This window comes from Arthrobacter sp. NPDC056493 (assembly GCF_042795115.1).
Lineage (GTDB): Bacteria > Actinomycetota > Actinomycetes > Actinomycetales > Micrococcaceae > Arthrobacter.
Window position 1 is genome coordinate 53,078 of the sequence record NZ_JBHTSL010000001.1, and the last position, 113,048, is coordinate 166,125.

99 protein-coding genes (2 of these 99 running past the window's edge) are annotated in these 113,048 nt (G+C 64.5%); 58 read left to right on the plus strand and 41 right to left on the minus strand.

Translation table 11 applies throughout. From position 1 onward, the window contains the following. Together ACFQ50_RS00305 and rfbB are read right to left on the minus strand one after the other, a co-directional pair. Window positions 1-1,361, minus strand: partial view of a sugar nucleotide-binding protein gene (locus ACFQ50_RS00305; protein WP_377993510.1) — the 5' portion only. The gene continues 70 nt to the left of window position 1, outside the view; 1,361 of the gene's 1,431 nt are visible here — the first part of the coding sequence; its start codon is at window positions 1,359-1,361; its stop codon lies beyond the left edge, outside the window. Between the two features lie 3 nt (window positions 1,362-1,364). Then, window positions 1,365-2,363 (minus strand): dTDP-glucose 4,6-dehydratase, encoded by a 999-nt coding sequence (rfbB, locus tag ACFQ50_RS00310; RefSeq protein ID WP_377993511.1) that lies wholly within the window; start codon window positions 2,361-2,363, stop codon window positions 1,365-1,367. 64 nt (window positions 2,364-2,427) lie between these two features. On the opposite strand from rfbB, the gene rfbA reads away from it, so the two are divergent. The 10 genes from rfbA (at window position 2,428) to ACFQ50_RS00360 (ending at window position 12,586) form a co-directional block, all read left to right on the plus strand. After that, window positions 2,428-3,312: a glucose-1-phosphate thymidylyltransferase RfbA gene (gene rfbA, locus ACFQ50_RS00315; protein ID WP_377993649.1), complete on the plus strand. Its 885-nt coding sequence runs from the start codon at window positions 2,428-2,430 to the stop codon at window positions 3,310-3,312. Between the two features lie 135 nt (window positions 3,313-3,447). After that, window positions 3,448-4,566: a DUF1972 domain-containing protein gene (locus tag ACFQ50_RS00320; RefSeq protein ID WP_377993512.1), complete on the plus strand. Its 1,119-nt coding sequence runs from the start codon at window positions 3,448-3,450 to the stop codon at window positions 4,564-4,566. A 191-nt stretch (window positions 4,567-4,757) separates the two neighbouring features. Beyond that, on the plus strand, window positions 4,758-5,228 hold the full coding sequence (locus ACFQ50_RS00325; RefSeq protein ID WP_377993513.1) for an acyltransferase: 471 nt from the start codon (window positions 4,758-4,760) through the stop codon (window positions 5,226-5,228). 398 nt (window positions 5,229-5,626) lie between these two features. Continuing rightward, window positions 5,627-6,379 (plus strand): glycosyltransferase family 4 protein, encoded by a 753-nt coding sequence (locus tag ACFQ50_RS00330; protein WP_377993514.1) that lies wholly within the window; start codon window positions 5,627-5,629, stop codon window positions 6,377-6,379. Beyond that, window positions 6,366-7,412, plus strand: coding sequence for a glycosyltransferase family 4 protein (locus ACFQ50_RS00335; RefSeq protein WP_377993515.1), 1,047 nt, complete (start codon window positions 6,366-6,368; stop codon window positions 7,410-7,412). Before ACFQ50_RS00330 ends, ACFQ50_RS00335 begins: the two co-directional genes overlap by 14 nt. 23 nt (window positions 7,413-7,435) lie before the next feature. Further along, entirely contained in the window at window positions 7,436-7,966 is a 531-nt protein-coding gene (locus ACFQ50_RS00340; RefSeq protein WP_377993516.1) for an acyltransferase, read from the plus strand. A 30-nt stretch (window positions 7,967-7,996) separates the two neighbouring features. Then, complete coding sequence (locus tag ACFQ50_RS00345) at window positions 7,997-9,097, plus strand: polysaccharide pyruvyl transferase family protein (RefSeq protein WP_377993517.1); 1,101 nt, start codon at window positions 7,997-7,999, stop codon at window positions 9,095-9,097. Window positions 9,098-9,306: 209 nt separating this feature from the next. Beyond that, a complete protein-coding gene (locus tag ACFQ50_RS00350; protein WP_377993650.1) occupies window positions 9,307-10,338 on the plus strand; it encodes a Coenzyme F420 hydrogenase/dehydrogenase, beta subunit C-terminal domain in 1,032 nt (343 codons plus the stop codon). A 288-nt stretch (window positions 10,339-10,626) separates the two neighbouring features. Further along, window positions 10,627-11,568: a hypothetical protein gene (locus ACFQ50_RS00355; RefSeq protein ID WP_377993518.1), complete on the plus strand. Its 942-nt coding sequence runs from the start codon at window positions 10,627-10,629 to the stop codon at window positions 11,566-11,568. A gap of 322 nt (window positions 11,569-11,890) precedes the next feature. Continuing rightward, window positions 11,891-12,586, plus strand: a complete 696-nt coding sequence (locus tag ACFQ50_RS00360) for a hypothetical protein (RefSeq protein ID WP_377993519.1) — start codon at window positions 11,891-11,893, stop codon at window positions 12,584-12,586. A gap of 298 nt (window positions 12,587-12,884) precedes the next feature. On the opposite strand, the gene ACFQ50_RS00365 is transcribed toward ACFQ50_RS00360, so the two are convergent. The 5 genes from ACFQ50_RS00365 to ACFQ50_RS00385 form a co-directional block, all read right to left on the minus strand. Next, a complete protein-coding gene (locus tag ACFQ50_RS00365) occupies window positions 12,885-14,192 on the minus strand; it encodes an O-antigen ligase family protein (protein ID WP_377993520.1) in 1,308 nt (435 codons plus the stop codon). A 140-nt stretch (window positions 14,193-14,332) separates the two neighbouring features. After that, window positions 14,333-15,205: a glycosyltransferase family 2 protein gene (locus ACFQ50_RS00370; protein WP_377993521.1), complete on the minus strand. Its 873-nt coding sequence runs from the start codon at window positions 15,203-15,205 to the stop codon at window positions 14,333-14,335. Beyond that, window positions 15,202-15,831 carry a CatB-related O-acetyltransferase gene (locus ACFQ50_RS00375; RefSeq protein ID WP_377993522.1) on the minus strand — a complete coding sequence of 210 codons (630 nt, stop codon included), beginning with the start codon at window positions 15,829-15,831 and terminating at the stop codon, window positions 15,202-15,204. Before ACFQ50_RS00375 ends, ACFQ50_RS00370 begins: the two co-directional genes overlap by 4 nt. 93 nt (window positions 15,832-15,924) lie before the next feature. Beyond that, window positions 15,925-17,406, minus strand: coding sequence for a polysaccharide biosynthesis tyrosine autokinase (locus ACFQ50_RS00380; protein WP_377993523.1), 1,482 nt, complete (start codon window positions 17,404-17,406; stop codon window positions 15,925-15,927). Between the two features lie 208 nt (window positions 17,407-17,614). Then, window positions 17,615-18,082 (minus strand): Lrp/AsnC family transcriptional regulator, encoded by a 468-nt coding sequence (locus tag ACFQ50_RS00385; protein WP_377993524.1) that lies wholly within the window; start codon window positions 18,080-18,082, stop codon window positions 17,615-17,617. Between the two features lie 158 nt (window positions 18,083-18,240). On the opposite strand from ACFQ50_RS00385, the gene pdhA reads away from it, so the two are divergent. From pdhA to ACFQ50_RS00400, 3 genes are read left to right on the plus strand one after another with little or no spacing between them, the layout of a single operon-like run. Continuing rightward, window positions 18,241-19,500: a pyruvate dehydrogenase (acetyl-transferring) E1 component subunit alpha gene (gene pdhA / locus ACFQ50_RS00390; RefSeq protein WP_377993525.1), complete on the plus strand. Its 1,260-nt coding sequence runs from the start codon at window positions 18,241-18,243 to the stop codon at window positions 19,498-19,500. Next, entirely contained in the window at window positions 19,497-20,609 is a 1,113-nt protein-coding gene (locus tag ACFQ50_RS00395; RefSeq protein WP_377993526.1) for an alpha-ketoacid dehydrogenase subunit beta, read from the plus strand. Before pdhA ends, ACFQ50_RS00395 begins: the two co-directional genes overlap by 4 nt. Before the next feature lie 4 nt (window positions 20,610-20,613). After that, entirely contained in the window at window positions 20,614-22,143 is a 1,530-nt protein-coding gene (locus tag ACFQ50_RS00400) for a dihydrolipoamide acetyltransferase family protein (RefSeq protein ID WP_377993527.1), read from the plus strand. 72 nt (window positions 22,144-22,215) lie between these two features. Here ACFQ50_RS00400 and ACFQ50_RS00405 read toward each other — a convergent pair whose 3' ends face one another. After that, window positions 22,216-22,350: a hypothetical protein gene (locus ACFQ50_RS00405; RefSeq protein ID WP_377993528.1), complete on the minus strand. Its 135-nt coding sequence runs from the start codon at window positions 22,348-22,350 to the stop codon at window positions 22,216-22,218. Window positions 22,351-22,511: 161 nt separating this feature from the next. On the opposite strand from ACFQ50_RS00405, the gene ACFQ50_RS00410 reads away from it, so the two are divergent. The 3 genes from ACFQ50_RS00410 (at window position 22,512) to ACFQ50_RS00420 (ending at window position 25,836) form a co-directional block, all read left to right on the plus strand. After that, window positions 22,512-23,327 carry an MBL fold metallo-hydrolase gene (locus tag ACFQ50_RS00410; RefSeq protein ID WP_377993529.1) on the plus strand — a complete coding sequence of 272 codons (816 nt, stop codon included), beginning with the start codon at window positions 22,512-22,514 and terminating at the stop codon, window positions 23,325-23,327. A gap of 94 nt (window positions 23,328-23,421) precedes the next feature. Then, entirely contained in the window at window positions 23,422-23,685 is a 264-nt protein-coding gene (locus ACFQ50_RS00415) for a hypothetical protein (protein WP_377993530.1), read from the plus strand. A gap of 888 nt (window positions 23,686-24,573) precedes the next feature. Beyond that, entirely contained in the window at window positions 24,574-25,836 is a 1,263-nt protein-coding gene (locus ACFQ50_RS00420) for a MinD/ParA family protein (protein WP_377993531.1), read from the plus strand. A 118-nt stretch (window positions 25,837-25,954) separates the two neighbouring features. Here the strand turns inward: ACFQ50_RS00420 and ACFQ50_RS00425 are convergent, their stop codons facing one another. After that, on the minus strand, window positions 25,955-27,721 hold the full coding sequence (locus ACFQ50_RS00425) for a hypothetical protein (protein ID WP_377993532.1): 1,767 nt from the start codon (window positions 27,719-27,721) through the stop codon (window positions 25,955-25,957). 949 nt (window positions 27,722-28,670) lie between these two features. On the opposite strand from ACFQ50_RS00425, the gene ACFQ50_RS00430 reads away from it, so the two are divergent. The 4 genes from ACFQ50_RS00430 (at window position 28,671) to ACFQ50_RS00445 (ending at window position 35,276) form a co-directional block, all read left to right on the plus strand. Next, the gene (locus tag ACFQ50_RS00430) at window positions 28,671-29,408 is read left to right on the plus strand and encodes an SGNH/GDSL hydrolase family protein (RefSeq protein ID WP_377993533.1); all 738 of its coding nucleotides are present in this window, start codon (window positions 28,671-28,673) and stop codon (window positions 29,406-29,408) included. A gap of 186 nt (window positions 29,409-29,594) precedes the next feature. Continuing rightward, complete coding sequence (locus ACFQ50_RS00435) at window positions 29,595-30,713, plus strand: acyltransferase family protein (protein ID WP_377993651.1); 1,119 nt, start codon at window positions 29,595-29,597, stop codon at window positions 30,711-30,713. Window positions 30,714-31,594: 881 nt separating this feature from the next. Further along, window positions 31,595-32,752 (plus strand): alkaline phosphatase family protein, encoded by a 1,158-nt coding sequence (locus tag ACFQ50_RS00440; RefSeq protein ID WP_377993534.1) that lies wholly within the window; start codon window positions 31,595-31,597, stop codon window positions 32,750-32,752. 319 nt (window positions 32,753-33,071) lie between these two features. After that, window positions 33,072-35,276: a S8 family serine peptidase gene (locus tag ACFQ50_RS00445; protein ID WP_377993535.1), complete on the plus strand. Its 2,205-nt coding sequence runs from the start codon at window positions 33,072-33,074 to the stop codon at window positions 35,274-35,276. A gap of 85 nt (window positions 35,277-35,361) precedes the next feature. Here the strand turns inward: ACFQ50_RS00445 and ACFQ50_RS00450 are convergent, their stop codons facing one another. Continuing rightward, a complete protein-coding gene (locus tag ACFQ50_RS00450; protein ID WP_377993536.1) occupies window positions 35,362-35,916 on the minus strand; it encodes a TetR/AcrR family transcriptional regulator in 555 nt (184 codons plus the stop codon). 210 nt (window positions 35,917-36,126) lie between these two features. Here ACFQ50_RS00450 and ACFQ50_RS00455 point away from each other — a divergent pair, with 210 nt between their 5' ends. Then, window positions 36,127-36,468, plus strand: a complete 342-nt coding sequence (locus ACFQ50_RS00455) for a DUF5655 domain-containing protein (protein ID WP_377993537.1) — start codon at window positions 36,127-36,129, stop codon at window positions 36,466-36,468. A 165-nt stretch (window positions 36,469-36,633) separates the two neighbouring features. Here ACFQ50_RS00455 and ACFQ50_RS00460 read toward each other — a convergent pair whose 3' ends face one another. Both ACFQ50_RS00460 and ACFQ50_RS00465 read right to left on the minus strand, forming a co-directional pair. Then, on the minus strand, window positions 36,634-38,028 hold the full coding sequence (locus tag ACFQ50_RS00460; protein ID WP_377993538.1) for an NAD(P)-binding domain-containing protein: 1,395 nt from the start codon (window positions 38,026-38,028) through the stop codon (window positions 36,634-36,636). A 143-nt stretch (window positions 38,029-38,171) separates the two neighbouring features. After that, entirely contained in the window at window positions 38,172-38,552 is a 381-nt protein-coding gene (locus ACFQ50_RS00465) for a cupin domain-containing protein (protein WP_377993539.1), read from the minus strand. Between the two features lie 488 nt (window positions 38,553-39,040). On the opposite strand from ACFQ50_RS00465, the gene ACFQ50_RS00470 reads away from it, so the two are divergent. The 3 genes from ACFQ50_RS00470 (at window position 39,041) to ACFQ50_RS00480 (ending at window position 41,126) form a co-directional block, all read left to right on the plus strand. Continuing rightward, window positions 39,041-39,451 carry a cupin domain-containing protein gene (locus ACFQ50_RS00470; protein ID WP_377993540.1) on the plus strand — a complete coding sequence of 137 codons (411 nt, stop codon included), beginning with the start codon at window positions 39,041-39,043 and terminating at the stop codon, window positions 39,449-39,451. A 74-nt stretch (window positions 39,452-39,525) separates the two neighbouring features. Beyond that, entirely contained in the window at window positions 39,526-39,690 is a 165-nt protein-coding gene (locus tag ACFQ50_RS00475) for a hypothetical protein (protein ID WP_377993541.1), read from the plus strand. Then, entirely contained in the window at window positions 39,687-41,126 is a 1,440-nt protein-coding gene (locus tag ACFQ50_RS00480; protein ID WP_377993542.1) for a purine-cytosine permease family protein, read from the plus strand. The genes ACFQ50_RS00475 and ACFQ50_RS00480 overlap by 4 nt, the downstream gene beginning before the upstream one ends. Before the next feature lie 79 nt (window positions 41,127-41,205). Here the strand turns inward: ACFQ50_RS00480 and ACFQ50_RS00485 are convergent, their stop codons facing one another. After that, window positions 41,206-44,277: a hypothetical protein gene (locus ACFQ50_RS00485; protein WP_377993543.1), complete on the minus strand. Its 3,072-nt coding sequence runs from the start codon at window positions 44,275-44,277 to the stop codon at window positions 41,206-41,208. Next, complete coding sequence (locus tag ACFQ50_RS00490) at window positions 44,274-49,523, minus strand: hypothetical protein (RefSeq protein WP_377993544.1); 5,250 nt, start codon at window positions 49,521-49,523, stop codon at window positions 44,274-44,276. Before ACFQ50_RS00490 ends, ACFQ50_RS00485 begins: the two co-directional genes overlap by 4 nt. Before the next feature lie 265 nt (window positions 49,524-49,788). Between ACFQ50_RS00490 and ACFQ50_RS00495 the strand changes: the two genes are divergently transcribed. The 9 genes from ACFQ50_RS00495 to ACFQ50_RS00535 all read left to right on the plus strand — a co-directional run bounded on the left by ACFQ50_RS00495 (window position 49,789) and on the right by ACFQ50_RS00535 (window position 59,201). Next, a complete protein-coding gene (locus tag ACFQ50_RS00495; protein ID WP_377993545.1) occupies window positions 49,789-51,147 on the plus strand; it encodes a S1C family serine protease in 1,359 nt (452 codons plus the stop codon). Window positions 51,148-51,540: 393 nt separating this feature from the next. Continuing rightward, window positions 51,541-51,849 (plus strand): heavy-metal-associated domain-containing protein, encoded by a 309-nt coding sequence (locus tag ACFQ50_RS00500; RefSeq protein WP_377993546.1) that lies wholly within the window; start codon window positions 51,541-51,543, stop codon window positions 51,847-51,849. Window positions 51,850-51,920: 71 nt separating this feature from the next. Next, a complete protein-coding gene (locus ACFQ50_RS00505) occupies window positions 51,921-54,056 on the plus strand; it encodes a heavy metal translocating P-type ATPase (protein ID WP_377993547.1) in 2,136 nt (711 codons plus the stop codon). Window positions 54,057-54,146: 90 nt separating this feature from the next. After that, on the plus strand, window positions 54,147-54,617 hold the full coding sequence (locus ACFQ50_RS00510; protein WP_377993548.1) for a hypothetical protein: 471 nt from the start codon (window positions 54,147-54,149) through the stop codon (window positions 54,615-54,617). Between the two features lie 143 nt (window positions 54,618-54,760). Next, the gene (locus ACFQ50_RS00515) at window positions 54,761-55,399 is read left to right on the plus strand and encodes a DUF305 domain-containing protein (protein WP_377993549.1); all 639 of its coding nucleotides are present in this window, start codon (window positions 54,761-54,763) and stop codon (window positions 55,397-55,399) included. Between the two features lie 99 nt (window positions 55,400-55,498). Then, window positions 55,499-55,984 carry a hypothetical protein gene (locus ACFQ50_RS00520; RefSeq protein ID WP_377993550.1) on the plus strand — a complete coding sequence of 162 codons (486 nt, stop codon included), beginning with the start codon at window positions 55,499-55,501 and terminating at the stop codon, window positions 55,982-55,984. Beyond that, on the plus strand, window positions 55,953-56,318 hold the full coding sequence (locus ACFQ50_RS00525; protein WP_377993551.1) for a WD40/YVTN/BNR-like repeat-containing protein: 366 nt from the start codon (window positions 55,953-55,955) through the stop codon (window positions 56,316-56,318). Before ACFQ50_RS00520 ends, ACFQ50_RS00525 begins: the two co-directional genes overlap by 32 nt. 173 nt (window positions 56,319-56,491) lie before the next feature. Next, window positions 56,492-56,719 carry a hypothetical protein gene (locus ACFQ50_RS00530; RefSeq protein WP_377993552.1) on the plus strand — a complete coding sequence of 76 codons (228 nt, stop codon included), beginning with the start codon at window positions 56,492-56,494 and terminating at the stop codon, window positions 56,717-56,719. A gap of 994 nt (window positions 56,720-57,713) precedes the next feature. Next, the gene (locus ACFQ50_RS00535; RefSeq protein WP_377993553.1) at window positions 57,714-59,201 is read left to right on the plus strand and encodes an NCS1 family nucleobase:cation symporter-1; all 1,488 of its coding nucleotides are present in this window, start codon (window positions 57,714-57,716) and stop codon (window positions 59,199-59,201) included. A 29-nt stretch (window positions 59,202-59,230) separates the two neighbouring features. On the opposite strand, the gene ACFQ50_RS00540 is transcribed toward ACFQ50_RS00535, so the two are convergent. Continuing rightward, window positions 59,231-60,706 carry a hypothetical protein gene (locus tag ACFQ50_RS00540; protein WP_377993554.1) on the minus strand — a complete coding sequence of 492 codons (1,476 nt, stop codon included), beginning with the start codon at window positions 60,704-60,706 and terminating at the stop codon, window positions 59,231-59,233. A 303-nt stretch (window positions 60,707-61,009) separates the two neighbouring features. On the opposite strand from ACFQ50_RS00540, the gene ACFQ50_RS00545 reads away from it, so the two are divergent. Together ACFQ50_RS00545 and ACFQ50_RS00550 are read left to right on the plus strand one after the other, a co-directional pair. Next, window positions 61,010-61,834, plus strand: a complete 825-nt coding sequence (locus ACFQ50_RS00545; RefSeq protein WP_377993555.1) for a sulfurtransferase — start codon at window positions 61,010-61,012, stop codon at window positions 61,832-61,834. A gap of 159 nt (window positions 61,835-61,993) precedes the next feature. Beyond that, window positions 61,994-62,662 carry a VTT domain-containing protein gene (locus ACFQ50_RS00550; RefSeq protein ID WP_377993556.1) on the plus strand — a complete coding sequence of 223 codons (669 nt, stop codon included), beginning with the start codon at window positions 61,994-61,996 and terminating at the stop codon, window positions 62,660-62,662. A gap of 8 nt (window positions 62,663-62,670) precedes the next feature. On the opposite strand, the gene ACFQ50_RS00555 is transcribed toward ACFQ50_RS00550, so the two are convergent. Beyond that, a complete protein-coding gene (locus tag ACFQ50_RS00555) occupies window positions 62,671-64,179 on the minus strand; it encodes a hypothetical protein (protein ID WP_377993557.1) in 1,509 nt (502 codons plus the stop codon). Window positions 64,180-64,342: 163 nt separating this feature from the next. Beyond that, window positions 64,343-64,738 (minus strand): DUF1622 domain-containing protein, encoded by a 396-nt coding sequence (locus tag ACFQ50_RS00560; protein ID WP_377993558.1) that lies wholly within the window; start codon window positions 64,736-64,738, stop codon window positions 64,343-64,345. Window positions 64,739-64,928: 190 nt separating this feature from the next. Here ACFQ50_RS00560 and ACFQ50_RS00565 point away from each other — a divergent pair, with 190 nt between their 5' ends. Next, window positions 64,929-65,570, plus strand: coding sequence for a LysE family translocator (locus ACFQ50_RS00565; protein ID WP_377993559.1), 642 nt, complete (start codon window positions 64,929-64,931; stop codon window positions 65,568-65,570). A 313-nt stretch (window positions 65,571-65,883) separates the two neighbouring features. On the opposite strand, the gene ACFQ50_RS00570 is transcribed toward ACFQ50_RS00565, so the two are convergent. The 8 genes from ACFQ50_RS00570 to rox form a co-directional block, all read right to left on the minus strand. Continuing rightward, a complete protein-coding gene (locus tag ACFQ50_RS00570) occupies window positions 65,884-67,359 on the minus strand; it encodes an NCS1 family nucleobase:cation symporter-1 (protein WP_377993560.1) in 1,476 nt (491 codons plus the stop codon). Between the two features lie 56 nt (window positions 67,360-67,415). Then, window positions 67,416-68,846 (minus strand): amidohydrolase family protein, encoded by a 1,431-nt coding sequence (locus tag ACFQ50_RS00575; RefSeq protein ID WP_377993561.1) that lies wholly within the window; start codon window positions 68,844-68,846, stop codon window positions 67,416-67,418. A 109-nt stretch (window positions 68,847-68,955) separates the two neighbouring features. Beyond that, on the minus strand, window positions 68,956-69,600 hold the full coding sequence (locus ACFQ50_RS00580; RefSeq protein ID WP_377993562.1) for a GntR family transcriptional regulator: 645 nt from the start codon (window positions 69,598-69,600) through the stop codon (window positions 68,956-68,958). A 641-nt stretch (window positions 69,601-70,241) separates the two neighbouring features. Continuing rightward, window positions 70,242-70,952, minus strand: a complete 711-nt coding sequence (locus ACFQ50_RS00585; protein ID WP_377993563.1) for a DsbA family protein — start codon at window positions 70,950-70,952, stop codon at window positions 70,242-70,244. Continuing rightward, a complete protein-coding gene (locus ACFQ50_RS00590; RefSeq protein WP_377993564.1) occupies window positions 70,952-71,875 on the minus strand; it encodes a cation diffusion facilitator family transporter in 924 nt (307 codons plus the stop codon). Before ACFQ50_RS00590 ends, ACFQ50_RS00585 begins: the two co-directional genes overlap by 1 nt. A gap of 3 nt (window positions 71,876-71,878) precedes the next feature. Next, the gene (locus tag ACFQ50_RS00595) at window positions 71,879-72,643 is read right to left on the minus strand and encodes a cation transporter (RefSeq protein WP_377993565.1); all 765 of its coding nucleotides are present in this window, start codon (window positions 72,641-72,643) and stop codon (window positions 71,879-71,881) included. Continuing rightward, a complete protein-coding gene (locus ACFQ50_RS00600; RefSeq protein ID WP_377993566.1) occupies window positions 72,640-72,966 on the minus strand; it encodes an ArsR/SmtB family transcription factor in 327 nt (108 codons plus the stop codon). The genes ACFQ50_RS00595 and ACFQ50_RS00600 overlap by 4 nt, the downstream gene beginning before the upstream one ends. A gap of 27 nt (window positions 72,967-72,993) precedes the next feature. Further along, window positions 72,994-74,433 carry a rifampin monooxygenase gene (gene rox / locus ACFQ50_RS00605; protein WP_377993567.1) on the minus strand — a complete coding sequence of 480 codons (1,440 nt, stop codon included), beginning with the start codon at window positions 74,431-74,433 and terminating at the stop codon, window positions 72,994-72,996. Between the two features lie 164 nt (window positions 74,434-74,597). Here rox and ACFQ50_RS00610 point away from each other — a divergent pair, with 164 nt between their 5' ends. Further along, complete coding sequence (locus ACFQ50_RS00610; protein WP_377993568.1) at window positions 74,598-75,197, plus strand: TetR/AcrR family transcriptional regulator; 600 nt, start codon at window positions 74,598-74,600, stop codon at window positions 75,195-75,197. On the opposite strand, the gene ACFQ50_RS00615 is transcribed toward ACFQ50_RS00610, so the two are convergent. Continuing rightward, window positions 75,194-75,604 (minus strand): hypothetical protein, encoded by a 411-nt coding sequence (locus ACFQ50_RS00615; protein WP_377993569.1) that lies wholly within the window; start codon window positions 75,602-75,604, stop codon window positions 75,194-75,196. The genes ACFQ50_RS00610 and ACFQ50_RS00615 overlap by 4 nt on opposite strands. Window positions 75,605-75,831: 227 nt before the next feature. Between ACFQ50_RS00615 and ACFQ50_RS00620 the strand changes: the two genes are divergently transcribed. From ACFQ50_RS00620 to ACFQ50_RS00650, 7 genes are all read left to right on the plus strand, one after another. Beyond that, a complete protein-coding gene (locus tag ACFQ50_RS00620; protein WP_377993570.1) occupies window positions 75,832-76,761 on the plus strand; it encodes an ABC transporter ATP-binding protein in 930 nt (309 codons plus the stop codon). Window positions 76,762-76,765: 4 nt separating this feature from the next. After that, window positions 76,766-78,013, plus strand: a complete 1,248-nt coding sequence (locus tag ACFQ50_RS00625; RefSeq protein WP_377993571.1) for an ABC transporter permease — start codon at window positions 76,766-76,768, stop codon at window positions 78,011-78,013. A 33-nt stretch (window positions 78,014-78,046) separates the two neighbouring features. Next, a complete protein-coding gene (locus ACFQ50_RS00630) occupies window positions 78,047-78,661 on the plus strand; it encodes a GNAT family N-acetyltransferase (protein WP_377993572.1) in 615 nt (204 codons plus the stop codon). 22 nt (window positions 78,662-78,683) lie between these two features. After that, window positions 78,684-79,034, plus strand: a complete 351-nt coding sequence (locus tag ACFQ50_RS00635; protein ID WP_377993573.1) for a metalloregulator ArsR/SmtB family transcription factor — start codon at window positions 78,684-78,686, stop codon at window positions 79,032-79,034. Beyond that, entirely contained in the window at window positions 79,031-79,750 is a 720-nt protein-coding gene (locus ACFQ50_RS00640) for an aquaporin (RefSeq protein ID WP_377993574.1), read from the plus strand. The genes ACFQ50_RS00635 and ACFQ50_RS00640 overlap by 4 nt, the downstream gene beginning before the upstream one ends. Next, window positions 79,747-80,151, plus strand: coding sequence for an arsenate reductase ArsC (locus ACFQ50_RS00645; protein ID WP_377993575.1), 405 nt, complete (start codon window positions 79,747-79,749; stop codon window positions 80,149-80,151). Before ACFQ50_RS00640 ends, ACFQ50_RS00645 begins: the two co-directional genes overlap by 4 nt. A gap of 250 nt (window positions 80,152-80,401) precedes the next feature. Further along, entirely contained in the window at window positions 80,402-80,836 is a 435-nt protein-coding gene (locus tag ACFQ50_RS00650) for a low molecular weight phosphatase family protein (protein ID WP_377993576.1), read from the plus strand. Between the two features lie 67 nt (window positions 80,837-80,903). On the opposite strand, the gene ACFQ50_RS00655 is transcribed toward ACFQ50_RS00650, so the two are convergent. Further along, window positions 80,904-84,113, minus strand: coding sequence for a bifunctional cytochrome P450/NADPH--P450 reductase (locus ACFQ50_RS00655; RefSeq protein WP_377993577.1), 3,210 nt, complete (start codon window positions 84,111-84,113; stop codon window positions 80,904-80,906). Window positions 84,114-84,635: 522 nt separating this feature from the next. Between ACFQ50_RS00655 and ACFQ50_RS00660 the strand changes: the two genes are divergently transcribed. Continuing rightward, window positions 84,636-86,201 carry a M23 family metallopeptidase gene (locus tag ACFQ50_RS00660; protein WP_377993578.1) on the plus strand — a complete coding sequence of 522 codons (1,566 nt, stop codon included), beginning with the start codon at window positions 84,636-84,638 and terminating at the stop codon, window positions 86,199-86,201. 15 nt (window positions 86,202-86,216) lie between these two features. On the opposite strand, the gene ACFQ50_RS00665 is transcribed toward ACFQ50_RS00660, so the two are convergent. Continuing rightward, window positions 86,217-86,903, minus strand: coding sequence for a response regulator (locus ACFQ50_RS00665; protein WP_377993579.1), 687 nt, complete (start codon window positions 86,901-86,903; stop codon window positions 86,217-86,219). Beyond that, a complete protein-coding gene (locus ACFQ50_RS00670; protein ID WP_377993580.1) occupies window positions 86,900-88,513 on the minus strand; it encodes an ATP-binding protein in 1,614 nt (537 codons plus the stop codon). Before ACFQ50_RS00670 ends, ACFQ50_RS00665 begins: the two co-directional genes overlap by 4 nt. Before the next feature lie 267 nt (window positions 88,514-88,780). On the opposite strand from ACFQ50_RS00670, the gene ACFQ50_RS00675 reads away from it, so the two are divergent. The 3 genes from ACFQ50_RS00675 to ACFQ50_RS00685 all read left to right on the plus strand — a co-directional run bounded on the left by ACFQ50_RS00675 (window position 88,781) and on the right by ACFQ50_RS00685 (window position 91,696). Further along, window positions 88,781-89,629 (plus strand): ABC transporter ATP-binding protein, encoded by an 849-nt coding sequence (locus ACFQ50_RS00675; RefSeq protein WP_377993581.1) that lies wholly within the window; start codon window positions 88,781-88,783, stop codon window positions 89,627-89,629. Further along, window positions 89,626-90,507: an ABC transporter permease gene (locus ACFQ50_RS00680; RefSeq protein ID WP_377993582.1), complete on the plus strand. Its 882-nt coding sequence runs from the start codon at window positions 89,626-89,628 to the stop codon at window positions 90,505-90,507. Before ACFQ50_RS00675 ends, ACFQ50_RS00680 begins: the two co-directional genes overlap by 4 nt. Before the next feature lie 73 nt (window positions 90,508-90,580). Further along, window positions 90,581-91,696 (plus strand): ABC transporter substrate-binding protein, encoded by a 1,116-nt coding sequence (locus ACFQ50_RS00685; RefSeq protein ID WP_377993583.1) that lies wholly within the window; start codon window positions 90,581-90,583, stop codon window positions 91,694-91,696. A gap of 127 nt (window positions 91,697-91,823) precedes the next feature. On the opposite strand, the gene ACFQ50_RS00690 is transcribed toward ACFQ50_RS00685, so the two are convergent. From ACFQ50_RS00690 to ACFQ50_RS00700, 3 genes are all read right to left on the minus strand, one after another. Then, the gene (locus tag ACFQ50_RS00690; protein ID WP_377993584.1) at window positions 91,824-92,678 is read right to left on the minus strand and encodes an IclR family transcriptional regulator; all 855 of its coding nucleotides are present in this window, start codon (window positions 92,676-92,678) and stop codon (window positions 91,824-91,826) included. Window positions 92,679-92,861: 183 nt separating this feature from the next. After that, the gene (locus ACFQ50_RS00695) at window positions 92,862-94,133 is read right to left on the minus strand and encodes an aminopeptidase P family protein (protein WP_377993585.1); all 1,272 of its coding nucleotides are present in this window, start codon (window positions 94,131-94,133) and stop codon (window positions 92,862-92,864) included. A gap of 34 nt (window positions 94,134-94,167) precedes the next feature. Beyond that, window positions 94,168-95,541, minus strand: a complete 1,374-nt coding sequence (locus ACFQ50_RS00700; RefSeq protein WP_377993586.1) for an MFS transporter — start codon at window positions 95,539-95,541, stop codon at window positions 94,168-94,170. A 432-nt stretch (window positions 95,542-95,973) separates the two neighbouring features. On the opposite strand from ACFQ50_RS00700, the gene ACFQ50_RS00705 reads away from it, so the two are divergent. Continuing rightward, on the plus strand, window positions 95,974-96,531 hold the full coding sequence (locus tag ACFQ50_RS00705; RefSeq protein ID WP_377993587.1) for an NADPH-dependent FMN reductase: 558 nt from the start codon (window positions 95,974-95,976) through the stop codon (window positions 96,529-96,531). A gap of 30 nt (window positions 96,532-96,561) precedes the next feature. Here the strand turns inward: ACFQ50_RS00705 and ACFQ50_RS00710 are convergent, their stop codons facing one another. Continuing rightward, complete coding sequence (locus ACFQ50_RS00710) at window positions 96,562-97,113, minus strand: dihydrofolate reductase family protein (RefSeq protein WP_377993589.1); 552 nt, start codon at window positions 97,111-97,113, stop codon at window positions 96,562-96,564. 277 nt (window positions 97,114-97,390) lie between these two features. Here ACFQ50_RS00710 and ACFQ50_RS00715 point away from each other — a divergent pair, with 277 nt between their 5' ends. The 5 genes from ACFQ50_RS00715 (at window position 97,391) to ACFQ50_RS00735 (ending at window position 100,241) form a co-directional block, all read left to right on the plus strand. After that, complete coding sequence (locus ACFQ50_RS00715; RefSeq protein ID WP_377993590.1) at window positions 97,391-97,732, plus strand: hypothetical protein; 342 nt, start codon at window positions 97,391-97,393, stop codon at window positions 97,730-97,732. 223 nt (window positions 97,733-97,955) lie between these two features. Further along, window positions 97,956-98,285, plus strand: a complete 330-nt coding sequence (locus ACFQ50_RS00720; RefSeq protein WP_377993591.1) for a PadR family transcriptional regulator — start codon at window positions 97,956-97,958, stop codon at window positions 98,283-98,285. Window positions 98,286-98,287: 2 nt separating this feature from the next. After that, window positions 98,288-98,659: a DUF1048 domain-containing protein gene (locus ACFQ50_RS00725; protein WP_377993592.1), complete on the plus strand. Its 372-nt coding sequence runs from the start codon at window positions 98,288-98,290 to the stop codon at window positions 98,657-98,659. Beyond that, window positions 98,656-99,483, plus strand: coding sequence for an ABC transporter ATP-binding protein (locus tag ACFQ50_RS00730; RefSeq protein ID WP_377993593.1), 828 nt, complete (start codon window positions 98,656-98,658; stop codon window positions 99,481-99,483). The genes ACFQ50_RS00725 and ACFQ50_RS00730 overlap by 4 nt, the downstream gene beginning before the upstream one ends. Continuing rightward, window positions 99,480-100,241, plus strand: coding sequence for an ABC transporter permease (locus tag ACFQ50_RS00735; RefSeq protein WP_377993594.1), 762 nt, complete (start codon window positions 99,480-99,482; stop codon window positions 100,239-100,241). Before ACFQ50_RS00730 ends, ACFQ50_RS00735 begins: the two co-directional genes overlap by 4 nt. A 51-nt stretch (window positions 100,242-100,292) precedes the next feature. Here the strand turns inward: ACFQ50_RS00735 and ACFQ50_RS00740 are convergent, their stop codons facing one another. Further along, window positions 100,293-100,988, minus strand: coding sequence for a maleylpyruvate isomerase family mycothiol-dependent enzyme (locus ACFQ50_RS00740; RefSeq protein ID WP_377993595.1), 696 nt, complete (start codon window positions 100,986-100,988; stop codon window positions 100,293-100,295). A 230-nt stretch (window positions 100,989-101,218) separates the two neighbouring features. Next, complete coding sequence (locus ACFQ50_RS00745; protein WP_377993596.1) at window positions 101,219-102,847, minus strand: PucR family transcriptional regulator; 1,629 nt, start codon at window positions 102,845-102,847, stop codon at window positions 101,219-101,221. Window positions 102,848-102,980: 133 nt separating this feature from the next. Here ACFQ50_RS00745 and ACFQ50_RS00750 point away from each other — a divergent pair, with 133 nt between their 5' ends. The 4 genes from ACFQ50_RS00750 (at window position 102,981) to ACFQ50_RS00765 (ending at window position 106,743) form a co-directional block, all read left to right on the plus strand. Then, window positions 102,981-104,549 (plus strand): purine-cytosine permease family protein, encoded by a 1,569-nt coding sequence (locus ACFQ50_RS00750; protein ID WP_377993597.1) that lies wholly within the window; start codon window positions 102,981-102,983, stop codon window positions 104,547-104,549. Further along, window positions 104,546-105,502 carry a polysaccharide deacetylase gene (locus ACFQ50_RS00755; RefSeq protein ID WP_377993598.1) on the plus strand — a complete coding sequence of 319 codons (957 nt, stop codon included), beginning with the start codon at window positions 104,546-104,548 and terminating at the stop codon, window positions 105,500-105,502. Before ACFQ50_RS00750 ends, ACFQ50_RS00755 begins: the two co-directional genes overlap by 4 nt. 213 nt (window positions 105,503-105,715) lie before the next feature. Beyond that, window positions 105,716-105,922 (plus strand): hypothetical protein, encoded by a 207-nt coding sequence (locus ACFQ50_RS00760; RefSeq protein ID WP_377993599.1) that lies wholly within the window; start codon window positions 105,716-105,718, stop codon window positions 105,920-105,922. Window positions 105,923-106,068: 146 nt separating this feature from the next. After that, window positions 106,069-106,743: a DUF1345 domain-containing protein gene (locus tag ACFQ50_RS00765; protein ID WP_377993600.1), complete on the plus strand. Its 675-nt coding sequence runs from the start codon at window positions 106,069-106,071 to the stop codon at window positions 106,741-106,743. A gap of 91 nt (window positions 106,744-106,834) precedes the next feature. On the opposite strand, the gene ACFQ50_RS00770 is transcribed toward ACFQ50_RS00765, so the two are convergent. From ACFQ50_RS00770 to ACFQ50_RS00795, 6 genes are all read right to left on the minus strand, one after another. Next, window positions 106,835-108,013, minus strand: a complete 1,179-nt coding sequence (locus ACFQ50_RS00770) for a glycoside hydrolase family 3 N-terminal domain-containing protein (protein WP_377993601.1) — start codon at window positions 108,011-108,013, stop codon at window positions 106,835-106,837. A 496-nt stretch (window positions 108,014-108,509) separates the two neighbouring features. After that, on the minus strand, window positions 108,510-109,220 hold the full coding sequence (locus ACFQ50_RS00775; RefSeq protein WP_377993602.1) for a class F sortase: 711 nt from the start codon (window positions 109,218-109,220) through the stop codon (window positions 108,510-108,512). A gap of 2 nt (window positions 109,221-109,222) precedes the next feature. After that, window positions 109,223-109,888: a hypothetical protein gene (locus ACFQ50_RS00780; protein WP_377993603.1), complete on the minus strand. Its 666-nt coding sequence runs from the start codon at window positions 109,886-109,888 to the stop codon at window positions 109,223-109,225. Window positions 109,889-110,103: 215 nt separating this feature from the next. Then, window positions 110,104-110,883: a hypothetical protein gene (locus tag ACFQ50_RS00785; protein ID WP_377993605.1), complete on the minus strand. Its 780-nt coding sequence runs from the start codon at window positions 110,881-110,883 to the stop codon at window positions 110,104-110,106. A gap of 524 nt (window positions 110,884-111,407) precedes the next feature. Beyond that, window positions 111,408-111,584: a CsbD family protein gene (locus ACFQ50_RS00790; protein WP_306925217.1), complete on the minus strand. Its 177-nt coding sequence runs from the start codon at window positions 111,582-111,584 to the stop codon at window positions 111,408-111,410. 108 nt (window positions 111,585-111,692) lie between these two features. Next, window positions 111,693-113,048 carry the 3' portion of a PepSY-associated TM helix domain-containing protein gene (locus tag ACFQ50_RS00795; RefSeq protein WP_377993606.1) on the minus strand. The gene runs 117 nt beyond the window's last position, so only the last 1,356 of its 1,473 coding nucleotides appear in the window; the start codon falls outside the window, past its right edge — the gene reads right to left on this strand; the stop codon is at window positions 111,693-111,695.

Below are 113,048 nucleotides of genomic sequence, written 5' to 3' on the forward strand. Positions count from 1 at the left end.
AAGCCGGCATTCCTGATCTTCTTCAGATTCAGAACGCTGTTCAGTGGCCGAGGCGCTGCACTCTTGTCTCTGAAGTAGTCCTCAGTCGTTACCCCGGTTACGGATTGCCGCGATGATCCGGTTAGTTCGAAAACATCCGCCGCGACATTTGCCCAAGACTGAGGCTCTCCATCATTGCTGAGATTATAAGTTCCGTACTCGGCCCGGGAACCGAGCAGGTGCGCGATGCCGGCGGCGATGTCCTCGGTGAAGCTCAGCCGCCCGATCTGGTCGTCCACCACCGAGGGTTCAATGCCGCGCTCCGCCAGCGAGGCCATGGTGCGGACAAAGTTGTTGCCCTCGCCGATCACCCAGCTGGTGCGCACGATGTAGTGCCGGGGCACCACGCTGACCACGGCGTCGCCCGCGGCTTTGGTCTGGCCGTAGACGCCCAGCGGCGCAACCGGCTCCGATTCGTCGTGCGTGGCGCGGGTGCCGTCGAAGACATAGTCCGAGGACACGTGCACCAGCGTGAGGTCGTGCTCGACGGCGGTGCGGGCCAGCCGGGACACGGCTGTGACGTTGACCGCCCAGGCGGCGGCGCGTCCTTCGGCGGACTCGGCGGCATCCACAGCGGTGTAGGCTGCGGCGTTGATGATGGCGGAGTAATTCTTCCAGTTCCGTCCGGCGAAGGCGTCCTCGCTGCCTAGGTCAAACTCGTCCCTGCCGGCAAACTCAACGGATGCGTCCCCGTCGTACTGCTTGCGCAGGGCTTTGCCGAGCTGGCCGTTGGCGCCGACCACCAGGACCTTCTTCGGCGGCATCGGCGTGACATCCGCCAGGCGCGGGTGTGCCTTGTCCTTGTCGGAGAGCTCGGCTTCCTCCAGCGGCACCGGCCAGCTGATGGCGGCGGTCTCGTCGGCGAGGTTCAGGAACGTGTACTGGCCCTGGGCGTCGGCGGACCAGTGGTCGTTGACGAGGTAGGTGTATGCGGTGTTGTCCTCCAGCGTCTGGAAGGCGTTCCCCACCCCGCGGGGAACGAAGATGGCCTGGCTGGGATCCATCTCGGCGGTGAACACGGCGCCGAACGTCGGGCCCTCGCGCAGGTCCACCCAGGCGCCGAAAATCCGGCCGGTGGCCACGGAAATGAACTTGTCCCACGGCTCGGCATGGATGCCGCGGGTGGTGCCGGCCGACTCGTTGAACGAGATGTTGTTCTGCACGGGACGGAAGTCCGGCAGGCCCAGGGTCACCATCTTTTCGCGCTGCCAGTTCTCCTTGAACCAGCCCCGGTTGTCTCCGTGGACCGGAAGATCGTAGAGGACGACGCCGGGAATCGGGGTTTCGTGCGCTGTGAGCTTCTTCGAGAACTCGATCGACATGTCCTACTGGCCCTGTTCCTTGTACTTGGCTTCCGTCGCGGCCTTCTGCGGACGCCACCAGTCCTCGTTGTTCCGGTACCAGGCGATGGTGTCCTCGATGCCCGCCTCGAAGTTGGAGAACTGCGGCTCCCAGCCGAGTTCATCGCGGAGCTTGGCGGAGTCGATCGCGTACCGCATGTCGTGGCCGGGACGGTCCACCACGTGGTCGTACGCGTCCGCGGCCTGGCCCATGTGCTTGAGGATCAGTTCGACGACGTCCTTGTTGTTCTTCTCGCCGTCGGCGCCGATCAGGTAGGTCTCCCCGATCAGGCCCTTGGCGATGATCGCCAGGACCGCGGACGAGTGGTCATTTGCGTGGATCCAGTCGCGGACGTTCTCGCCCTTGCCGTACAGCTTGGGACGGATGCCGTCGATCACGTTGGTGATCTGGCGCGGGATGAACTTCTCCACGTGCTGGTACGGGCCGTAGTTGTTCGAGCAGTTGCTGATGGTCGCCTGCAGGCCGAAGGACCGCACCCAGGCGCGGACCAGCAGATCCGAGCCCGCTTTGGTGGAGGAGTACGGGCTGGAGGGGTTGTACGGCGTGCTCTCGGTGAACCGCTCCGGGTCGTCGAGCTCGAGGTCGCCGTAGACCTCGTCGGTGGAGATGTGGTGGAAGCGCTTGTTGTGCTTCCGCGCGGCCTCGATCAGCGTGTATGTTCCGATGATGTTCGTGTCCAGGAAGGGCCGCGGATCATGCAGGGAATTGTCGTTGTGTGACTCGGCGGCGTAGTGAACCACCACATCGCAGTCCGCCATCAGGCTGTCGACCAATGCCGGATCAGCGATGTCCCCGACGACCAGCTTGAAGCGGTCTGCCGGCAAGCCCGAGAGTGAGGCGCGGTTCCCTGCATATGTCAGCTTGTCCAGAACTGTAACCGCGTAGTCCGTGTGCTTGAGCACGTAGTGGACAAAATTGGAACCGATGAAACCGGCACCACCGGTCACGAAGATTTTCTGCATGATTCACATAGTTCCACATGACGCTGATTTGGTTGAACTAGCAATAACACGGAAACTAGACCACATGCGCGGGATAATCCTCGCCGGGGGGACCGGTTCAAGACTTCATCCGATTACTCAGGGCATCAGCAAGCAACTGGTTCCTGTCTACGACAAGCCGATGATCTACTACCCTTTGTCAACACTGATGCTGGCTGGCATCCGTGACATCCTGATCATCACAACTCCTCATGATGCGGACCAGTTCCAGCGCCTTCTCGGCGATGGCAGCCAGTTCGGTGTCAACATCACCTACACCCAGCAGCCCTCGCCTGACGGACTCGCACAGGCGTTTGTCCTAGGAGCTGAGCACATAGGAGACGGCCCTGTAGCGCTGGTCCTGGGTGACAACATCTTCTACGGCCAAGGGATGGGTACGCAGCTCCGCCGGTTCTCCAACATCGATGGCGGCGCCGTTTTCGGATACCGGGTAGCTGACCCCACCGCTTATGGCGTCGTTGAATTTGATTCCACCGGGCGGGCCATTTCCTTTGAGGAAAAACCCAAAAACCCCAAGAGCCACTACGCGGTGCCCGGACTGTACTTCTATGACAACGACGTTGTGGAAATTGCCCGTAATCTTAGGCCTTCGCTCCGTGGGGAACTCGAAGTTACGGACATCAATCAAGAGTATCTGGACCGCGGCAAGCTTCAGGTGGAGATCCTTCCCCGCGGCACTGCATGGTTGGATACGGGGACCTTCGATTCCCTCAACGAGGCATCGGAGTTCGTGCGTACAGTGCAGAAACGGCAGGGTCTGTCCATCGGTTGCCCAGAAGAAATCGCTTGGAGGCTTGGGTTCTTGGACGATGACGAACTAGCCGAGCGAGCAGCGCCCCTGGTCAAGAGCGGGTACGGGCAGTATCTGCTGAACTTGTTGGAATCAGAGCTGGCCAGCGTGTCCATATAGACGGGCCCAAACGATCCACCAAGGCGGGCCGTTAGCAAACGGAATGACTCAGGGAGAGCCATTCCCAAATGATAATCTCGACTCGGGCACTTTTCACTGACCTTAGGTACTTGTCAACATGGGGGACTTCACGTAATGGGACGATCTGTCGCGATCATCGGGACACGAGGGTATCCGAGCTACTACGGAGGCTTCGAAACCGCTGTCCGGAAGCTCGCACCCTATCTGGCCAGTCGGGGTTGGGAAGTGACGGTATATGGCCGCCCGGGAGCCAAATCGGACGATCCGGGCCGAGATCCGCGGGTGAACGTGGTCACTACTCCAGGCATAGAAAACAAATCCCTAAGCACCTTGAGTTTCGGATTTACGTCATGCTTGCACGCCGCATGGAAAAAGCCGAGCGTCGCTCTAGTAATGAACGTCGCAAACGGGTTTTGGCTACCGATACTCGCACTTAGGGGAATCCCGACGGTCGTCAATGTCGACGGAATCGAGTGGGAACGCGCCAAATGGGGTCGATTGGCGAAATTTGTCTTCAAACTTGGTGCCCGCTTGACCGCTCGTTATGGAACCGTTTTGGTTGCAGACTCCAAGGAAATCGCTCGCAGGTGGCAGGTAGATTTCTCTCGCGAGAGCGTATTCATTCCTTATGGGGGTGATGCTAGTTCCGCGCCCGGAGCGGACTCCTTCCCGGAAGGGCGCTATATCCTTGCGGTCGCAAGGTTCGTGCCAGAAAATACGGTTCCGGAGTTCCTGCAGGCGGCAGAAAATCTAGCCCGCGACTATCAAATTGTAATAGTAGGATCCTCGGGATACGGCGGCGCCTTGGAAGAACAAGTTGAAGAACTTGTGAGCAAGACTGCAAATGTCCATTGGCTGGGGCATGTGGCCGATGATCAGAGACTGTTGTCACTGTGGAAGAACTGTGGTGCGTATTTCCATGGTCACAGCGTGGGCGGAACGAACCCGGCACTGGTCCAGGCGATGGCTAATGGGGCGCCCATCGTCGCCCGTTCTACTGTGTACAACCGTGAGGTTCTGGGTCCGGACGGTGCGTTCTGTGATCCTGAGCCGTTGGCAATTGAAGTGGCAATTCGCCACGTCATGGAGTCAGCCGAGGAACAGGAACGGTTGTCCAACGTTTCATTGGACCGTGTCCAGAAGGGCTACACCTGGGAGGCTGTATGCCACTCCTATGAGGTCGAATTGGCCAAGCAGACCACTGCGAGGTCTAGCGTTGGTAACGCGCTGTGAAGGCCTTGAGATATGAAGGACTCGAGCCGGGGGCGAACAGCCTGGCATCAGCTCAGATGCTGGCCAGAGCGCTGCCGATGCTGCTTCGTGGTTCGATTTTGAAGCCGTGGCTGAGGCACTCGAAGGGCCCGCTTTTCGTTGGCAGAGGCGCCAGACTGTCGAACCCGCAATACATCTCTCACAATGGTCGTATGGTTGTGGAAGATTTCGCTGAGGTTCAAGGACTTGCTAAATACGGACTCAATTTCGGCACTGATGTATCTGTCGGCCGTAGTACGCTAATTCGTCCATCTAGTTACTATGGCGGCGAAATCGGCGTGGGTCTTTGGGTAGGTGACCGGTCAAGTTTTGGTGCCGGTTGCTTTATTGGCTGTTCGGGAGAAATCCGGATCGGAAACGACGTGATGCTGGGGCCGGGCGTGAAGTTGTTTTCGGAGAACCATGCATTTGCTGACACAGGCCGTACGATCAAGTCGCAGGGCGTTGAACGCAGCTACCTGACTGTGGGCGACGACACTTGGATAGGGAGCGGCGCCACTGTAACTGCGGGCGTCACCATTGGTTCTGGTGTAGTGGTGGCTGCCGGAAGCGTAGTCACGCGGGACGTTCCTGACGGTGCCGTTGTTGCAGGCGTGCCGGCTAAGATTTTGCGGCTACGGTGAGCGAATCAATGCACGCAAGGTCGGCAAAAACTATGTTTCTGCACTCCTCGAACGAGATGTACGGCGCGGACAAGATACTCCTGGAGATATTGCAAGCGCTCCCAGACGCCTCTCGCGAGCGAGCAGTCGTTTGTATTCCCGATGATCTTCCCCCCGGGGACGGCCGGTTTGCAGCCGCGCTCTCGGAGCTTGGAGTCGATGCGGCTACCGTGGGGTTGCCTGTCCTCAGGCGTCGCTACCTGACCGTAAGCGGCTTATTGCCGCTTTTGGGCCGGCTGTGGACGACTTTTCGATTTCTGCGTTCGTCAAAACCCGATGTCGTGTATTGCACGACTTCAGCAATGGTCTTATGCCTGCCACTGGCTTGGATTTCCGGTGTCAAGACAAGGGTTCTCCACGTGCAAGAAATCTGGACGGGGAAAGAAGGTAAGGTCCTCGGCCTCTTTAGCCGACCGGCAAATCACATCCTTTGTATTTCTTCAGCCGCGTACAGCTCTCTGCCGAGGTCATTGAATAAGCGGGCTGAGCTTTTGGTCAATGCACACCAGGATTCAGGCAAGATGATCGTTTCAAGGCCGACCCGTGGGCCGTTGCGGTTCGTTGTCGCCAGCCGTTGGAACGCGTGGAAAGGGCATCGAACGCTGCTGGAGGCGTGGGACGCTGAGACCGCTCCCGGTGAACTAGTCATACTCGGTGGGCCACCGCCGATAGGAGAGGGCACCGACATCCCGGCGCTTGTAGCAAATCTGCGCCATCCCGAGTCGGTCTCTGTTGTAGGCGAGGTGGCGGATATAGAGGCCCATCTCGATGTCGCTGATTTCCTGATTCTTCCGTCAGATAGTCCGGAGCCCTTCGGCTTGGTCGTACTTGAGGCTTTTGCCAGGGGGCGGTCAGTCATTGCAAGCAGAGCAGGCGGGGTCGTCGATGTCGTGACAGACGGATCTGACGGCCGGCTGTATGAAATCAAAAATGTAGAAGCACTGCGTTCCATTTTGCAATCCGTGGACCGGCAGCAGGCGATTCAAATGGGTTCAAACGCAAGGCAAACCTATGAACAAAAGTTCTCAATCTTTGCGTACAGAAAACGTTTCGCAAACTTCTGGGAAAGAATTTTGGAATCGCGTGAGTCGAGGGAACGTGCCCACAGCTAATATTGTCTATTGGTATGGTCTGAAGGACATGCCACGCGACGGGGGAGGGCTTCGGGCGATTGCTTGGAATGATGCCCTGACAGAACTTGGTTTCAAGACTTCAGTGCACGCGCTCAGGTCAGTTGCTCTCGGGCCTTCGTCGAAAAATCTATTGAGAGCTATCAAGAAGCAGCTGATTCCGATGCCCTTGGCGTCGTCTCTGCCATTGATGGCACCCGCGGACCTCAACGTGGTGACTGTTCCTGCGGTTTTCTCCTCCGCAGTCTCGATGCTTGATCAATCCAGCTTGGTTTTCGACTGGATGGACCTGTGGAGTGTCAACGCGTTGACGATGGGACGCTCCTCTTGGATGTCCCGCCCGGGGGGCATAATTCAGAGCAAAGTGTGGGCGCGAAGGCAGCGGGCGCTCGTGACTCGACCGGCAGCGAATATCTTCGCTGGTTACGAAGACCACGAATCCACGGAAGTCACCGGGTCTGCTCCTGGTTTTTGGATTCCAACGCCGATTTCGGCAGCTCAACGGGCATGGCCGCAGCCAACTCGCGCAGTTCGGCGGGTCGGATTCATCGGCAATTTCGTGTACCCTCCGAATGTTATGTCCTTGAAAGACTTTTTCGACAAATACGGAAGGATATTCCTCGATAAGGGCATTGAAATCTATGTGGCTGGATTCGGCTCTGAAGTGGTCACGACCTGGGGGGTAAATGCCACAGTTCTCGGCAAAGTAGAATCGCTCGCTGCATTTTATGGGTCAATTGATGCAGTGATTGTTCCAATTGACCATGGCGGAGGAATAAAGGCCAAAGCTGTGGAAGCGATGGCATACGGTATTCCGGTCTATGGGACGTCACATGTGGCCAGCGGGTTCAGTCCTGAGTGGAGGCGGTTCATTGGGGACATAGACGACCTGCTGCGAACCGGGGCGATAACGATTCCCACACCTTCTAAGCAGGAATTCAGCACGATATTCAGTCAAGCAGCCTTTACCGCCGCTGTCGCACGGGTGGTAGACCTTGTCAAACCAAATGTCTAGCAAGGCACTAGAGGAGTGGACGCATGCGCCTGTACCTGCAGGGACTTAAGTTATGGATCGGGTTCGTCGTGGGCCGGATTCCTTGGCATGCGTTCCGCTTATTCGTTTATCGCCGGTTCTTGGGGATGAAGATTGGGCCTAAGACGACTGTTCACTGGCGGCTTGCATTCTTTGCGCCACAAGGAATCACAATTGCCAATAACTCTATAGTAGGAAACGATTGCTTTCTCGACGGCCGCCTTGGCCTGGATATCGGCGGGAATGTCAACATTGGCGGACACGTGCAGATCTTTACTGTGGGTCACGATCCACAGAGCAAGTCTTTTGCTGCAAAGGGTGGTCGTGTGACTATCGGTCCGAGAGCATATGTAGCCTCCCGCGCAACCGTTCTCCCTTCCGTGACAATCGGTGAGGGCGCTGTAGTAGCAGCCGGTGCCGTTGTTTCGAAGGACGTCGCACCGTACACAATCGTGGGTGGCGTGCCGGCGCAGGTCATCGGGCAAAGGACCCAAGATCTTGACTACGATCTCGACTTCCACATGCCATTTCAGTAGTCACACGGATTTATCAGATAGGACCACTCAATGACTAAACGCGTATTGGTACTCTGGGCAGATGAGGAATCGAGTAATTTGGGGGTGCGTGTCCTCGGCCAAGGAGCGGCGGCGCTCGCCAGAAGGGCTTGGGGCCCCGAGACTGTGATTGACTTTCAAAGTTTCAGCTACGGCCCCTTGCAAACCCAACTTTCCGGGAAAATCGTTCTAAAGGGTCTGCTTACTGCCAATCGAGATCTTCGAAGGCGTATGGAAAAGTACGATGCGGTCATCGACACAGGGGCTGGAGACAGTTTTACCGACATCTACGGTCTGAAGCGTCTGGCAATTATGTTTTATACAAGGTTCGTTGCTCAAAAGTCTTCCGTTCCAGTCATCCTGGCGCCGCAGACCATCGGCCCATTCGAGACGCGGGTGGGCAGGTTTCTTGCAAAGCGGACGCTTCGGTTTGCGCATTCGGTGATGGCCAGGGACAGCGTAAGCATGGAGTTTGCTAAGGGATTAGGCCCGGGAGCGGACTGCCTCGCAACCGATGTCATATTCGCCCTCGAACAGCCTCCGGCCCCGGCGTCGTCCACAGCAGACGTAGTTTTGAATGTGTCCGGTCTCCTGTGGAGCGGTGACGCCCACGTCTCCAAGGATAAATACCAGTCCTTGACAAGGGAACTGATCGAGCAATTGTTGGCGGCAGGCCGATCTGTGACCTTAATGGCACACGTGCTAGATAACCCCTCGCCCGACAACGATGTTGCGGTAATTAGGAAGCTGGCCGCAGAATTTCCTGATCGGGTTACGGTTTTCATCCCGAAGGACCTGGAAGACGTAAGACGATTCATCGGCGGCTGCAGTGTTGTCATCGGGGCGCGAATGCATGCGTGCCTCAACGCCTTGTCTGTCGGAAAGCCCGCAATCCCCTTGGCCTATTCACGGAAGTTCGCCCCCCTTCTTGCTGACATAGGATGGCCGCACACTTTGGATCTCAGAAGCGACGAAGAGATAGTAAGAAATGTTATGGCGCTTCTAGACGGCGGACAACTGAGTGCAGACGCTGACAGCGTACGTGCTAAGGCAGAGGAACGGCTAAATGCGGCTGTTGGTCATCTCACTGATCAGGTCGGAGTCCGTCGTTGACCACCCCGACGTCCACAGCGTTCGATGATCTTGTCAATTCCGTAGTAGCAAATGGAAATTGTTCCGGTTGCGGTGCCTGCGCGCTGATTGACTCCGGGCTTTCCATGGAACTCGACGAGAGCGGCTTCAACCGTCCAAAGAGGCTAATTCCCTTAGCAGTCAAACGTGATGCGCAAGCCTCTCGGGAGTTTTCCGCCAGTTGCCCCGGGATGGTGGTTCGCCGACCCGTTGCGGAAACTGGGGTGACCTACGCATCGGACCCAGCCCTGGGACGTGCTGTTTCAAGTTGGCAGGCTTGGGCCGTCGACGCCGACACTCGCTTCCGAGGCAGTAGCGGGGGAGTACTTACTGCCATATCTGGATGGTTGGTGGAATCCGGTCGAGCCACAACTGTGGTAGGAGCAGCTGGTGATGCAGCGCAACCGAGACGAACGGTCTCGATAGAGCTCGGGAAGGGTGCCGATTTCAAGCAACAGTCGGGGTCGCGCTATGCTCCAGTTTCAATGGCGTCCCACGAGTCCGCTTTGGGCAGTGACTCCGTTGTAGTCGGAAAACCATGTGAGGCGTCGGCGCTATCGCAGCTAATGTCGAGCAGGGGGCAAATGGATTCCCCGATACTCTTGTCTTTCTTCTGTGCCGGCGTGCCAAGCCAGCAGGCGACCGAACGATTGCTAACGGAACTGGGCATACCGCATGCGGCTCCTCTCCGAACTCTACGTTATCGTGGCCATGGCTGGCCTGGAAACTTTTATGCGGAGAGTGTCGAGGGAGCCAAGGCCTCAGCGAGCTACGACGAATCTTGGGGCAAGCAGCTCGGGCCATCAATGCAATGGCGCTGCAAAGTATGTCCTGATGGAGTTGGGGAAAGCGCTGACATCGTCGCCGGTGACTACTGGAAGACAGATGCAAAAGGCTACCCTGTTTTCACTGACAGCAGTGGCGTTAGTGCACTCATTGCCAGAACCAAAAGGGGTCATGAAATCATCGTGGCCGCGATCCAAAGTGGCGTCATTGAAGCGGAGCCGCTGGAGCTCAGTCACATCAGCAACATTCAGCCCTACCAGGTCGAGAGGCGAGCAACGCTTTGGGCGAGATTGCTCGGCAGACGCCTGGCTGGATGGAAGGTCCCGAGCTATACGGGGTTCGGCCTCTTCGCCCAATCTTTGCAGAATCCGGTGCGTGCGTTGCGGTATGTGTATGGATCTTTTCGAAGGTCGAGGCTGCAGAGTCCGCGTGACTGAGTCGATAAGAATAGATCTACCCGGCGGTCTTGAGTGAGGGCCCTTGTGCACCTCGCGGGTAACGTGGCGCCTGTCTTAGCGGGATTGATTACTGCACCCCTGACAGCCCGCAGTCTAGGCCCCGCCGCGCGTGGCGAGCTCGCCATTCTTCTTCTCGTATCAGTTTTCATCGGCCTAGTTGGTGCCTTGGGGCTCGGCCTAGTGGCGCGGCAGGCCGTGTCGGCCGATCTTGGTCAGGCTCATGGTTGGAGTGAGCGAGGACGGCGGATCACCCTTGTCTCAGTAGTCGTGGCGATCATCATTGGATTCGCCCTGAGTAGTTTTATGGGCCTTGAGCCAACTGAGGCTGCGGCGGCAACGGCTCTCTTCGCATTGGCGGGCATGAGCGCCAGCAAGAGTATCGACGCGAATGTACTTATCGTTGCGGGCCTCACGCGTCAGTTTGGACTAGCCAATATGTCGGCATCCGCAACGGTCTGTTTGGGCATTGTTGGTGCGTATCTTACGGGTACGTTGACTTTGTCTTCGGCAGTGCTCTGCAATGCCGCATCTTTAGTTGCCCAAATGATCCTCATAACGCTTCCCCGACGACGCCTACTCCGGTCGCTCCCTCAGCCGCTATTCAAACCGGAGCCTTTTCGCTCATTGGTGAAGAGGGCCTGGAAGGCTTGGCGCTCGCAGGTACTTGAGGCAGGACTGACCCGCTCCGACAGTTTGCTCTTTATGACGCAGTCGTCTTTGCAAATAGTAGGCTACTACGCCGTGGTTTCGCTCATTCCTGTCATGTCATACCAAGTCTTTCAGACACTCATTCAGCGGTCGTATGGCCGGAACCCTACACTCCGGTTGAAGGAGCGGACGTGGCGGTTATGGCAGCAGTGCGTCATCTTGAGTATTCCGCTGGCTTCCGTGGCTGCTGCCGCAGCGGTGATGCTCATCCCAGCACTATTTGGCGAAGAGTTTGCCCCCGCATTAGAACTGCTCGTTCCCGCGTGCGTAATGACCCTCGGCCTTGGCGGACTCGCACCGGTTCTACAGCATTTCGCAGTTTCGCCCATGCGCGATGTCTGGTTTCCCATCTCGTTGATTTCAATTTACGGCGCAGGTTGGCTATTCGGACTGGCGATGGGTCCATCAAATGGAGTCGCCCTCATAGGGACTCTGTTTGCAATCCTTAGCGGCGTTTACATTTATCTGCTTGCAGGCCCGAAGTCCTTCCGTAGGATTTGATAGCGCCGGCGGTTTGCGGAGATAAATTGATCACAGACAGCCGCTACGTTCTACCGAAGACTCGGTCATGTTCGTCGGGGGGTCATCGCAACCGCTCGTTGAGGCTGGTTCAGGGGCGCCACCCCAAAATTCGCGAATCAAGAAGCCCTGTTGGATTCCGAAGTAGACAGATCACCGACCGTGGCAGATAGCGTGAGTTGGTACTGGCGTTCCGGGTTGTTGGTACTGCTGTTCCGGTGAGTTGGTACTGTCGTGGCCTGTGGGTGCTGCGCTGTGGGTGAGGCGGTGCATTGGGCGCCGCCTTTTCCTGTGTGGAGGCAGCATGGCCGATTTCAAGGCCATTATGACCCTGGCCGTTGCCGGTCGCAGCTATGACGAGATCGTCGCGAGGGCGGGGTGTTCACGCCGTGACGTGGCCGCGGCGAAGAAGATGATCGCGGCTTACGGATTCACGGCCGGGCAGGTCGGGGCGATGTCCCCGCAGGAGATCGCCCGGTTGTTTCCCGATGGCCGGAAGAGGGTCACGGAGTCATACGAACGCCCGGATTTTGATCGGGTTCTGGCCTCGATGAGGGAGAACCGGCATTTCACCCTTCAGCAGGCCTGGAGCAGGTATTTGGCTTCGGGCACCGCGAACGGCGGGAAGAAGTACGGGTATTCACAGTATTGCGCCCTGTTCGCCGAGCATGCCCGGGTGAGCGATGTGGTGGCGACGCTGCGCCACGAGCCGGGCCGGGCGATGCTGGTGGACTGGGCCGGGGACACCCTGGAAGTGGTGGACGCGGTCACCGGGGAGGTGACCGGGGTCTATCTGTTCGTGGCGGTGCTGCCGTATTCCGGGGCGGTGTTCTGCCATGGGTACACGGACATGACATCGGCGTCCTGGATTGCCGCCCATGTGGCGGCTTTCTCGTTCTATGGTGGGGTGCCGCAGCTGGTGGTCCCGGACAATCCGGCGACCTCGACCCACCGGCCGAAGCGGGGCGAGTCGGCCCGGGTGCCGGACCACTGGGAATAGACACCACCCAGGACATGGTGCCGGCCCCGAGCAGGCCAGCGACGGGCCGGTACCGAGTTCCCAGAATCTCAGTACCAACTACCCAGACCAGCAGTACCAACAGAAGCTATCTGCCAGACCGGATGTCCGCCGTATAAAAAAGAGCGCGGCAGGAGGCGTGTCAGTGGTCGTTGAGCCGATTACCTAGGACGAAGCGTGCTGAGCGCGTAACTGGATGAAGCTCCGTGTCAGCGCGTGGCTTCCAAAAATCTCCCCTGACCTGGAAACGAGGTCGGCACAACGGGCAACAAACGACGCCTCATGGCTCTGTTCTCGTCGCCACTGGTACAAATGAACGATTCGCCCACCTGGACGCTGACGGGCGGGCGGAGTTTTCGCCAGTTATGTGAGACCGAATCGCAAGCCCGAGGGCTAGGAACCAAATACTGCCTAAACCCACCCATGAATGCAGGGCTAAATAGGATCCGGAGGCCGACACAAGTAGCGCCACCTGACCGGCGGGAGTTCTTAAACGATCGGCGCGAAGAACAAAAATGACCAATGCAATGATTGCCAGCACGCCCGGCCAGCCGAAGTCGAACATTATTAGTGCAAACTCTGAGTCGACAGTTTTTGCCATATCGAGTTGCCCAAAGTGGCTGCTGGCTACGTATACACCTTCTGGTAGGCCCGGTAAACCCCAACCCCATGGCTGATCGAGAAGCGACTGCGCAGCAAATTTATAGAGAGTTGAACGATATTCCGCGCTTGCATCTGTTGCCGAGGTGCTACTTAGGGCATCCGTCCCAGCCCCAAAAAGAAGCGATACTAAGGCGAAAGAGGCCCCGGCCAATGAAAGGACCCTAAGGGCTCGTGTTCTGTTTTGGGTGACAAGCCTAAACCGGAATCCCAGTGACAATGCAAACCACGCGGCGAGGAGAATGAGAGCGCCGCGGCTGTTGGTGGAATAGATGCCGCCAAATAGAACTGTATAGGCCAAGAGCCTCATCCATTTGACAGGTATCGCGGCTTTTACGAGAGGGAAAGCCGCGATAAGGAGAACTGACAAGACAAGGGGGTGTTCAGCGAACACGATGCTCCGAATGCTGCCGTCACGAATCAGGCGGCCACTGTTCTCGTAGCCACCGGCTACGAGAAACGAGTTCCTGAGGCGTTCTAAAACGGCCAGGATGCTCATTAGGACACTCACGTATACATAGATATTGGCCAGGCGTACCGTGGTGGTTGATTTAGCGATCAACCAACCCAGCAGAAACATGGAAGGGTACAGCGCCGAATACCTAAAAAGCCGATCTAGATATTGCACTTCAACAAAAATCTGACCAACACCGAATATTAGAAGAAAAGCAAAGGGCGCAGCGCATCCCATGGCGGCTGTTCGGGATGAGTATCCTAGTCGCCGATCCAGAAGCAGTGAACCGATAGCCAATATTGCTGCCGCAAATAGGGCAAATCGGATTGGAATAAGAGTCTGAATGTAGCCCGCGCTGAACGCTAGCCCGACAATCGCAAAGACAAGCGACTTGACAAGCCAGCCTCTAACCCAGATAAGACCCACCCAAGCGAGCGCCAGCAATGCCACGCCTATATATATGATGTCATTCATGATTTCTCTGTCATCCGAGGAGGAAAAGCCAATTGTCGGAGCGGGCATCTGTTGTGAAGAGATGCAGGTCGGGCTGAGATTTCAGCTCCAATGAAGGGTTGCCTGCGAGAGAATTGTGGGAAGACTCTTTCGGGACGCGGTCACGTTACCAGCGGGGCTAGCTGACTCACGATGGCTTTACCTTCCGACACTGCCCTGTTGCTCTCCATCGCCTTTTCTCTCATGCTAGGTGATGGATGGACTCGTGCTAAAAGACTCCGCGCTCGTACTTCTGCGCGGACGATCATTCTTTCGAAGGGGCGCATATAGCGAAGAGCAAGGATTATTCGGTTTCTTATTGCTAGGCTCCGAGACGGTCCGTTTGCAGATTGCTCAACGATTGCATCGAGGTTCGTCAAAACAGGTACTCCAGCGCGACGTGCGAGGAGACCAAGTGCAACGTCCTCCATGTACATGAAAAACTCCTCGGGGATTCCACCGAGCCGGCGCCACGTGCCAAGGTCAATTACAAAGGCTGCGCCGTCGACCCACTTCACCCGCCGGAGTCCGCGCGCACTGGCAGCGACGTCGTGCTTTGGGTAGTAAAAGGGCAGAGAAAGGTGACCTCCATTGGACCAAACCGACTCCACACCCCTATAGTCTCGCGTTACGAGCTTCGGTCCGATGATGTGGCCGCCAGGAAACTCTTTGGCCGTAGCGTGTAATTGGCTAAGCGCATCGTCGCGGAAAAGTGCCTCGTGCGTACAGACGAGGATCTCCGACACGTCCGGCAATGTCTTCGCCACTGCCCTAATACCGTGATTCACGCCGCCTGCATAGCCCCTGTTCTCACCGTCAGCGAGAACAGTTGCCCTTTGACGATACACATCCTCTGTTAGTGTCGCGGAGTTGTCCACTACGACGAGATGTTCTCGGTCGAAATGTCGACTCAAGTCATCCAGGGTGAGCCGCATTGTGTCGTGACTATTGTAGTGAACAATAACTACGGCCATGCCGGAAATCGTCGACGTCATATTTTTTCCATCTCTCGGCCTATACGCTTGAGTATTTCAGCCGCTTCGTGCGGAGTACGTAACCAGAAGTGACTCTCTAGAACAAGTTCTCCGAGTTGAGGAGTGAAGCGCCTGCCAATTACTCGGGCGGGATTGCCAGCGACAACGGCGAAGTCTTCTACATCGCGGGTCACGATGCTGCCCGCGCCAATAACAGCGCCAACCCCAATCCTCGTGCAGCCAGGAAGGATGGATACGTTTGCGCCGATCCAGGAATCGTGCCCAATCCAGCATCCCGACCGCTCAACGTCCATGCCTTTGTCCACTAACCCCAGCGCGGGGTTATAGAAAAGTGGGTGGAGTGTCGGCCGGTCCAATGGGTGTGCAGCACCAAACCGCCGAACGTTTGGTCCTATCGAAACGTAGGCACCAATCGTGGTCTTTACATCGCAGTTACCAGTGGCCAGTAGAGAGCCGTAGGAATAGTTGCCCACATCTACTCTGTAGTACTGGCTGAGAATGTCGCGCAGCGTGAGAGAGTACATGTCCCCGCCTTCGCGCTTGGTCATCCACCGCAGAATTCGTGCGCGAAGAGGAATCCGAGCATAGAGTTTTACAAAAAGCTTACTGAGAATGAATCGCTTCATTTACTTCACCTCTAATGGCGTCATGTCAACGAGCCGGGCCACGACCTGACAGAGACCAGCCCCGACTGAGAAAGTGGTCCAGAGTAAGGAGAATCAGCGCTTGACCGGGAAGACGCTTGCTCGCCGTCTGCCCGCGTCACTGCCGCTATCCGAATCGTCAAAGATATCGGCACCACTGCGCCGTTTCGGCGGGGTAGTGACAGATCGCGATCCACTGGTCGTGGCGGAACCGTAGCTGTAGTAGCTGTAGGCGTAAGCATCCGGCCCTTTAGTGGGGAGCCTGTTGAGTACAAAACCGAGTAGGTTGGAGTCGACCATCCTGAGGGAGCCGAGAGACTTTTCCAAGTCATGGTGCCGCAACTTCTGCGAGCCAACTACGAGTACAACGCCGCCGACATGCTGAGAAAGAACTGCAGCGTCCGTGACCGGAAGCAAAGGCGGAGCGTCAATTATGACGGTGTCGAACGTATCCTCCAGCCGCCGAATGAGGATGTTCATTTCATCCGACCCGAGCAACTCGCTCGGGTTGGGTGGGATTTGGCCGGACGTTAGCACGTGAAGCTGATCGTCGCCCCATGGCTGGAGGAGGTCGCTTACATCGGCAGTCCCGACCAATGCCGTTGTCAGACCGGCGTTGCGTTCCAGCCCAAGGTATTCGCTGACCATGGGTCGACGCAGATCTGCATCGACCAAGCACACAGCTTGCCCGGCCTGAGCGAGTGCAATTGCCAGGTTGGTTGCCGTCGTGCTTTTGCCCTCGCCGGGAAGCGACGACGTAATGAGGACGGTCTTGGCATGGCCGGATACGTTCGCGAACTGCAGGTTCGTACGAAGCTGCCTGAAGGATTCGGCTCGTGGACTCTGGGGAGCGGCTTGCGTCAGGAGCGGCTTCCGTGTCGCGTTTTGGTCAAAGGAGATCCCGCCCAGTATCGGTGCATCTGTAACGCGCCGCAGGTCTGCTTCGCCGCGAATTCGGTTGTCGAGGGTGGTCCTGAGCACGGCCATGCCTACACCCAGGAAGGTTCCGAGAATCAAACCAAGGATTAGATTCATCCGCGTATTCGGTGCCGACGGCGCGGTCGGAGCACTTGCAGGGCGAACGACAGAAAGGCTTACGGGCGATGTTCCGCCCGTCTTGGGTGTCTCTAATGAATCCACAGCCTTGATCATGCTGCTGGCAATTGCTTGGGCAATCGCTGCGGACTGGACCGCCGAAGAGTCGGAGACGGCTATGTTGATAAGCACCGTATTGACGTCTGACGTGGCCTTGACTCGTGTTGCCAGATCCTCCGCTGTGGTTTCCAATCCTAAGGAGTCGATGGCTGGCTGAAGAACTATGGGGGTGGTGACCGTTTGAACGTAAGACTGAACTCGAGCTTGACTGAATGAGTTGCCTTGCTGAAGCTCAAGAACAGAGCCGGAACCCTGAATAGCAACGAATAGCTGGGTTTGTGACGTGTAAGTTGGCGGGGTGAGGACAGCGGCGGCGCCACCTATCAATAGCCCGGTCATGCTTGCTGCGACGATAATGATCCAGTTGCGGCGAAGGATGCGCAGATAATCGCGTAAGTCCAAACCGAGGTCCCCCCGTGATGATTTTCCTAGAGCCGCGAAGAGCAAGACACTAGAACCGCAGTCTTCGTACGGTCACGCCAATTGTAACCGCCATGGGTCCGGCGTGAATTGCGAGCAGCTCCGGAACGTAACGGTTCCAGTCGAGAAAGGGCCTCTGCCCACCGAACTCGAGGCTGTTATGCCGGACCAAAGCGGGCGTATCCAGGAGCTACCGCGTATCCAGGTCTTCGAACACCAAGAACGTCTGCGTATCTAGGACGCCGGGCATGGACTGTAACTGATCGAAGATCACGCGCCGTAGGTCCACATTGTCCACTGCTCGTACGAGCAGTATGACGTCAAAGTCCCCACCCACCAGCGCTATGTGGTGCACTTCGGGAATGGCCCTCAGCTGTTCGCGGAGTTCACGCCAAGAGTGCTGACTTACCTTTAGCGTCACGTAGGCCGACGACTTCAGCCCCGCTTTGATCGGGTCCACAAGAGCCGTGAACTTAGTTAGTACGCCCTGGCCCGTTAGCCGGGCAATCCGGGTGTAGGCGTGAGCCCTCGAGATATGGACGTTCTCTGCAACCTGGGTGACGGACATCCGGCCGTCCCTTGTCAGCTCAGCAATGATGTTGCGATCCACATCGTCAAGCGGCACCGCCGTCTGTTGCTCCTCAACTGCCTCGGCCATTTGTCTTCAGCTCCCGCCCGTTCCACAGCCACATTTGCAATTTGTCTTTCAGAATAGTCGAGTAGGGCGTACTTCTCCACGATTCCTGGCGGCGGTGGATACGAAACATCATCCGGGACCATACTGAAAGTGAATAGTGGCTATAAAAGGACGGACCAATGACGATCTCCGCAGACCACACTGCGCCCGGCGCGCCGGGGCAAGCGCAGCTTGCCTCACAGCAAGCCGAGGACAGATATCTGCCCGGCGCTGCCGCAGAAGCCGTGCTCAAGTTCGGCATCACCGCCGAGGACTACATGCTGCCCGCCCGCCATCAGATCCAGATGGTGGACCAGGACGGCAACCTGAAGCACTACTCAGAGCAGGGCGCCGAGCCGGGCCACGAGTATCCGCTGCCCGGCGATGAGGAACTCCTCACCGCTTACGAACAGCTGGTTGTCGGCCGGCGGGTCAATGACCAGAACTCCGCACTTGTCCGCCAGGGTCGCATGGCCGTTTATCCCTCTAGCCATGGCCAGGAGGCATGCCAGGTAGCCGCCGCACTCTGTCTTGCCGAGGGCGACTGGATGTTCCCCACGTACCGCGACGCCGTCGCCGTCATGGCCCGCGGCGTGGACCCGATCGACGCGATGACCATTTTCCGCGGCGACTGGCACGGGGGCTACGACCCGCTCGAACACAAAGTCGGGATCCAGTGCACGCCGCTCACCACGCAGTTGCTCCACGCCGTTGGCGTCGCGCACGCCGCCAAGCTGCGCGGCGAGGACACTGTGGTGCTGGCCATGTGCGGTGACGGCGCCACTAGCGAGGGTGACTTCCACGAGGCCCTGAACTTCGCCGCAGTCTTCCATCTGCCCGTCATCTTCTTCGTTCAGAACAACCAATACGCCATCTCCGTGCCGCTGGCCCACCAGTCCGTCGCCCCATCGCTCGCCCACAAGGCCGTGGGCTACGGCATGGCGGGCGAACGTGTGGACGGCAACGACGTTGTCGCGCTCCTCGCTGTGCTGGACCGTGCCGTCAAGCTCGCCCGCGAGGGCTCCGGCCCACTCCTTGTTGAGGGGCACACCTACCGCATGCAGGCGCACACCAACGCCGACGACGCCACCCGCTACCGCCAGGACAGTGAAGTGGCAAAGTGGCTGGCCCGCGATCCGCTGAGCCGGATGCGGAACTACCTCACGGGTAGGGGCCTGCTGGACGACGACGGCGAGTCCCGGATCGCGGAGAAGGCCGAAACGGTTGCCACCCAGCTCCGCAACGGCCTCGGTGAGGAAGCGTCCGTCGATCCTCAAGATTTGTTCAGATATGTCTTTGCAAACCAGACCACGCAGCTCAAAGAACAGTCTGCTCTCGTCGCCGACGAGGTCACCCGCGACGCTTCCGGCGCTGCATCCGAAACGGAGGCCACCAAATGAGCCCCACCATTATCACGTCCTCCGAGGCCAATGGGAACGTCAGCTCCGCCACGGCACGTGCTGCCACCTCGGCCGCAGCCAGCGCCGAAGCATCCGGCCCGCAGCCTGTCACTATGGCTAAAGCGCTGAACACCGCCATGGTGCACGCGATGCACGCAGATGAATCCGTCCTCGTGTTCGGCGAGGATGTCGGAAAACTCGGCGGCGTCTTCCGCATCACCGACGGCCTCATGGCCGCCTTCGGCGAACAGCGTTGCTTCGACACCCCTCTGGCTGAGTCCGGCATCGTTGGCATGGCGGTCGGCATGGCGATGAACGGCATGCGCCCGGTCATCGAGATGCAGTTCGATGCCTTCGCTTACCCGGCTTTCGAACAGATCGTCAGCCACGTGGCCAAGATGCACAACCGCACCAAGGGCCGGGTGAAGCTGCCCATGGTCATCCGGGTTCCCTACGCTGGCGGCATCGGGGGAGTGGAGCACCATTGCGACTCGTCTGAGTCGTACTACGCACACACCGCCGGCCTGAAGGTCTACACTCCGGCGACTGTGGCGGATGCCTACCGCATGCTTCGCGAGGCCATCGACTCGGACGACCCCATCATGTTCATGGAACCAAAGAAGCTCTACTGGTCCAAGGATCTCGTGGATCTTGAGCTGCTTCGTGAGGAGTACGAGGGGAAGAATATGAACGGGCGGGCTACCGAGGGTCGCGCTGCTGTGGCCCGTTCCGGCACTGATGCCACGCTCATCGCGTATGGGCCGTCCGTCCCCACCGCCTTGGCCGCCGCCGCCGCGGCCGCCGAGGAAGGCCGCTCTCTCGAAGTGATCGACATCCGCACGATCGTGCCATTCGACGACGAGACCGTTTCGGCTAGCGTCCGGAAGACAGGCCGTGCGGTGGTGATCGCCGAGGCACATGGTTTCGCCTCAGTGTCCTCGGAGATCGTCGCTAGGGTTCAGGAACGCTGCTTCTACTACCTGGCGGCTCCGGTTCGCCGCGTCACGGGCTTCGACGTTCCGTACCCAGCACCCAAACTCGAGCACTATTACCTACCCGGCGTGGACCGCATCCTCGACGCCGTTGACGATCTCCAGTGGGAAGACTGATCAGATGACCGAAACCAAGGTGTTCCTCCTGCCCGACCTTGGCGAAGGGCTCACGGAAGCCGAACTTCTCAACTGGCTCGTGGCCGTCGGAGACGAAATCCGCGTGGACCAGCCCATCGCTGAAGTAGAAACAGCCAAGTCGGTAGTAGAGGTCCCGTCCCCGTACGCCGGCACCGTAGCCGAGCTGCACGGAGAGCCAGGCCAGACCCTGGACGTCGGCGGGCCGCTCATCTCGGTGACCCCGTTGGGATCGGAGGTTGAGCTCATCGAAACCGAGCCTACTGAAGCCAAGCCCGCAGAAACCACGGCTGAAGTAACCGCGGCAGCCGAAACCTACCGCACGGAAGAAAAAGCAGGCTCCGGCAACGTCCTCATTGGATACGGAACGCCCGGCGGCACTGCAACCGTCCGCCGAACTCGCCCCCGGCGTGCCTCCTCGATGTCTTCCGACTCAACCGCCGGCGCAACGTCGGTCGAACTTGTCGAGACCACGCGAACAGAAACGAAAGACGAAAGCGCCAAGCTGACCACGCACTCAGATGATCTTCTCCTCCAGCGCACCAGGGTCCCCGGAAAACTAGGCGCTGTCATCTCACCGCTGGTGCGTCGGATGGCCAAGGAACACGGTGTCGATCTCGGGCACGTGCATGGCTCGGGCGAAAGCGGACTAATTATGCGTCGCGATGTTGAAGCGGCAATCACGAAGCCGACCAAGATTGAACCCGTTGAAACCGAGCGCCGGCAGTTTGTTGCGCCTGTCGAAACCCGGGTCTCGACAGGGCTGATCAGCGGCGCGGTCGATGCCCGAACCGGTCTGGGCATCACCAGCCGCACTCCGGTCCGTGGTGTCCGCAAAGCAGTGGCGGCCAACATGGCCCGCAGCCGGTCCGAGATCCCCGAGGCGACGGTCTGGGTCGACGTGGACGCGACCGCGCTCGTGGAGCTGAGGGCTGAGCTCAAGAGGGCGAATCCACACTCCACTCCGGGCCTGCTCGCATTCATCGCCCGCATCGTCACCGCAGGCTTGAAGAGATATCCGGAGCTGAATACGAGGTTCGTTACGGCGGAGGACACGTCGGGCGGTGAGTCGCAGGAGATTCTTGCATTCCACGGGGTCAACCTCGGAGTTGCTGCCCAGACCGAGCGCGGCCTGGTCGTTCCCTCCATCCGCAACGCCGACAAGCTCACCGCCCGGGAACTGGACGCAGAGATTAAGCGGTTGACCGCCGTCGCGCGGGACGGGAAGGCGACGCCGGCTGAACTCGGCAGCGGAACGTTCACGCTGAACAACTATGGCGTGTTCGGCGTTGATGGGTCAGCCGCGATCATCAATTACCCCGAGGTGGCGATCCTGGGCGTCGGACGCATCGTCGACAAACCGTGGGTGGTCGACGGTGAACTCGCTGTCCGCAAAGTGACGGAGCTGACTCTGACGTTCGATCACCGTGTCTGTGATGGCGGAACAGCTGCCGGGTTCCTTCGCTTCGTGGCCGACGCCTTCGAATCCCCAACTTCCTTGCTGGCCGACTTGTAGGCGGAAGTCGGCCGTATTCCTTCAGGGCCTCCGCCGTCGCATGTCTAATGCAGCGGCGGTGGTCGATAGGCCCTACGGCGTTGTGTCCGAATGATCACTGCAGCGCACAGAGGCCACCAGGCCGCCGCCGTCGTCGCAGTACGACGTGACGTGGTTGGTGATCACGTTGCAGGTGTCGCAGTAGTGCTTCTGTTGTTTTGTCCCCATGCGCAGATCATACCCAGTGGGTCATTTCTGATGAGTAAATTCTGGGCTTGGCGGCTGGCTGGCAGTACTGGGACGGCAGGCAGGTCCCTGATATTCCCAGGCCGGATGGATAGAATCGAGGCCTGAAGACCGCAGATGCTCCCCAGATGTTCGGAGAAGAAATGTCACGATGGCTCGACGTCGGCACGGACAACTACGTGTTGGTGACTGAAGGTTCCAAGCTCAACACCGGCCTCATTGTGGGCACTGAACGGGCCATGGTCATCGACACCGGCTGCGGGCCGCGGCAAGGCCAAGAGATTCTGAACGCCGTCAGGGAGAAAACCCCGCTGCCGCTTGTTGTGGTCAACACGCACGCGCACTATGACCACTTCTTCGGCAATGCCGTGTTCGCGGAAGCCGGCGTTGAGGAGTTCTGGGCCCATGAAAACTGCGCCGAGGAGATCAGCGAGGACGGTGACGCCCAGCGCAGCGAGGTCACGGAACTGGAACCCGAGATGGCCACCGCCGAAGGCGAGAACGTGGAACTAGTCGTCCCCAACGCGATTGTCCGAGACCAGCCGGTCTTGGTTGATCTCGGCGGGCAGGCCGTCACGCTGTTCTACCTGGGGCGCGGCCACACCGACGGTGACCTCCTGGTAGGAACCACCACCACGCTTTTCGCTGGGGACCTGGTGGAGCAGGGCTCGCACCCTTCCTTTGAGGACTCCTACCCAGAGGAGTGGGCAGACGCCCTCCGCCACCTCTCCGCTCTCCGCCACCGCTACGAATTCCTGGTCCCCGGACACGGTGAACCATGCAGCGATCGGTTCGTCAAGACCATGGCGGACACCATGACCACCGCGGTCCGGCAGGCCCGGCAGTCAATCCGCGACACTCCCGCGGATGCTACCAAAGCCATTCCGGTTCTTCCCTACGGGCCGGAACAGTCCCGCTGGTTTATCAAGCGTCTCCAGGAGACCCGCCCGCAGCAGTGAGCCGAGTACTCCCTGCATTCCGGGTACCAAGGACCCGGGAAAACAGGTAGTGATTACGCTGGGGGCGCGTCGCAAATCTCTCTAGGTTTGCTTCATGAAGACCGGAATCAGCGTAGCCATTCGCCGCTTCATCGAGCAGAACATTGTGGCCGATGACCCATACACCGATCGGTCGTGGCTGGATCAACAGGACATGCCCCGAGTGCAGCACCCCCCGAAAACGGCAGTATCAGGCCTTCCCGTGGAGCCGCTGCCGCCGCTTCTCGGTAGCCAGTCCGGGCACGCCCGGCACCCGCAGCGCCTGCCGCGCCGGATTCGCAGCCACGATGCAACGGCCCGCCGCCGGGACGGCAGCTAACTTTTCCGTGAACTTGCCTGTGCGCGTTCCTTGAGCAAATCTTGAGGATTCCCTCAGCTTTCCTTGAGCTTGCCTACCTAGCATCTCTGGCGTGAGGACATATGGGGGTACTCGTTACAGCCGTGGATCGCGACGGGAACTGCACGGCCGTCGGCTCCGCGTGCTGTCCTACATGGGGCTCGCGGCTTTGGCAGTGACGACTGCCGTAGTGGTTGTGCTAGCCCTGAAGGCATAGGAGTGCGGACGAGGCAGAGGACTCCAGGCGTAATTCAATATTTGACTGATTTTGTAAAGCGGGCGTGTCCGATTGGACAGCGCCCTTAACTGCTAAGTAGGCTGGCGAGCGATCCAAAATGGGGGATCCCACTTACCAGTCACATCGCCGTGCCCAGAGCAGTGCTGCTCCGGAAGCGTCAAATGTGCTGCCGCTTCCGGAGGTCAAAGCGTGGCTTTCACCGATTATGTTCTTGCACTGTCTGGCCTTCTTGGTAGCCTGCTCCTTCCCTTCGCGGGGTTGTATTGGATGCTGCGCGTCAAGCGTCGCGCCGCTCCAACAGCCGCTCCCACCGTACGCGTCGCGGGCTCTGGGCCGGTGAAGTAGGCGTGCCGTACATCGACATCAATCCGCACCGCCGCCGCCCCAAGTGGTGGAGCTACGTCGCCTTGGGGATCCTTTTGGTGGTCACCGTGGCCGTGGTGGCCACTGCGTTGATGCACGGCTGAATCCATCGCTTTCAGCTGCCTGAAAAGGCCTTTGGGGCGGCTGATCAGTGTGGTTTACAAGACTGCTGACCAATCCGCGTCCCGTCAGCATCTAGAATGGCTATTTGAACCAGACCGATTGACCACCGCAGCGGGACGCCGCTGCGAGTCCCGGGGGGACCGAATATGCCCAGACCAGCGGATAACCGATTAGCCGAGGCCGGCACCGATGAGGAGCAGCCAGAGCTCCGCCGCCGCCGCTCCCGCCGTCGCAACGACGACGGCTCCGACGCCTGGACAGGAACCTTCCCCGCCGTGACACCTGAATCCACCGCACCGCCGCTTCCCGTCCGCAGTTCCTCATGGGCAGAAGCGGCGGCCGTCGCCGACGCACTCAGTGACGCCCCGTCCGCACCTGCGGCTCCGCCGACTCCGCTCCGCCGCCCGGCGGGAGCCCCACCGTCGCGGGTCCCCGAAACCCGGGAGGAATCCGGAACCCGGGTGGAACCCGAAGTTGCGGGAGCGGACGCCACAGCTCTGCCGACGTCGTTCGTCCGGGAACAGAAGCCGCGCCCCAAGAATGGCTTCCGTGGCTTCCTGTACCGAGCCACCGGCGGCGCCTGGAATCTGGGCCCCAGTGCGCACGAGCGCGAGGAGGACGAGTTGGCTCGTCGGATCTCGCGCCAGCTGCAGGGCAGCTTCAACACCGCCGTTCTGAGCCTCAAGGGCGGCATCGGCAAGACTTCCACCACCGTGGGCGTTGGCCTCACCTTGGCAGAGTTCCGTGGCGACCCGCCATGCGCCATCGACGCCAACCCCGACTCCGGCGACCTGGTGGAGCGTGCCCTGGGCGAGGGCATTTACCAACAGGCCACGCCGCGGACCATCACGGACCTCCTCGGGAACATCGACTCGATCGATTCACTCACCGAGCTGTCCCGCTACATGCACCACTCCGGTCGGCTGCACCTCATAGCAGGCGAGCAGGACCCCGAGGTGTCCGACTCGCTCACCGCGGGGGAGTACCTGCGGATTCGCAAGCTTATCTCCAGCTACTACTCCGTGGCGCTGACCGACTGCGGCACGGGTGTGACGCACAATGCGATGAGTGGCATCCTGCAGTCGGCGGACAACCTGATCATCGCTGCCGGCTACGCGGTGAGCGGCGCCAAGCGCGCCCGCAGCACCTTGCAATGGCTCGCGGGGCATGGTTACGAAGAGTTGGCCCGCAATGCGATCGTGGTGATCACGGACAAGGACGAAGTTTCCTCCCGCGTGGACAAAGACGCAATCGAGGAGCACCTGGCCGGCATGTGTCGCGAGCTCATCGCCGTGCCCCACGACAGGGGAGTAGCTGACGGTGACCTGGTGACGCTCGATCACCTGAAACCCGAGACGCGCCGTGCCTATAAGGAGATTGCCGCGGCGATTGTGGACGGGTACCGGTAGGTCGTTACCATCGCTAACGACTCAGTTATGGGCGTCGGCGCAGCAGTTACCCCAGATGTGCCAGCAAGAAAGATCGGAATCCGAACCCGGCGCAGGTTGAGGGGTCACCACGCTGGCACTAGACCGTCGTGTTGTTGGTGATTAGTCCCATGTTTGCCAGCTGAGTTAGCAACGCAGTTACCGCAGCATTACCTCCCCGCGACCCCGTGACGGTTGGTCGTGTAATTGGTCTTGCCCCCCAGAAGGCTAATTTTTGGGTGGCCGCCCCGCCCAACCGTGTTCCGGTGGAACTTCCTGTCTGCAGGATCGTGCCGTCCGCAAAAGAGAAGCCCTTATGCAGAAGTCCGACTGTCGTTTCGACGTATGACCCGCGTCGCCAGGTGATTGTGCCGGGATCATGGCTGAAACCGACGACGTACACCAAATTGGAGCCGGTGTTGCCGGTGGCGCGGATGCCGGAGTGCGGCAGGTTGGCTAACGCGGGTACGGCGGCATAAAACGTCGGATTGATCAGCGTAACTCCGGACGGGCCAGCTACTATATCCACGTCAGGGTATACACCATCCGCCTCTTGGCTGTTGGAAGTCCACCGGCACTGTACAAGCGAGGTGTTCTTCGCTTCGGTGTAGACGCCGCATTTCTTGTTGGTATCAAAGAAGCAGCTGACAAAGTGGTTCATTCGGCCCAGCGGCACGATTCGAACGCCGTGACCGGTGTTGTTGAAGATATCCGCACCGTAGAAGTGGTTGGCGCCCTGAAGCATTTCCAATCCATTGCCACCGTTCATGGCCCACATGCTCTGTATCGCCGAATTATCGGTGCCGGCATAGACCGAACCGTGCCCGGCGTTTCCAACGAAATGGCATTCGTTGACCCGGTTGGCCCGTCGCCAGGCACCGAAGTATGTGCCGTCGCCTGAAAAGTCCTTGACCATCACGCGCTCAAGATTCCACAGGGAGTCCGCGCTAGTAGTGGAGTCCATCAGGTAGATGCCCGTGCACGGTTTGGCATGGTATTGCTTTGCACCGTCAAGCATCATGTCAGCGATGTAGACGTTTCCGCCCACGGTGCCTTTGTAGTCGTTGATCAGGCCGGCCGTAGTTACGCCCGGGCGGGCAATGAGGCGTGTTGACCTCTCGTAGAATTCGTAGGCCCAGCCACCGCGCCCGGCCCCGATGAGCCGCGTATTGCTTTTGAGGTGTAGACCTGCGGTGATGTAGCTGCCACGGGGAAAGAGGAACGCGTTGTGGGTCTTGTTGCTTACGCTGTTCAACAGAGCTTGGATAGCTGCCGTATCGTCTGTGCCATACATGTATGCGGCATCTGCGACAGTGGTAACTGCTGGCGCGGCCAGGGTGATTTCAGTAGGGCTGACGTAGGCGGCGATGGCGGTAGAGAGTGTGGCTGCAGCAGTGCCCGCTCCCACAGCATAGAATGCCTTGCCGACGTCTGCGGCGGTGAACCCAGCCCCGGTGAAGGCGGCCGATCCGGCGGAAATGCCACCACCGCTGGATTTCTTGACGGCGTCTCCCTTTACGCCATGATCTCGAACGTTCACGATTAGCTCGTCCTTACCCACCGGCTTGCCGCCGTTGTCAGGGCCGTACAGGGAAGAAAGGTCAGGAAGCTGGGAAAAGGGAACTTTTGCCTCGGGGTCCAGGGCTGCTACGCCGGAAGCGGCGCCTTTTTCCGCAAGGGGAACGTACGCGTCAAAAATCGTTGCGTCGACGGGAACGGCCTGGGCGCCGGTCGCCCCGACTGCTGAAATTGCGGAAGCGCCAGTAAACGCCGTTATCAGGGTTCCGACTCTGAGAAGCCCGCGGCGCTCAAGACTACTATCACTTCGGGGCGCTGAACGATGCTTCTTGCCAATTTCGTTAGCCATGTGTAGAAGGTATTTCCTTGGGGTTGGCTAGACCACCGTGGAAGATACGCAATTTATTGGAGGCGAGTCCCCGCGTGAACTAGGTAGTTACTCAGTTAGATCGGATACCCACGAGGGCTACAAACGCTCGATCGACGATAATCGCTGTACCGATTTAGCGCCGCGTGGTGTCCCATCATGGGAGAAGGGCGCCATACTACAGCCGTTCCACGTAACCGCCAGATGCGCGCTGTGGATCGGCGCGGGGTGGCCTCAGATGCCTGCGTCGACTGCCGGTCGATCGCATTGGGAGGCAGTGTAGGCTCGACGATTCTCGCACCAGGCTGGTTCACTGACGGTACGATGGTTCGTAGCCACCATGCGGTCGTGAGGCTGGTTCCCGAGATGTACCCGCCCATGTCCACGGGACGGGGGCGGCATGACATATTTCTTCCTGCTGTCCGGCCTCGTTCGTTGCCCGTGGGCAATCGAGTCTTTAGTTGGTCGGCGCTGCACAATTCGCGTGAATAAGATCGTGCGTATCGTACTGACGTTCAGGTCGGCAACAGCGTGTGGATCGCTGATTCCGGGGACGGCGACCGAAATATCTGGAAGCGGGCCATGTTCCCCATTTTCATTGTCGACGGCGTCCGCATCGGCGACGGGCCATAATCCTGCCCGGTGCGCGGGTTAGACCGTGACGTTGCTCCTCATGAGCTTTTGCCGGAGCTTCTGGCTCTATGATTGGGCAATGGTCATCGGGGAGCTTCTGAATCTCAGCGCCGGAGACGGCCGGGCGGAGCGAAATGAGTTCAGCTTGCCGACCGGCGAGGCCTGGTCCCGAGCCTTCCCCTGCCGCTGCGTATTACGAGGCCGCCCTGCGCGCGCTGTTGTCTCGTGTCGAGCCGTAGAATAAGGCATTCCGTATCTGTTTCTTGGGGGACTCTTGCGCCGTCTTATATACGTAGCCATGCTGGCTGTTGCCGTTTCTTTCTCTGCGAGTTGCAGCGTCCCGCAGCCTGCTGATCCTGACATTCAGAAGAAGGCTGATGCGTTCTCCGAGGGGGTGTCGTCGGATTTGCAGGCGAAGGAGGCAGCCGCCGCTGAAGCGAGGCTGATCCGGCTCAAGTACCCGAAGGACCGTCCGCTGAATGTGTTCTACGCGGGCGATTCCCTTGGTTATGGTTTTCACGCCAGCGTCCAGGCGAAGGCCTACCGTCCACTGGTCACCGCCAAGCTCGAAGAGACCGTACCAGTCGAGGAATACCGGGCAACCAAGCCAGCCAATGCACCGCTGTTCCAGATCGGTAACATTGAGGGCATTCCTAAGTCCGGGATCGACCTGGCAATCATCGAACTCGGAACAAACGACGCAGGCCGCACCGAGATACCGGACTTCCGCAAACAGTACGAAGCTGTGCTCACGAAGATAAAGAGAGGCTCACCGAGTGCCTACATTCTGTGCGCCGGTGCGTGGGGGTTCCCCGGAACACAGGGCACGGATCCTTACGACCGGATTATCGAGGAAGTATGCAAGGAACACGGCGGCCGCTATGTCGACTTGACCGAAGCGTTCATGACCAAAGGGTCGTACGGACCCGAGGGCAGGGACACATGGGTGGGTAAGTCTGACAACTTCCACCCGAACGACAAAGGCCACCGCATGATCGCTGATCTGATTCTGGAACGGATCATACTAGTCAAGTAATGCCGCCCCGGCGCCGCCAGCTCCACCGGCTACTGGAGTTAAGCGCAAGCTGGGCGCTGCAGACCGTCAGCGGAAGCGGCCGTTACCTTTTTGTGATAATCCCCTTCTTCGTGGGTAGACTGGACCGTTCCCCGTCGTCCCACACAAGGAGAACTGAACATTTCACGCACCACCCGGCTTGATTCACTGACAGGATTGCGGTTTGTCGCCGCCATGCTCGTGGTTCTGTACCACGCGGCGGTGACGCTGGTGCCCGAGATGTATCCGCTCGTGTCCATGGGACAGACGGGCGTGACGTTCTTCTTCATGCTGTCCGGGTTTGTGCTCGCCTGGTCCATGAACCCAAGCACAACCAAGCGGCAGTTTTACTGGCGGCGGTTCGCCCGGATCTGGCCGCTGCACGCACTCACCGCACTTGCCGCCGTCGTTCTTGCCCTCATAACGCAGGGTGACCAGTCCCTGCCCCGGTTCCTGGCCTCCCTGTTCCTGGTGCAGGCCTGGCTCGGCGACCAGCACTGGGTCTACGCCTACAACGGGGTGTCCTGGTCGCTCTCCTGTGAAGCGTTCTTCTATGCGGTGTTCCCGTTCCTGGCGGTACGGCTGTCACGCCTCGAGCCGGGGAAGCTCTTCCGCACGGGCGCCGCGGTCTTCGCCGCCGCCGTCTCCCTCGTGGCCGTTCTGCTGGCGTTTGTCCCCGGCTTCGACTGGGGAGCACTGTTCTACACGTTCCCCGCCTTCCGGATCGCCGAGTTCATTGTGGGTGTCTGCCTGGCCATCGCCATGAAGAAAGGCTGGAAGCCCAGGTTCGGCGTGGGCACCGGCGCAGCCGCGGCCATCGGCTCCTTCGTCATTCTCGAAGTGGTGGACGGCATCGCGCCCTGGCATACCGCCGGGCCGCTGGCCGGCGCGCTCTGCATACCCGGCTACGCCCTCCTGATTGCCGCGTATGCGGACCGTGACCGCTGCGGCGGCCGCCCCACCTTCGCCAGCGCCCCTGCCACGGTGAAACTGGGCGAGTGGTCCTTCGCCCTGTACCTGGTCCACGAGCTCGTGCTCCGCACTGCCCTGGAACTCGGCCCGGAGAGCCTTGCCGAACGCGCCGCGTTTGCCGCTGTCGGCGTCGCCATTGCCATCCCGCTGGCCGGCGCCGCCTATACCTTCGTTGAACGTCCCGTTGAGGCGCGGCTGAGGAACAGGGGCTCCAGCGGTGGGCCTGTGGCGGACACGGCCGAGCCCAAGGTTACGGGCACCGTCACGGAGCCGCAGACGGAGCCGGCTACCGCTGGGGCAACTGCACGAGGGTGACCGTTCCTTCAATGGCCCCGCTGTGGATGCACGCCCTTTGACCGGAGGGTTCAAAGACGATCGGGCTTCCTATGAATCCGACAGGAGCGGTCCCCACGACACTGTTCGCTGCCAGGTCAATGACGTGGAGGATGCCGCCGGCGCTGCGTATTCCAGCCGGCCGGAACGTTCGCTATGGTCCGTCCGTCCGCACATCCAGGAGCACAGCCCAACAGGCATGCCGTTCATGGCCACGTCCAGGACGGTTTCTGCCGCGTTGAGAACAAACTGCGACGGCCCCGGCGGGACGTCCAGGTCCGGACCACGGAAGATTTAGGCCGCTGTCCGGCGCCGACATCATAGTGCCGTTTCCGACGTTGCTGGGGGCGGACCTCGTGTCCAAATCTTGATCCAACACGCTGCATTCCTTCTGGGAGGTGCCCAGTTGGTGCCGGTAGTGTCGCCGGAAAACAACTGGAAGGTGTGGCGCGATGACTATCCCTGAATATGCATCAGCACTGGCAGTAATGCTTGGATCATTGGTTGCAGCAAGCGGTCTCTCCGCCGTGATTATCCGGTCCAGGTCAAGGCACTAACCGCCGCACGCGGGCAGACGGCATGGTCGCTCCCGGGACGCCGCTAAGCTGCCCGGGGTCGACCGAACCGTCGGAGTTGGATGCTCCATCCCGATCAACGTGGCGAACGCGTGGCCCAGAAGATCATCGCCAATGGTTCGGCGCGGCTTCTGCCAACAGTTTCTCACCGGATATTGAAAACGATGCTGGGAATCACTGTTCAGGGAGGCCTATGCTGGTGCCAGCCGTCGGGGCCTCTGAACTCCGAAGATTCCCGATGCGGTGTTTGCCGACGACTGCCGGACGGGTCCGTGAGAGAAGGACACGATGGGCTGGAAGGTCAGGCGAAGGCTGCGCGGAGGTACCCGCCGCGGTGCCCAGTGGCTCGCACTTGCCGTCGCCGTAGCAGTGTCAAGCGGGACCAGCCAGCCGCCACCGCCGCCGCAGAACGCGCCACCTCCCGCCAGCATTGCCGCTCCGGCCGCCGCGGCGGCTGTGCCGGATGCAACTGCGGTGACCCGGGCAGCGAGGCCCGGCCACGTCTTTGTGATCAACCTCGAGAACAGGGGATATGGCACGGTCTGGGGTCCGGCGTCGAAAGCCCCTTATCTATCCAGGTTTCTGCGCGCCCGGGGTGTCCTGCTGTCCCAGTACTACGCGACTGCCCACCATTCGTTGCCGAACTATCTGGCGCAGATTTCCGGGCAGCCACCGAACGCCGTGACCCGTGCCGGCTGCGGGACCTATGCGCGGTTCAGGCCCGCCGGTCCTCCGTACCGCGGCGTCTTCAGAGGCGCCGGCTGCCTCTACCCCCGGTCCGTTCCCACGGTTGCCGGGCAGCTGACTGCGGCCAGGAAGGGCTGGAAGGGGTACATGGAGGACATGCGCATCCCGTGCCGGCATCCGCGGCCCGGCGGCAAGGACGGGAGCCAGGGTGCCAGGCGCGGTGACCAGTACGCGACGCGGCACAACCCCTTCGTGTATTTCGAAGCGATCACTGCCTCGCCGGACTGCCGGAGGCGGGTGGTTGATTTCCGGGCACTGGCCGTCGATCTGCGGTCAGCGGCGACGACGCCGAGCCTCTCCTACATCACGCCCAACCTGTGCAACGACGGCCACGACAGCCCGTGCGTGGACCGGCGACCCGGCGGCCTGGCCACCGCGGACGCCTGGCTCCGGCGGCTGGTGCCGGCCATTCTGCGTTCGCCTGCGTTCCGGCACGACGGCGTCCTGGTCATCACGTTCGACGAAGCCGAAGGGCGATCGGCCGGCCCTCCCGGCAGGCCCGGCGGGACTGCAGGCGGACGGGTGGGTGCACTGGTGCTCTCGCCTTTTGTCAGGGGCGGCACAACCTCCAACCGCTTCTACAACCACTACAGCCTGTTGGCCAGCATCGAGGACATCTTCCGGGTGCCCCGCCTTGGTGTTGCCCGCGGCGCGGGAGTGAACAGCTTCGGACCCGACGTCTTCAACGCTCCGCGCTGACGTTCTCTTCCGCGTTGGCGCCGAACGGACCTCCCACGTGGGGGATAGGCGGTCAAGATATCCCCAAGGTCCCGCGGCTAGCGTTTCTTCATGGAAGACCCATTTCCGTCGGTGACGCCGCCCTAAACCGGCCACACATCCATGCCCCTGGGAGATCCGGGTGGCCACGCTGCGCCTGCACAACTATTTCGGGATGGCCGGCCCCTGATACCGTGCCCGAGGTCACTGCCGCTAGACTCGTCCTGAACGCGGCGGGGGCCGCGCCTCATAACTGCGTCCCGGCACCAGCGGCTGAGCGGCGCCGCACAGGATGGTCTCGATGTCTCTAACGCGCCGAACACGCTTCTCTGCCGCCATCATGACCGCCGGCATCGCCGGCTTGGTGGCATCGGCCCTCATAGTGCCCTCCGCTTCAGCGGCCGACGGCGACCCCCACCTGCCGTCCATCCCGCGCCGGCCGTCCGTGTCCACCCCGCCCACGGACCAGTTCATCGTCAAGTTCAAGGACCCGGCCCGGTCCGGCACCGCGTTCCGCGCGCAGTCCTTCGGCCGCGCCGCCGCCAAGCTCGGCGCCACCGCCAAGGACGTCCGCGCCACCGCCAGCGGCGCCCGTGTGGTGCGCACCAGCAAGGAACTGGGCGATGGCGACGCCGAGAAGATGCTCGCCTCGCTGCGCGCCGATCCCGCCGTGGCCTACGCCGAGCCGGACGTGAAGCTGCAGGCCAAGTTCGCGGAACCGAACGACCAGTTCTTCCCCTGGCAGTGGAACCTGTCCGACGAAACCGGCGGCATCCGCGCTACCCGTGCCTGGGACGTCACCCAGGGCGCCGGCCAGGTGGTGGCCGTCATCGATACCGGCAAGACCAGCCACATGGACCTGAACGCGAACATGCTCCCCGGCTACGACATGATCGCCGACGCCGGGGACGCCCGCGACGGCGACGGCCGCGACCCCGACGCCACGGACGAGGGCGACTGGTCAACCCCGGGCCAGTGCGCCGAAGGCTCGGCGGAAATGTCGTCCTCCTGGCACGGCACGCACGTGGCCGGCATCATCGCCGCCGTCGCCAACAACAACCGCGAAGGCATCGCCGGCATCGCGCCGAAGGCCAAGATCCTGCCCGTCCGCGTGCTCGGTCCCTGCGGCGGCCAGCTGTCCGACATCGCCGACGCCATCGTCTGGGCCTCCGGCGGCGCGGTGGAGGGCGTTCCGGCCAACCCGAACCCGGCCCGCGTGATCAACCTCAGCCTCGGCGGCACCGAAGCCTGCTCGCAGACGTTCCAGACCGCCATCGACACCGCCACCGCCCGCGGCTCGGTGGTGGTGGCGGCGGCCGGCAACGAGATGGCACAGGCCTCCACCTCCAGCCCGGCCAACTGCAAGAACGTCATCGCCGTCGCTGCCAGCGGCCGCACCGGCGCGCTGGCGCCGTACTCCAACTTCGGATCCGCCGTCGACATCACCGCCCCCGGCGGCGACATGACGCCCACCAACGCCGCCGAGCCGGACAGCGGCGTCCAGAACGGCATCCTCTCCACCCTGAACGACGGCCCCCAGACCTTCGGCACGGAAGCCTACTTCTTCGCCGAAGGCACGTCCGCCGCCGCACCGCACGTGTCCGCCACGGCCGCGCTGCTCATGGCCCAGATGGGCCCGACGGCCACACCCGCCGCCGTCGAAGTCCGCCTTAAGCGCACCGCACGTCCCATGACCGGCGGCTGCCCGCAGGGCTGCGGCGCCGGCCGGCTGGACGCCGCCGGCGCGGTGCTGCACTTCAGCACGGTCCTCGCCGCGGGCGACTTCACCGGTGACGGCAAGGCCGACGTCCTGGCCCGGGAGAACTCCGGGTTCCTCTGGCTGTACCCGGGCAACGGCCGCGGCGGCTGGCTCGCCCGCAGGCAGGTGGGCTCCGGCTGGAACGGCTTCACCTCCCTCGTGACCCCCGGCGACTTCAACGGCGACCGGCGCGCGGACGTCCTGGCCCGCGACACCACCGGCGCCCTCTGGCTCTACCCGGGCAACGGCAGCGGCGGCTGGCTGCCCCGCGTCAAGGTGGGCTCGGGCTGGAACGGTTTCAACGCCATCACCGGTGCGGGCGACATCAACGGCGACGGCAAAGCGGACGTTCTGGCCCGCGACACCACCGGCGCCCTCTGGCTGTACCCCGGCAACGGCCGCGGCGGCTGGCTCGCCCGCACAAAGGTGGGCGCGGGCTGGAACTCCATGACCGCCGTCGTCGGCCCCGGTGACATCACCGGCGACCGCAAGGCGGACCTGCTGGCGCGCGACGCCGCCGGCGTCCTGTACCGCTACCCCAACAATGGCCGCGGCGGGTTCGGCGGCAAGGTCCCGGTGGGCTCGGGCTGGAACTCCATGACCACCATCACCGGCCGCGGCGACTACAACGGCGACGCCAAGACGGACGTGCTGGCCGTGGACACGAACGGTGCGCTGTGGCTGTACTGGGGCAATGGGGTGGGCGGATTCTCCGGCCGTTCGGCTGCCGGCAGCGGCTGGGGCTAACCCACCCGAAGCGCGAACGCACACTTAAGCCCCACCCCCAGCGCGAACGCACACTTAAGCCCCGCCGCGGTCCAGGCCTCCTGAACTAAATGCCGGCCTTGACCAGGAGCGCGTCCAGCACTAGGAAGAAGTTGCCGCGGTGGTCGGCAGCCTTCGGATCGGTCATGTACTGAATGGCCGCCCCGTCGTAGACCATCAGGAAGGTCCGCACCAGCGTCGCGGCATCAAGGAGGCACTTGTCACCGTTGCCCTGGGCCGCGGCAGTGAAAAGGTTGCCCAGCTCCACTTCATAGGCGGGATAGATCTTCGCGGCCAGCGGGCTGGAGGCGGCATTGCGCGTTGCCCACAGAATGAGTTCGATTTCGGCGAGCAGGCTGCCGGGCTCTTCCTCCAGCGCGCGCCAGTAGTTTTCCGCTACCTGTTCCACGGCCTTGCGCAGTCCCAGATGGACCGGCACGTCGCTGGAATAGCGGTTCAGGTTCTTCAGCCACGCCTCGGCGGCGGCGTCCATCAGCTCGCTCTTGTCGCTGAAGCAGTAGTGTGCGGCGGCCAGGGGCGCGTTGGCCTCCTTGGCAATGGCCCGCATGGTCACATACTGGACACCTTCACGCCGCATCAGCTCCACGGTGGCTGCAATCAACTGTTCTTTTCGATCGGCTGAGGATATCCGCATAGCTCACTCTCCAGTCTCCCGGTCCCGGCCCGGTTCCGCCCCGGCAGGGGGCATTTCCTTAAGACTATTGCTTGGACAAATGTTACACACCATTGTCCTGAACAATTGACTGGAACGGGTGTCACGTAAACCATTGGGGCGGGGGAGTGTCTCCTCTGACTGCCGTATGCTGGCTGGATGGCGCGCACGGCAAGAGAACGCATTGATGGTGACCCGATTTCGTCCGGCCTTTACAGCGCGCTCATGGACAGGATTTCGGACCTGGACGGGTGTGAGCTGCAGGAGAACGCGTCGTCGTTCCACGTGGCCCACGGACGGGCGTTTCTCGGTATCCATCCGCGCCGTGGCGGGATTCTGGTCAACATTGTTCTGAGCAGGGAGCTCGAATCGGCCCGGATTCACCGGGCCGAGCGTGTGTCCGCCAACCGGTGGCACAACGAAGTCATCCTCAAGGAGCCCGCAGAGATCGACGCCGAGCTCCTCGCCTGGATCAGCGAAGGATATGCCCACACGGCGTGAATGGCTGACCCGCGTTGCCAGGGGCGGGTGTCACGCTGAGCAGCGCGCTCATGCTTAAACGGGTCACTGCCTGGCCCTGGCCGCGTCACACCTTGGAAGGTGTTTGCGGTCCAGGGTTCCAGGCAGTGCAACCTGTATGCGTGCTCAGCCGTGCATGGCCCCGGATTACCTGGCGGCCACGATGTCCGGGACGGTCGCGCCGGTGTCCACGTCCTGCGACGGCCCGTTGAGGTAGCGCTCCATGGAGTCGTCCATGGCGTTGAGCCAGCGGGTGTGGTGCTTGGTGGCCATGGTGCCGGTGACCACGGAGCGGTGGAGCATGTCGCGGTATCCCAGGATGTCCGTGTGCTTGTGGTGCATCCAGTCCTTGAACAGCTGGGACACGGCGTCCAGGTCAAACGGCGGGTAGTCCGTGGCGTCGATGAGTTCCCGCAGGTAGTCCGTCTGGAAATCGGCCTCCGCGTCGTGATCCGGCAGGGCGGCCTGGCGCTCGAGCCAAAGCTGGATGTCCGCCTCGCGCTCGGCAAGGGACGGCAGGTCAATCGCCCCGGTCATGACGTCGCGGGCAAACCAGGCCTGCGCGTCAAACATGTTGAACGTGTAGTACTGGTCCTGCGCACCCAGGTAGAACAGGTTGGTGTTCTGCTGCCACACCACGCCCTTGTAGAGGTTGCCCGGGTACAGCACGTTCGGCGACTTCAGCGAGAGCTCACTGGGCAGGAACGGGTACTTGTGCTGGTAGCCGGTGCAAAGCACGACGGCGTCAAAGTCACCTTGGGTGCCGTCGCTGAAGTGGGCGGTGGGTCCCCGGAAATGGGTGACAAGCGGGCGCTCCACCGTGGTCTCCGGCCAGTGATAGCCCATGGGGGCCGAGCGGTAGCTCATGGTGATGGACGCGGCGCCCATCTTGTGGGCCTGCATGCCGATGTCCTCAGCGGAGTAGCTGCTGCCGATCATGAGCAGGTTCTTGCCGTAGAAGCGTTCGGCTCCGCGGAAGTCGTGGGCGTGCAGGACCTCGCCCGGGAAGGTGTTGATGCCCTTGAACTCCGGGACTGCCGGGACGGAGAAGTGGCCGGTGGAAACCACCAGCTTGTCGAACACGTGGGTCTCGGTGCGGTTGGTCTTGAGGTCCTCAACCGTCAGCGTGAATTCCTGCGTGGCCTCGTTGTAGGTGGTGTGGCGCGCAACGGTGTTGAACTGGACGTACTTGCGGACGTCGGACTTTTCGACGCGGCCCTTGATGTAGTCGAAAAGAACCTCGCGGGGCGGGAAGGACGAAATGGGGCGGCCAAAGTGCTCGTCAAAGGAGTAGTCCGAGAACTCGAGGCATTCCTTGGGGCCGTTCGACCACAGGTGCCGGTACATGCTGGAGTGGACCGGCTCGCCCTGGGCGTCCAGGCCGATCCGCCAGCTGTTGTTCCACTGCCCGCCCCAGTCCTCGCGCTTCTCAAAGCACTTGATCTCGGGGATGTCGGCGCCTTTTTGGCGTGCTGATTCAAAGGCCCGCAGTTGTGCCATGCCGCTGGGGCCGGCGCCGATGATTCCTACTCGTAGTGTCATGCTTCTCTCCTCTTCCAATGTCTCTTGTGGGCCGCTGCTCTGCGGCCCTGTGGGTTGCGCTGCGTGCGCTGGCGGCACGTGGGTTGGGCCACGTGCGCCAGCCGCGTGCGCGGGGGAGTGCTTACGGAGTGCTTACTGGGTACTTACGGGGCGAAGGTGCGGTCGCCGGTGAAGAACCCCAGGCCGTACTCGGGGGTCTCGAACTTGACGGTGGTGCCCTTGGGGAAGAACAGGACGTCGCGCTCCTTTGCGTGCGTGACTTCCCCTGTCGTCTGGTCGGTGAGGATGAACTCGCCCTTGATGACCACCTTCATTTCGTCGTACGTGTACGTGTACACCAGGGGTTCGGAAGCCTTCAGTTCGAAGAAGCCGGCGCACATGACCGACCCCGTGGGGTTGTGGAGGGAGTCGCCGATTGCGGCGACCGTTCCGGGCTCGTCCATCGGCGGAAGGCCGAGGTAGCCGCCTTCCACCTTGTGGATGGATCCGGCCTTGCTGAGGGTTCCTACGAGGGTGGTTTCCATGGTCTCTCCTTGTGAATGGTGTTGGGAAGGGTTTTGCCAGAGTTGGTCATTTGGTGCAGGTGACGTTGCGGGGTGCAGGTGACGTTGCGCTTTGGGGCAAAGGGGACTGCGTTGGGATCAGGCCAGAGCCGTGGTTGGGGCTCCGGGGGATCGACTTCGAACGGGACATTCTCTGTGTCCAGAGGGCCCCGGCAGGCTCCGCGTCGAGGCTGCCGGTGTGATGCCAGTCACGTATCTCGTGTTCAAAAACTTTCACATGAACAGCTGTATAAGTCAACCGTTCAAGATGAAATACATTTGCCGCCGGCGGTTGCCGGGTGCTTGAAAAAAGCTTCCAGATCTTTCGTTCCGAACCATTGACTGGAACATGCGTCCCTGTCACTGTATTGAAAGTGCCGTGACGCAGATCACGATGACGCAATCTGATTCAGATTCCCGAAGCAGAACCCGCAAAGCAGATTTCCCTACTTAAGAAACGGGTAAAGACAATGACCACAACCACCTCTCAGTCCCCGACGTCGACGACGGGGCAAGCGATCGATTTCTGGCCGGCGAAGTCCATGAAGGTCATGAAGGACGAATGGCCGCGGTTGCGCTGCAGGTTCATCAACTCCGATCCCATAGGCCCCTGGGACGAAGTCATCCTCTCGGAGTGGGAGCTGGAGGCCTGCGGCTGGGAAGACTTCCACCCCCACACCGAGACCAACTACGTGCTGGAAGGCGAGCTCCACATCGAGTGCGAGGGCCAGACTGTCATCCTGCGGCCGGGCGACTCGGCACGGGTAAATCCCGGACGCACCGGCCGGTACTGGGCGCCCGTCTACGCGCGGATGGTCACTATTTACGGCCCCAACCCCGCAGGCGCGGAGTCACACTCCTTCCGTTACGTCGAAATCTGAACTCTGAACTCTTCCGCAGTTCCCGGCACCGCCGAGGTCCACCCCTACTCCAACTCCTTGAAATTGGGTACACCGTGAGCACACTTGAAAAGCAGTACGCAGAAGAACTCAACGCCAGGCTGGCCGAATGGCAGACCGGCAGCCTGGAACCCCCCGCCAGGTTCTCCGACATGCGGACCCTGATCGCCGTCACCATCGCCTTTCCCCTTATCGCTTTGATCCTGGGGTGGTTCCTATGAGCCAAACCACCACCGAAATCTCCACCTCCGGAACCGAAGGATCGCTTCCCCTGCTGAGCCACGAGCGGAACTGGAGCCCCAGGGCACTGTTCTTCAGTTCTGCCCAGGCCGCGGTAGCCACCTGGTGCTTCATCATCGGCGGGTATGTGGCCTTCTACCTGCCGGCAGTGCAGGGCTCGGTGGTGATGATCGCGGCCATGCTGGCAGGAATGTTCCTGGTGTTCCTGGCCACGGTGCCCATGGCAACGCGGTACGGACTGGAGGCAGTGCGCTCAACGCGGCCCGTCTTCGGAACCCGCGGCTCGCTCTTCACCGTGGCCCTGACCTTTCTCTTTACCATCGGGTGGGGAACCACGCTGATGATTTTCAGCGGAAAGTCCGCCGCCACGCTGCTGATCACCCTCGGCGTGGTCAGTGAATCCAACGGCCCCATCGCCCAGACGGTGAGCAGCCTCATCTGCCTTCTGGTGGTGTGGGCACTCATCAGCCGCGGCCCCGGCATCCTCCGCAGGGTGGGTGTCATCGTTGCCTGCTCGGTCCTCGCGCTCGGGGTCATGGTCATCGTGGTGATTGTGGCCAAGGTGGGCTGGGGTGCCCTCCTCGACGCCAAGCCGAGCGCCGCCAGCGGCAACAAGCTCCTGGACTACACCACTGCCATCGAACTCATGCTCGCCACGGCCCTGTCCTGGTGGCCGTATGTGGGCGGCATGACGCGGTTCTCCAAGAGCACCAAGAAGTCGGTCCTGCCGGTGACGCTGGGCCTGGGCCTCGCCCTGGCGGTGATCTGCCTGATCGGGCTCTACACCGGACTGGTCTTCCCGGATTCCGGCGGAAACCCGCTGCCCGGGCTGCTGGAAATCGGCGGCGTGTGGCTGGCCTTGCCGGCGTTCGCGTTCATCATGATTGCCAACGTGGGCACTGCGATGGTGGGCACCTACACGGCAGCACTTTCCCTCAAGCAGCAGCCCGCCATCGACGCCCGCCTCAGCTGGAGGGGGTCAACCACCCTGGCAAGCCTGACTGTGGCCGTGGTGATCCTGTTCCTGGCGGAGCCCTTTTACGCCAATTTCGGAACGTTCCTCACCTTCTCCGCCGTCGTCTTCGGCCCGCTGTGCGGGCTCCAGATCGCCGACTACTTCATCATCAGGAAGCAGCGCCTGGACCTGGACGGCCTCTATAACGACGGCGCGGGGCAGGCGTACTGGTACTGGAAGGGCGTGAACGTGGCCGGCTTCGTCAGCATGGCAATCGGCGTGGTGGTTTACCTCCTGCTGCTCGACCCGGTCACGTTTGCCTCGGCACCCCTGTTTGCCTTCACGACGGCAACGCTGCCGTCAACTCTGGCCACGGTGGCCGTCTATGTGCTCCTGGCGCGGCTTCAGCCGAAGGCCTTTGGTGCAGGCGCGTTGCCGATCGATGCCAGCAAGGTGCACTGACAACCCGGTGCGCTGACATGCCCGGGCTCCTCCAACGGCACAGCGCGAACGCACAGTTGTGTCCCACCGGCGTCCGCGTTCACAGGACGGGCACCGGCACCGGTCCGTGCCGCCCGCCGAACGGATCAATGAGCAGCACCGCGTACCTGTACTGGGGCCTGGGCATGACGCTCAGGCCCTGGGACGCCGGAACCGGGTCTCCGGCGGGACCGGGGTCCGGGGCCAGGCTCTGCTTTCCGCGCCAGAGCTGCATTGTCCACGCTGGAGTGTTTGGGGGCAGGGTGGGCAGGCCCGTGGCCTGGATCGACACGGCTACGGGGGTGTGCAAGAAGTCGAGGGTGGGTACGTTTCCCCGGAAGCCGATCCATGCGGGCGTGGAATACGCGCCCCACGGCGACGGGATCCGCTCGTACTGGAGCCCGGTGGAACGGATCTCGCCGCCGATGGCGGTGTCTCCTGACGCGAGGGTGGGTTCCGGCGGATACCGGACGCAGGCCGCAACCGCCGTCCGTTGCCAGGGCCGTCCGTGGATCTTTGCGGTGCCTTCATACACGGTGCCTTCATCCATGCCCGGGTTACCCGTGACTGGTTCCAGCCTCAGCGTGGTGATCTGGGGCCAAAACACGGGCTCCGCATCCGCCACGTATTCCACCAGGCGGGCCTCGATACGTGCCTCCGGTTCCCCGCTGATGCGCAGGCTGGCCAGCACCGCTGCGGGCGGACGGGTGACACGGACAGTGACGGCAGCGGTGCCGTCCTCTGCGACGGACGTCTGTATGTCCGGCACGGGCGGGAAATCGCTGCGGGGCACCACGACGGCGGCCGGTTCCGTCCGCTCGAACGGCGTGGACACCGCCTCCGTGGGCGGATTCGCCGGGATGGCGGTGACGGCCACGGCCCGGGCGAACACCACACCGTCGGTTCCGGATGGCAGCTCGATGGTTGCCAGGGCAGCGCCGTCCACCACCGGGTAGGCCTTCGTTGAGGCCCACGAGTAGAGGCTTCGGCGGTCCCGGCCGGCCATGGCGCGCCGGACGGTGGCCGCACGTTCCGCGCGCGGTTCCGCAGGGTCCGGGGCAGGCAGGCCGAAGGCGCGTCTGAGCGTTGTTTCGCCGGCTATCAGGATGCGGTAGGCACGGGCATTGGGCGCCGCGGTGATGGCCAGTGTCACCGTTACGGAGGGGCTGTTGCCGCGGCGGGTGCTGGCAATGAGCCGGGGGCTGGCCACCGGTGCCCGGACCGGGCGCGGGTCAACGATCCGGGCGGTGAGGGTGACCGGGGAGGAGGTTCCGCCGTCGTCGTTGATGCACTGCAGCGTCAGGGCATCGGTTGCAACTTCGCCCGGCACCGTTTGCCGTGCCGCGAATTCGACGGTGTGGGTGATGATCCCGTCCTGGACGTCGCCGAAGTCGAGGTTGAAGAACCGCGGGGAAGGTTCCCGGGGAACGGCGACGCTTAGCAGGGTCAGCGGGACGGCTCCGGGACCGGCCGGCCACGGCACCCTGATGTCGGCACGGACCGTGGCGGAAGAAGCGGGGCCGTCTCCGCCGGGGACGGCGCCGGGTATGACGAGGGTGGTGCCCTGCGGCGGGGGAACGGGTGGCCGCGCGGGCCGGTGGAGGTCCGCTTTGCCCGCGTCTCCCCACCGCCCGAGCCAGTCCTGCAGGCTCACACCCACCGTGATGGCCGGGTACTCGCCGGAGATCCCTGCCGCCGTGAGAACGTGCCGGCCGTGCGGTTTGGAGTACCCCGCGATCATCGGGGCGGGTGCGCCCGGGTCACCTGGGTGCAGGGTTTTGGCTGTTGGCGCCGTCTGAAGGAAGGCCACCTCCCCGCGGGGAACCACTCTGTCGATCCCTACCGTGGCCGACCACTGGTCCGTGGTGACGGCGTTCCATGAGGCACCAAGCTCCAGAAGTTCGGGCGTGCCGGGCCCGTCCTGGGACCATTCGCGCAGGTAGGGGATGGGAACGGCCAGCAGGGTGAGTTCCCAGCGGCTGCCGTCTTCGAGCGGCGGGAAATCGCTGGTGGCCTGCTTCAGGTCAAAAAATCCAGGGATCTCGGCCTCGTAGAACTCTTCGGCCTGAGCGTCCTGTGGTGTAGGTGCCTGCCCGGGGCCGAACAGCCGGAACACCGGGATGAGGGCGGCGGCGAGCCCTAACTGGTTGGGGGCGTCGGTCGGTTCCGGTTCCAGTTCAGGGTCCAGGGTGCCCGACAGTCCCTGCCAGCGTGCGACGCCGGGATCAACGGACGCCTGCAGGTACGCGTTGTCGGCGGGCTGGGACACAGTGGTGCCGGCGGCCTCGCCGTCGATGGTTCCCCGCACGCCGCTGCCGAGGGCTCTGTATGCCTTCCGGCACCATGCTTCCACGCCCTGGACCGCGGTGCCGGTGCCCGGGTCGGGTGGCGGCTCAACGATCGAGCGGATCCGGGCGAGTTCACGGTTGGGGTCGGGTTCGTAATCTCCCGGACGCTCCTGGTCGGAGGGCAGCCGATAGCTTGGTGCGGAGCGGCCGACGCGGTCTTTCCAGTCGTCACTGCCGGGGTGGGGAAGATAGTAGGGAGCTATCTGCTGTGCTGTGTCGCTCGCCAGCGATGCCCGGCTGAGCACACGGGCCCGGCCGATGTCGACGCTGCTGCTGCCAATATATGCCCATGCCTCTGAGACCCACCCGTGGCCGGTGATTCGCACCACCTGGCAGTCCGCGGAGGCGAGTCGCCAGTGGGTGGATTCGGGGGGACCAGGCTTTGACCTGGCCGCGTTGACCGGCCACAGGCCCTGCCGGGTGAGGAGGGAGTCGGCAGCCGATACTGTGAATTCGCCTTCGCCCTGGATGAAGACCCAGCCCAGCACCTCCGGTCCCGGCGCGGGTTTGTCGAAGAACAGCGTGAGCTCCTGGCCCTGGTCGGCGTCGATTTGCCAGCTGCCCAGTCCGCCGGTTCCGAAGTACTGCAGCAAGTTCGCGTCGCGGCAGCTGTCAGAGTTGGGCTTCAAATCCACGAGCACCGTCGGCCCGGCGGGCAGGCCCCCGTCCCGTCCCATGGTGACGTGCCAGTGGACGCCGTCCGGAATGTTGGGATCAGATCCCGGTCCGCGCAGCCAGGCGATGTCGCCGCAGGCGGTGGCGCGCTCGCAGAAGAGGATGCTCATGGCTGGTCTCCTGCCGTCAGGATCGCACCGGTGAAGCGCGGCGGAGCCGTCGCCGTCACCCCGCAGCTGAATTCGGTGAGGCGGTCGGTGGCCCGGATTTCCAGGACCGCAGGCGCACTGACATTTATGCGGGTGGCGGCAAGCCAAAGTGCCGTGGTGCCTGCCCTGTTCACGACGCGCACCGGCAGCTCCGTTCCTGCGAGCTTCACGTCCCGCAGTCCCATCCGGCGGGATTCATCGCGGATGAGCGGTTCTGTCGATTCGAGCAGCAGGCCGGCCAGGGCCCATCCGCCATCGGCGGGCGCCCAAAGCAGGCTGGAACGGTTGGAGCGGACGGGCCGGAGCGGAGGGAGGCCGAGGGCGTCAACCAACAGCTCGAGCCGGGCGTCGTCCTGGACCTGGCCGGCCGCCGTCGTTATCTGAACAACCTGCAGGTCGCCGTGGGCTGTCCCGGATCCAGCGGAAGCGAACCCGAAGGAGTGCAGAAGGCCGGCCGGGCCGGTGTAGTTCGAAGTCGTAAAGGTGATGCCGCCAATGGAGGGTGTCCACTTGTCCGGGTGCGCGTTTCCCGCTTCCGGCAGGACGCAGGAGAGCTCGTAGCTGGCGCCCTTTTCCAGGTCCTGCTGCACCGTCAGGGTTGACTCCGTTGGCGGGACCGGGCATCCGGAGTCCCTGCCTGCCAGTTCGACGGCCACCGCCAGGGGCAGCTTCGGTTTCGACTTTGCCGGCTGGGGGAATGGAACGGTGTAGATATCGGGTGCCGGCTTGTCGACGCGGCGCAGCAGGAGGCCGACGTCGCGGTCATAGAGTCCGGCGAGTTCCACGATGTGCATGGCCAGGAACTCGATGCCGGGGCGGTCGGCGGGGAACAGGAATTCGGTGTGGTCCGCGGGCGTGAAGCCTTTGACGTACCGGGCCAGGTAGGCGGGCTTGAAGGTATCGAGCAGAAGGCTGGTGGCAAGGTGGGCTTCGATCTGGCCGCCCGTGGCCGTGAAGGCCGGGCCAGCGGACTCCACCAGCTTCCATGCCGAGGAGTACCCGGAGGCCGTGCCGGCTTTCACGAGCTCCGAGGCCTGCTGCGGTGTGGCCGGTTTGGCGGGCGGGGACGGGTCCTTGCCGGCGGTGGCGAAGTACCAGGACCGGGTGAACGGGCCGGGCCCCGAACTGGCAGGCGCCGCGGTGATGCCTGCGACGTTGAGCGCGCTCTCCCAGCCCAGGGTTGCGGTGATGCGGTACCGGTGCCCCGGGGTCAGCAGCCGGCTCAGCTTTGCCGGGTTGACCGAGCCCGCCGCGTCGGCGTCGTTGGAGGCCTTCTGCGCGTCCCGGCCGCGTTTGGCCGCGGCGCGGTCCTTGGCCGTGGTGGCCAGCAGCCCGAGGATGTAGGCGGGCCGCCCCCAGTCGATTTCAACGCCGATCACGGCGACCGGGTCGTCGGGCGAGTATGGCAGGGCTATGGTGACGACGCCGGAGCCGTCGTCTGTCTGGTCGCCCGGAACAACGGACACCGCCACCGTCCTGCCGCCCTGCGTGCGGGCCGACGCGGTTCCGGTGTAGACGCCGTCGGGACTTTCGCCGTCGTTCATGGCAAGGAGGAGGTGCAACCTGCCGTCCACCACCGGCTCATCAAGGGTGATGATGGTCCGCATCCTCGGGGGCTGCTCGGGCTGGATGAAGACTGAGCCGGTGAGGTGCAGGGCGCGTCGGAAGCGCCGGCCGTCCGCTGCTGCTTCCGAGGAGAGCGCCGCTGGGCCGGTTGGAAAGGTGGCGGCAGGAAGCCTGCGCGGCTCACCCATGGCGGTCACGGGCACGGTGTTGACGGTGAAGCCGGTGCCGTTGGCGAACGTCTGCAGGGTGCGGGCATCCCACTCGGAGTGTTCGGCCGGGACATGCCACTCCGCTGTGTCCAGGGGAGTGGCATCCCTGCCGACTGCCCAGCCGGGCCCTTCCGGGGCGGTCCAGAGGCAGGCGCCGCCGATGAGCTCGCCCGGGTCCATCATGGGCTTCAGTTGGCTCCCGTCACCGGCGATGTGCGCCGCCCAGGCCAGGAGCGTGCGCCGCAGCAGGACCAGTTCGCGTGCGTTGGAGGTTCCGGCCGGCCACGTTCCGGTGCCCGCCGGCGGCTGCCAGCGTGACGTGTCGTAGAGCGGGACGGTGGTCATGACCCAGGGGTTCGTGATGTCCTCGAGCACCACGTCCTGCAGCGTCCAGGTGATGCTGGCACCCCCGGAGCTGACCAGGCCAAGGTTGACCGATGGTGCCGGCGAGGTGATGCTGGTGGTCCCCACCGCGGGTGCGATCGGAAAGGCAAGGATGGGCACGACGTCGGGCCAGACGGTGGGTGCTTTGGTCCAGCCGCCGTCGGGGGTGGGTCCGTTGCCGGTCGTCGGGCGCTGCGGGGAGGCAGTGGTGCCGTCGCCGGTGGGGCCGGCGTCGCCGTCGCCGTCTGTGCCTGCCGTGCCTGCTGCGCCTGACGCGTCGGTAGCACCGGGGAGGGAACGGCCCAGGCCGTCGGCGAGGAACACGTCCGGCCAGGGCCAGTCGCCGGGACCCGGGACGGGCGCCAGTGGTGCAGGTGCGGCGTCCAGGGTGTTGAACGTGATGCATTTGCGGAGGGTGTCAAAGAACAGGTCCACCTCGCCGCAAACCTGCAGCTTGTAGGCGTACTGGTTGTCGCCTGCAGCGTCGGTCCAGATCTGGAGGGTCACGTCTGCGGAGATTCCGATGTGGAAGGGCCCGATCCCCAGCGATCCGCTGACGTTGCCTGCGAGGCGGACCAGTCTTGGCCTGGTGCTGATGAGCGCGGCGAAACGGGAGGTGATCTCAGCCCAGAGGATGCCCTTGGCACCGATGACCACCTCGATGCCTGCCCCCATGCCGATGGTGAACCCCGTCGTGGCCGGGAATGCGGGGTCTCCCATCAGGCTGGGCGTGTTGATTCCGGCCCCGTGCACCATGAGGAAGGCCCAGCCTTGGCATGCGAACGGTGTATCCGGCAGAACCGTTGCCTTGATGGGGCCGGGCGGACGGTTGGTTGGCGCCAGGATTCCGTCGTCGCTGCCGGTCCGGATCCACCAGTTGGCGCCGCGGAACGGGAAATGCGCTGCCAGCGGCACTTTTACCGTGACCAGATACCTGATGGAAAACTCCCCGGCGACGGCGATGTCGAGGGCTTCGGTGGTGGCGGCGACCCCGCCGAAGACTGTGATTTCGAAATTTGGGGGCGGCGGATTCTCCGCCCGGGCTTTCAACTGGTTCAGGATTGTGCGGGTCAGGGTTTGGCGCTCGGCCAGCAGCTTGCCGTCGAGGCCAACGCGGAGGTCGAAGGCGGGGACGGTGACGCCGAGGACACCCAGGGAGCTGAAGAAGAAGCCGTTGTCCGGTGCGGTGCCGATGCTGGCGCCGATGCCGATGGTCACGTTGCCCGGTCCGAAGTCCAAGGCGTCCCAGGGTTTCCATTTCCGGAGCGACAGGAATGGGTTGGGCGGATCCAGTGCGGTCATGCGGGCGTTGTGTCCGAAGGTTCCGAGCACTCCGTACAGGCCAAGCCCGGTGGGGCCGAGGGGGATGGGGCCGGGAAGGTCAACGGCGAAGCCGATCTCCATCTTGCGCCCCTGGGGAAAGTCCGCGTAGCGCAGGAAGCCGAGGGCGGCCACGCCGACGGGCGGGACCTCGACGCCCAGGACCACGGAGAATCCGCCCTGCGTGAAGGACACCTGGCCCTCGCCGCTGAGGAGGCCGGGAACATCGACGCCGGCAATCAGGCCGCGCAATCCCAGCGAGATGTCACCGTTGTCGAAGGTGGCGCGGACCGTGGCACCGCTGATCCTGACGGGGCCAAGATCGACGACGAAGCGCAGGTCCACCTCGAACCACGTGGAGCCGTGCCCGGAGCGCGTGCCCACGATGTCCAGGAGCGAGCCCGGGGTGTCCACCGTCCATTCACCCGGATCAACCACCTCGGCCCGCGACCGGGAGAAGTCCAGCGTCAGCATCTCACCCGGGTCCTGGGTGGGATCGACGGCAGCCATGACATCCCGCCACCGCACCCGCAGCGGGCGGGCATCGGGGCGCATGCCCACTGCCAGTGGGCCGCAGCGCCACAGATCGGCAATTACCTGGCCCTCGACGTCGAGCAGGGCGATGACCTTGCCGGACTGCTGGACGGAGGCATCGAGGGTCACGCCGTGCAGCGTGAAGCCGCCCTGGACCGCCAGTTCCTGGCCGAGGAGCGCTGCGGTGGCAAACAGCGCCGCGGTGGCGGGGCCCGGCGAGTCGGCGGCAATCGCCGGGGCGAGGACCGTGGTGATGCCGGCCGCGATATCTCCCGGGGCGGTACCGAAGGCACTCAAGAGCCCGGCATCCGCATCCGACTCCACCGTCACGGTGACCTGCAGCGCACCAGGATCTCCGGGAGGCCGGGTGATGCCGGCGCGGACCCGCAACTGCTTATCCACCGTCGGTCCGGCTGCGCCCAGCAGGCCATCACCTTGTGGCAGTAGGAGAATCACCGAAGCGCCGGTAGGGACGAGCTGGTCAAGGGATTCCGCATTGGGCAGGTCCCACGACAAAGTGCCACTGATGGCCGGGGGATTCTCTCCGTCGCCGACGGGCACCGGCTGGATCTTGGCTTCGCCCTTCAGGGGGCCGCTGCCCCATTCCAGGGTGGCCTCACACGCGACGCCACCAACCGCGGGTACAGAATCTGGCAGGACGAACTCCGTACCCACCAGCCTGAACTTCCCGCCGTCGGCCGTTATTGTTTCCGGAAGCCGCAGGCCGATGCCGCCGGGAAGCAGCAGCGTCTGGGGGTGCGGGGACAGCGAAAGGCGGGAAATGTCTATGGCAGGCGGGCGGACCCGGGAGAGGAGGATCTTGAGGGTTCCTGTTGCCGTCAGGCTGGCCGGTCCGCCCGCAGCGGTGTAGCGGACCCGCCGGCGCTGGCCTGTGGCAATCTCCGTTCGGGTGGCGGCCCGCACAGTGGAGGGCAGGCTCAGTGCAAGCCCATCAAGTGCCAGAGTTACTGTGGTCTGTGCCGAGTCCGGAGATGCGGCGGCTGAAACGGTCACGGGGCCCGTGAACGTCGTCCCCAGCACGTTGGGCATGGCCTGCGGATTGGCCACCGTTACCGTGCTTGGCACAGCCAGGTCAGCGGGCGCCGGAAGTGCCCGCAGGAGCGCGGCAACGGCGGAATCGAGGAGCATGCCGGTGCTGATGCCCTCCTGGTCAAGCTTTTCGAGAAGGTTCATCTGCGTCCCCTGAGATGTAGCCGGCAGCGGCGAGGAGTTTTTGCGGTACCGCGAAATGTCCGCGTGCGGTGCGTGCCCATATGATGAACCCGGCCCAGACGGGCGTCAATGCGTTTTTTGCAGCGCGAACGCACAGTTGTGTCCCACCGGCGTGCGCCTTCACAGCTTCAGCACAGCGACGGGACAGAAGCGCCAAAGGCCCGGTGGACAGGATTAGGGGGAAAGCTCCGGAACCCTCGGAGCGGTACCGCCTGAGGAGCCAACCATGCACACGGAGACCCGCCCCACCCCTGTTGCTCACACCGATGGTCCACACCCTGCGTTCCAGCAGGGGAGTGCATCTCAAGGCTCCGGGCCGGTCCCTCCGGCTTTCGGCGCTGTGCCGCCTGTCCCGCCGGGCCGCCCGGGCCGCGCGCGGGACAGGAAGCGGGTTGGCCCGGCGGTCTTCGTCACCTGCCTGGTGGCGGCGGGACTGCTGGGCGGAGGTGTGGCCAGCGGGGCCTCGGCCCTGCTGCACAGTGCGGCGGCGAAGACCACCACCACGGCGCAGGCAGCCATCAGCCCGGTCATCGTCAACAACACCGAGAGTGTGAACGCCGTGACGGCCGCAGCGCAGAAGGCCTCGCCCAGCGTGGTGACCATCAGCGTCAGCTCCGGCAGTTCCGGAGGCACGGGCTCGGGCATCATCCTGGACGCCGAGGGCCACATCCTCACCAACACGCACGTGGTGACCCTGGACGGGGCGGCCGCGGATGCCGCCGTCGAGGTCCGCACGCACGACGGGCAGGTCTACAAGGCCACGGTCGTGGGCACCGACCCGCTCTCCGACCTGGCCGTCATCAAGATCGACGCCCAGGGACTGACGCCGGCAACCCTCGGTGACTCCGGCGCCGTCAACGTAGGCGACACCGCCATCGCCATCGGCGCGCCCCTCGGCCTCAGCGGCACCGTCACCGACGGCATCGTCTCCGCCGTGAACCGGACCATCGAGACGGCGTCCTCCGCCGCCTCCGGCGGAACCTCGTCTGACGGGTCCTCGTCCCAGGGCGGAAGCTCGTCGCAGAACCCGTTCGGTTCTTCCCAGCAGGGGCTTTCGGCTTCCGCCCAGGACTCCATCAGCATCAACGTCATCCAGACGGACGCGGCCATCAACCCGGGTAATTCCGGCGGCGCCCTGGTGAACGCGCAGGGCGAGATCATCGGCGTCAACGTGGCCATCGCGTCCGCGGGGTCGTCGTCGTCCTCGTCCGCCCAGAGCGGCAATATCGGTGTCGGCTTCTCCATCCCCATCAACCAGGCGAAGCGGGTGGCGGAGGAAATCATCTCCACGGGCAAGGCGACCCATGGCCAGCTGGGACTGTCCGTTCAGGACAAAACGTCAGGGTCGTCGTCGGACTTCACGGCCGGCGCCGAGGTGGCCTCGGTGACCTCCGGGTCCGCCGCGGACAAGGCCGGGCTGAAAGCCGGCGACGTGGTCACCGGCCTGGCCGGCCGGACCGTGACCGACGCCTCCGAGTTGACGGCCGCGGCGCGCGAGCAGGCCGCCGGGGCCACCGTGAAGATCACCTTCCAGCGCGACGGCCAGGAACAGACCGCGGACATTACCCTGGGCGCGGCTTCCTAGGAACGGTCTCTTTGCGCCGGGTCCAATCAACCGGCTTCCAAGACCGGGCGCCGCTCCATGGGGGAGCGGCGCCCAACTATGGGAGCGGATCCCTCGCCGAACACGGGCACCGCTCCGACGCGCCATTTTCGTGGCTGCAGGATGCTTCGCAACGGCGGCACTTGAGCCAAACGGCTGCACCCTCCCAAAAAAGGCCGGAACCCAAACGGACGCCATCCGAAGGAGGAGGGCGCCAACGAGCTGCAATTTCGCTTGCCCAATATACCCCCTGGGGGTATATTGGCCGTGTTGTTAGTGAAGTGGTATGTCCAGGCCGGGCTATCCGCCCGCCGTCACAGCCGTTCAACCCCAGCAGCCATCGAATCGAACCCGTTTTGAAGGAATGGAACTGACATGTGTGGAACCGAATCCCGCAAGGAACTGCCGCTAGTATCGGCCGCGTCCGGCTGCAGCTGCTGCTCCACCGAAGCCGCCAGTGAGGCGCCCGTGGCCGGAGATTCCGAATACGCCCTCGAAGGACTCACCTGCGGCCATTGCGTACAAACAGTTGAGAAGGCCGTCACCGCTGTGGCCGGTGTTGATGCGGCATCCGTCGGGCTCGTTCCTCGCGGCCGCTCACGCTTGGTTGTTTCCGGAGCCGTCAGTGAGGCAGAGCTCCGTGACGCTGTTGCCTCCGGCAGGTACAGCCTGATCACCACTTAACAAGGGTTCGCCAGTGCGTCACCCGAAGTCCTATCGGCGCACGGGCCCGGATCCCCTTTCGAGGAGGAACCATGGAAGACCACACGCAACACCATAGGCACCATGCCGGTCCGGTCAGGGAGGCCGAGCCTCGCGCGGCGGCCCACACCTCAGAGCCTCGCGGGGGCCATGACGGCCATGACGGGCATCGGATGGACGACGATCATGTTGTGCACAGCCAGGGCCAGCACGCCGGGCACAGCACGGCGATGTTCAAGGACAGGTTTTGGCTGACCCTGGTCCTGTCGGTGCCGGTGGTGTACTTCAGCCCGATGTTCGCCCACCTGCTCGGTTACATGCCGCCAGACTTCCCCGGCGCAACCTGGATCCCGCCGCTGCTCGGGACCATCATCTTTTTCTATGGCGGGATGCCGTTCCTGAAGGGCGGCCTGAACCAACTCAAGTCCCGGCAGCCGGGCATGATGCTGCTGATCGGCATGGCCATCAGCGTCGCCTTCGCCGCCTCCTGGGTGACCACCCTGGGCATCGGCGGCTTCGACCTGGACTTCTGGTGGGAACTGGCCCTGCTGGTGGCCATCATGCTGCTGGGCCACTGGATCGAAATGCGCGCCCTCGGCTCCGCCCGCGGAGCCCTGGACACACTCGCGGCCCTGCTGCCCGATGAGGCCGAGCGCATCACCGACACGGGCACGGAAACCGTCAGCGTCTCCGAACTCAGGGCCGGGGACACCGTGCTGGTCCGTTCCGGGGCCCGGATGCCGGCAGACGGCACCGTCACCGACGGGCAGGCCGAGTTCGACGAATCCATGATCACCGGTGAGTCCAAGACCGTCCTCCGCTCCGCCGGAGACTCTGTCGTGGCCGGAACCGTTGCCACCGACAACACGGTCCGGGTCCGGATCACCGCCGTCGGGGACGACACCGCCCTGGCCGGGATCCAGCGCCTGGTCGCCGAAGCCCAGGCGTCCTCCTCACGGGCACAGGCTTTGGCTGACCGGGCCGCGGCGTTCCTGTTCTACTTCGCCACCGTCGCCGCTGCCATTACCTTCATCGCCTGGACGCTGCTGGGCAGCGTCCCCGACGCCGTCACCCGCACCGTCACCGTCCTGGTGATCGCCTGCCCGCACGCCCTGGGCCTGGCCATCCCGCTGGTGATCGCCATCTCTACCGAGCAGGCAGCCCGCGCCGGCGTGCTGATCAAGAACCGGATGGCACTGGAGCGGATGCGCACCGTCGACGTCGTTCTGTTCGACAAGACCGGAACCCTGACCAAGGGCGAACCCGAACTCAAAGACGTCACCGCTGCCGACGGCGTTGCCCGGGACGAGTTGGTGGCTCTGGCCGCCGCCGTCGAATCCGACAGCGAACACCCCGTGGCACGTGCCATCGTCCGGGCCGCCCACCAACAGGCCTTAACAGTCGCAAGGGCAACAGGCTTCACCTCTATGACCGGCCGGGGCGTCCGAGCGACCGTCGATGGCCGGACAGTCTCCATCGGCGGCCCGGCGCTGCTGCGCGAACTCGGCCTGACCGAGCCCGAATCCCTGGCCGCGACCACCCGGGCGTGGATGGACCGCGGCGCGGCCGTGCTGCACATCGTGGATGGCAACCGGGTCCTCGGTGCGGTCAGCCTGGAGGACGCCGTCCGCGAAGAGTCCCGCCAGGCGGTCGCCGCGCTGCAGCACCGGGGCGTCAAGGTCGCCATGATCACCGGTGACGCCCGCCAGGTCGCCGCGGCCGTGGCATCGGAGCTGAAGATCGACGAGGTCTTCGCCGAGGTCCTTCCCGCTGACAAGGACAAGAAGGTCGCCGAGCTCCAGGGAAGCGGGCTGAAGGTGGCCATGGTCGGAGACGGGGTCAACGATTCCCCGGCGCTGGCCAGGGCCGAGGTCGGTATCGCCATCGGTGCCGGCACCGACGTGGCGATGGAATCGGCCGGGGTGGTCCTGGCCGGCAACGACCCCCGGGCCGTCCTGTCCATGGTGGATTTGTCCCGGGCCAGCTACCGGAAGATGTGGCAGAACCTGGTCTGGGCCACCGGCTACAACATTATTTCCGTCCCGCTTGCTGCCGGCGTGCTCGCCTTCGCCGGGGTCGTGCTCTCCCCGGCCATGGGCGCGGTCCTGATGTCCGCCTCCACCATCGTCGTTGCCCTGAACGCCCAGCTGCTGCGGCGGGTGAAGTTCAACCCGTCCGAGCTTCGTTGACCCCTGAGATACCGCCGGCCAATGGGCGACACGGCCCTGTGGCCGGTAGCCTAGAAATAACACCCCGCTCCCACCGAAGGAGGAAATGCCATGACCGCAGCCCCGCGCACCGCGGCCGCGTTCCTCCGCCAAGCGGGCCTTGTAGCCGCAGTGCTGGCCGTCATGGCCGGAATCTTCGGCATGCACGTCCTCACCGGCACCCACCTTATGCATTCCCCGGCCTTGGCAACGGGAGCCGCCAGCATCCACCACTCCGGGGCGTCGGGTGACCAAGCACTGACTCATGCGGATGCCCTTGAGTTGTCGGACCCCGGTGCCGCCGGGCACGACGAGCTGCAGGCCATGGCCGGGCATTGTTCAGGTTCGGGGGCATGCAGTGACATGCAGGCCATGACCGGGTCCTGCATCCCGTCAGCGAAAACTGCATCCCTGGCCGCACCGCCGCCGGGAATCCTGGTGCTGGGCATCAGCAACAGCACCGTCACGGCATGCGATGCCGTCCGGTGGACCTTCCTTCCCGGCAGCCCGTCACCGGGTGAGCTTTCCATCAGCAGGACGTAAAACAGGACCCCGCGCCGTCTTCTCCGGCGCAGATCCCGTTACTCTGGCGCACCCTTTCCCGGGTGGTTGCCAGACGCATCACCGATGCAATCAATCCCTGCGGCGCCCCCGGCGCCAGCTGATGTCTGAAGGACCTGATTTCCATGAACAAGAAGTTTCTGCCCCTTTCCGCCACGGCTTTTGCCGTGGCCATCGCCCTGGCCGGCTGCGCTGGCGGCTCCGGCACCGGATCCCCCGCCACTTCGAGCGCGGGCATGGACCACGGCAGCTCCAGCGCAACGGCCACCAGCACCGCGACCAGCTCCACGGCAGCGGCAGCCGACCACAACGCAGCGGACGTTACCTTCGCGCAGATGATGATCCCGCACCACACCCAGGCCGTGGAAATGAGCGACATGATGCTCAAAAAGGACGGCATCCCGGCGCCGGTGACCGCGCTGGCAACGACGATCAAAGCCGCCCAAGGCCCCGAGATCCAGACCATGACCGGCTGGCTCTCGGGCTGGAACGAACCCGCCATGATGCCCGCCGGCCACGCCGGCCACAGCATGAACGGCATGATGAGCGACGCCGACATGAAGGCTCTGGACGCGGCCAAGGGAACCGAAGCCGCACGGCTCTTCCTGAAGCAGATGATCGCCCACCACGAAGGGGCAATCATGATGGCCAAGACAGAAAACACCGCCGGCAAGAATGCCGACGCGGTCAAGCTCAGCAAGGACATCGTCACGGCCCAGGAAGCCGAAATCCAGGAGATGCAGAAACTGCTGGCAACCCTCTAGCCAGCCGCAAAACGGCACCGGCCCTCCGCCCCTTGTGGCGGGGCCGGTGCCGGTGCCGGACACCGAGTCCTTCTTTCCCTGGATCTCCCGCAACTTCCCATGCCCATCTCCACCAAAACCGTCCGGCGGCCCGCGGCCCTCAGCGCCGGCGCCCTCATCCTCGCCCTCGTGGCCTGCACACCGGCGTCCGAAACATCAGCCGGCGCATCGACCACTCAGCGGGCCGGCAGCGGCCTGCCCAGCGCCCACATTCACGGCCTGACCGTCAGCGGAGACACCAGCAAGGTCCTGCTGGCAACCCACGACGGGCTGTTCGACGTGACAAAACAGCCCGCCAGCAAAATCGGCGACGCCAACGACCTGATGGGATTCACTGCAGGCAAAGACCCGGGCGTCGTCTACGTCTCGGGCCATCCCGGCGAAGGCTCGGACTTTCCCAACCCGCTCGGGCTGATCAAGTCCACCGACGGAGGCAAGACCTGGGCACAGCTCTCCGACGGAACTCTTTGGACGAGCCGCGACGGCAAGGCCTGGAAAATCGTGGCGGCGGACTTTGCCCCGGCCTTCCTCGCCGGACATTTCTGACAGCGACACCGTTCTCGCCACCACCCCCAAAGGGGTCCAGCGCTCCACGGAGGGTGGCACCACCTGGAAACTGCTGAAGTCCAGCCCTGTCATTATGTTCGCCGCGTTCGCCGACCCTGGTGATGCGGTCGGAGCCGAACCCGATGGGACAGTTCACCTCTCAACCGACGGCGGTGCGACCTGGACGAAGAAAGGCCAGATCGAGGGACAGGTCATGTCCATAGCAGCGGTCAAGGGCGCCAACGGCAAACCGTGGATCTGGGCCGCCACCACGGACAGCATCCTTGTCTCCACCGACGGAGGAACGACCTTCCGGCCTTCTGACGCTGCCTAATGCCATGGACATCGGACAATCGCGCATTCCCGCCTTCACCAACTGCTACGCCCAGTCCCCGAAGGCACCGGAACCCGGCGCCCAGTGCACCGGAAGGGTCAACGGGTGAGGCGCAGCCCGGACGTGCCGGCTCCTGCGGATCCTGCCCCGGGAATCGTCGAGGGCGGCATACGGTGAGCGAAGCCGAAGACATCTGGCGCACCGACCCGACTACGCTGCAGGATGTGATCCTCGACCGGCCCGCGGGCGAAACACGGCTCGGTGAGGGCCCGCCGCTGGAGCGTATCTGGATCCTGTCCCTGCTCGAACGCCACGAGGAAGCCGTGAAGGAAGGCCAGCAGCTGCTGGCCCGCTCCCAAGACCGCCATCTTGAGCTGGGATTTGACCGCCAATCTGGGTGAACAGTCACGTCCGCCAATGCAAATTTATCCGCGAATTGTCTGGAATCACACACCCCGCTCGATTCTCGCATTGCTGAGAAACCTCTCATAAATGGCTGTTTGATGAGAAGTCACTCATTAATTGGGAAATCTTGACAAAGGAAGAATTAGTTCTTTTCAACCCCGTTATTCATCGATATCGTAGTTCTACGCTGCTTTCGCCGGGGCAAAACCGAAAGTAGCAGGGAATGGGCAACCCGAGGCTGCCAGCGCCAATGTCTGGCTCTATTAGTCTTGACTGGCCCACGGAATTGCCACGGGGGAGGTCGCGAGCATGGGTTGGCTCTCTGGGGACCGCCAGCACGAGGGGTGGATCGAGCCTGTCGCGGCGGGTGACCGGCCGTTCTCCCCAGCCGGCGGAGAAGGAAAACTGGACGCCTACATATCCGATCCTGACGGATCGCCGGACAACGAAGCCTTGGGCTGGCGCGGGGCTTGTACCTGCGGGTGGCTCGGCAAGCTATGGGAACGGGGCACTCACCCGGCCGACGATGATATGGCGCATGCCGCCCGACGGATTGAGTACGCCATCCACCGTGAGTGGAGGTCCCACCTGCCGCCGCGGGATCCAATCACGGCTGCTGCCCTTGCCGCGGTGATGGCGGCCGCGCACGAACACGACCAGGCAAGTCAGCGATTGGCCTCTACGGTGGCGGACGCCAGGGCCGCTGGAGCATCCTGGGCCAATATAGGCCGGGCTGCCGGCTTCAGCCGCCAGGGCGCATACAAGCGGTGGGCGGAATCAGAGTCGACAGGGCCCCGCTGACAGTCGGCAGCAGCGGGGGATAACCCACCGAGCGCGAACGTACACTTGCGGCCCCCAAGACGGATCTAACTTAGGCGGCTGGCCGATCCACGGAAATGAAAAGGGAGTAGATTAGCAGTGCCAGCTGCACTGCTGCAGAAGATTCAGACTCTAAATTTCACAACGCGGAAGTTGGGAAGTGAGGTTTCGGTGTCTCACACAATTCCCCCCGGTGCCAGTGCGCGCCTGTACAACGAAGACCTGGCTCCGGCCGAACATCGCACCTGGGGTTTCTATTCGCTGTTCGCGATGTGGATGTCCGACATCCATTCGCTCGGCGGATACACCTTCGCCGCCGGCCTCTTCGCATTGGGCCTCGGGGCCTGGCAGGTTTTCCTCGCATTGGTTGTGGGGATCATCCTTGTCTATTTCCTGATGAATTTCTCCGGCTACGCAGGGCAGAAAACCGGAGTCCCCTATCCGGTGCTCGCCCGGATCTCGTTCGGAACGTTCGGAGCCAACCTCCCGGCCCTGATTCGTGCGCTCGTGGCCATCGCCTGGTACGGCATCCAGACCTGGCTCGCCTCCCGCGCCGTCATCATCATCGCCCTCAAGGTCTGGCCCGAACTGAAAGGGCTGACGGAAAACAACTTCCTTGGCGAATCCACCCTGGGCTGGCTTGCCTTCCTGTTAATGTGGTCGCTTCAGCTGCTGCTGCTTCGAAACGGCATGGAGACGATCAGGAGATTCCAGGACTGGGCCGGCCCGGCCGTGTGGGCCGTCATGGGCCTCCTGGTCATCTACATCCTGATCAACGCAGGCTGGAACGTGTCCCTGGACCTGCCGGGAGGAACCGCGCAATGGGGCACGGCGCATGCCTTCTTCGCCGCCGTGGCGCTGACCGTGACCTACTTCTCCACCCTGATGCTGAACTTCTGCGACTTCTCCCGCTTCGCCCCAACCCGCAAGGCGGTTCGCAAGGCGAATCTGTGGGGGCTGCCAGTGAACTTCATTGCCTTCTCGGTAGTCTCCGTGGTGGTCACTGCCGGAACTTTCAAGGTGTACGGAGAGCACATCTACGATCCCGTGGAGATTGTGGGGCGAATCGACAGCATCTGGGCCCTCCTGCTCGGCGCAGTCACCTTCGCTGTGGCGACACTGGGGATCAACGTCGTCGCAAACTTCGTCTCACCGGCCTACGATCTGGCGAACGTCTGGCCCTCAAGAATCGACTTCAGGCGCGGCGGCCTGATCGCCGCCATGATCGCCCTGGTCATCACACCCTGGAACCTGTTCAACAGTCCGGTGGTGATCAACCTGTTCCTCGGCGGGCTCGGGGCACTCCTCGGTCCTCTTTTCGGAATCATCATGATGGACTACTACGTGCTCCGCAGGCAGCATGTGCTGGTGCAGGACCTCTTCACTGAGCAGGGCTATTACACGTACACAGGCGGCTGGAACCGCAAAGCCGACATTTCGTTCCTCGTCTCAGCTGTCCCTGCCGTGGTCTTGGCGCTGGTCCCGCTCTTCGGCGCTCTCTCGGCCTTCTCCTGGTTCATCGGAGCAACCCTTGCGGCCGTGGTGCACTACTTCATCTCGCGCAACGATACGACTCTTGCCGCCTCCGTCAGGGCCGCAACCGAGGCGGAAATCGAATCCGATGCGGCATCGACTTCCTCTCGGCCCGTGAGGCCCTGACCGAGAGAAAATCGAGCCGCGGGGCCGTGCTACCGCAGGATGTTGTAGCTGCTCCAGCCTGCACCGACGATGGTCCGCGCGCCCCAGCTGCCCCTGCTGAAGGGGTAGTGGGCCAGACGGCCGTCGGTGAGCCGGGTCATGAGCCCCGAGCTTCCGGTGGTGAAACCGGCGACGGCGGTGATGCTGTTGATGCTGTTCCAGCCTGCGCCGACCGTGCGCCTGGCTTCGGCGACGAAGCCGCCGGTTCCGGTGGAGCGGTACAGCACCAGCGTGCCGTCGGTGCGTTTGGCCAGCAGGTCCTGCGCCCCGTTCTGGTCGAAGTCGGTCATGGTGAGGTAGAGGCCCCGCCAGCCGGCCCCGGTCCTGATGCGGGGTGACAGGGATGATCCGGCGCTGTTGCCGTAGTACCAGAGGGTGCCGGCGGAGTCGTACGCGAGGATTCCCGGGTGCTGGTCGGTTTTGCGCCAGTGGCCGACGGTGATGTGGAAGCTGGCCCAGCCGGTGCCGATGGCCCTGGCCGGGGTGAATCCGCCGCCGGGCCTTCCGGGGTAGAAGCTCAGCCGGCCGTCCTTCCACTGCGCGATGATGTCGAAGACGCCGTCGCTATTCCAGTCCGCCACGAACCCCTTGGCCAGCCCGGACCAGCCGATGCCGATCTTCTGCCGGGCCTGCAGCGTGCCCTGGCCGCTGGCCGGGTAGTCCCACAGTGTGCCGTCAGGACCCACCGCCACGACGTCCGCGGCACTTCGGATGGACGGCGTGGAGGTGGCCTTCGGTGAGGCCTTGATGACGATGTCGTCGATGTAGCTATCGCCCATCTGGCGGTTGTGTTCTGCACCGAGCTGGACCGTGTCCAGCGTGGTGGCCGCGGAGGCTATCTGGCTGCTCGAGAACACCGCTGTGCCGTCAAACCACACCTCCACGGTTGACGCGGTACCGTTCGCGGTGGTCCTCATGGCCACGTGGTGCCACTCGCTGAGCGGGATGCTTGAGGCGAGCAGGCGGGTAAAGACGGAGGTTCCGTCAGGTGCGGTTGTGCGGAGCCATAGCTCTCCGTTGTTGTTGTATCGGTAGACGTCGGCCACCCGGATACTGCCGGAGAAAAACCGGAGGTACGGGACATCGTTGCCCAACTCGCCGGCCTGGGTGATGTTAAACCAGCCGTCCGCATAGGCGGTCGCCGTACCCGCCGGCAGAGGGGTGGACAGGTTGGCAACCGAACCCGCATCCGTAGTGACATGCAGGAAGGCGGCGCAGGTTCCCGAGTGGGCCTGGACCGAGGAGACTTCCGTGCTTCCCGTGCCTCCGGTGGTGGACGTGAATCCGTCCAGAGTCCCGGACTCGAAATTGTTGGCCATCACCGTTGTTCCCGGGATGGTGCTGGCCGGGGCAGGTGTTCCTGGCTGGCACGTCGCCGCCTGGGCCGGCACGGCCCCCACCGCCAGAGCCCAGATCAGGGACGCCGTGGTACCGCCAACCACACCAAATCTGAAGAGTCGTTTCATTGTTCCGCGCTCCAATGTCATTGAACCAGTGGTTCAATCTGATAGAGCTGTTCGGCGACCTTGGCCAGTTCTCGACGACCAGTACACGGCAACTTAGTCGTGAGCACAGGAACCAAACAACCGTAATGTGTACGCAAATTTTTCGTTCCCATCTGCCGACTACTTGGACCGGGGCTTCGGCGCCTGTCCCGCTGGGACTGTCCGTTCGGGACAAAACGTCCGGGACGCCGTCGGACTTCACCACCCTGTCCGCATGCTGAAACGTCCGTCTCGAAATCCAAGACACCGGCCTAGGCTGTGCTCATGGAAGAGAACCGCCTGATCCCGCCGTTCGTCGATCTCGATTGGTGCGCCGGGCAGCAGCGGCGGATTGTGCTGGCGGACACGCGCTGGTATCTCGACGGCGCCGCCGGCCGGGACGCGTATGACCGGGGCCATCTGCCCGGTGCCGTGTTCGTGGACCTGGACCGGTGGCTGTCCGGGCCTGCCTCGGAAGACGGGGGACGGAACCCGCTGCCGGATCCCGCAGTGTTTGCCGCGGGCATGCAGGCGTGCGGCATCGGGGACTCTGATCTGGTGGTGGCGTACGACGACGCCGGCGGCGTCATCGCTGCCCGTCTGGTGTGGATGCTGAGGGCCACCGGCCACCACGCGGCCGTGCTGGACGGCGGCATCGCCTCCTACGCTGGCCCGCTGGAAACGGAAGCCGCGGCCGCGGTCCGCTCCAACTTCACGGAGCGCCCCTGGCCAGAGCACTTGCTGGCGGACATCAGTGACGCCACCAGCCCCGCATTTCAGGTGATCGACGCCCGCAACCTGGACAGGTACCTGGGGCAGCACGATCCGGTGGACCCACGGCCTGGCCACATCCCCGGGGCACAGAACGTTCCGTGCCGCAAGAACCTTGACGCGGGTGGCCAGCTGCTGTCCGAGGCGCAGCTGCTGGGGAACTTCCAGCGGGCGGGCATTGAATCGGCCGACCGGACGGTGAGCTACTGCGGCTCGGGCGTGACGGCCTGCCACAACCTGCTGGTGCTCGAGCATCTGGGACTGGGCCGCGGCAGGCTCTTTGTGGGCGGCTGGTCACAGTACTCGCACGCCGTCGACCTGCCGGTGGCGACTGCCTGACGCTTCACAGGATTCTCGGAGGTACAGAAGCCACAGTGGAGTGAGGCGACAGTGAGGTCGCAGCCCCTCCCAACTGGCTGGCAATAGTTGTCGTTTTGAGCCCTCAAAACGACAACAAGTGCGAGTTACTTGGGTGCCGAATCCCAGGAAGCCACCTCCATGCTCACTCTGCACACCGCCCTTGCCCTTGCCCCGGCCGCGACGCCCGGGATCACGTCCCTGCTGGATCCGGCCGCCCTGCTCCAAGGCCTGGGGCCGGCAACCCTGTCCGTGATCGCCCTGATAATCTTCATCGAATCGGGCGTCCTTTTCCCGTTCCTGCCGGGCGACTCCCTGCTCTTCACGGCCGGGCTGCTGCACCAGCAGCTGAGCCTGACGCTTCCGGTGCTCATCGGCGTCATTACCGCGGCCGCCGTAGCAGGGGACCAAGTGGGCTACGTGCTGGGACGGACGTTCGGCCGTCGCTGGTTCAAGGACGACGCAAGAATCCTGAAAACCTCCCATCTGGACAAGACGGAGGACTTTTACCGCCGCCACGGCGGGCCCGCGATCGTGCTGGCCCGGTTCGTCCCCATCATCAGGACCTACGCGCCGCTGACCGCCGGCATCGCCCGCTACGGGTACAAGTCCTTCACGCTCTGGAACGTCGTTGGCGCCCTTGCGTGGACCGCGTCCGTGACGCTGCTGGGCACCTGGCTGGGGCACTTTGAGATCGTGGCCAGGAACATCGACGTCATCGCCGTCGTCATGGTGCTGGTCTCCGTGCTGCCGTGGGGCATCGAGTACCTCAAGCACCGCCGCGGCAAGAAGGCAGCACCGTTGAAATAGCTCCTCGGCTACCGCAGGATGTTGTAGCTGCTCCAGCCTGCGCCCTCGATGGTCCGTGGGCCCCAGGTGCCCTTTGTGAAGGGGTAGTGGGCCAGGCGGCCGTCGGTGAGCCGCGTCATGAGCCCTGAGCTTCCGGTGGTGAAACCGGCGACGGCGGTGATGCTGTTGATGCTGTTCCAGCCGGCGCCCACCGTGCGCCTGGCTTCGGCGACGAAGCCGCCGGTGCCGTTGGAGCGGTACAGCACGAGCGTGCCGTCACTGCGTTTGGCGAGGAGGTCCTGCGTCCCGTTCTGGTCGAAGTCGGTCATGGTGAGGTACAGGCCCCGCCAGCCGGCCCCGGTCCTGATGCGGGGCGACAGCCGTGATCCGGTGGTGTTGCCGTAATACCAGAGGGTCCCGGCGGCGTCGTAGGCAAGGATTCCCGGAAACTGGTCGGTCTTGCGCCAGTGGCCGACCGTGATGTGGAAGCTGGCCCAGCCGGTGCCGATGGCCTGGGCCGCGGAGAACCCGCCGCCGCGCCTTCCGGGGTAGAAGCTCAGCCGCCCGTCCTTCCACTGCGCGATGATGTCGAAGATGCCGTCGCTGTTCCAGTCCGTCACGAACCCCTTAGCCAGCGCGGACCAGCCGACGCCGATTCTTTGCCTGGGCTGGAGCCCTCCCTTGCCCGTGGCCGGGTAGTCCCACAGCACGCCGCCAGGATCGGCCGCCACCACGTCCGCGGCGCTGCGGATGGATGAAATGGTGCTGGGCGGCGGGGGAGGGGGCGGAGTTGGGCTGGCCGAAGTGGAGGCCTTGATGAGGACGTCGTCAATGAAGCTGTCGCCCATCTGCCTGTCGTGTTCCGCGCCCACCTGGACCGTGCCCAGGGTGGTGGCCGCGCTGGCCACCTGGTTGCTGGAGTACACGGATGCCTCGTCGAACCACACCTGCACGTCGGTCCCCAGGCCGTTCGCGGTCACCCGCATCACCACATGGTGCCAGGTGCTCAGCGGGATGCTCGACGAGACCAGCCGGGTATAGACGAAGTCTCCGGTAGGGGAGGTGACGCGGAGCCAGAGCTGCCCGCTCGAGTTGTAGCGGTAGATATCGGCCACCCGCAGGCTGCCGGAGAAAAACCGGAAGTACGGGACGTCGTTGCCGGCCACCCCGGCCTGGGTGATGTTGAACCAGCCGTTGGCAAAGGCCGTCACTGTGCCTGCCGGCAGGGGCACCTGCAGCTTGGCCACCGAGCCCGCGTCAGTGGTGGCATGCAGGAAGGCAGCGCAGGTCCCCGAATGGGCCCGGACCGAGGAAACGGCAGCGGTTCCGGTGCCTCCGGTGGTGGCCGTGAACCCGGCCAGGGTCCCGGATTCAAAATTGTCGGCCATGACCGTTGTTCCCGGGTTTGCGTCGGCCGGGGCGGCGGTTCCTGGCTGGCACGTCGCCGCCTGGGCCGGCACGGCCCCCACCGCCAGCGCGCAGATCAGGGAGGCGGTGATGCCGCCCGCAACCGCAAGTCTGAAGAGCTGTTTCATCATTCTGCACTCCAGGGTCGGCTGGACCGATGGTTCAGGGTGGGAGGGGCTTTGTCCGGGACGAAGTCAATTGTGGTCAGCGCACGTTGGGAAAAGGTCGGAACAGACCTGCTGATGTTGCCTTAGGACACCAAATTGGGGGGTGATCTTGTGCCAGCCCGGCCCGTTAGCCGGCGGGCACGTCAGCAGGATCGCCGGAGGTGCGCGGTTCTTTCTGCCAGGGCCATCGTCCGGTGATTTCCAGCTCGAGAGAGAAACTGAGGAACGTGCGGATAAGCACGATGAGGGCCAGGACGCCAACGGTTTCGAAGGTGGGTGTAACGGCCACCGTGCGTATGATGTCGGCCGCTACGAGCAGTTCAAGGCCCAACAGGATGGATCTGCCGAGCAGTTGGCGGTAGGAACGGTAGAAGCTCAGACGTCCGGCGCCGGCGGGAAGATTCTGCGGCTGATGGCCCCGTAATGCCAGCACCACCGACACCAGGGCGCCGATCACCATGACGGCCACACCGGCGAAGTCAACAAACTGTCCAATCGTCTCAATGACGTGCCGAAAATCCATGACTCCAGCCTCACTCATTGCAGCTACGCCTCCTCGCTGACACGCCCGCGCGACGTCGTCCGGCCTGCCGCCAATCACAGGGGACGGGCTGGGCGCCACCCCACCATACCGCCGTGGCGTGCCGCGTCCGGGGGTTACCGTGGCGCCAGCGCCTTGGGTGAAGGAGGCACTTTCAGGGATAATCCTCTCCATGACCCTCGCTTCGCTCGCGGCCTTTGCCGGACTGTGCCTCATTCTGTCCCTAACGCCTGGCCCGGACACGTTTCTGGTGCTGCGTATCGCCCTGAACCGGCCCAGCGCCGGCATTGCGGCTGCGGCGGGCTCGGCGGCTGCCGCCATCGTGTGGGCCGCCCTTGTGGGCGTCGGACTGGCAGCGATCCTGGAACAGTCAGCCGAGGTGTTCCGCTGGCTCAAGATCGCTGGCGGCCTCTACCTGCTGTACCTAGGAATTTCCTCGTTCCTGAAAACGCGGAAGGCAGCAAAGGAGGGCCTGGCAGGTGGCAGCGAAGGAGGCGCGCTCCGCCACAGCAACCTGGCGGGCCTCGGCGCAGGGGCACTGTCCACGCTGCTCAACCCCAAGGTGGGCCTCTTCTACCTGGCAGTGGTTCCGCAGTTCATCCCGCAGGGCGGTGACACCATGGGCACCGCGATGATCCTGGGTGCAGTGGAAGCGGTCATCGGATTCGCCTACCTGGCCGTCGTCGCGCTCATCGCGTACAAGGCAATGGCGTGGCTGCGGCGCCCCAAGGTGAGCACCGGCGTCGAACGCGTCAGCAGTGGCATCATCGCCGCCCTTGGTGCCGGCGTCATCGCCTCCGGCGCGAGCAGTTAGGCGTCACTTCTGACTCCAGGGGCGCAGGGAATCCTCGCTCCGGCGTCCGCCTCCCATGGCTGGCTGGGACCGTCGCTTCAGGACAAAACGTCCGGGCCGCCGTCGGACTTCACCGCAGAAGCCGAAGTGGCCGCGCTGATTACGCATAACGCGAAACCGGCAGCTGGCCAAATCGAGCTTATTTGGCGACTGGCGCTACGTCATCCACCGCAAGCGAAGGGAGCCGGGACAGTATGTCCCGGCTCCTTTTCTGGCGGTCCTCGATGGATTTCCAGGTACCTGCCCCAGCCGACCGGAGGAGGCGTCCAGTTCGTTACTCTGCCGGTTCGAGCACCGCTTCTGCTTCCGGGGTGACCGAGGGGAGTTTCTTCTGGCCGCCCATGGCGAAGAAGTAGCTGACTCCGGCGGTGACCAGTCCTACGGGCCAGGCAAAGGCTGCCGCCGCACCGAGGGCCGGTACGAGTGCCATCACGGCAGCGAGGGCCGCCGTCGGGATGAACACTGCGATGGCTTTGGGGTTGACGCCCTTCCGGAAGAAGAACTCCCCGTTCTCGTCCGAGCGGTAAAGCTCCTTGATGTTTACGATGCCGCGGTTGATGAGGAAGTAGTCGGCGGCCATGATGCCGAACAGAGGGCCGAGGAAGGCTCCCAGGCCGCCCAGGAAGTAGTTGACGACGACGGGGTTGGAGTACAGGTTCCACGGCATGACCAGGAGTGCCAGCACTGCGCTGATGATGCCGCCGCGCTTGAAGTTGATGCGCTTGGGCCAGACGTTGGCCAGGTCGTAGGCGGGGGAGACGAAGTTCAGCACCACGTTCACGCCGATCGTGGCCACGATGAACATCGAGGCGCCGAGGACAAGGACGAAGGTGTCGGGCACCTTGGCGAGGATCAGTGCGGGGTCCGTGATGGCTTCACCGAAGGCGACGACGGTGCCAATGGTCATGGTGATGCTGATGGCGGCGAATGCCGCGAAGTTCACCGGGATGCCCCAGAAGTTGCCGCGGACCACCGACTTCGCTGACTTGGCAAAGCGGGTGAAGTCGCAGTAGTTCAGCAGCATGGTGGCGTACGTCGCCACCAGCAGGAAGGCACCTGTCAGGACGCCCCGGGTGGCGTCTCCGCCGGCCAGCGGGTTGATGGACAGGTCCATCGGGATGTTCCACTTTGCGAGGCTGAAGAGCCAGATGGCCATGCCGAGCATGACTGCCCAGACAATCGGACCGGCCCAGTCCTGGAATCGGCGCACGGCCTCCATGCCCCGGGTGATAACCACCAGCTGAAGGATCCAGAGCAGGATGAAGCAGGCCCAGCCCAGGAGCGAGAGTCCAAGGAAGCTTTGGTTCTGCCATTGCTGCAGGTCAGGGTCGATCCTAAGGAGAAGTACGACGACGGCCATGGAGGCCAGATAAGTCTGGATCCCGTACCAGCAGATGGCGATGACCGCCCGGATGAGTGCCGGGATGTTGGCGCCCCAGATCCCGAAGCTGATGCGCGCCATAACGGGGAAGGGGACGCCCGTTCGCTGTCCCATCTTCCCGGCCCAGTTCATCCCGAAAAAGAGGATCGCGGTCCCGATCAGGATGGCTGCCAGGACCTGCCAGCCGGTGAGGCCGATGACGAACAGGCCCGCTACGAAGGTGTAGGTGCCGATGTTGTGGATCGCCGACATCCAGACGGCGAAGAAACTGTACGAGGTCCATTTCCGCTCCGTGGCGGGGGCAAGGTCCTCGTTGTAAAGCCGGCCCGACGGATCGAGCGCGGCCAGCGAATCGTGGCTGCTGTCCATGATGACTCCTTTGTCAAACACTTTCGGTGGGTTTTGGTTTGGGTGGTGCGGTCTTGTCAGACGGGACGGCCCGCGGCCACCAGTTCTGCCGGGGCGGCGAGGGTTTCCTGGAATCCATGGCGCTTCAGGAACCGGCCGACGGGTCCCGGATCGTGGAAGCCGTTTTCATCAAGGACGATCCGTCCGCCCGAGACCACGAGCTGCGGCCAGCCCCGTAGGGCCTTTCCCTCAAATGGGGAAAAGTCCGTGCCCATATGCAGGGCCGCTCCCGCTACGGCCCGTACTTCGGCGGGATCCACGAGGACAAGGTCGGCGTCGAAACCGGGCGCTATCACGCCCTTGCCGCGGAGCGCGTTGATTCGGGCAGGTCCGGCGGAGAAGACCTCCACGAAACGTTCAATGCCATCCCCTTCGGGGGAGACCATGGTGGTAAAGGTGACCGGCATCCTTGTTTCGACACCGGGGAGTCCGTGGGGCATCTGCCGGATGTCATCGCTGCGTTCGAGTTTCTGCGACAGGTCGTAGCAGGAATGGTCCGAGGAGACAGTGTGGATGGCGCCCGCCAGCACCCGTTCCTTAAGCGCCGCGACGGTTTCCGGGCTGCGCATCGGAGGGCAGCAGGCGTACCATTCCGGAAAGTTTTCGCCGTAGACGTTCTGGTCCAAGGTCAGGTAATGCGGACAGGTCTCGGAGTAGGCGGCGAGGCCGTCCATTCGGGCGGCGGTCACCAGATCGACAGCTCCCGGTGTGGACTGATGGACGAAGTACACCGGCGCTCCGGTGTATTCGGCCATGGCCAGGGCTTCCTTGACGGAGATCTCTTCGGCGAGTTCCGGCCGAGTACGATGCAGGTGGCGGATGCCGATGTCACCGCGGGCGGCGTGCTCGGCGGTGCAGTCGGCGATGATGGCGTCGTGTTCAGCGTGAATGTAGGTGAGCCCGTCAAGCCGCACCATTTGCTTCATCACCCGCAGGATGGTGTCGTTGTCCGCCATCGTGGATCCGCGGTTCGTTGTGTACATCTTGACGGAGCGGATTCCCAGCCCGGCCAGCTCTTCAAGCTGGGCGGGTACGGTTTCGTCCCACTCGATGACGGAGGCGTGCAGTCCCACATCGCAGCGCGACTCACGGGCCAGGGCAATCTTGTTGCGGGCTGCCTCCAATGGGGTTTCGGAGGCGTCCTGAGGGATGCCGAAGTCGATGATGGTGGTGGTGCCGCCCCAGAGCGCTGCCGCCGACGTTAGCGCGTAATCGTCAAGGGTGCGGTACCTGCCGGTTACTTGGGCGACGTGACAATGGCCGTCGACGCCACCGGGGAGTAGCAGGCGCCCCTGAGCATCCACGGTGGCCGATGCCTGTGGCACGGGACGAATGGCATCAACAAGTGCGGCAATCGTTCCATCCCTGACCGCCACGTGCGCGTATGTGCGGCCGCCGGCGTTGGCGACTGTGGCATTTGAGATGACGAGATCTGGCAAATCTTGCATGGAATGTTCCTTTTGTGAGTTCTAAGCGGCCGTCCGTAGCGATTTTTGGGTGCGCTAAGTAGAGGGCCGGCCGGCCGATGGCAGCGGACCGTCCCGAATACGCGGGGGCTTAGTGGTGGAGGTAGTAGTCCTTGCGGTACTTCTGAATGTGCTCCCTGGATGCGGTGCCTGCGCGGGTGGGATCTCCGCTGGCGATTGCTTCGTAGAGTCTTCGATGCTCGCGGATCAGCTCAGGTAAATCGGTCGCAAAGCGGAACAGCCAGTGCATCCGTCCCTGGAGGGGCTCCAACGCGCTTCTCAGAAACTCGTTGCGGGCCGTAGTCGTGATGGCGTCGTGAAATTGGTTGTTTGCTGCATGGGCCTCGAGGATTGATCCTGCCGCCAGACAGTCCTGTGCCGTGTCCAACAGGGAATTCAGATGCGCCAGTTCTTCGCGTGTGGCCCGTGCTGCTGCCAGCTCGCTCGCCAAGACCTCAAGCGCAAGCCTCACATCGAATAGATCCGCGACTTGCTCGGGTGTCAGGCTGCTGACGACCATTCCCCGCGAGTTCGCCCGCTCGCTGACGATGCCTTCCTGCCGGAGCATGCGCAAAGCCTCTCTGACTGGCAAGCGGGATACATTGAACTCGTCAGCGAGATCGCGCTCAACAAGCCGCATACCCGGGGCGTAGTGACCCTCGAAGATCCGGTTGCGGATCGTATCGCGGACGCTCTCGCGCAATGGCCGGTCGTCAATTTCAGCTGAAGTATCCATGATGTTTACCTCGGAAAGAGCTTGGCTGCAGGGCACTTGTCCCCAACAGCTGGAAGGGCATTAACACCTGTTCGGGACAGAATTTAACGGCTCGGGGACCTGTGCCCAGGGCCGTCAAACATAGGTGGCATCCGTTTGGGATACCGATTTGGGATACCGTCTTGGGATCCCAAAACCAGTGTCAGCCATCACCCTTGAGACGTCAAGACATTTCTTTTATGACTGGGCAGAGCTGCCGGCGTCGCTTCCTTGGGCGGCTGGAATTAGCCGTTCAGACAATATGTCCGGGCCGCCGTCGGCCTTCACTTTGACGTGCCACAGCCCGCCGTTCGTCGTGGCACACGGCAGTGTCCACGCTGCTCAACCCCAAGGTGGGCCTCTTCTACCTGGCAGTGGTTCCACAGTTCATCCCGCATGGCGGTGACACCATGGGCACCGCGATGATCCTGGGTGCAGTGGAAGCGGTCATCGGATTCGCCTACCTGGCCATCGTCTCGCTCATCGCCGACAAGGCAATGGCGTGGCTGCGGCGCCCCAAGGTGAGCACCGGCCAGTTATTAACGCGTAAAGCCCGACCGTCTATGGCGCCGGCGGGCCCTACTGACGGTGAGTGTCGCGGATGGTGCTGTCCGCGCCGGGGGTTATTTGGCGGCGTCGTCGAGGAGCTGGCGGAACTGCTCCTCGGTGTTGAGGGTGAGCTTTTCGCCGTTGAGGAAGAACGTCGGGGTGCCGGTGACGCCGAGGGCCTTGCCGTCCGCGATGTCTTCGCGGATCCGGTCCTTGGTGGCCTCGGCCGCGACGGCGGCGTCGTACTTGGCCATGTCCAGCCCGAGGTCCTGGGCGTAGGTGCGGAACAGGGCGGCCTGCGAGTCCTGCTTCTCACCCCACTGCGGCTGGGTTTCGAACATCCTGGTGTACATCTGCTGGTATTTGCCCTGCTGGGCGGCGGCTTCCACGGCGAGGGCGGCGGTGCCGGAGTTCCGGTGGCCGGGCAGCGGGAAGTAGCGGTTGACGAACGTGATCCGGTCCCCGTATTCCTTCTTCAGTTCCTCCACCAGGGGCACGGCGGCGCGGCAGGATTCGCATTCGAAGTCCAGGAACTCCACCAGCTGGGCCTTCTCGGTGGCCGGGGTGGTGACGCGGTGGCTGTCCTCGCGGACGAGCTGTGCATCGGCGGCGGGTGCCGCGGCGGTGGGGGCAGGCCTGGTGGACGTCAGCACGGCGTACCCGACCACCCCGGCGGCGACGATGAAAGCGAGCAGTACCCAGAGCATGATGCGGACTTTTTTGGCGGCGTTGGCGGGCCTTGTGGCGTCGGCAGGCCTGGTGGCGGCCCGGGGTGCTGGCGTCATCAGTGGGGCAGGCTTTCCTGGTCGCGGTGGGCGGCGGGTTCGATCTGGAACGTGGAGTGTTCGACGCTGACGTCGAAGTGTTCGGCGACGCAACGTTGCAGATCCGCGAGGATGCCGGCCGCGTGGCCGTCCCGCATGCACATGTCCTGGACGGTGACGTGGGCGGAGAGGACCGGTGTTCCGGAGGCCACGAGGGAGGCATGCAGGTCATGGACGTCGATCACGTGCGGCAGGGCCAGGATGTGTTCGCGGACCTTGGCCAGGTCCAGGCCGCGGGGCACGTTTTCCATCAGCACTTCGGTGGTGTCGCGCAGCAGTTTCAGGGTGCGGGGAATGATCAGCGCGCCGATCAGCAGGGACACGACGGCGTCGGCCCGGGTCCAGCCGGTCAGGGCGATGATGACCGCGGCGGCGATGACAGCGACCGACCCGAGGGCGTCGTTGAGGACCTCGAGGAACGCCGCCTTCATGTTGAAGTTGTGGTGCCGGCCCGAGGCCAGAACCAGAAGCCCGACGGCGTTGCCGGCCAGGCCGATGATGCCGAACCACAGCATCGTGGACCCGCCGACCTCCTGGGGTTCGATGAGCCGGCGGATGCCTTCGACGATGACGAAGCCGCCGACGCCGAGCAGCAGGGCTGCCTGCCCGGCGGCGGCAACGATTTCGGCTCGCTTGTAGCCCCAGGTGCGCTTCAGCGTGGCGGGTTTCAGTGCCAGCGATGCGGCGATCAGCGCGATCAGCAGCCCGGCCGAGTCCGTGAACATGTGCCCGGCGTCCGCCAGCAGCGCCAGGCTGCCCGTGAGCACCGAGCCGATGATTTCGGCGACCATCACCGCGAAGGTGATACCGAAAACGATGAGGAGTTTGGTCCGCTGCCCGGCGGCGCCGGCCGCGCCGTGGGAATGGTCGTGTCCGCTGCCCATGGCTCAGTCCTTTCGGCGGAGGTTCAGTGTCAGGGGCTGCGGCAGTGTCAGCGGCTGCGGCTGGGTCTCGGACGCACATCCGGCACAGCAGTCATCGGTGTCGGTGTCGGTGTCGGTGCCGTGGGCCGTGGCGGCTGTGTTGGGGACCGTGCAGCAGACGTCCCCGCGCCAGGCGTTGATGCCTTCCCGCACGGCAACCGCGGCGATCACCAGCGCGGCGCCGGCATCGGCCCACCACCAGCCCAGCGTGCTGTTCAGGACCAGCCCCGCCAGCAACACCGCAGAGAGATAGGTGCACAACAGCGTCTGCTTGGAATCCGCCACCGCTGTCTTGGAGCCGAGTTCCCTCCCGGCACGGCGTTGCGCCCAGGACAGGACCGGCATGACCGCAAGGCTCAGGGCCGCGATGAGGATCCCCGGGGTGGAGTGCTGGGCCTCTCCGCCGCCGGCGAGGGACGTGACCGCATCGACGCTGACGAACGCTGCGAGGGCGAAGAAGGACGCGGCGATGATCCGCAGCGTCAGATGCTCGCGCCGTTCCGGGTCCTTCGCGGAAAACTGCCATGACAGCGCCAGTGCGGACGCGACCTCGATCACCGAATCCAGTCCGAAGCCAATCAGGGCCGAGGAGTCCGCGACGCCGCCGGCCCAGAGGGCCACCACCGCCTCGATGAGGTTGTAGGTGATGGTCGCTGCTGCGAAGAGCCGGATCCTAAGACTCAGCACCGCACGGCGTTCCGGGCTTGGGGCGCTAATCAGCGCCGTCATGCGAAGCACTCCCCGTCCGGTGCGCAGCACGCCGGGTCCACTGCGAGGACGACGCCGATGAGGTCCCTGATCGCATGGCCGAGCCGGCCGTCCGCGAGCTCATACCGGGTGCGCCGCCCGTCGGGGGCGGCAACGACCAGGCCGCAGCCGCGCAGGCAGGTCAGGTGGTTGGACATGCTCTGCCGGGACACCCCAATGGAGTCGGCCAGATCCGACGGATAGCCAGGGCCATCTGACAGGGCAAGGAGGATCCGGGCGCGGGTCGGGTCCGAGACCGCGTAACCGAACCGGGCCAGCACCGGTGCCTGCGTGAGCGTTTCCATGCCTTCAAGGTACATCCCCCGATGTACTCATCCAAACGCTTGATGGGATGCGGCTCCGAACCATTTTGGCAGGTGGCGGAGCAGGTCCTCCTGGTCTTCGCCGATCCAGGCCACGTGGCCGTCCGGCCGGAGCAGCACCGCGGCGGCGTCCAGTTCCCCGCTGGTGTCCGCAACATAGTCGACCCGGTCCGTCCACCCCGCCACGGAAAGCCCACCGGTCTGGTCCAGCAGGAGCCCGCGCCCTTCGCGCGTCAGCTCGTAGAGGCGGCCGCGCGACAGCGGGATGTCGCGCAGCCGCCTGCCGAGCAACTCGGGCCCGTCGCCGAAGTCATAGCGGATCCCGGTCGAACTGATCCGCTCGGCAAGGAACCGGCTGACGTCGTCGAAGTCCATCAGTTCGGTCAGCAGGCGGCGCACGGCCTGGGGGCCGGGCTCGGGCGAGATCAGTTCGCTCTGGGCCCGGGTGATGGTCAGGACGTCGGCGGCCACCCGGTGGCGCTCGGCGAAGTACGTGTCCAGGAGCCCCTGCGGCGCCCAGCCGTTGACTTCGGCGGCGAGCTTCCAGCCGAGGTTGAACGAGTCCTGGATGCCGAGGTTGAGCCCCTGCCCTCCCAGAGGCGGGTGGATGTGCGCCGCGTCGCCGGCAAGGAACACACGGCCCGAGCGGTACTGCTCGGCCAGCCGGGTGGCGTCGGTGAAGCGGGTTATCCAGCGGGGTGAATGGACGCCGAAGTCGGTGCCGGCGTAGGCCCGCAGCTGGGTCTTCAGCTCTTCGAGCGTGGGCGGGACGGTGCGGTCCTCGGCCACGCTCGCCGCGGGCACCACGGCGCGGTATAGCCCGTTCCCGGCCGGGCCGACGCCGAACCCCCGGTGGGTCTTGCGCACCTCATCCACGACGGCGGCCAGTTCGTCCGGGGGCGTCGTCACCTCCATCTCGCTGTGGATCCACTCGGTGGTGGCTGGGTCGCCGGGGAAGCCGATGCCGAGCTCCCTGCGCACCAGGCTCCGTCCGCCGTCGCAGCCGACCAGCCAGCGCGAGCGGAGCATGGTGCCGTCAGCGAGCCCGACGCCCACGCCGTCGTCGTTTTGTTCGAAGCCGGTCACCTCGCAGCCGCGGCGGACCTCTGCGCCGAGCTCGACGGCGCGCTCCGCCAGCAGGCGGTCGGTGACAGGTTGCTGGATGCCCAGGATGTAGGCGTGGGCGGTGTCCAGGTTCGCCGGCAGGGGTTTGTCGATCCCCGCGAAACGGCCGACGCCGGAATACTGCTGCCCGTGGGCGAGGAACCGGTCCAGCAGCCCACGCTGGTCCATGATCTCAATGCTGCGCGGGTGCAGGCCCAGCGAGCGGACGGCCTGGCTTGGCTCAGCGTCCTTCTCCAGCACCAGCACGTCCACCCCGTGCAGCCGCAACTCACTGGCCAGCATCATCCCCGTTGGCCCGCCGCCACAAATGATCACGTCAAACATGTGAAACCCCAATCCCAAAACTAAGCGCGGCCAACCATTCTGGCCGAGGGTAGGGGCCTTGCGGCAAGCCCCCTGGCGGGCTATATCCTGAAAGTGGCAAGGAGGCAGACCCGGAGCCTAGACAGAACGTTCTGTCTAGTCCCAGCCGGATTGTGTATTATCCGATGGTGCACACCTCAGAGGGGAACGGGCAGCCAGGGCGCCCTGCGACCGGCAGTCCCCGGGACAAAATCGTTGGCGTCGCCTACGAGTTGTTTGCCCTGCGGGGGATCCGCGATGTGGGAGTCGACGAGCTGATCCGCGTATCAGGGGTGGCCAAGGCAACGTTCTACAGGCACTTCCACTCCAAGGACGACGTCGTCCTGGCCTTCCTCGAGCAGTGGTACCGGGAACGCACGGCCACAATCGAGGACGCCATCGCCCGGAACGGGACCCGGGACGGGGCAGCCATGCTGACGATCTTTGACGTCTTCGACGACTGGTTCCGCCAGGGCGCGGCCCAAGTCAGCTCGTTCCTGCACGTGATGATGGAAATGGGCCCCGACCACCCTCTCGGGAAGGCGAGCATCCAGTACCTGGAGAAGACGCGGGTACAGATCGCCGAACTGGCAGAATCCGCCGGCCTCGACAACCCGAACGACTTCGCCTGGTCCATGCACATCCTGATCAAGGGAGCCATCGTCGCCTCGGCCGAGGGCGACCCCCGTGCCGCTGCCCGCGCCAAGGCCATGGCCTCCCTTCTCATGGACGACCACCGGCCCTAAGCCCCGCGGGGCACCCTGTCCGGGAGCACCATGTCGCCGAAGCCGTGGACCATCCACCGGCCGTGGTCGGGCCGCCACACGAGCGTGATCAGCAGCGGGTCGTCCAGCATTGTGGCCGGTGTGTGTTCCTTGGCTTCGCGGATTACGCGCATGTAGCAGACATCGAGGTCGCCGTGGGCGTAGACGGCTTCCTGGAGCATGCCGGGGTCTTCGATGGAGTCCAGCAGGGCTGCGGCGATTTCGAAGGCTCCCCAGAGCGGACGGGATTCCGGGGTCACGATCAGATGCAGGTCATCGAGGTTCCTCGCCCTGTCGTGCAGCGCTCTGAAGAACCAGTACCCAATTTGGCGCGGATCGTTCGCGATCTCCTGCGATTCTTCGGCGTCAAGGTCAAAGTCTCCGGTCATGGCACCAAGCTACTCGTGAGTCCGGGCGCTGACGAGACCCTCCCGTGCGGTGACCTGCATGAACACCGGCAGCTGCGATGACAACGGCTGCGTTGCACGGAGTGGGGCCCAAAGCGCTCCGGATCATCGAGGCGGCTCTGGAGGAACACGGGCTCGCCTTGGGCTTGCGCCATGGGCACGCCGCCCGGAACCGAGACGCCTGAATCGCTTCCGCTAGGCTGGGCTTCATGACGCTGGGGGACGCGGCCGAGCCGCTTGTGCACATCAAGAACTTCCGTATGGACTTCGGGGAGACGACGGTGGTCAAAGACCTGTCCTTCGATGTCCGGGCCGGGGAAACCTTCGGGTTCCTGGGCAGCAACGGGTCCGGGAAGACCACCACGCTGCGGGCGCTGCTGGGCATTTACAAGCCCACCGCCGGAACCCTGCACATCGGCGGGAAGGTCTTCGAACCGCGCGACGGCGCACGGCTGGGCTACCTGCCGGAGGAACGGGGCCTCTACAAGAAGGAAGTCGTCCTGGACGTGATGGTCTACTTCGGCCGGCTCAAGGGCCTGAGCAAACACCACGCCCGCGCCTGGTCCCAGACCTACCTGGAGCGGGTGGGCCTGGCCGACAAGGCAGCGGTGCGGCTGGACAAGCTCTCCGGCGGCCAGCAGCAGAAAGTCCAGCTCGGCGTCACGATCATGAACGACCCCGACCTGCTCATCCTCGATGAGCCCACGAAGGGCTTCGACCCCGTGAACCGCAGGCTGCTGATGGACATCATCGAGGAGCAGAAGCTCGCCGGCGCCACGGTCATCATGGTCACGCACCAGATGGAGGAAGTGGAACGGCTCTGCGACCGGGTCATCCTGCTCAAGGACGGCACCTCCCGGGCGTACGGCACCGTCGCCGAAGTCCAGGACCAGTTCGGCGGCACCGTGTACCGGCTGGGCTACGAGGGCATCCTGCCCGCCTCGGACCTGTACGACGTCGTGCGTGACAGCGACGGGCACGCGGAGCTGGCCCCGGCTGCCGGGGCGGACGAAACCATGGTCCTGCGGGAACTGATCGGAGCCGGCGTCGCGGTCCGCAGCTTCGGCACCGCACGGGCGTCCCTGGAGGAGATCTTCATCCAGGTGTACGGGGAACAGCACGAAATGGCGGAGGTCTAGGACGATGGCACGGACAGCATTCAAACAGCACAACCTGGGTACCGTCGTCGGGTTCGAATTCGTGCGCACCATCAAGAAGCGCGGGTTCGTGATCGCCACCCTGGCCATCCCGGTGGTCTTCGCGATCATCTTCGCGCTCGTCTACGCCAGCAATTCCAGCACCTCGGCAAACGCCGACGCCCAGAAGAACTCGGCTCTGACCTTCACCTACACCGACGCCGCGGGCCTCATCCCCGCACCGCTGGCACAGGCCGTCGGCGGGACCCTGACCGCCGACCCCGGCGCCGCGCTCCAGTCCGTGAAGGACGGCAGCAGCGAGGCGTACTTCGCCTACCCGGCGAATCCCGCCACCGAGCCGGTGAAGGTCTACGGCGCGGACAAGGGCATGTTCGAGAACGGCAAGTATGAGGCCGTGGCCAAGCACCTGCTGGTCACCGCTGCCCAGTCCAGGGTCAATTCACCGGAAGTCACCGCCGCGCTGAGCGGGGGAGTGAAGTTCGACGCCGAAACGTACCGGGACGGCCGGGTCTCCGGAGGGATCGGCTCAGTGATACCGCCGTTGCTGTTCCTGGTCATTTTCTACGTCAGCATCATCCTGCTGTCCAACCAGATGCTTAACAGCACGCTTGAGGAGAAGGAAAACCGGGTCACGGAGATGATCCTGACCACCCTGAACCCCACCACCCTGATCACCGGCAAGATCATCTCCCTGTTCGCCGTCGGACTCCTCCAGATAGGAGTGTTCCTCACGCCGATCGCCGTCGCCTACTTCCTGTTCCGCGACTCGGTGGCCCTGCCCGACCTCGACCTGTCCTCCCTGGTGTTCGAGCCCGTCCCGATGATCACCGGCGCGCTGCTGCTGCTGGGCGGGTTCACGCTGTTCACCGGCGTGCTCGTGGCCATCGGCGCGATCATGCCCACGGCCAAGGAAGCCGGCACCATCTTCGGCCCGCTGATGGCGCTCATCTTCGTGCCCTTCTACGCCGTCAGCCTCATCATCAGCGACCCGACAGCCCTGATCGTGCAGGTCTTCACCTACTTCCCGCTCACCGCCCCCGTCACCGCGCTGCTCCGCAACGGATTCGGGACCCTGGGCCCCGTCGAATCAGCCATCGTGATCGCCGAGGTGTTCATCGGGGGCATCCTCATCCTGCGCCTGGCCGTGCACCTGTTCCGGTACGGCTCCATCGAATACGGCCGCAAGCTATCCATCGCCGGGACGTTCCGCCGGAAGGACCTGACCGGCAAGTAGCTCCCTGCCTGTGCCGAGTGCGAGAATTCCCGCATGCCCATATTCCTGGAGACCGAGCGGTTGGTGCTGCGGCAGTTCACTGCTGACGACGCAGACCTGCTCGTGGAGCTCGACGGCGATCCGCGGGTGATGCGGTACATCACCGGCGGCGCGCCCACGCCGCGGGAAGAGATTGAAGGCGAGTACCTTCCGGCGTTCCTGGGCTACTACCGGAAATTCGCCGGCTACGGATTCTGGGCCGCGGTGGAGAAATCGACCGGGGACTTCCTCGGCTGGTTCCACTACCGGCCAGCCCCCGGCGACCCGCCCGACCAGCCGGAACTTGGCTACCGGCTGCGCTGCGAGGCATGGGGAAAGGGATACGCCACCGAGGGCTCCCGCGCGCTGATCGCCAAGGGGTTTACCGAGTTCGGCGTGCAACGGGTGGTTGCCTCGACCATGGCAGTGAACACGGGCTCGCGACGGGTGATGGAGAAATCCGGGATGCGCCTCGTCCGTTCCTTCGTCGCGGACTGGCCCGTGTCCATCCCGGGTGATGAACACGGCGACGTCGAGTATGCGATCTCCCGGAGTGAATGGGAGGGAACCCGGCCGCCGCTACTGGCCGATAGGCAGGAGGCATTCGGGGTTGCCCTAAGACATAGATGAGTGTAAATATTTACATGTGTCTATGTCTTTGGAGTTGACCCCGGTCCAAACGGTCGCCTGCTGTTCCCCGCTGGCGCGGGAGCCCCTGTCCGAGAACGAGGCGGTGCAGATCGCCCCGTTGCTGAAGGCGCTGGCTGACCCGGTCCGGCTGCGGCTGATGTCCCTGGTCGCCTCGCACGAGGGCGGCGAGGCCTGCGTCTGCGACCTCAATGACGCGTTCGAGCTGTCCCAGCCGACCATCAGCCACCACCTGAAGCTCCTGCACGAGGTGGGTTTGCTGGACCGTGAAAAGCGCGGTGTCTGGGTTTACTACCGTGCCCGGACCGAGGCGCTGCAAAACCTGGCGGCGCTGATCGGGGGACAGGCACAGTGAACGGGCTGGCACGCCGGGCCACGGCGGAGTTCCTTGGCACTGCCTTTCTGGTGATGGCCGTGGTGGGGTCCGGTGTGATGGCCTCACGGCTGTCCCCGGACGACGCCGGGCTGCAGCTTCTGCAGAACAGCCTCGCCACCGGCGCCGCACTGGTGGCGCTGATCGTTGCGCTGCAGCCGGTCTCGGCATCGTTCAACCCGGTGGTGACCCTGGTTGAACGGGCCCTGGGCATGCTCGACACCGGAACCGCAGTGGGCCTGATCGGCGCCCAGCTTCTTGGTGGCCTTGCCGGCACCGTTCTGGCGAATGCGATGTTCGGCCTCGACGCGGTGACGTTCTCCACGCATGAACGGACGGGCGCGGGTTTGTGGCTGGGGGAGGTCATCGCCACCGCGGGGCTGCTGCTGGTTGTCTTCGGCACGGTCCGGTCCGGCAGGGCGGACAGGGTGGCGTTCGCCGTCGGCGGCTACATCATGGCCGCGTACTGGTTCACCAGCTCCACCAGCTTCGCCAACCCGGCGGTGACCATAGCCAGAACCGTCACTGACAGCTTTGCCGGCATCGCGCCGTCGTCGGCTCCGGCGTTCGTTTTGGCGCAACTGGCCGGCGGCGCCGTCGGGTACGTCCTGGTCCGCTTCCTTTACCCCACCCTCGCAACTTCCGCCGCCGCCGCAACGTCCGCGGCACCGGCGGCTGACCGAAAGGTGCTCTCATGAGCCAGAAGCCCTCCGTCCTGTTCGTCTGTGTCCACAACGCCGGCCGCTCCCAGATGGCCGCAGCGTTCCTCAGCAGCCTCTCCCAGGGCGCCATCGAGGTCCGTTCCGCCGGATCCCAGCCCGCCGACAAGGTCAACCCGTCCGCCGTGGAAGCCATGTCAGAGGTGGGCATCGACATGTCCGCCGAGATCCCCAAGATCCTCACCACTGAGACAGTGCAGGACTCCGACGTGGTCATCACCATGGGCTGCGGCGACGAATGCCCCTCCTTCCCGGGCAAACGCTACGAGGACTGGGTTCTGGAGGACCCGGCCGGCAAGGGCGTCGACTCCGTCAGGCCCATCCGCGACGAGATCAAGACCCGCGTCGAGGCGCTGATCGCCTCACTGACCCCGGCCTAGCCAACCTCAAAACCCCGAACCCGGAGGAGGTGAGCTGAATGACTACCGGCTGCTGCGGCGACTCGGGCTGCTGCGACGACAACTGCTGCGACGACGGGCAGGGCTGCTGCTAATCCCCAGCCGCCCCGCCCAACTGGGTAGCAGCTGAGGGCGTTCTGAGCCTTGAGAACGCCCCCAACTGCGACCCAGTTGGGCCGCCCGACCGGGCCAGAACCTTGGCCGCCTCACCCACAAAGGAATCATCGCACTCATGACCAACCAAACTCCCGCCACCCAGACAACCCCGTCCGTGCTGTTCGTCTGCAGCAAGAACGGCGGGAAGTCCCAGCTCGCCGCCGGCCTGATGAAGCAGCTCGCCGGCGGGGACATCACCGTCTACTCGGCGGGCACCAAACCCGGCGCGTGCCTCAACCCGCAGGCCGTGGAATCCCTGACCGAACTCGGCGTGGACATCACCGGCGAGCACCCCAAGCCCCTCACGGATGAGGTGCTGGACGCCGTCGACGTGGTGGTGGTGCTGGGAACGGAAGCCAAGCTGGAGGCCCACGAGGGGACCCGCTTCGAGTTCTGGGAAACGGACGAGCCTTCGGAGCGCGGCATCGAAGGCATGGAACGCATGCGGCTGGTCCGGGACGACATCAAGGCCCGGGTCCAGAAGCTCCACGCGGAGCTCGCCCGGGACTAAAACTCGTGGCCCGGCCGCCCCCAGACCAAGACGGCGGACAGGCCACGCTCCGACCTAAAGCAACCTCCTACGTGAAGATGTCCGCCACGTACCTGCCGTGCGTGCGCTCCACCTCGTCCATCCAGGCGTCGGCGTCCGCCTCGGAAGCGCCGGTGGCTTCCTGGTAGATGCGCTCGCAGGTTTCGCGGACCTCCGGCGCCATGTGCTTTCCGTCGCCGCAGACAAACACCGTGGCCCCCTGCTGCACCAGTTCCTTGACGTCCGCCCGGTCCGCCCACAGCCGGTGCTGGACATACTTCTGCCCGTCGGTCGGCGCTTTGGAGAAGACCGGCCGCAGGTCCAGGTTGGCCTGCTCCGCCCAGGATTCGAGTTCCGTCCGGTAGAGGTAGTCGGTGTCCGGGGCGCGGCAGCCGAAGAACAGCAGGGACTTTGCCGGCCTGATGTCCTCGGCCTGGGCCCGCAGCGCCCGGTCCTGCACGAAGCCGCGGAACGGCGCCAGCCCGGTCCCGGCGCACACCATGATCACCGGCATGGCCAGGGACTCCGGCGGGTGGAAGGCAGCGTTCGACGGCCGCACCGTCACCGCGATCCGCGATCCCGGCCGCGCCTGGGCCAGATACGTGGACGCCGCCCCCTCGAACGTCCCGCGTCCGGACCATGCCGGCGCCTGGATGACGGCGAACGTCAGGGTCGCGTGGTCAGGGCTCCAGAGCGGCGACGACGAGATGGAGTACCGCCGCGGGGTCAGCTGGGTGAGAAGCTGCAGGAACGTCGTGAACGGTAGCTGGCACGACGGGTATGTTTCCAGCAGGTCCAGCAGCGAGACGCGCTTGTCCACGATCTCCGCAGCGTGCCGGTCCCGGTCCTGCGCCAGCGCCTCCAGCGCCGCGCGCTCGGCCGGGTCCGCCGCCACCTCGGCCAGCTGCTCCAGCTGGGGCCGGGTGGCCGGAACCGCGAGTTCCACGTAGCTGCTCAGCAGCTCGCCCACGGCCACAGGCGCGCCGGTGGGCAGGAACGTGTCCCCGTGCTCCATGGACAGCACCACGTGGGAGTCGTAGTCCAGGCTGAGGCGCGTCAGGGCCCGCTGCACCAGGTCTGCCGGGTTCAGCGGCAGCACAGCCAGGTAGTCCCCGGCCCGGTAGCCCATGCCCTCCGGCAGTGCGACCTCCACGTGCCGCTTGGACCGGGCGTCGGGCTTGGTCAGGTCCACCAGTTCCCGGTTGACGACGACCGTGCCCACCGACAGATCGGTTTGCCGCAGGAATGTGTCCCGGACGTTGCCCACGAACTGGACCTCCAGCTGCGGCTGGCCTTTGGGCGCACTGGTCCGCTGACCGAGGGCCCCGTCCACCGCCGGCCAGAATCCCGCGTACCACTCCTCGAAGTCGCCGAAGAAGTCGCCGCGGGCGTTCGCTTCGCCGCGTTCGTAGACCCGATCGGCGCCGGCCGCCTCGAACCGCGCGTCAATGGCCTTGGGCACCTCCTGGTAGGTCCGCGCCCAGTCCCGGTTGCCGTTGCCGAACACCGTGTACCGCACCCCGGCGAGGCTGCCCGGCTGCAGGCTTTCGGTCCAGGTCATGAACTTCTTGGCATTGTCCGGCGGCATCCCCTCATAGGAGGAAGCGACGACGGCGACCAGCCCCACCGTAGGCAGCCCGCCGGCCGCCTCGTCCAGCGAGGCTATGGTGGGGCTGTAGCCCCGCCGCCCGGCGTCGTTCGCTATCCGCTGCGCAAAATCACGGGACGTGCCCGCGTTCGAGCCGTACAGCACGCGCACCGGAACGCCGTTGGCGGCGGCAACCGCCAGCGCCTCCGCCGTCCGGGGCTGTTCCTCGGTTCCCAGCCCTCTGTCCAACTGCCCGACGGCGGCACTTGCCGCTGCGTCGATACGGACGTCCCGCCGTCGGACGTGGATAAAAAGCCCTTCCGGCTTCATGGTCAGGGTGTGCTTGATGTGCAGCTCATAGTTCGGATCGGCGGCCGTGATGTCGAACCGCTGCAGGGCCTTGGCCAGGAACAGCTGGGCCTCCTGCAGGGCAAACCCGCGCCCAATGCACGAGCGCTGGCCGTTGCCGAACGGCTTCCACGCGTTGGCCGGGATGGATTCGACGCGCTCGGGGGAGAACCGGTCCGGGTTGAAGAGCTCGGCGTCCTCGCCCCACGCCGCCTTGTCCCGGTGCAGCTGCGGGATCAGGACCATGAGGGTCTGTCCCTTGGCGATCTCGTACTTGCCGCCGATCACCGTGTCCTCGTAGGGTGCCACGTTGAACGCCGGGGCGGTGGGCCACAGCCGGAGCGTCTCCTTGAGGATCTGGTCCAGGTACCCCAGCTTGGGCAGGTGCTCGAACCGGGCGGCTTCCGTTCCCAGCGCCTCGTCGACGACGGCACGGGCCTTCTTCATGACCTCCGGATGCCGCAGCAGCTCGTACATCATGAAGGTGATCAGCCCGCTGGTGGTCTCATGCCCGGCCACCAGGAAGGTGACCATCTGGTTGCGGACGTTGCTCTCCGGCAGGCGCTCGCCGGTCACCGGGTCCGCGGCGTTGAGCATCGTGTCCAGGATGTCCTCGCTGCCTTCTGGACTCGGGTTGCGGCGCCGGTCGCTGATGAGCTGCTCGGCCACCTCGAGCATCAGCGCGTTGTCCTCCTCCAGCTGGTGCCGTTTGCGGATCATGAGCTTGTTCTGCACCGGCAGCCTGGTGGACCTGTCGCGGGACTCACTCAGGGCACGGACCATGGCCCCGATGAACGGATGCATCTCCTCGCGGTAGAGGCTGTTGAACCGGTAGCTGAACGAGCACAGGGCGATGGTGTCCAGGGTCAGCCGGGTGGCGTTGTCCGCAACGTCGATCTTCGCCGCGGGGCCCAGCCGCTCCCACTTGAGCAGCAACTGCTCCAGGATGTCGTCCATGCCGGCGAACATCTTGGTCAGGGCCTTCGGTCCGAACGCGGGCATCAGGATGCGGTGCGCCTTTTGCCAGTTGGGCTCCTCGGTTTCGGCCGTGAACAGACCGTCGCCGATGAAGTCCCGCACCTGGCGCAGGGACACGCCGAGCACCTTGCCGAAGCGGGTGTCATCGCAAATCTCGTTGACGAGCTCCTGGGACGAAACGGCGATCATGCTGCGGTTGAAAACCTGGATGCGGACGATGGGGCCGTACTCCTCGGCCACGTCGACGATGCCCAGGATTCCCTTGGACGAGTCGATATCAGGCAGGTTGCCTACCAGTGGTTTCGTGGGCGGTTGGGGGATGGGGGTGCTGTTCGATGAAGGCATGGGGCCCTCCTAGGCGGTCTTCATTGACTCTTGTTCTTATTGGTTCCTGTTGGTTCCTAGTTGCTTCTGGATGCTTCTGGTTCCCGCTGCTTGCTTCTGGTTGCCGGGAGGGGGCGCCACTGCCCGCTGCTTTCTTGACGGGGGCTGGCCGGGCGTCACAGGCCGGGCGCTGTACAGAATACTCCGGTCCGGTGCCGGCGACTACGGGTTTTTTCTTGGTCCCGGCGTGGTTTCCCAGGGGCTCCGCCGCTGACCCAACTATGTCGCAGCTCAGGGCGTTCCCAGCGCTGAGACCGCCCTGTGCTGCGACCTACTTTGTGCCGGGCCGGTCTCGGTGTGGGCGCATCGGGATTCCTCAACGTCAGCCGAAGATTTGCGCACTTAGGGGTAGGTCCCGGTCAAGATTTTCCGAGCTTATCCACATATGCGGCCGTAGCGGTTTCGCTGGCCTGCCCGGCATGCTCCCATGTTAGGAGCATGCCGTCATCCACCAGCATCCGGCGGCCTTCATGGGGAGATCTAATGTCAAAGCATCTGGCGCCAGCCGCTGTCCGGCACACACCACAGATCCTGCGTCCTGCCGTCCTGAGTCGTGCCGTTCGGGTTGGCGCTGGCACGGCATTCCTGGCGGTCTATGCCTTGGGATTCCAGAGCACCGGCCCGGTTCTTTCGTCCGGGCAGGCGCCCGGCGAGCAGGCTGCCGACGTCGCCGTCAACGCGCCTCTCGTGTCCGCTGCCGTGGCTGAGGCTGCTGAGGGCTCGGGTTCGAGCGTCCCAGGTTCAAGCCTTGTCGTTTCGAACACCGGTGCCGTCTCGGCCTCTGCGGATGCGTTGCTGTCCTACAGTCGCACCGTGGTCTTTAGCGAAGCGAAGCCAGTGAGTGAAAAGCTCGATGTGGTTTCAACCAAGGTGCGGCGCCCCGCGGCCGGAAGTCTGATGGCGCCGTTGGAGGTCCTGGTTCCCACCTCGCACTTTGGACTGCGGACCAGTCCAATTTCCGGCGTGGCAGGTGAGTTTCACTGGGGCCAGGACTTTGCGGCCGCCTGCGGAACTAACGTCTACGCAGCCGATGCGGGCGTGGTGCGGGCAGTGGGATGGCACCCGTGGGGTGGCGGCAACCGAGTGGAAATCGACCACGGCAACGGCCTGATCACTACCTATAACCACCTTGAGGGCATCGGCGTAAAGAAGGGCCAGACAGTCCAGGTGGGGCAACTCATCGCCAAGGTCGGGACCACGGGCTCATCAACCGGATGCCACCTGCACTTCGAAACCATCCTGAACGGCAAACACACGGACCCCGACAACTGGACCCTGGTGCGGCTTCGCCATTCGGGGCCAGTCGCCAACATCACGATGACCGACTACCGGAATTCCGGCACCGTTACGGAAACGCCGAATTGGGCTGTCCCGGTCGGGGCCAGCGCTCGCGCTGCGGCGGTCAACGACGAGCACGGGACATCGGCAAGCAGCGTTTCGACGGCCAAGTCCTTCAAGACTGCCAAAGCGTCTGTTTCCGCAGCGAAGCCCTCCTCTCGGCGGGCCGCCGCTCCGGCACACAAGGCAGCCACACCTAAGCACGCCGCACCGGCTCCGGCAAACAAGGCGGCTGCGCCCAAGCACGCAGCGCCGGTCCCCTCGCCGAAGGTTACTGCGCCGAAAGTGACCGTGCCTAAGCCGGTGACCCCGGCTCCGGCGCCGAAGCCAAGCACGCTGGCACCAAAGCCTGAGCCTGCACCCGCGCCCAAACCAGTTCCGGCACCGGCCATCACGCCCGCCCCCGCAACCACGCCGGCAAGCCCTGCTCCCGCGCCTACGGCTGCTCCCGTACCGAAGGCGTCCGCTCCGGTTCCGGCTCCGACCGCCGCGCCGGCACCGGCAGTTACTCCTGCCCCGGCCCCTTCACCCACAGCCTCCGCGGCGCCGAATGCGGCAGCACCGGCTCCGGCTCCGACGGCAGCAGCCGCTCCCGCGGCGGCGCCGGCACCGGCCTCCTCGGGCTCTGCAGCATCGAGCTCCACCGCGGCTCCTGCCATCGTTGCCGCTGAGGAAGTAACGAGGAAGACGGGGGCCAGGCACTCAAAATAGCGTGGTGGAGCGGAGCTAGCGGGTATCGGCGGGGATGTAGGTGTTCACCGGCCGCCCGGTGGTGCCGTACTCGAGGTGGAGTGCCACACGGTCCTTGCGTTCCAGCTCGCTCAGGTAGCGCTGTGCGGTGGGCCGCGAGATGCCGATCAGGTCCGAGACGTCCTGCGCGCCCAGGGGCCGGCCGGCCGCCACCACGGCGTCGAGCACCTTCTGCATGGTCGGCGGGAGGCGCCTCGCGGAGCTGGTGCCGGCTGCGGGCGCCACAGAAGCCCGCCGGGATGCGAACAGCGCGTCCACGTCCGTCTGCCCGGTGATCCGCCGGGACTCGGCGTCCGCACGCCACTTCTGGTAGGCCCGCAGCTGCTCAGCGAGCTGCTCGAACCCGAACGGCTTCACCAGGTAGTACACCGCCCCGCCGCGCATCGCCGCCCGCACGGTCCCGACGTCGCGCGCCGCCGTGATGATGATGACGTCCACGTCCTCACCCGCCTCGCGCAGCGACTGCAGCAGCGAGATGCCGTCCTCGTCCGGCAGGTAGACGTCCAGGAGCAGGAGGTCGGGGCGCTGCCTCGCGATCGCGGCGCGCGCCTCGGCAACGGTGTGCGCCTCACCGACGCACTCGTACCCGGGAACGCGCGCCACCTGGGCGGCGTGCAGCCGCGCCACGCGGTAGTCGTCGTCGACAACCAGCACCCGGATCATCCTTCTGCCCCGCCTTTCGGAATCCATACTTCGAAGCGTCCGCCTGGCCCGGCGAACACATCCATCGTGCCACCTGCGCGGCGCACGATCCTCGCCACGAGCGCCAAGCCTATGCCGCGCCGCAGCGCCGGGCCGCCAGCCTGCCCCGCCCGTTCGGTTTTCGTCGTAAAGCCGTCGCGTACGACGTCGTCCACCGCCTCTGCAGGCACGCCCGGACCGCTGTCGGTCACCGAGACGAAAACGCCGGCGGAGTCATCCAGGGTAAGCGTCACTTCCCGTGGACCCGAAAGGCTGGAGACGGCGTCGACCGCGTTGTCCAGCAGGTTCCCCACGATGGTCAGGAGATCCTGCGTTCCGAGCCCCGGTTCGCGGAGCCGTGATTCGTCGGAGACCGCCACGCTCACGTCCTGCTCCGCGGCCACCGTGATCTTTGCATAGATGAGCGCCGCGAGCTCGGGCGGCTCGATCCGTGCGCGCAGGCCCTCGCCGAGGGAGCGCGACGTGTCCGCGATGCCCGAGATGAAGGTGCGTGCCTGCTCGATGTCGCCCAGATGGAGGAGCGCGCCCACCGTGTGCATCCGGTTTGCATACTCGTGCTCCTGCGCACGCAGGGCAGCCATCAGCCCTTCCAACGCACGCAGGTCCCGCACCAGCGCTTCCACTTCGGTGCGGTCGCGCAGGGTCACGACGGCGCCCACGCTCCGGCCGCCCACGCTCACCGGCATGCGGTTGGCCACGAGGAGGGAGTCGTCGGTGATGATCGTCTGATCGGCGCCGGGCGCCTCGCCGGTGAGGACGTCGCGGAGCCGTCCCTCCGGGATAAGCTCCTCCACCGGGCGGTCGAGCGGCGTGTTTTCGAGGCGCAGCAGGCGCCGGGCCTCGCCGTTGATCACGGTGACCCGGCCGGCGTCGTCAATTCCCACCATGCCCTCGCGGATACCGTGCAGCAGGGCCTCCCGCTCCTGCAGGAGCGAGGCGATCTCCGACGGTTCGAGTCCGAACGTCGCGCGCTTGATTGCCCGCGCCAGCAGGAACGAGCCCGCACCGCCGATCAGGAGGATGAGCACCGAGGACCCGCCCACGATGCCGGCGTCCCGTTCAAGCTCCACGCTGACGGTGGTCTCGAGGATGCCCACCGAGACTTGTCCGACGACGTTCCCCGCCGCATCCAGGATCGGCGCCTTCGCATTGGCGGAGTCGCCCAGGCTGCCGTGGTCCGTGCCCACATGGGTCTGGCCGTCGAGCACGGCCACCGGCTCTTCGAGCCGCTTTCCAATGAGCGACGGCGTGGGGTGGGAGAAGCGGATGCCGTCCCGGTCCGTGACTACCACGTAGTCCGTCTCCGCGCGCGTGCGCACACGCTCGGCTATGCCCTGGATCTGGTGGCCCGGATCGCCGGTGGCCACGCCGGTCGCGACCTCCGGCATCTGCGCCACGGATTCCGCGACGCCAAGGGCCCGCAGCCGGAACTGGTCATCGAGGACCTGGCCGGTGATGCGGTTGGTCACCAGCCCGCCCAGTCCCACCGTGACCACGATCAGCACGAGCGTCCACACAAGGATCTGGGAAGCGAGCGGCCGGGCGCCCCACCACGCCTTCGGGCTGCTCACCGCCCGCATCCTGCCCGGCCGAGGGCGGCATTCCGGGCGCCCCGGACGGCATTCCGATCAAAAGGTTCAAAACCTGAATGAAGGCTAATAACCCTCACAAGGCACGCAAGCGTGGCCCTGACCCGGCAGTCCTTTCTACGGTAGGTGCACTGATCATGACTCATGTCACAAAGGACGAACTGTCGAAGGCATGGCTCAAGGATCCACCGGACAAAGGCGTCGCCGCAAATGAGGCGGCTGGCGCAGACAACAGAGAGGCTTTACGCCATGGGTGTAAACCATCGAATCCGCCCACCAGCGGATGGCGGCAAGGATGCCGGCATTGATATCGCGGGGCTGACCAAGCGCTACCTCACGCCGAAGGGTGAGACGTTCACCGCGATTCAGGATGTGACGCTTGCTGTGGAACCCGGGCAGTTCTGCTCGATTGTCGGCCCCACGGGCTGCGGCAAGTCCACCACGCTGGCACAGGTCTCCGGGCTGGAGCGTCCCAGCCAGGGCTCTGTGCGCGTCGGCGGCCAGGCCGTCGAGGGCGTCACGGACGGCGTCAGCTACATGTTCCAGGCGGATGCGCTCTTCCCGTGGAAGAGCGTGCTGAGCAACGTGATGATGGGACCGGTGCTGTTGGGAACCCCCAAGCGCGAGGCCACCCTGCTCGCGAGGGACTGGATCCGCCGTGTCGGGCTGGCCGGCTTTGAGGACCGCTACCCGCACCAGCTCTCTGGCGGAATGCGCAAGCGCGTTGCCATGGCCGCCGCCCTCATCAACAATCCGAGGATCCTGCTCATGGACGAGCCGTTTGGTGCGCTCGACGTGCAGACCAAGGCCATCATGCAGAACGAGCTGCTCAAGCTCTGGGAGGAGCTCAGGCCCTCGGTCCTCTTCATCACCCACGACCTCGACGAGGCCGTGGCGCTCTCCGACCGGGTGGTGATCATGACCAGCAGCCCCGGAACGGTCAAGGACGTTTTCGACATCGACCTGCCCCGGCCGCGCGGAAATGTCCAGGAAATCCGCCACGAGGAGCGCTTCCTCGAACTGCAGGGCCAGATCTGGGAATCGCTCAAGGACGAGGTCACCCGCGCCTACGCCAAGACGGCAGGTGCAGCAGCATGACCACTCTTGTGCAGGAGGAAACGGTGAACCCGCAGCAGCAACAGCAGCAGGCCGCGGCCGCGCAGTCCGGCAAAACGCAGTACCGGCGCCGCACCACGGCGATCTGGGTGGGCCGCGCCGTCCTCGCCGTGGCAGTAATCGGCGGCTGGCAGTGGTTCACCTCGGAAGGCTGGGTGGATGCGTTCTTCTTCGGCCAGCCTAGCGAGATCTGGAACAGCCTCGTGAAGCTCTTCACCGAGGGAACGGCCTTCGGCACCATCTGGGAGAACCTCTGGATCACCATGCAGGAGGCGTGCCTGGGCTTCCTTCTCGGCACGTTCGTCGGCGTCGTCCTCGGACTCCTGCTGGGCTCGAACAAGTACCTCTCGGCCGTCGTGGGGCCTTACATCCGGATCGTGAACTCAATTCCCCGCATCGTCCTCGGATCGATCTTCATCGTGGCCTTCGGCCTCGGCGTCTTCCCGAAGGTTCTGCTCGCCGCAGTGCTGGTCTTCTTCGTTGTCTTCTTCAACGCCTTCCAGGGCGTGCGTGAGGTGGACCAGAACCTGGTCGCGAACGTCCGGGTGCTCGGTGCATCACCGGTCCAGGTGGCCATCCACGTAACCATTCCCTCGGCGATGACGTGGATCATCGCGAGCCTCCACACGGCCTTCGGCTTCGCGATCATCGGCGCGCTCGTCGCGGAGGTGCTCGGCGCCCAGCAGGGCATCGGCCTGATCATCAGCCAGGCTCAGGGCACCTTCGACCCGAACACCGTGTTCGCCTGCATGGTGATCATCGCGGTGATCACGCTCGCCGCCGAGTACCTGATCAGCCTGCTGGAACACTCCCTCCTGAAGTGGCGGCCCCCAAACCGCTCCGAAGCCCAGGCCATCTGACGCCCCGGCCGTCCAACGAACTCCCCGAAATTCACACAGCAACATCCAGAAGAGAAAAAGGAAAAGTGCCCCAATGATGAAGCACAAGATCTACGCCGCTACTGCCCTGGGCGTGGTCGCCCTCAGCCTAGCTGCCTGCGGCGGCGGCACCTCGGCCAGCTCGCCCGCCTCCAGCGGTTCCGGCAGCACCGCGTCAGCGGACACCTCGACGATGCCAACGGTCAAGCTCATGGTGGGCGGCATCGACAAGCAGATCTACCTGCCCTACCAGCTGGCGGAAAGCCTCGGCTACTACACGAAGTACGGCGTGAAGGTGGAACTCTCCACCGAGCAGCACGGCGGCGTCGGGGCGGAAGAAGCCATGGCATCCGGCCAGGTGGACATGGCCGGTGCGTGGTACATCCACACGGTCGACTTCCAGTCCAAGGGCAAGAACGTCATCGACCTCGTGCAGCTCTCCAGCGCACCGGGCGAGCGCATCATGTGCAGCCCCAAAGCCAACGTCCACTCGGGCGCGGACCTCAGGGGCAAGACCGTCGGCGTGACCGACCTCGGCTCCGGCACCGATGAGCTCACCCAGTTCATCGCGGCCAAGGCCGGAGTCACGAAGAACGATTACCACACCATCGCCGTGGGCGCCGGAGCCACCGCCATCGCGGCCATCCAGCGCGGCTCCGCCGACTGCGTCATGACCACCCAGCCCACAGTCGGCGCGCTGGAGAGCAAGAACCTCGCCGTCTCGGCAATCGACCTGGCGACCGCGGACGGCACCAAGGCCGCGCTCGGCGGCTCCTGGCCCGCGGCCAGCGTGCTGGCACAGGCCGACTGGGTCAATTCCCACGAAGCCGAGGCCCAGAAGGTTGTCAACGCACTCGTGGACACCATGCACTGGATCAGCACCCACTCGGCCGCGGAGATCGCGGACAAGCTGCCCTCCACCTTCGTCCAGAACAGCACCATCTCGAAGGACCAGTACGTCAAGGCGCTGGACACGGACAAGGGACAGTTCCTGCCGGATGGCCTCATGCCGGCTGGCGGCCCCAAGACCATCTTCGCAATGGAGAAGCAGAACGGCGTGGACACCTCCAAGGTGACCTTCGGCGGCACCTTCACCAACAAGTACGCGGACGCCGCGCTCAAGCTCGAGGGCTACACGCCCACCACTGCGCCGGCCGGCTCGGACGGCTGATCCCCGCCGGGCTTGCGTCACCAAAGTTAAAGTACGACGGCGGGCCCGCACCTTTCAGCGCGAAAAGGTGCGGGCTTTGCCTGTGGTTCTTACGTGCTGCGGTGGTGCGCAGTCGCTGCTGCGGTCCTTAGGCGCTCCGGCGCTGCTTTGGAGCCACCCCGCCCAGTCGCTGCGTGACCTGCCGGGCCGCGCTCGCGCAGGCTTCGCCGAGGCTTTGCAGGGTGTCGGGGGAAACCCGGAACTTGGGTGCGGGGATGAGGACGGCGGCCGCGATGTCGCCGCGGTGGTCGTAAACGGGTGCCGCGATGCCAACCTCCTCGATGGACGTCTCGCCGTAGTTGATGGCCCAGCCGCGCTTGCTGACGTCCTCGAGCCGCTGCAGGTACTCCTCGACGGAGTGGCCGTCGAGGCCGGGCAGGATGATGGTGCCGCTGCGGAGCATGGTGCTCACTCGTTCGGTTTGTTCGCCGGCAAGAAAGATCTGGACCGAGGCACTGAGGGCGTCGTTGTACCGGGCACCGAGCGGGGTGGTGTGCTTGACCTGCTGGCGGCTGGCGATCTGCTCCACGCACATCGACTCCGTGCCGTTCCACACCATCAGGGCGCTGGTCTCGCCGGTCCGTTCGGTGAGTTCCCGCAGCACGGGGTAGGCCACGCGGCGTTCCTCGAGCTCGGCCAGCAGCGGGCCGGCCACTGCGATCAGGCCCAGCCCCAGGCGGAAGCGGCGGGTGTCCGGGTCCCGCTCCACCAGGTGCTCCTGCTCGAACGTGGCCAGGATCCGGGACACCGTGCTCTTGTGCAGGCCAACCCGGCTGGCGATTTCCGTGACGCCCAGCATCGGCTCGTCCGCGGTGAAACTGCGGAGCACGGCGATGGCGTTGACGATCACCGAGGCGCCGCGGGCGTCGCCGTTGGCGGCTTCGTTGCCGGCGTCCTTGCCGGAGTCGGGGGCTGGCTTCGCGGGTGTTGCCGGGGGAGTCATGGTGTTCACTATATTTCTTCGCTGTCGTGCTTCCGGTCAATGTTGCCGAGCGGAAGCGGGGGTGGGCATGCCCTCCCGGCCGGCCGCCGTCGTCGTACTTAACCCAAGGCTGCTAAATCAATAGCCTTGACGACAACGGTTGCCCGGGGAGGGCATGCCCTGATTGTTTGTTACCCGAGGGCGTTAGGCGCTGATGATGTTGTATTCGGGGCCGAACGGGAACTTGGTGATGTTCTCGGCGCCGTCCTCGCCCACCACGAGGATGTCGTGCTCGCGGTAGCCGCCCGCGCCGGGCTGGCCCTCGAGGACCGTGATCATCGGTTCCATGGAGACCACCATGCCCGGTTCGAGCACGGTGTCGATGTCTTCGCGGAGCTCGAGCCCGGCTTCGCGGCCGTAGTAGTGGCTGAGGACGCCGAAGGAGTGGCCGTAGCCGAAGGTGCGGTTGGCGAGCAGGCCGTGGGACACGTAGATCTCGTTGAGCTCGGCGGCGATGTCCTTGCAGACGGCGCCGGGCTTGATGAGTTCCAGGCCGCGCCGGTGGACCTCGACGTTGATGTTCCACAGTTCGAGCGAGCGGGCATCCGGTTCGCCGTAGAACAACGTCCGCTCCAGGGCCGTGTAGTAGCCGGAGGTCATGGGGAAGCAGTTCAGGCTCAGGATGTCGTGTTCCTGGATTTTCCGGGTGGTGGCCCAGTTGTGCGCGCCGTCGGTGTTGATGCCGGACTGGAACCACACCCAGGTGTCGCGGATCTCGGAGTTGGGGAACGTGCGGGCGATCTCGTGCACCATGGCCTCGGTGCCGATGAGGGCCACCTCGTATTCGGTGATGCCGGCGGTGATGGCGTTGCGGATGGCTTCGCCGCCAAGGTCGCCGATGCGGGCGCCGTGCTTGATGACCTCGATTTCCTCGGCGGACTTGATCATGCGCTGGCGCATTGCGGCCTGGGCCACGTCCACCAGGGTGGCGGATTCGAACGCGGCCTGGATCTTGTTGCGGTTGTCCAGCGGCAGGGAGTCGTCCTCGACGCCGAGCCGGCGGACGCTGATGCCGCGGGTGCGCAGTACCTCCTGGATCCCGTGGATGAAGTTGTCTCGCCGCCAGTCGGTGTACACGAGGTTGTCGCCGTAGCTGCGGCGCCAGGGCATGCCGGCGTCGATATTTGCGGTGACGGTGACCGTGTCCTCCTTGGTGACCACCATGGCGTAGGAGCGGCCGAAGTAGGTGAACAGGAAGTCGGAGTAGTACTTGATCGAGTGGTAGCTCGTCAGGACGACGGCGTCCAGGTCCTTCTCGGCCATGATGCTGCGCAGGCCGGCGAGGCGGCGCTCGAACTCTTCATTCGAGAAAGTCAGGGTGACCTTCTCGCCGTTGTTGAGGACCTTGAGGCGCTCGAGCTTGGCGACGTCGTTGACAGCGTCGCCGCGACGGGGGAGGTTCTCGGTGATGGTCATGCTTGTTCCTTTTCTTTCTTGGGTGGGTGTGGTGTCAGTGCTGCTGCAGGGGCTTCTTGGAAGTCTCCACGGCGAACAGGACTGCGATGAGGGAAACCAGTGAGGCGGCCACGAGGTACCAGCCAGGGGCCAGCTTGTTGTGCGTGAGGCCGATGAGGAGCGTGGCCATGAACGGGGCGGTGCCGCCGAACAGGGCGTTGGAGAGGTTGAAGCTGACGGCGAACCCGCTGTACCGCGTCTTCGTGGGGAAGAGCTCGGCCAGGAAGCTGGGCAGCGTGCCGTCGTTGAGGGTGAGCATGCCGCCCAGGAGGATCTGGACCAGGACGATCACCAGGAAGTTGCCCGTGTCCAGGAGCATGAACGCCGGCACGGTCAGCAGCATGAAGAGCACGGACGCGGTGATCAGCATGCGCTTGCGGCCGAACCTGTCCGAGGCGATGCCCGTAAGGAAGATGAAGCCGATGTAGCTGGCCAGCGCGATTGTGGTGGCCAGGAACGACTCGCCGGCGCCGAAACCCAGTTCCTCGGCGAGGTAGGTGGGCATGTAGCTGAGGATGACGTAGAAGCCGACGGCGTTCAGCAGCACCGCGCCGGTAGCGATGATGAGCTGCCGCCTGTTGTTCCGGAACATGTCCCGGGCGGGTGCCTTGCCGTGCTCCTCCTGCGAGAGGGCGCGGAACGCGGGGGTGTCCTCGAGCTTGGTGCGGATGTACCGGCCGATCAGGCCCATCGGGGCGGCGAGCAGGAACGGCAGGCGCCAGCCCCAGTCGTGCAGCTGGCTTTCGCTAAGTGTTGCGGTCAGGAGTGCGGCGAGCAGGCTTCCCAGCAGAAGTCCCGCCGCGGTGCTTGCGGGTACGACGGCGGCATAGAGTCCGCGCCGATGTGCCGGTGCGTACTCCACCAGGAAAGCTGAGGCGCCGGCGTACTCGCCCGAGGCGGAGAACCCCTGGACGACGCGGACCAGCAGGAGCAGGACCGGCGCCAGGACGCCAATAGTGCCGTAGCCGGGGATCAGGGCGATGCAGAACGTGGCCACGGACATGATGACGATCGAAAGCGACAGCGCTTTCCGCCGTCCCAGCCGGTCGCCGATGTGGCCCCAGAAGAAGCCGCCCAGGGGCCGGACGAAGAAGGAGATGGCGAAGACGCCGAAGGTTGCCAGCAGTGCTGTCTGGCGGTCGGCCTCCGGGAAGAAGACCGTGGAGATGATGCCGGCCAGGTAGCCGTAGACGGCGTAATCGAACCATTCGACGAAGTTGCCGATGAAGCTCGCGGTGATGACCCGGCGTCGGGTGTCTTTGCTGACCCCGTCGCCGGAGTGGGGTGCCTCGTTGGGCTGGCTGGCTGGGCTGGCGTGGCCGGTCAGCGGCTCTGCTGCTCCGGCCGTCTGGGTTATCGGGTGTTCCATGTGTCCACCAATGAAAGCTTGGGGTTGCTTGTGTTGCAACGCTGTTGCACCAGACTAGGCGTGACCCGGCTCACCCGTCAATGGGCATTTTTGGTTTTAGCTGGCGAGCGTCTCGTCCATCCGGATGCTGGAGTGTCGCTGAATGGCGAGGGATCGCTTCACTCTAGAGGTGTGAATGGTTGCAACTGGGACAACTCAGTTGCATTGGGCGACATGATCCGGGCATGGCGAGATCAGAACGCTCCCTCACTTTTTGCCGCCTTTTCCCCGACGCGTCCTCACCTTTCGTCGTCTTTTCCCGGACGCGTCCTCACGTTTCGTCGTCTTTTCCCGGACGCGTCCTCACTCAGGTCTGCGCAGCCGGGGCCTGGCTATGGCGTCACCGCCTGCGCCGCTGTATCAAGGAATTACCGGAATGAACGGGAGCGAATCATGGTGAAGATAGCGGTGCTTATCGGCAGCACGCGTCCGCAGCGCCGCAGCAGGCAGGTGGCGGAGTGGGTGTATTCCAGGGCCAGTGCCCGGGGAGGCGCGGACTTCGAGTTGCTTGACCTGGCGGACTACGACCTTCCGCTGCTGGATGAGCCCATACCGCCATCGATGGGTCAGTACACCCACGAGCACACGAAGGTCTGGGCGGAGGCAATCTCCCGCTTCGACGGCTTCATTTTCGTGACCGCCGAATACAACCACTCCGTTCCCGGTGCACTGAAGAACGCGCTGGACTTCCTTTATGCCGAGTGGAACAACAAGGCCGCGGGATTTGTCAGCTACGGAAGTGCCGGGGGAGTTCGGGCGGTCGAAAACCTCCGCCTGATCACGGCGGAGCTGCAGATGGCAGGCGTCCGCGCCCAGGTGGCGCTGCCCTTCGCGTCAGAGTTCGAGAACTACACCGTCTTCACACCGAGTGATGACGCTGAAGAAGCCTTGAAGCCGCTGCTGGACCAGCTCATCTCCTGGTCAACCGCACTCAGGACCATCCGGACCTGACGGGGCCGGGCAGCCCGAAGTGTCCACACGTCAGTCGTTGCGAACGCTGTAGGTGCTGACGACGTTTCCCTTGCTGGTCCTGTACTGGTCCTTCAGTTCCAGCCTGGTCAGCGGATCGCCGTCCTCGAACAGCCGCCGCCCGCTGCCGGCCACCACGGGATGCGTCATGAGGGTCAGCTCGTCGAGGAGGCCGGCGAACAGCAGTTGCCGGGTGACCGAGATGCTGCCGCATACGGCGATCTCGCCGCCGTCGCGCTTTTTGAGATCGGTGATGAACTCCTCGAGCGGCGCCCCGATCAGGTGCGAATTTTGCCATTCGAGCGGTTCCGACAGGGTGCGCGATGCGACGAACTTTTCCACCGGGTTGATGAAGGCGGCGAAGTCCTCGTCCTGGGAGGCGTTGGGCCAGTACCCCGCCCACTCCTGATAGCTGACCCGTCCGAGCACGACGGTGTGCACGGTGTTGATCATCTTGGTCAGACCCTTGCCGAGGTCCTCATCGAAGCTGTCGAACTGGAAATTGAACGGGTCCTGCACCACGCCATCCACGGAGTGGAACAGTCCGGCGGTCACCTTGCGCATTGGCTCCTCCTAATCGGGTCGTCAGGCATTACCGTATTCGGCCGCGGCCGGCGTGGGAAGGTCCTGCCGCGCGCCGCGGCAGTTTGACATGCCGGCGACGCGGGCCGCCAGGGCTCCTATGCTGGCCTAGGAATCGGCGTCGAAAATGAGGGGACCAACGATGATTCACCGCGCTGCCTTCGGTTTAGCCGCGATTGCCGCGCTTTTGCTTTCGGCATGTTCAGCGCCGAAGGGGGATCCTGCTCCCGCGTCGGCTGTCCCTTCGGTTCAGCAGGAAATGCCGACGACGGTGGTCCAGAGTGCCGCAGGCAAGAAAGCCGTGGTGCACGCCGGGGTGTCGTCCGCTCCCGAGGCAAGCGGTCAGCTCATCGGCAGTCTTGCCGCGGATAGGGCCGGATGCATCGTGGTGCGGACCCGCGGCGGGGAAGAAACAACGCTGGTCTTCCCTGAAGGCACTGTGTTCAAGGGCGAGTCACTGGCATTGCCGGACGGTTCATCCCTGTCCGCCGGGGCCAACGTGATCTTGGACGGTGCGCGTGTTCCCGCTGACGAGAAATTGAGCGTATGCCCCAACTACTTCAGGCTTTTCACGGTAGTGACAGCCACCGTCAACGGGTAGCGGCGGGATCTGCGGGAGCGTTCGGGTGAAGGCGGCGGGATCTGCGGGAGCGTTGGGGGTGGAGGCGGCGGGATCTGCGGGAGCGTTCGGGTGGATAAACGCTCTCTCAGCTTTCGCCGTCGTGCGCTAAACGCTCTCTCACTTTGGCACCCTTGCGCTTCGTCTACTTAGCGTTACTATGTACTGGTAGCTAGTAGTACTAAGTAGCTGGAGGAGGTGTCCGGTGGGCAAGCAAATGACGGAGATGCTCAAGGGGACGCTGGAGGGCATCGTTCTTGCCCTCCTGACCGGTAAGCCGGCGTATGGATACGAGATCACGACGCTGCTCAGGGAGAAGGGATTCGCCGATATCGCGGAGGGCACGGTCTATGCGCTGCTGGTGAGGATCGAGCAAAAGGGCCTTGTCGACGTCGAGAAGCGTCCGTCAGAGAAGGGCCCTCCGCGCAAGGTGTACACGCTCAACACCCAGGGCGACGAGTACCTGGAGGAGTTCTGGAGAACATGGAGCTTTCTGGCCGAGCGGCTCGAACAGCTCCGAGAGGGAGGGAAATAGACATGGCCACGGGATGGATTGAGCAGGTCACTGGCTCGCTCGAACAGAAGAAGCAGTACCGGCAGTACAAGGCGCGCGCGAAGCAGCTTCCCGCAAACTACCGCACAGCGCTCGAGGCGCTGGAGCGGTACCTGACGTACTTCGGGGCGATCACGAAGGGGGAGACCCTGGTGAAGATGCTGGAGGATCTGGCGGATCTCTTCGAGCAGAGTGCGGCGAGCGGAACCCCGATCCGGGAAGTCGTCGGGGAGGACCCCGTGGAGTTCGCGGAGACGTTCCTCCAGAACTACTCGGAGGGGCAGTGGATCAACAAGGAGCGGAAACGGCTCACCGAGGCCATCGGAGGCATCACGAAAGAGGAGGAAGTCCCATGAGCACCACTGCGCCGCGGGATCGCGAGCCCGCGATCCGCGTGCAGGGCATGGAGAAGTCGTACAAGTCTTTGCAGGTGCTGCGCGGTGTGGATTTCGACGTGGCTCCGGGCAGCATCTTCGCCCTTCTCGGCTCGAACGGAGCAGGAAAGACCACCATGGTGAGGATCCTGTCCACACTTTTAAGGCCCGACGCCGGCACGGCCACCGTGAGCGGGTTCGACGTGCTGAAGGAGCCGCTCCGGGTCCGGGAATCCATCAGTCTCACCGGACAGTTCGCAGCGGTGGACGAGGTCCTCTCAGGCCGGGAGAACCTTGTGCTCGTTGCCAGGTTGCGGCACCTGAAAAACCCCGGCAACGTGGCGGATGATCTGCTGGCGCGCTTCAACCTGGCCGATGCAGGATCGCGGAAGGTGTCCGAGTATTCGGGAGGCATGCGGCGCCGTCTCGACATCGCCATGAGCCTGATCGGGCAGCCGAAGGTGATCTTCCTCGATGAGCCGACGACGGGACTCGACCCTGAAGCGCGCATCGAAGTGTGGCAGGTGGTGCAGGATCTCGCCAGCCAGGGGACCACCGTTCTGCTGACCACGCAGTATCTCGACGAGGCCGAACAGCTCGCAGACCGAATTGGCATTCTTCATGAGGGACGGATCATCGCTGATGGGACCCTCGCGGAGCTGAAGCAGTTGCTCCCGCCGGCGGAAGTCCAGTACGTCGAGAAGCAGCCGACCCTGGAGGACATCTTCCTCGCACTGGTGGGGAAGGACAGCAGGGCCGGGTCGAGTGTCGCATCCGGCGTCGCATCAAGGGAGGGCCGGTCATGAGCAAGCACTTCTTCGGGGACACTGCCATCCTGCTGGGGCGGTCCATGCGCCACATCTTCCGCAGCGTGGACACGATCATCACCACGGCAATCACGCCGATCGCCCTCATGCTGCTGTTTGTCTACGTGTTTGGCGGCGCCATCAGGACGGACGCCGACAACTACATCAATTACCTGCTTCCCGGAATCATGCTGATCGCGATCGCGTCGGGCATCGCGTACACCGCCGTTCGCTTGTTCGCCGATATGAAGAGCGGCATTTTCGAGCGCTTCCAGTCCATGCCGATCGCGCGGTCGTCCGTGCTGTGGGCCCACGTCCTGACGTCGCTGGTTGCCAACGGGCTGTCGCTCGCGATCATCGTTTTGGTGGCCCTTCTTATGGGCTTCCGGACGTCGGCCGGGCCGCTGGAGTGGCTCGCCGTCGTCGGGATCCTCACGCTGTTCACCCTGGCACTCACCTGGATCGCAGTCATCGCCGGGTTGTCTGCCAAGTCCGTGGACGGCGCCGGCGGCTTCTCCTACCCGCTGATCTTCCTGCCGTTCATCAGTTCGGCGTTCGTCCCCACGGACACCATGCCGGGTCCCGTGCGTGCGTTTGCCGAGAACCAGCCGGTCACTTCGATCGTCAACACCATCCAGGACCTGTTTGCGCAGCGGCCCGTCGGCGTCGACATTTGGATCGCTTTCGCATGGTGCCTTGGGATCCTCGTCCTAGCCTACGTCTTCGCGATGGGCGCTTACCGGCGGAAGATCAGCTAAAGACGTTCGACGGCGGCCGGGCGGCGGTTGGCGGGATGGGCGGCGGTTCGCTTAGGGAGTCAGCGGACCGCGGAGGACACGCAGTGCGAGGCCCTTGTCGCCGTCGATAACGGCTTTGTCTGAAAGGCTGGAGCGGCCCCAGAGGCCCCAGTACATTTCCTGAGGCGCTGCGGTGACCGACGCTGCGATGTCCCCGGTGCCGAAAGTCCAGGCCGTCCCGTCCGGGACGCGGAAGGTCACCGCCCTTCCCGGGTCGGCCATCCGCTCCAGCCGAAGTTGGCGCGGGGCGAACATTGCCAGCGCCTCGTCGATGCCGTCGAGCAGGAAGTCCTCTGCGAACTCCGGGTCCCCGAGGCCGGATGCCTGATGGGCGTCGACGAGGTGGATGGCGTGCTCGTGTGCCTGCCGGCGAAGCCAGAAGCCGGCTGTGCGCGGGGGAGGGCCGAAATTCCAGCACGCCGCGTCGGGGTTCAGGGAGGTCATGGTGGCCAGGAAGTCCGGCGTCCCTTCGAGGAACCAGGCTGCTGCTCTTGCGGAAGGCGGGATCGGTTCTTCGACGTACTGGCCGGCGCGAACCACTCCGGCGGCCCATCGTTCGACTGAGCCGAGATGCCCGAAGAGCGCATCGAGTGTCCATCCGGGGCAGGCCGGAACCGACCGGTCGAGCATGTTCACCGGTTGGCGCGCAACGGCTTCGAGGGCGCCGAGGCTCCGGGTGAGTTCGGCAAGGTAGCGTTCGGGCAGCATGGGTCGAGCATATCCAAGACCGACAGTGCGGAAGGGTTGGGTTGGAGGCGGCGGGAGGTGAGGACGCGTCGGGTTGGAGGCGGCGGGAGGTGAGGACGCGTCGGGTTGGAGGCGGCGGGAGGTGAGGACGCGTTCGGGTTTGGGCGGCGGGAGGTGAGGACGCGTCTTGTATCCAGGACGCTTCCTCACCTTTTGCCGGGTTTTCTCGAACGCTTCCTCAGCTTTCGCCGTCAATGGCCCTGGGGGAGTGCGGCCAGGCGCGTGGCCAGGTGCAGCCCAACGAGGCGGCCCGTTCCCCGCGGGTCGCCGCCGCACAGGTCGAAGATGCGCTGCAGCCGGTGGTACATCGACTGCCGTTCCAGATGCAGTTCGCGTGCGGCCTGCGCTGTGTTGCAGCCGGAGTCGAGCCACACCGTCAGGGTGTGCAGCAGCTGCGAGTTCCGCTGCTCGTCGTGCTCGAGAATGGGCCCCAGCGTCCGGCGGACAAAATCGCGGCGGGCGCCGGCATCGATACTCTCGGCCGCCAGGCGCTCGGCACCAAACGCGTCCGCGTCGCGCACCTGCCGACTCCCGCCGGCAGCGCGGCCAGCCCGGGGCGCCAGATCCAGCGTCCGTCGGGCCTCCGTCATGGACCAGGCTGCCTCGCCGATGCCCTGCCCCAGAGGTCCGACGGCGATCGCGGAACCTTCCGGGACATCGAGCCCGCCCAGCGCTTCGATCAATGACGCCCGCGCGGCCCGGGCTCCCTCGCGGGGAATGCCAGCCAACGCGATGAGCTCCAACTTGTCCGCGTAGCTCGCGGCATGCGGAACCGACGCCGCCAGGACCGTATCCAGCGCCGGGCGCAGCCTGCCGGATGCGGCCGAACGGATCATGACGGCGGCCACCGGACCGTCGACGGCGAACCCCGCCGCCGCGCCCAGCTGCTCCAGCCGCCACGGCTGGGCCCCGGAATGGACGGCGCGCATGAGTTCGGCGCCCGCCAGTTCCTTCAACCCGGGCGGCATCCGCTGGAGCAGGGCAAGGCCAAGAATGTCGACGGACCGTTCGCCGGCCACCCTCACAAACGTCGGGTCGACGCCCTCTGGCAGCTCCAGCTCGAGCCGGGCGGCCAGCACACCGCGGACCGGAACGTCGACCGCCGTCGTACCCACCGCCGTCGTCCTCACCGTGCCCAAACCGCCGGTGCCCAAACCGCCGGTGCCCAAACCGCCGGTGCCAATAGCGCCGTCGGAACTCCCGCCGTCGGCCGTTCCGGAACTCCCGCCGTCGGCCGTTCTAGCGGAACCGCCCGCAGCGCCGCCGCCCGCACTCCCCAGCGTCAGCCCGGCCGGCGACACCAGGCGGACGCCGGTCCCGGTCTGCCCGGCGAGCACGGCGAGAACCTCGTCCAGCCCGCCGCCGTGGGCGAGTTCGGCGGCCATGGCGTGGCTGATTTCGTCCCCGCGCTGCAGCAGCTCCACCGACTTGCCCACCAGGATCGAGTTGATCTCCTGCATGATGCCTACGAAGGGCGCCACGTTGCGCAGCTCGAACAGCGGCAGGCCCTGCGACTCCGCAGTTACCAGCATCGACTCGGGAATGTCCGGCAGGTCCGGGCCGGTCTCGATGGCGAGGGCGGCAACGCCACGCCCGGCCAGCTCGCGCACATAGTCCACCCGCCGCCCGTCGGTTGCGGTGGCGAGGGCCTGCCCGCCGCTCAGCAGGAGTTCGCCGCCGCGGAGCAGGGGCGCGATGTCCAGGACCTCGCTGGAGTGGACCCACCGCACCTGCCGGCCCGGTACAGCGGAGCCGGCGGCCCGCAGCAGCGGGTCAGCCGCCCGAAGGGTCCGATGCTTCAGCACGTCTTCGAGGAACACCGATCTTACACTCCGTCATAGGCAAGGGAATTCTGCTAGACAGATCGTACCTTGTTGCTGTGATGGAGCCCACATACGCTTAATTCATCCCTTCTTCACGGAGGCTCTTCTTCCTCACACGGAGGCTTTTCCGATGCACAACTCCTCAACACCGCAGTCCGGGCCCGCAATGGAGCAGGCCGAGGACTTCGAAGCCTGGCTCCAGCCCATTCCGGAAACCGCGCGCACCCGCAAAGTGTCCGGCCAGTTCTGGATCTGGGCCGGCGCAAACCTCGCCCCGATCAACTGGGTCCTCGGCGCCCTGGGCATCAACCTGGGCCTCGGCTTTGCCGACACCGTCACGGTCCTGGTCCTGGGCAACCTGATCGGCATGCTGCTGTTCGGCTGCTTCGTCCTGCTGGGGCAAAAGACCGGCGCCACCGGCATGGTCCTGGCCCGCGCCGCGTTCGGCCGCCGCGGCAACTATCTGCCGGCCGCCATCCAGGCCCTGCTGGTGGTGGGCTGGTGCGCCGTCAACACCTGGATCATCCTCGACCTGGTCATGGCACTGTTCGGCACCCTCGGCTGGGTCGACCCCGAGGCCCACAACTACGCCTGGAAGATCGGCGTTGCCACGTTCATCATGGCCGCCCAGGTGGCCATCGCGTGGTTCGGCTACAAGGCCATCGCCGCCTTCGAAAAATGGACGGTGCCGCCAACCATCATCATCCTGGTGGTCATGTCCGCCGTCGCGTGGTTCGGCCTCAAGATCGACTGGACCTACGCGGGCCCCGCGGGACACATCCTGGAAGGCTCCGAGCGGATTGCCGCCATGAGCGCCGTAATGACGGCCATCGGCATCGGCTGGGGCATCACCTGGTTCACCTACGCCGCCGACTACTCCCGCTTCGTCAGCAAGACAGTTCCCAAGAAAAAGGTCTACCTGGCCTCAGTCCTGGGCCAGTTCATCCCCGTCGTCTGGCTTGGCGTCCTCGGCGCCAGCCTGGCCACCAACAGCGGCGAGGTCGACCCCGGCAAGCTCATCGTGCAGAACTTCGGCGCCATGGCGCTGCCCGTCCTCCTCATGGTGCTGCACGGCCCCATCGCCACCAACATCCTCAACATCTACACGTTCTCGGTGGCCACGCAGGCCCTCGACATCACCGTCAGCCGCCGGAAGCTCAACCTGTTCGTCGGCGTCTTCTCGCTCATCGCCGTCGTGTTCTTCATCTTCCAGGAGGACTTCGCCTCCGTGCTCGACGCCTGGCTGATCGGCCTGGTGGCCTGGGTGGCGGCCTGGGGCGGCGTGATGCTGGTGCACTACTTCTGGCTGGAGAAGCGCTGGCCGGGCAACGTGGAACGGCTGTTCGACGGCGTCGGCACCCGCCGCCTGCCCGTGGTCAACTGGGCCGGCGTGACGTCGCTGCTCGCCGGCATTCTGGCCACCTGGCTGTTCATGTACGGACTCATCCCGATCATGCAGGGGCCCATCGCGGTGGCCCTCGGCGGATGGGACCTCTCCTGGCTGGCCGGCGGCCTCACCAGCGCCGCGGTGTACGCGGTCCTCGGTCCGCGGCTGCACCGGCCGTACGTCACGGTGACGTCCGACGGCGGCACGGCAGCTGCCGCGGTCAGCGCACCTGACGCTGCGCAGGCACCCCAGCCGGTTCCCGCCGTCGAACTCTACACCTCTTCCCCTCTGACGAAAGGAACTCCGGCATGAGCACCAGCGCCTTCGCGGATTCCCAGCACCCCATCACCTGGCCGGCCGGCTTCACCGCCGCCGCGTCCTTCACCTTCGACGTCGACGCCGAGTCCTGCGTCATCGCGCACGACCCCACCAGCACCCGGCGCATGTCGCTCATGAGCCACCAGTCGTACGGGCCTAAGGTTGCGGTGCCGCGGCTGATGAAGATTCTAGCGCGGCAGGAGGTCCGCGGGACGTTCTTCATCCCCGGGTTCACCGCGGAAAGCTACCCGGACGTGGTGCGGCAGATCGTCGACGGCGGCCACGAGGTTGCCCACCACGGTTACCTGCACGAGCCGATGCAGGGGATCGACGCCGTGACGGAGGCGGCGTACCTGGACCGGGGGCTTGACGCGCTCGAGAAGATTGCCGGGATCCGGCCCGTGGGGTACCGGGCGCCGTGGTGGGAACTGAACTGGCACTCGCCGGGGCTGCTGGCGGACCGCGGCTTCCTCTACGATTCCAGCCTGCTCGACGGCGATGCGCCGTACCGGATGTCCGTCTCGCAGGATGGTGCTTCGGACTCCCGTGACATCGTGGAGATCCCCGTGGACTGGACGCTGGACGACTGGGAGCAGTACGCGTTCTACCCGGGGGTGACCGGCAGCGGCGTGATCGAAAGCCCGGCCAAGGTGCTGGAGATGTGGACGCTCGAGGCGCAGGCCCACCACTCGCAGGGAAGCTGCTTCGTGCTCACCAATCACCCGTTCATCTCGGGCCGGCCCTCCAAGGCGGTGGCGCTGGAGCAGCTGATCGAGCGGGTCAAGGGCATGGACGGCATGTGGGTGACGACGCTGGAGCAGATCGCCGAGCATACTAAGGCCACTGTCGCCGAGGTCCACACGCACGCCAGGATCGACGTGCCTGTTGCCCCCGGGTTCGGCGCCCGCTTCAAACCCGGCCAGGTGCAGGTGCCCGCGCTCAGTTAGCGCGGCTGCTGGCGAGCGCGAACGGACACTTGAGGCCCATCACACGAGCGCGAGTGGACACTTGAGGCCCATTTCCCGGGGGCCCAAGTGTTCGTTCGCGCTGTGAATTCAGGACAGTGTCTCGACGGACGCACCGGGGAGTGCTTTCCTTGATCTTGGGCGACCGCCTGCCCGGCATCTGTCCGGGATTCACTTGAGCAAAGGAGCTTCAAAGTGGCTGGCCTTAGCAATAAGTTCGACTCTGAATATGAAAGCAAGAGCGTCGAGGAACTGGCCAAGGCACCCGTCGGTGCACTCCAGGGCCTGTCCGAGTCTGACGCCCAGAAGCTCCAGGAAGCCCTTGGCATCAAGACCGTCAAAGACCTGGGAACCAACAAATATTTCCTGTGGGCCCAGGCGGTAGCGAGACTGGCCGAATAGTCCACCAGTCGCGGAGGGCACCGGCCCGCCGACCATGACGGCGGGCCGGTTTTCTGCGTCTTTGTCCCGCCAGCGCGCCGGGCCAAGAATACGGCGCCGACCCACACGACCGTTGCCCCGGCGCCGGGAACTGCAATGATCAGACCATGAGCAGAGTGGACGGCGCAGGAAACCAAACATCGAACTTCGACCGGCCGGCGCATCATTCGCGGCTCAGGTTACTGGTGATGGCCATCATCGGGCTGGCTACGGCTGTTGCGGTGGGGCTCCTGCAGTCGTGGACCTATGCGCCGGCCATGGGGTGGGCGGCAGCAACCGCCACCTATCTGATCTGGGTGTGGGCCATCATCGGGCGCCTCCCGGCAGGTGCAACGGCGGCCCACGCCCGGCGCGACGATCCCGGCCGGGCCGCATCCGACACCCTGGTACTGGCGGCCACCGTGGCCAGCTTCGGTGGCGTTGCCATAATCCTCTTGGACGCGTCCAACAACGTGGGCGGAGCCAAAGCCGGCATCATCGCACTTGGGCTGGGGAGCTCAACATTGTCCTGGTTCCTGGTGCACACGCTCTACACGCTGCGCTACGCCTCCATCTACTATCGCGACAAAACCGGCGTCGATTTCAATCAGGACAAACCGCCGCGCTACACGGACTTCGCGTATCTGGCCTTCACCGTGGGCATGGCTTACCAGGTCTCGGACACCAACCTCAAGACAGATGCCATGCGCGGCTCGGTGCTCCGCCACGGGTTGCTGTCCTACCTGCTGGGCGCGATCGTGCTGGCCACGACCATCAACCTGGTCTCCGGCCTGGTCGCCTGAAGGGTCCTCGCCTCCTCGTTTCGCCACAAAGGGCCGCTTCGAAGCTTCTCCAAGCAGCCCTTTTTGGCGAAAAGGGGAACAGGGGCTGCCGTTAGTGCCCGGCTTTCACCGTGAGCACCTTCAGGGCAGCGGCGTTGACCGCGGCGGCGAACGCGGGACTGCGCTGGGCGAGCTGCAGCACCGCGGTGTACATGGTTGGGATGGCGCGGGGGTTCGCGCACAGCAGCATGGTTCCGCCGGCATTGATGAAATTCGTGGCCCGCGTTCCCAAAGCCCACGGGCCCAGCTGCGCCGCGTTGCACAGGTCATCGGACAGGACGACGCCGGTGAAGTGCAGGTCTGTTCGCAGCATCGTCCGCATGATCACCGGCGAGAACGGGGCGATGTGCCCGGCGTCGATGCGCGTGTAATAGGCGCTCGACACCATGACCCACCGGGTACCCGCCTGGATTGCTGTCCGGAACGGCAGCAGGTAGGGGTCGGTGCGCGTGGTGACGGTGTCCTTGACGTTTCGGCTGGTGTCCGTGTTCAGCACAACGCGGCCCAGGCCCGGGAAATGCTTGACCACGGGCGCGATGCCGGCTTGGCGCATGCCGGCCGCGAAGGCGCCGCCGTGGGCAGAGACGGCCTGCGGCGTGAACCCGTATTCGCGGCCAAAGAACCCGATGGGCGCGTTCCGCGGGGCGAACTGTCTGCTCGGAACGGTGTCCATTACCGGCGCCAGGTTCATGGTGAGCCCGGCCGATCGCAGCTGGCTACCCCAGACGCGCGCGTTGGCCTGGAGGGCCGCCGTCGTCTGTGTTCCCTGGGCCAGTCCTGTGGGGATGGCCGAGAAACCGGGACCGCTGAGGACCTGGACGAAGCCGCCCTCCTGATCGGTAGCCACCGCGAGGCGGATGCCGCCGGTGGTGGCCGCTGACACAGTCGCCGTTATGCGGCGAACGACGGCGGCCGTCGCCGCGGTGCCCGCACGGCTGCGCCCCGCTAGGTACACATTGCCAACGTGGAGCCTGGTCAGGTCGGCCATCGTGTTGGCGTCTGCTCCGGTTGCCGCGGCCGCCACCATGAACAGCTGGCCGACCCGCTGTGCCATGGTGAGCCGGGCGAGCTGCTGCGCCGGAGTGGGCGCGGCCGTTACAGCGGCGGCATGGCGGACGACGGCCTGCCGGGCAGCGTGGGGGACTGCCGCGCGCTGGCTTGTTGGGGGATGGCTTGTTGGGGGCAGGTTCTTTGGGAGCAGGAACTCTGCCCTCGTTGCCGTTTCCGGCACGGCTTTGCTTGCTGCTGGCTGGGACTGGGGCGGGCCGCCCGCTGCAGAGAGAGCGAGCAAAAGCGCTGCTCCCAGGACTGCCAATTTACTCAGATGACGCATGTTCACACGGCTTTGCTGGGGCACTCATATAGCAATGAGAGTACGCCGTTTTTCATCGCTGCGCAGCCGGGGTAGCCACCCGGAGGTGCGCGTCGGTTTGCCAAAAAGGGCCGCCTGATAGCGAATCTGAAGTGGTCCTTTTTGGCAAATCAGCCGAGGTGGCTGCGGCTGGCCGCCAACGACCCGCTCGGGCCTAGAGTTACCAGCGGGTGGGCGCGAACGTACACTTGCGGCCCTCAAGGCGGGACTCAAGTGTACGTTCGCGCTTCTTTGGGGTTTCAGTGCGCAGGTCGTTTGTCCAAAAAGGGCCGCCTGATAGCAAATCGGCCGGCCCTTGTTGGCGAAACGGGTGACCAGTCGGCCCTTTTTGGCGAAACCGCGAAACGGCGGAGCGTCAGCCGGCAGACTTGGCCTTCAGCTTGGCGTACACAACGTAGTTGTCGTTGAAGAGGCCGGTGGCGGGGTCGTACCCGTCGCAGGTAATGAGCCGCAGCTCGGAACCCTTGGTGTTGCCGTAGACCTCGAAAGTGGGGAAGCTGTTCTTGCTGTAGGCCGCGGCCCTGGTCACGGTGAAGACGGCGGTGCTGCGGTCCGCGCGGCGCACCGTGATCTCCGCGCCGGGCTTGAGCCCGCGGAGGTTGGCGAAGACGCCCGGCCCGCCATCGGTGGCGTTGACGTGGCCCAGCATCACGGCCGGTCCGGTTTCTCCGGGTGACGGCGACCCCGAGTACCAGCCGGCAGGCGCCCCCGGCCCGTCCGGCGGCACCTGCAGGGAACCGTTTTGCCGCAGCCCCAGCCTTACCAGCGGCGACTGCACTCCAATGGCAGGAACCGCCACCGTTACCGGGGCGGGTGCCGGCCGGGCAGCGGACGGGACCTTCGCCGCTGGGGCGGCTGCCGCCGTCGTACTTTTGGCGGGTGACGGTGTCGGTGACATGGGCGGCGTAACAGCAGCGGACTGCGTTGCCGACGGCGTGCCCGCCGCGGGTGCCGACGACGGCGCTGCCGTTCCGCAGCCACTCAGGACGAGACCGGCCAGCAGCAGGAGGGCAGCAGCGGGGTGCTTGCGGTGGCGCGCGGGAGGTGTGGCGCGAAGGGAGTCCATGCTCAGTGGTGTTCTTTCCAGCAGGCCAGGATGGTGGTGGCCACCTGGTAGGCGAAGTCCGTGCGAGTCACGTTCTGGGGGCCGACGTTGGCGGGCAGTCCGGTGGCATCGACGTGCAGTGTGCTGCTGTCCTTCAGGAAGAGGACGGAGCCGTCGGCGGTCTGGGCAGCAGGGAAGCCGAGGTTGGCCAGGCCATTGATCGGTTCCGCGTGAAGCTTGTTCTGGAGGGCATCGAAGTGTTCGCGTGCCGCGGCGGGGCCGGAAGATTCCTTGACCGCGATCACGAGCGGGCCCTCGGCCAAGTGATAGGTGCAGGTGTAGGTTTCGTCCGCCCAGCGGTCGACCGTGTGCGGTGCCTGCGCCAGGGCCAGGATGGTGGAAATGTCGTCTTTGGTTTCCTGCGCGCAGATCATCCTGGAGGCGTCGGAGGGACCTGCTGCCTGAGTTGCTGCGTGCTGATCGGAGTGCGTGGCCGCTGCGCTCGCCGACGGCAGGTTCGACGGCGGCAGATTCGACGGCGGTGCTGTCGCCGGCGGTTGTGTTGCCGTTGCCGCTGCCGACTCGACCGGGCTGGTGCTTCCCGCGGCTGCTGCGCAACCGGACAGCAGCAGCGACGCTACGGCCAATGACACCGCGGCCTGGGTGCGGGCTTTCGATGCTCTGTTCATTCTCGCGTCCTGTCCTGGTGGGTCGTTCGGCGGCCTACGGGTGACTGAAGCAGCGTCCCGGGGGGAATGGGCAGGGTTCCGGCGGCCGCGGGCGCACCCCCAAAGGCGTCCGCGGCGCCCGGAACCCTTACCCGCCGGGCTCAAGCCGGGCTCGAGCCCGGCTCCAGCCGGGCTCCAGCCCGGCTCGAGTCCGGCAAGGGTCCGGCGCAGGAGACCTACGCGGCGTCGGCTGCCCTGCGGCGGCGGACGATGTAGGTTCCGCCCGCAGCGGCAGCCAGGACGAGGCCCCCACCCAAAGCCAGCACCCCGGCGTCGTTCTTCTGCGGAGTCTGCGCAACGCCGGTATCAGCGCCGCCCACCGGCATGTTCATCTGGCCGACGGTGAGGGTGCCGCAGAGGGCCGGCGATGTGGCCGCCAGCGGCAGGCTGGGCACGAGATCGCTCTTGGCTGCCTGGCCGGCGGCGCTCAGGGTTGCGGGATCCAGCCCGTGGACAACCACAGCAGCGGTGCCGTTCTGCAGTGCTGCCTTGGTCTCGGCGTTGAGCGGGAAGCTCCGGTCGATCGTGTAGGCGCCGCCCTGGCCGGCGACCTTGAGGTCCAGGCCGGCCGCCGGGCTGGTGTCGCCGCTGGTGGAGAGCGTGGTGCCGATCTTGCCGTAGGCCGGGGCGCCCTCGGTGGTGGAGATGACACCGTCGCCGTTGGTGTCCGCTGCCGGGCCGGGGCACTGGCCCTTGGCGCCGACATGGATGTGCTGCACGTGCGGGTACGGCGCATTGTTGAACGTCTGGGCGAGGCCGGAGACGTTGAGGACCACGTGCGCCTGGTTGCCGGTGACGTGCAGCGTGACGGTGCCCGACGCGGAACTGCCGTTCAGCTGCCCGAGCGTGGCCTGGTAAGTCTGGTCGCCGTCGGCGGCCATGGCCGGTGCGCCGGACAGGGCAAGCGCGCCAAGTGCGAGCGTCGGGACGGCCAAAAATCGCAAAGTCTTATTCATCGGAAGCGTTCTCCTCGTGCGAGTGGTGGTGGATCTCCCGTGGTTGGGACACAGGCAGTTCGGAGCAGCGCCGGGACCGGATGGGTGAATTAGTGAGGTGGCTTACTTTTCTTTCCGCCGCGCCGGGTGGGAGGTGCGGGTTCGGCGCGGGTTCAGGGGGCTCAAGTGTCCACTCGCGCCAAAGGTCGGGGCCTCAAGTGTACGTTCGCGCTGGCGTGTGTTCTGGTGGCGCGTCGTTTTGCCAAAAAGGGCCGCTTCGGGACGTTTTGGGCGGCCGTTTTTGGTAATCGCGGACCGCGAAAGCACCCGCCAAAGGGCATGGAAATGCCGCCCTGCAGTGTTGGGGGCCATCGCAGGACGGCATGCATTAAAAGTACTGTGCGGGCCTTCGCCACAACAGCGTTTCCTCCGCTGGCGGCGGGATCTTAACGTTTTTTTAACGCCTGCCCGCGTTCGAAGGGCAAACGCGCGGCGAGGCCCTGTCCGCTCTTACCGGACAGGGCCCCGAGCTCTAACGCGGGACCTTAGTGCCTCCTAAAGGCGTCCTTGATCTTTTCGCCGGCCTGCTTGAGGTCGGCCCTGATGTGGCGGGCCCTGCCTTCGGACCGGAGCCGTTCGTTTCCGCTCGCGCGGCCGGCTGCTTCCTTGCTTCTGCCGTGGAGTTTTTCGGCGGCGTTGTGGATCTTGTCACCCAAACCCATCGTGAACCTCCTGTTCGGGAAAGCCGGGGCGGCCTGCTGCCGCGGCGGCCATTCTCAGTCTATCGACGGCGGGCCGGGGCGGCCATGGCGACTTTGCGCGCCACAGCGCTACCGTGAGGGCACTTCCTCCGGTTCCGCCGACGGTTCCAATGAACGACGACGGCGCCTGGCTTCCGCTATTGCCGTGTCCAGCAGGATGAAGACGAGCAGGCTCCAGCCAAGGAGCGGCAGGAACATGCCCACGAGCACCATCGCCGTGATCGCAGCTAGGACGCCTGCCCAATGTCCGCGGACGAAGGCTCCCCGCGGTGCCGGCCGGCCCAGGGCCCAGGCGCTGCCGCGGGTGGGGCGGCGCCTCCACCACATGACGTATCCCCAGACCACCATCGCGGCCAGGCCGGCGGCCACTGCGAGCAGGACGAGCTGGTTCGGCAGGCCGAAGAGCAGGCCCATGTGCGCCGCGATGGCCCAGCGCGTCAGCTTCGCGGCAAGTCCAAAGTCCTTGAAGTCGGCGCGGCTGGTGACCTTCTCGGCTGCCGGGTCGATCGCAACGGCGCTGGCGGTGGCGGGCCATTCCCTGCCGGCCTCCGTCACCGTCCAGGCCTTGCCCTCGGAGGCAGGCGGCTTGATGTCGACCATGGGGGCGTTGATGATGTCTGCCCGGGCGATCCGGTGGACGGTGTCGTAGGCGGCCGGGTCGGCCGCCGCGCTGGTGGACGCCGACGCCGAACCATGGCCGGAGTGGTCACCGGCCGGTGCGGACGCCGGCCCGGTCAGGGCGGTGGACACAGTGGGGGTCAGCCAGCCCAGGCTGGTGCGCAGGGCCGTGATGTTTTCGCCCGCGCTGGCGGACCACGTCAGGCCGGAGGCGGAGAGGAACAGGAAGGCGGCGAGCAGGACGGTGCCGGTGGTGCCGTGGAGCCAGACCGTCCTGGCCCGGCCGGAGACCGGGCGTGCCTTCTGAGGTGATGTCCGGCGTCGGCGGATCCTGTCGATCCACAGAACCAGTCCGCCAAGCGCTACCACCCACAGCCAGGAGGCGGCCAGCTCGCTGTAGATCCGGCCGGGCTCGCCAAGGTTCAGGGACCGGTGCAGGTTGGAGATCCAGGTGCGCATCGGCAACGCGCCGCTGCTGCCGTAGGTGGTGAGGTCGCCACGGATGGCCGCGGTGCCGGGGTCCACGAATATGGTCCGATTCTCGGACTCGCCCAGGGACTTGTCCGCGAAGAGCACCCGGGTGGTGTCCTCCGGGCCCGGTGCCGGGCGGACCGTCACCGGGGCGGCTCCGCCCACGGAATCCATGGCGGCTTTCACTTGGGCTGAGAGTGGCAACGGATTCGCGACCGCCGGGACGTGAAGTTCCTTCGCGTAGACGGCCTGTTCCAGTTGGGGTGTGATGGCGTAGACGCCGCCGCTGAGCGCGGCAACGAGCAGGAAGGGGCCGGCGAGGATGCCGGCGTAGAA

Excerpts from the sequence above, each read along its gene's own strand:
- ACFQ50_RS00365 (WP_377993520.1), bottom strand. The coding sequence starts at position 14,192 with ATGAATGACATCATATATATAGGCGTGGCATTGCTGGCGCTCGCTTGG.
- ACFQ50_RS00705 (WP_377993587.1), top strand. The coding sequence starts at position 95,974 with ATGGTGAAGATAGCGGTGCTTATCGGCAGCACGCGTCCGCAGCGCCGC.
- ACFQ50_RS00585 (WP_377993563.1), bottom strand. The coding sequence starts at position 70,952 with ATGACGCCAGCACCCCGGGCCGCCACCAGGCCTGCCGACGCCACAAGG.
- ACFQ50_RS00615 (WP_377993569.1), bottom strand. The coding sequence starts at position 75,604 with ATGACCGGAGACTTTGACCTTGACGCCGAAGAATCGCAGGAGATCGCG.
- ACFQ50_RS00350 (WP_377993650.1), top strand. The coding sequence starts at position 9,307 with ATGGTGGTTCGCCGACCCGTTGCGGAAACTGGGGTGACCTACGCATCG.
- ACFQ50_RS00320 (WP_377993512.1), top strand. The coding sequence starts at position 3,448 with ATGGGACGATCTGTCGCGATCATCGGGACACGAGGGTATCCGAGCTAC.
- ACFQ50_RS00520 (WP_377993550.1), top strand. The coding sequence starts at position 55,499 with ATGCCCATCTCCACCAAAACCGTCCGGCGGCCCGCGGCCCTCAGCGCC.
- ACFQ50_RS00695 (WP_377993585.1), bottom strand. The coding sequence starts at position 94,133 with ATGACCATCACCGAGAACCTCCCCCGTCGCGGCGACGCTGTCAACGAC.
- ACFQ50_RS00765 (WP_377993600.1), top strand. The coding sequence starts at position 106,069 with ATGAGCAGAGTGGACGGCGCAGGAAACCAAACATCGAACTTCGACCGG.
- ACFQ50_RS00405 (WP_377993528.1), bottom strand. The coding sequence starts at position 22,350 with ATGGGGACAAAACAACAGAAGCACTACTGCGACACCTGCAACGTGATC.
- ACFQ50_RS00650 (WP_377993576.1), top strand. The coding sequence starts at position 80,402 with ATGACCAACCAAACTCCCGCCACCCAGACAACCCCGTCCGTGCTGTTC.
- ACFQ50_RS00545 (WP_377993555.1), top strand. The coding sequence starts at position 61,010 with ATGGAAGAGAACCGCCTGATCCCGCCGTTCGTCGATCTCGATTGGTGC.
- ACFQ50_RS00555 (WP_377993557.1), bottom strand. The coding sequence starts at position 64,179 with ATGATGAAACAGCTCTTCAGACTTGCGGTTGCGGGCGGCATCACCGCC.
- ACFQ50_RS00740 (WP_377993595.1), bottom strand. The coding sequence starts at position 100,988 with ATGCTGCCCGAACGCTACCTTGCCGAACTCACCCGGAGCCTCGGCGCC.
- ACFQ50_RS00515 (WP_377993549.1), top strand. The coding sequence starts at position 54,761 with ATGAACAAGAAGTTTCTGCCCCTTTCCGCCACGGCTTTTGCCGTGGCC.
- ACFQ50_RS00715 (WP_377993590.1), top strand. The coding sequence starts at position 97,391 with ATGCCGACGACGGTGGTCCAGAGTGCCGCAGGCAAGAAAGCCGTGGTG.
- ACFQ50_RS00385 (WP_377993524.1), bottom strand. The coding sequence starts at position 18,082 with ATGGCCGAGGCAGTTGAGGAGCAACAGACGGCGGTGCCGCTTGACGAT.
- ACFQ50_RS00675 (WP_377993581.1), top strand. The coding sequence starts at position 88,781 with ATGGGTGTAAACCATCGAATCCGCCCACCAGCGGATGGCGGCAAGGAT.
- ACFQ50_RS00775 (WP_377993602.1), bottom strand. The coding sequence starts at position 109,220 with ATGGACTCCCTTCGCGCCACACCTCCCGCGCGCCACCGCAAGCACCCC.
- ACFQ50_RS00465 (WP_377993539.1), bottom strand. The coding sequence starts at position 38,552 with ATGGAAACCACCCTCGTAGGAACCCTCAGCAAGGCCGGATCCATCCAC.
- ACFQ50_RS00340 (WP_377993516.1), top strand. The coding sequence starts at position 7,436 with ATGCGCCTGTACCTGCAGGGACTTAAGTTATGGATCGGGTTCGTCGTG.
- ACFQ50_RS00415 (WP_377993530.1), top strand. The coding sequence starts at position 23,422 with ATGAAGACCGGAATCAGCGTAGCCATTCGCCGCTTCATCGAGCAGAAC.
- ACFQ50_RS00325 (WP_377993513.1), top strand. The coding sequence starts at position 4,758 with ATGGTTGTGGAAGATTTCGCTGAGGTTCAAGGACTTGCTAAATACGGA.
- ACFQ50_RS00460 (WP_377993538.1), bottom strand. The coding sequence starts at position 38,028 with ATGACACTACGAGTAGGAATCATCGGCGCCGGCCCCAGCGGCATGGCA.
- ACFQ50_RS00645 (WP_377993575.1), top strand. The coding sequence starts at position 79,747 with ATGAGCCAGAAGCCCTCCGTCCTGTTCGTCTGTGTCCACAACGCCGGC.
- ACFQ50_RS00505 (WP_377993547.1), top strand. The coding sequence starts at position 51,921 with ATGGAAGACCACACGCAACACCATAGGCACCATGCCGGTCCGGTCAGG.
- ACFQ50_RS00430 (WP_377993533.1), top strand. The coding sequence starts at position 28,671 with ATGCTGGCTGTTGCCGTTTCTTTCTCTGCGAGTTGCAGCGTCCCGCAG.
- ACFQ50_RS00540 (WP_377993554.1), bottom strand. The coding sequence starts at position 60,706 with ATGAAACGACTCTTCAGATTTGGTGTGGTTGGCGGTACCACGGCGTCC.
- ACFQ50_RS00400 (WP_377993527.1), top strand. The coding sequence starts at position 20,614 with ATGACCGAAACCAAGGTGTTCCTCCTGCCCGACCTTGGCGAAGGGCTC.
- ACFQ50_RS00710 (WP_377993589.1), bottom strand. The coding sequence starts at position 97,113 with ATGCGCAAGGTGACCGCCGGACTGTTCCACTCCGTGGATGGCGTGGTG.
- ACFQ50_RS00470 (WP_377993540.1), top strand. The coding sequence starts at position 39,041 with ATGACCACAACCACCTCTCAGTCCCCGACGTCGACGACGGGGCAAGCG.
- ACFQ50_RS00500 (WP_377993546.1), top strand. The coding sequence starts at position 51,541 with ATGTGTGGAACCGAATCCCGCAAGGAACTGCCGCTAGTATCGGCCGCG.
- ACFQ50_RS00750 (WP_377993597.1), top strand. The coding sequence starts at position 102,981 with ATGCACAACTCCTCAACACCGCAGTCCGGGCCCGCAATGGAGCAGGCC.
- ACFQ50_RS00785 (WP_377993605.1), bottom strand. The coding sequence starts at position 110,883 with ATGAATAAGACTTTGCGATTTTTGGCCGTCCCGACGCTCGCACTTGGC.
- ACFQ50_RS00345 (WP_377993517.1), top strand. The coding sequence starts at position 7,997 with ATGACTAAACGCGTATTGGTACTCTGGGCAGATGAGGAATCGAGTAAT.
- ACFQ50_RS00730 (WP_377993593.1), top strand. The coding sequence starts at position 98,656 with ATGAGCACCACTGCGCCGCGGGATCGCGAGCCCGCGATCCGCGTGCAG.
- ACFQ50_RS00630 (WP_377993572.1), top strand. The coding sequence starts at position 78,047 with ATGCCCATATTCCTGGAGACCGAGCGGTTGGTGCTGCGGCAGTTCACT.
- ACFQ50_RS00440 (WP_377993534.1), top strand. The coding sequence starts at position 31,595 with ATGGGCTGGAAGGTCAGGCGAAGGCTGCGCGGAGGTACCCGCCGCGGT.
- ACFQ50_RS00575 (WP_377993561.1), bottom strand. The coding sequence starts at position 68,846 with ATGCAAGATTTGCCAGATCTCGTCATCTCAAATGCCACAGTCGCCAAC.
- ACFQ50_RS00755 (WP_377993598.1), top strand. The coding sequence starts at position 104,546 with ATGAGCACCAGCGCCTTCGCGGATTCCCAGCACCCCATCACCTGGCCG.
- rox (WP_377993567.1), bottom strand. The coding sequence starts at position 74,433 with ATGTTTGACGTGATCATTTGTGGCGGCGGGCCAACGGGGATGATGCTG.
- ACFQ50_RS00445 (WP_377993535.1), top strand. The coding sequence starts at position 33,072 with ATGTCTCTAACGCGCCGAACACGCTTCTCTGCCGCCATCATGACCGCC.
- ACFQ50_RS00495 (WP_377993545.1), top strand. The coding sequence starts at position 49,789 with ATGCACACGGAGACCCGCCCCACCCCTGTTGCTCACACCGATGGTCCA.
- ACFQ50_RS00625 (WP_377993571.1), top strand. The coding sequence starts at position 76,766 with ATGGCACGGACAGCATTCAAACAGCACAACCTGGGTACCGTCGTCGGG.
- ACFQ50_RS00550 (WP_377993556.1), top strand. The coding sequence starts at position 61,994 with ATGCTCACTCTGCACACCGCCCTTGCCCTTGCCCCGGCCGCGACGCCC.
- ACFQ50_RS00480 (WP_377993542.1), top strand. The coding sequence starts at position 39,687 with ATGAGCCAAACCACCACCGAAATCTCCACCTCCGGAACCGAAGGATCG.
- ACFQ50_RS00580 (WP_377993562.1), bottom strand. The coding sequence starts at position 69,600 with ATGGATACTTCAGCTGAAATTGACGACCGGCCATTGCGCGAGAGCGTC.
- ACFQ50_RS00410 (WP_377993529.1), top strand. The coding sequence starts at position 22,512 with ATGTCACGATGGCTCGACGTCGGCACGGACAACTACGTGTTGGTGACT.
- ACFQ50_RS00635 (WP_377993573.1), top strand. The coding sequence starts at position 78,684 with ATGTCTTTGGAGTTGACCCCGGTCCAAACGGTCGCCTGCTGTTCCCCG.
- ACFQ50_RS00655 (WP_377993577.1), bottom strand. The coding sequence starts at position 84,113 with ATGCCTTCATCGAACAGCACCCCCATCCCCCAACCGCCCACGAAACCA.
- ACFQ50_RS00425 (WP_377993532.1), bottom strand. The coding sequence starts at position 27,721 with ATGGCTAACGAAATTGGCAAGAAGCATCGTTCAGCGCCCCGAAGTGAT.
- ACFQ50_RS00600 (WP_377993566.1), bottom strand. The coding sequence starts at position 72,966 with ATGGAAACGCTCACGCAGGCACCGGTGCTGGCCCGGTTCGGTTACGCG.
- rfbA (WP_377993649.1), top strand. The coding sequence starts at position 2,428 with ATGCGCGGGATAATCCTCGCCGGGGGGACCGGTTCAAGACTTCATCCG.
- ACFQ50_RS00700 (WP_377993586.1), bottom strand. The coding sequence starts at position 95,541 with ATGGAACACCCGATAACCCAGACGGCCGGAGCAGCAGAGCCGCTGACC.
- ACFQ50_RS00590 (WP_377993564.1), bottom strand. The coding sequence starts at position 71,875 with ATGGGCAGCGGACACGACCATTCCCACGGCGCGGCCGGCGCCGCCGGG.
- ACFQ50_RS00660 (WP_377993578.1), top strand. The coding sequence starts at position 84,636 with ATGTCAAAGCATCTGGCGCCAGCCGCTGTCCGGCACACACCACAGATC.
- ACFQ50_RS00560 (WP_377993558.1), bottom strand. The coding sequence starts at position 64,738 with ATGGATTTTCGGCACGTCATTGAGACGATTGGACAGTTTGTTGACTTC.
- ACFQ50_RS00420 (WP_377993531.1), top strand. The coding sequence starts at position 24,574 with ATGCCCAGACCAGCGGATAACCGATTAGCCGAGGCCGGCACCGATGAG.
- ACFQ50_RS00790 (WP_306925217.1), bottom strand. The coding sequence starts at position 111,584 with ATGGGTTTGGGTGACAAGATCCACAACGCCGCCGAAAAACTCCACGGC.
- ACFQ50_RS00510 (WP_377993548.1), top strand. The coding sequence starts at position 54,147 with ATGACCGCAGCCCCGCGCACCGCGGCCGCGTTCCTCCGCCAAGCGGGC.
- pdhA (WP_377993525.1), top strand. The coding sequence starts at position 18,241 with ATGACGATCTCCGCAGACCACACTGCGCCCGGCGCGCCGGGGCAAGCG.
- ACFQ50_RS00780 (WP_377993603.1), bottom strand. The coding sequence starts at position 109,888 with ATGAACAGAGCATCGAAAGCCCGCACCCAGGCCGCGGTGTCATTGGCC.
- ACFQ50_RS00490 (WP_377993544.1), bottom strand. The coding sequence starts at position 49,523 with ATGAACCTTCTCGAAAAGCTTGACCAGGAGGGCATCAGCACCGGCATG.
- ACFQ50_RS00735 (WP_377993594.1), top strand. The coding sequence starts at position 99,480 with ATGAGCAAGCACTTCTTCGGGGACACTGCCATCCTGCTGGGGCGGTCC.
- ACFQ50_RS00685 (WP_377993583.1), top strand. The coding sequence starts at position 90,581 with ATGATGAAGCACAAGATCTACGCCGCTACTGCCCTGGGCGTGGTCGCC.
- ACFQ50_RS00375 (WP_377993522.1), bottom strand. The coding sequence starts at position 15,831 with ATGAAGCGATTCATTCTCAGTAAGCTTTTTGTAAAACTCTATGCTCGG.
- ACFQ50_RS00565 (WP_377993559.1), top strand. The coding sequence starts at position 64,929 with ATGACCCTCGCTTCGCTCGCGGCCTTTGCCGGACTGTGCCTCATTCTG.
- ACFQ50_RS00680 (WP_377993582.1), top strand. The coding sequence starts at position 89,626 with ATGACCACTCTTGTGCAGGAGGAAACGGTGAACCCGCAGCAGCAACAG.
- ACFQ50_RS00455 (WP_377993537.1), top strand. The coding sequence starts at position 36,127 with ATGGCGCGCACGGCAAGAGAACGCATTGATGGTGACCCGATTTCGTCC.
- ACFQ50_RS00370 (WP_377993521.1), bottom strand. The coding sequence starts at position 15,205 with ATGACGTCGACGATTTCCGGCATGGCCGTAGTTATTGTTCACTACAAT.
- ACFQ50_RS00725 (WP_377993592.1), top strand. The coding sequence starts at position 98,288 with ATGGCCACGGGATGGATTGAGCAGGTCACTGGCTCGCTCGAACAGAAG.
- ACFQ50_RS00595 (WP_377993565.1), bottom strand. The coding sequence starts at position 72,643 with ATGACGGCGCTGATTAGCGCCCCAAGCCCGGAACGCCGTGCGGTGCTG.
- ACFQ50_RS00620 (WP_377993570.1), top strand. The coding sequence starts at position 75,832 with ATGACGCTGGGGGACGCGGCCGAGCCGCTTGTGCACATCAAGAACTTC.
- ACFQ50_RS00610 (WP_377993568.1), top strand. The coding sequence starts at position 74,598 with ATGGTGCACACCTCAGAGGGGAACGGGCAGCCAGGGCGCCCTGCGACC.
- ACFQ50_RS00360 (WP_377993519.1), top strand. The coding sequence starts at position 11,891 with ATGGCCGATTTCAAGGCCATTATGACCCTGGCCGTTGCCGGTCGCAGC.
- rfbB (WP_377993511.1), bottom strand. The coding sequence starts at position 2,363 with ATGCAGAAAATCTTCGTGACCGGTGGTGCCGGTTTCATCGGTTCCAAT.
- ACFQ50_RS00395 (WP_377993526.1), top strand. The coding sequence starts at position 19,497 with ATGAGCCCCACCATTATCACGTCCTCCGAGGCCAATGGGAACGTCAGC.
- ACFQ50_RS00665 (WP_377993579.1), bottom strand. The coding sequence starts at position 86,903 with ATGATCCGGGTGCTGGTTGTCGACGACGACTACCGCGTGGCGCGGCTG.
- ACFQ50_RS00690 (WP_377993584.1), bottom strand. The coding sequence starts at position 92,678 with ATGACTCCCCCGGCAACACCCGCGAAGCCAGCCCCCGACTCCGGCAAG.
- ACFQ50_RS00570 (WP_377993560.1), bottom strand. The coding sequence starts at position 67,359 with ATGGACAGCAGCCACGATTCGCTGGCCGCGCTCGATCCGTCGGGCCGG.
- ACFQ50_RS00485 (WP_377993543.1), bottom strand. The coding sequence starts at position 44,277 with ATGAGCATCCTCTTCTGCGAGCGCGCCACCGCCTGCGGCGACATCGCC.